Origin of the sequence: Candidatus Liberimonas magnetica (genome assembly GCA_020523885.1) — a bacterium.
Taxonomy (GTDB): Bacteria; Elusimicrobiota; Endomicrobiia; order Endomicrobiales; family JAFGIL01; genus Liberimonas; species Liberimonas magnetica.
The window spans coordinates 99,536-214,878 of sequence record JAJAPY010000005.1 but is presented as its reverse complement, the minus strand read 5'-3'; the positions used below and the strand labels follow the sequence as shown (position 1 = coordinate 214,878).

At 40.4% G+C, this 115,343-nt stretch carries 96 protein-coding genes and 2 tRNA genes (1 of these 98 cut by a window edge); 5 read left to right on the top strand and 93 right to left on the bottom strand.

Translation table 11 applies throughout. The features are described 5' to 3' along the window. The 39 genes from rplM to LHV68_05750 form a co-directional block, all read right to left on the bottom strand. A protein-coding gene (gene rplM / locus LHV68_05940; protein MCB4791411.1) for a 50S ribosomal protein L13 crosses the window boundary here: on the bottom strand, positions 1-273 show its 5' portion. It extends 159 nt beyond the left edge of the window; 273 of the gene's 432 nt are visible here — the first part of the coding sequence; its start codon is at positions 271-273; its stop codon lies beyond the left edge, outside the window. A 109-nt stretch (positions 274-382) separates the two neighbouring features. Then, complete coding sequence (locus tag LHV68_05935; protein ID MCB4791410.1) at positions 383-2,008, bottom strand: glycosyltransferase family 39 protein; 1,626 nt, start codon at positions 2,006-2,008, stop codon at positions 383-385. Positions 2,009-2,070: 62 nt separating this feature from the next. Continuing rightward, complete coding sequence (locus LHV68_05930; GenBank protein ID MCB4791409.1) at positions 2,071-3,615, bottom strand: hypothetical protein; 1,545 nt, start codon at positions 3,613-3,615, stop codon at positions 2,071-2,073. Between the two features lie 71 nt (positions 3,616-3,686). Continuing rightward, complete coding sequence (locus tag LHV68_05925) at positions 3,687-5,423, bottom strand: 30S ribosomal protein S1 (protein ID MCB4791408.1); 1,737 nt, start codon at positions 5,421-5,423, stop codon at positions 3,687-3,689. A 4-nt stretch (positions 5,424-5,427) separates the two neighbouring features. Then, positions 5,428-6,294 (bottom strand): 4-hydroxy-3-methylbut-2-enyl diphosphate reductase, encoded by an 867-nt coding sequence (locus LHV68_05920; GenBank protein MCB4791407.1) that lies wholly within the window; start codon positions 6,292-6,294, stop codon positions 5,428-5,430. Position 6,295: 1 nt separating this feature from the next. Beyond that, positions 6,296-6,898 (bottom strand): 1-acyl-sn-glycerol-3-phosphate acyltransferase, encoded by a 603-nt coding sequence (locus tag LHV68_05915; protein MCB4791406.1) that lies wholly within the window; start codon positions 6,896-6,898, stop codon positions 6,296-6,298. Then, positions 6,873-7,550 (bottom strand): (d)CMP kinase, encoded by a 678-nt coding sequence (gene cmk / locus LHV68_05910; GenBank protein MCB4791405.1) that lies wholly within the window; start codon positions 7,548-7,550, stop codon positions 6,873-6,875. Before cmk ends, LHV68_05915 begins: the two co-directional genes overlap by 26 nt. Then, a complete protein-coding gene (gene aroA / locus LHV68_05905) occupies positions 7,547-8,866 on the bottom strand; it encodes a 3-phosphoshikimate 1-carboxyvinyltransferase (protein ID MCB4791404.1) in 1,320 nt (439 codons plus the stop codon). The genes cmk and aroA overlap by 4 nt, the downstream gene beginning before the upstream one ends. A 39-nt stretch (positions 8,867-8,905) precedes the next feature. Continuing rightward, positions 8,906-9,781 (bottom strand): prephenate dehydrogenase, encoded by an 876-nt coding sequence (locus LHV68_05900; GenBank protein ID MCB4791403.1) that lies wholly within the window; start codon positions 9,779-9,781, stop codon positions 8,906-8,908. Between the two features lie 4 nt (positions 9,782-9,785). Beyond that, positions 9,786-10,799: a 3-deoxy-7-phosphoheptulonate synthase gene (gene aroF, locus LHV68_05895; GenBank protein MCB4791402.1), complete on the bottom strand. Its 1,014-nt coding sequence runs from the start codon at positions 10,797-10,799 to the stop codon at positions 9,786-9,788. 13 nt (positions 10,800-10,812) lie between these two features. Next, the gene (locus tag LHV68_05890; protein ID MCB4791401.1) at positions 10,813-11,241 is read right to left on the bottom strand and encodes a DUF4411 family protein; all 429 of its coding nucleotides are present in this window, start codon (positions 11,239-11,241) and stop codon (positions 10,813-10,815) included. Beyond that, complete coding sequence (locus LHV68_05885; protein MCB4791400.1) at positions 11,241-12,380, bottom strand: ImmA/IrrE family metallo-endopeptidase; 1,140 nt, start codon at positions 12,378-12,380, stop codon at positions 11,241-11,243. The genes LHV68_05890 and LHV68_05885 overlap by 1 nt, the downstream gene beginning before the upstream one ends. Before the next feature lie 92 nt (positions 12,381-12,472). Beyond that, the gene (gene hisC, locus LHV68_05880; GenBank protein ID MCB4791399.1) at positions 12,473-13,612 is read right to left on the bottom strand and encodes a histidinol-phosphate transaminase; all 1,140 of its coding nucleotides are present in this window, start codon (positions 13,610-13,612) and stop codon (positions 12,473-12,475) included. A gap of 54 nt (positions 13,613-13,666) precedes the next feature. Beyond that, positions 13,667-14,731 (bottom strand): prephenate dehydratase, encoded by a 1,065-nt coding sequence (pheA, locus tag LHV68_05875; protein ID MCB4791398.1) that lies wholly within the window; start codon positions 14,729-14,731, stop codon positions 13,667-13,669. Positions 14,732-14,746: 15 nt separating this feature from the next. Further along, positions 14,747-15,427, bottom strand: coding sequence for a peptidoglycan editing factor PgeF (gene pgeF, locus LHV68_05870; GenBank protein MCB4791397.1), 681 nt, complete (start codon positions 15,425-15,427; stop codon positions 14,747-14,749). 79 nt (positions 15,428-15,506) lie between these two features. After that, the gene (locus LHV68_05865; protein ID MCB4791396.1) at positions 15,507-16,604 is read right to left on the bottom strand and encodes a PilT/PilU family type 4a pilus ATPase; all 1,098 of its coding nucleotides are present in this window, start codon (positions 16,602-16,604) and stop codon (positions 15,507-15,509) included. Positions 16,605-16,709: 105 nt separating this feature from the next. Continuing rightward, on the bottom strand, positions 16,710-17,792 hold the full coding sequence (gene ftsZ, locus LHV68_05860; protein ID MCB4791395.1) for a cell division protein FtsZ: 1,083 nt from the start codon (positions 17,790-17,792) through the stop codon (positions 16,710-16,712). A gap of 139 nt (positions 17,793-17,931) precedes the next feature. Continuing rightward, on the bottom strand, positions 17,932-19,164 hold the full coding sequence (ftsA, locus tag LHV68_05855; GenBank protein MCB4791394.1) for a cell division protein FtsA: 1,233 nt from the start codon (positions 19,162-19,164) through the stop codon (positions 17,932-17,934). A gap of 100 nt (positions 19,165-19,264) precedes the next feature. Continuing rightward, the gene (locus tag LHV68_05850; protein ID MCB4791393.1) at positions 19,265-20,080 is read right to left on the bottom strand and encodes an FtsQ-type POTRA domain-containing protein; all 816 of its coding nucleotides are present in this window, start codon (positions 20,078-20,080) and stop codon (positions 19,265-19,267) included. A 25-nt stretch (positions 20,081-20,105) separates the two neighbouring features. Then, a complete protein-coding gene (locus LHV68_05845; GenBank protein ID MCB4791392.1) occupies positions 20,106-21,038 on the bottom strand; it encodes a D-alanine--D-alanine ligase in 933 nt (310 codons plus the stop codon). Positions 21,039-21,132: 94 nt separating this feature from the next. Next, on the bottom strand, positions 21,133-22,017 hold the full coding sequence (gene murB, locus LHV68_05840; GenBank protein MCB4791391.1) for a UDP-N-acetylmuramate dehydrogenase: 885 nt from the start codon (positions 22,015-22,017) through the stop codon (positions 21,133-21,135). After that, positions 22,014-23,366 (bottom strand): UDP-N-acetylmuramate--L-alanine ligase, encoded by a 1,353-nt coding sequence (gene murC / locus LHV68_05835; GenBank protein MCB4791390.1) that lies wholly within the window; start codon positions 23,364-23,366, stop codon positions 22,014-22,016. The genes murB and murC overlap by 4 nt, the downstream gene beginning before the upstream one ends. 3 nt (positions 23,367-23,369) lie before the next feature. Continuing rightward, positions 23,370-23,768, bottom strand: coding sequence for a preQ(1) synthase (queF, locus tag LHV68_05830; GenBank protein MCB4791389.1), 399 nt, complete (start codon positions 23,766-23,768; stop codon positions 23,370-23,372). Positions 23,769-23,781: 13 nt separating this feature from the next. Continuing rightward, positions 23,782-24,342 carry an AAA family ATPase gene (locus tag LHV68_05825; GenBank protein MCB4791388.1) on the bottom strand — a complete coding sequence of 187 codons (561 nt, stop codon included), beginning with the start codon at positions 24,340-24,342 and terminating at the stop codon, positions 23,782-23,784. Between the two features lie 25 nt (positions 24,343-24,367). Further along, the gene (locus LHV68_05820) at positions 24,368-24,709 is read right to left on the bottom strand and encodes a DUF3467 domain-containing protein (GenBank protein ID MCB4791387.1); all 342 of its coding nucleotides are present in this window, start codon (positions 24,707-24,709) and stop codon (positions 24,368-24,370) included. Positions 24,710-24,745: 36 nt separating this feature from the next. Continuing rightward, the gene (gene wecB / locus LHV68_05815; GenBank protein MCB4791386.1) at positions 24,746-25,891 is read right to left on the bottom strand and encodes a UDP-N-acetylglucosamine 2-epimerase (non-hydrolyzing); all 1,146 of its coding nucleotides are present in this window, start codon (positions 25,889-25,891) and stop codon (positions 24,746-24,748) included. Positions 25,892-25,918: 27 nt separating this feature from the next. Continuing rightward, positions 25,919-27,181 (bottom strand): CsgG/HfaB family protein, encoded by a 1,263-nt coding sequence (locus tag LHV68_05810; protein ID MCB4791385.1) that lies wholly within the window; start codon positions 27,179-27,181, stop codon positions 25,919-25,921. A gap of 132 nt (positions 27,182-27,313) precedes the next feature. Continuing rightward, positions 27,314-28,333: an undecaprenyl/decaprenyl-phosphate alpha-N-acetylglucosaminyl 1-phosphate transferase gene (locus tag LHV68_05805; GenBank protein MCB4791384.1), complete on the bottom strand. Its 1,020-nt coding sequence runs from the start codon at positions 28,331-28,333 to the stop codon at positions 27,314-27,316. A 29-nt stretch (positions 28,334-28,362) separates the two neighbouring features. Beyond that, positions 28,363-29,595: a serine hydroxymethyltransferase gene (locus LHV68_05800; GenBank protein ID MCB4791383.1), complete on the bottom strand. Its 1,233-nt coding sequence runs from the start codon at positions 29,593-29,595 to the stop codon at positions 28,363-28,365. Continuing rightward, the gene (locus tag LHV68_05795) at positions 29,592-30,050 is read right to left on the bottom strand and encodes a low molecular weight protein arginine phosphatase (GenBank protein ID MCB4791382.1); all 459 of its coding nucleotides are present in this window, start codon (positions 30,048-30,050) and stop codon (positions 29,592-29,594) included. The genes LHV68_05800 and LHV68_05795 overlap by 4 nt, the downstream gene beginning before the upstream one ends. Positions 30,051-30,193: 143 nt before the next feature. After that, on the bottom strand, positions 30,194-30,823 hold the full coding sequence (locus LHV68_05790) for a threonylcarbamoyl-AMP synthase (GenBank protein ID MCB4791381.1): 630 nt from the start codon (positions 30,821-30,823) through the stop codon (positions 30,194-30,196). Between the two features lie 95 nt (positions 30,824-30,918). Then, complete coding sequence (gene argJ, locus LHV68_05785) at positions 30,919-32,118, bottom strand: bifunctional glutamate N-acetyltransferase/amino-acid acetyltransferase ArgJ (GenBank protein MCB4791380.1); 1,200 nt, start codon at positions 32,116-32,118, stop codon at positions 30,919-30,921. Positions 32,119-32,236: 118 nt separating this feature from the next. After that, positions 32,237-33,277, bottom strand: a complete 1,041-nt coding sequence (gene argC, locus LHV68_05780; protein MCB4791379.1) for an N-acetyl-gamma-glutamyl-phosphate reductase — start codon at positions 33,275-33,277, stop codon at positions 32,237-32,239. Continuing rightward, complete coding sequence (gene rsmI / locus LHV68_05775; protein MCB4791378.1) at positions 33,270-33,998, bottom strand: 16S rRNA (cytidine(1402)-2'-O)-methyltransferase; 729 nt, start codon at positions 33,996-33,998, stop codon at positions 33,270-33,272. The genes argC and rsmI overlap by 8 nt, the downstream gene beginning before the upstream one ends. 178 nt (positions 33,999-34,176) lie before the next feature. Beyond that, positions 34,177-35,439, bottom strand: a complete 1,263-nt coding sequence (locus LHV68_05770) for a GAF domain-containing protein (protein MCB4791377.1) — start codon at positions 35,437-35,439, stop codon at positions 34,177-34,179. Positions 35,440-35,517: 78 nt separating this feature from the next. Continuing rightward, complete coding sequence (locus tag LHV68_05765; GenBank protein MCB4791376.1) at positions 35,518-36,138, bottom strand: LysM peptidoglycan-binding domain-containing protein; 621 nt, start codon at positions 36,136-36,138, stop codon at positions 35,518-35,520. Positions 36,139-36,396: 258 nt separating this feature from the next. Next, positions 36,397-37,983, bottom strand: a complete 1,587-nt coding sequence (locus LHV68_05760) for a DUF1957 domain-containing protein (GenBank protein ID MCB4791375.1) — start codon at positions 37,981-37,983, stop codon at positions 36,397-36,399. 82 nt (positions 37,984-38,065) lie between these two features. Next, a complete protein-coding gene (locus LHV68_05755) occupies positions 38,066-38,929 on the bottom strand; it encodes a DUF4912 domain-containing protein (protein MCB4791374.1) in 864 nt (287 codons plus the stop codon). 224 nt (positions 38,930-39,153) lie between these two features. Next, positions 39,154-40,170: a phosphotransacetylase gene (locus LHV68_05750; protein ID MCB4791373.1), complete on the bottom strand. Its 1,017-nt coding sequence runs from the start codon at positions 40,168-40,170 to the stop codon at positions 39,154-39,156. Positions 40,171-40,660: 490 nt separating this feature from the next. Between LHV68_05750 and LHV68_05745 the strand changes: the two genes are divergently transcribed. Continuing rightward, positions 40,661-41,584 carry a hypothetical protein gene (locus LHV68_05745; protein ID MCB4791372.1) on the top strand — a complete coding sequence of 308 codons (924 nt, stop codon included), beginning with the start codon at positions 40,661-40,663 and terminating at the stop codon, positions 41,582-41,584. 21 nt (positions 41,585-41,605) lie between these two features. Here LHV68_05745 and LHV68_05740 read toward each other — a convergent pair whose 3' ends face one another. From LHV68_05740 to LHV68_05625, 24 genes are all read right to left on the bottom strand, one after another. Next, entirely contained in the window at positions 41,606-42,517 is a 912-nt protein-coding gene (locus LHV68_05740) for a TIGR01212 family radical SAM protein (protein MCB4791371.1), read from the bottom strand. 18 nt (positions 42,518-42,535) lie between these two features. Further along, positions 42,536-43,849: an endonuclease Q family protein gene (locus tag LHV68_05735; GenBank protein MCB4791370.1), complete on the bottom strand. Its 1,314-nt coding sequence runs from the start codon at positions 43,847-43,849 to the stop codon at positions 42,536-42,538. A 143-nt stretch (positions 43,850-43,992) separates the two neighbouring features. Then, positions 43,993-44,985 (bottom strand): hemerythrin domain-containing protein, encoded by a 993-nt coding sequence (locus LHV68_05730; protein MCB4791369.1) that lies wholly within the window; start codon positions 44,983-44,985, stop codon positions 43,993-43,995. A gap of 15 nt (positions 44,986-45,000) precedes the next feature. Continuing rightward, positions 45,001-45,984 (bottom strand): hemerythrin domain-containing protein, encoded by a 984-nt coding sequence (locus LHV68_05725; GenBank protein MCB4791368.1) that lies wholly within the window; start codon positions 45,982-45,984, stop codon positions 45,001-45,003. A gap of 69 nt (positions 45,985-46,053) precedes the next feature. Then, positions 46,054-47,757 (bottom strand): glutamine--tRNA ligase/YqeY domain fusion protein, encoded by a 1,704-nt coding sequence (locus LHV68_05720; protein ID MCB4791367.1) that lies wholly within the window; start codon positions 47,755-47,757, stop codon positions 46,054-46,056. Between the two features lie 361 nt (positions 47,758-48,118). Further along, on the bottom strand, positions 48,119-48,793 hold the full coding sequence (locus LHV68_05715; GenBank protein MCB4791366.1) for a DUF3800 domain-containing protein: 675 nt from the start codon (positions 48,791-48,793) through the stop codon (positions 48,119-48,121). Between the two features lie 32 nt (positions 48,794-48,825). Further along, positions 48,826-49,470 carry an HAD-IA family hydrolase gene (locus LHV68_05710; protein MCB4791365.1) on the bottom strand — a complete coding sequence of 215 codons (645 nt, stop codon included), beginning with the start codon at positions 49,468-49,470 and terminating at the stop codon, positions 48,826-48,828. Continuing rightward, entirely contained in the window at positions 49,454-49,936 is a 483-nt protein-coding gene (rpiB, locus tag LHV68_05705) for a ribose 5-phosphate isomerase B (GenBank protein ID MCB4791364.1), read from the bottom strand. The genes LHV68_05710 and rpiB overlap by 17 nt, the downstream gene beginning before the upstream one ends. Positions 49,937-50,004: 68 nt before the next feature. After that, positions 50,005-50,259 (bottom strand): GIY-YIG nuclease family protein, encoded by a 255-nt coding sequence (locus LHV68_05700; GenBank protein MCB4791363.1) that lies wholly within the window; start codon positions 50,257-50,259, stop codon positions 50,005-50,007. A gap of 34 nt (positions 50,260-50,293) precedes the next feature. Beyond that, the gene (locus LHV68_05695) at positions 50,294-52,897 is read right to left on the bottom strand and encodes a tetratricopeptide repeat protein (GenBank protein ID MCB4791362.1); all 2,604 of its coding nucleotides are present in this window, start codon (positions 52,895-52,897) and stop codon (positions 50,294-50,296) included. Between the two features lie 141 nt (positions 52,898-53,038). Continuing rightward, a complete protein-coding gene (locus tag LHV68_05690; GenBank protein ID MCB4791361.1) occupies positions 53,039-55,747 on the bottom strand; it encodes a tetratricopeptide repeat protein in 2,709 nt (902 codons plus the stop codon). A gap of 1,033 nt (positions 55,748-56,780) precedes the next feature. Continuing rightward, positions 56,781-57,113, bottom strand: coding sequence for a nucleotidyltransferase domain-containing protein (locus LHV68_05685; GenBank protein ID MCB4791360.1), 333 nt, complete (start codon positions 57,111-57,113; stop codon positions 56,781-56,783). Further along, positions 57,092-57,484, bottom strand: coding sequence for a HEPN domain-containing protein (locus tag LHV68_05680; GenBank protein MCB4791359.1), 393 nt, complete (start codon positions 57,482-57,484; stop codon positions 57,092-57,094). Before LHV68_05680 ends, LHV68_05685 begins: the two co-directional genes overlap by 22 nt. Positions 57,485-57,844: 360 nt before the next feature. Then, positions 57,845-57,918: transfer RNA gene (locus LHV68_05675), tRNA-Gln, on the bottom strand. 181 nt (positions 57,919-58,099) lie between these two features. Continuing rightward, positions 58,100-58,438, bottom strand: coding sequence for a DUF1844 domain-containing protein (locus LHV68_05670; protein ID MCB4791358.1), 339 nt, complete (start codon positions 58,436-58,438; stop codon positions 58,100-58,102). Between the two features lie 151 nt (positions 58,439-58,589). Continuing rightward, positions 58,590-60,110 carry a glutamate--tRNA ligase gene (gene gltX / locus LHV68_05665; protein ID MCB4791357.1) on the bottom strand — a complete coding sequence of 507 codons (1,521 nt, stop codon included), beginning with the start codon at positions 60,108-60,110 and terminating at the stop codon, positions 58,590-58,592. Continuing rightward, positions 60,103-60,447, bottom strand: coding sequence for a DUF86 domain-containing protein (locus LHV68_05660; GenBank protein ID MCB4791356.1), 345 nt, complete (start codon positions 60,445-60,447; stop codon positions 60,103-60,105). Before LHV68_05660 ends, gltX begins: the two co-directional genes overlap by 8 nt. Continuing rightward, a complete protein-coding gene (locus LHV68_05655) occupies positions 60,444-60,731 on the bottom strand; it encodes a nucleotidyltransferase family protein (protein MCB4791355.1) in 288 nt (95 codons plus the stop codon). The genes LHV68_05660 and LHV68_05655 overlap by 4 nt, the downstream gene beginning before the upstream one ends. A gap of 18 nt (positions 60,732-60,749) precedes the next feature. Beyond that, positions 60,750-61,622, bottom strand: a complete 873-nt coding sequence (gene hisG, locus LHV68_05650; GenBank protein ID MCB4791354.1) for an ATP phosphoribosyltransferase — start codon at positions 61,620-61,622, stop codon at positions 60,750-60,752. 18 nt (positions 61,623-61,640) lie between these two features. Continuing rightward, on the bottom strand, positions 61,641-62,189 hold the full coding sequence (locus tag LHV68_05645; GenBank protein MCB4791353.1) for a CvpA family protein: 549 nt from the start codon (positions 62,187-62,189) through the stop codon (positions 61,641-61,643). A 23-nt stretch (positions 62,190-62,212) separates the two neighbouring features. Beyond that, positions 62,213-63,421: a DUF1015 domain-containing protein gene (locus LHV68_05640; protein ID MCB4791352.1), complete on the bottom strand. Its 1,209-nt coding sequence runs from the start codon at positions 63,419-63,421 to the stop codon at positions 62,213-62,215. A gap of 27 nt (positions 63,422-63,448) precedes the next feature. Then, a complete protein-coding gene (locus tag LHV68_05635; GenBank protein ID MCB4791351.1) occupies positions 63,449-64,405 on the bottom strand; it encodes an L-lactate dehydrogenase in 957 nt (318 codons plus the stop codon). A 183-nt stretch (positions 64,406-64,588) separates the two neighbouring features. Further along, positions 64,589-66,001, bottom strand: a complete 1,413-nt coding sequence (locus tag LHV68_05630; GenBank protein ID MCB4791350.1) for a transglycosylase SLT domain-containing protein — start codon at positions 65,999-66,001, stop codon at positions 64,589-64,591. Between the two features lie 326 nt (positions 66,002-66,327). Then, positions 66,328-66,753, bottom strand: a complete 426-nt coding sequence (locus LHV68_05625) for a PilZ domain-containing protein (protein MCB4791349.1) — start codon at positions 66,751-66,753, stop codon at positions 66,328-66,330. Positions 66,754-66,994: 241 nt separating this feature from the next. Here LHV68_05625 and LHV68_05620 point away from each other — a divergent pair, with 241 nt between their 5' ends. Beyond that, complete coding sequence (locus tag LHV68_05620; protein ID MCB4791348.1) at positions 66,995-67,198, top strand: cold-shock protein; 204 nt, start codon at positions 66,995-66,997, stop codon at positions 67,196-67,198. 158 nt (positions 67,199-67,356) lie between these two features. Here the strand turns inward: LHV68_05620 and LHV68_05615 are convergent, their stop codons facing one another. The 12 genes from LHV68_05615 to LHV68_05560 form a co-directional block, all read right to left on the bottom strand. Beyond that, positions 67,357-67,995, bottom strand: a complete 639-nt coding sequence (locus LHV68_05615) for an HD domain-containing protein (GenBank protein ID MCB4791347.1) — start codon at positions 67,993-67,995, stop codon at positions 67,357-67,359. Positions 67,996-68,095: 100 nt separating this feature from the next. Next, on the bottom strand, positions 68,096-68,449 hold the full coding sequence (locus LHV68_05610; GenBank protein MCB4791346.1) for a HEPN domain-containing protein: 354 nt from the start codon (positions 68,447-68,449) through the stop codon (positions 68,096-68,098). Between the two features lie 76 nt (positions 68,450-68,525). Further along, the gene (locus LHV68_05605) at positions 68,526-69,059 is read right to left on the bottom strand and encodes a nucleotidyltransferase domain-containing protein (protein ID MCB4791345.1); all 534 of its coding nucleotides are present in this window, start codon (positions 69,057-69,059) and stop codon (positions 68,526-68,528) included. A 387-nt stretch (positions 69,060-69,446) separates the two neighbouring features. Continuing rightward, positions 69,447-69,534: transfer RNA gene (locus LHV68_05600), tRNA-Ser, on the bottom strand. 230 nt (positions 69,535-69,764) lie between these two features. Further along, on the bottom strand, positions 69,765-70,052 hold the full coding sequence (locus LHV68_05595) for a hypothetical protein (GenBank protein ID MCB4791344.1): 288 nt from the start codon (positions 70,050-70,052) through the stop codon (positions 69,765-69,767). A gap of 151 nt (positions 70,053-70,203) precedes the next feature. Next, the gene (locus tag LHV68_05590) at positions 70,204-72,177 is read right to left on the bottom strand and encodes a hypothetical protein (protein ID MCB4791343.1); all 1,974 of its coding nucleotides are present in this window, start codon (positions 72,175-72,177) and stop codon (positions 70,204-70,206) included. Next, positions 72,174-72,725, bottom strand: a complete 552-nt coding sequence (locus tag LHV68_05585) for a hypothetical protein (GenBank protein MCB4791342.1) — start codon at positions 72,723-72,725, stop codon at positions 72,174-72,176. The genes LHV68_05590 and LHV68_05585 overlap by 4 nt, the downstream gene beginning before the upstream one ends. Beyond that, entirely contained in the window at positions 72,715-73,956 is a 1,242-nt protein-coding gene (locus LHV68_05580; protein ID MCB4791341.1) for a DUF4297 domain-containing protein, read from the bottom strand. The genes LHV68_05585 and LHV68_05580 overlap by 11 nt, the downstream gene beginning before the upstream one ends. Before the next feature lie 132 nt (positions 73,957-74,088). Continuing rightward, positions 74,089-74,634, bottom strand: coding sequence for a hypothetical protein (locus tag LHV68_05575; protein MCB4791340.1), 546 nt, complete (start codon positions 74,632-74,634; stop codon positions 74,089-74,091). A 46-nt stretch (positions 74,635-74,680) separates the two neighbouring features. Continuing rightward, positions 74,681-75,139: a hypothetical protein gene (locus LHV68_05570; protein MCB4791339.1), complete on the bottom strand. Its 459-nt coding sequence runs from the start codon at positions 75,137-75,139 to the stop codon at positions 74,681-74,683. Between the two features lie 100 nt (positions 75,140-75,239). Continuing rightward, positions 75,240-75,455 (bottom strand): hypothetical protein, encoded by a 216-nt coding sequence (locus tag LHV68_05565; protein MCB4791338.1) that lies wholly within the window; start codon positions 75,453-75,455, stop codon positions 75,240-75,242. Positions 75,456-75,582: 127 nt separating this feature from the next. Then, the gene (locus LHV68_05560) at positions 75,583-77,100 is read right to left on the bottom strand and encodes a putative DNA binding domain-containing protein (GenBank protein MCB4791337.1); all 1,518 of its coding nucleotides are present in this window, start codon (positions 77,098-77,100) and stop codon (positions 75,583-75,585) included. A gap of 454 nt (positions 77,101-77,554) precedes the next feature. On the opposite strand from LHV68_05560, the gene LHV68_05555 reads away from it, so the two are divergent. Together LHV68_05555 and LHV68_05550 are read left to right on the top strand one after the other, a co-directional pair. Then, a complete protein-coding gene (locus tag LHV68_05555) occupies positions 77,555-77,902 on the top strand; it encodes a transposase (GenBank protein ID MCB4791336.1) in 348 nt (115 codons plus the stop codon). Beyond that, positions 77,815-78,735: an IS3 family transposase gene (locus tag LHV68_05550; protein ID MCB4791335.1), complete on the top strand. Its 921-nt coding sequence runs from the start codon at positions 77,815-77,817 to the stop codon at positions 78,733-78,735. Before LHV68_05555 ends, LHV68_05550 begins: the two co-directional genes overlap by 88 nt. 247 nt (positions 78,736-78,982) lie before the next feature. Here LHV68_05550 and LHV68_05545 read toward each other — a convergent pair whose 3' ends face one another. After that, complete coding sequence (locus LHV68_05545) at positions 78,983-80,212, bottom strand: ATP-binding protein (GenBank protein MCB4791334.1); 1,230 nt, start codon at positions 80,210-80,212, stop codon at positions 78,983-78,985. 473 nt (positions 80,213-80,685) lie between these two features. On the opposite strand from LHV68_05545, the gene LHV68_05540 reads away from it, so the two are divergent. Beyond that, a complete protein-coding gene (locus LHV68_05540) occupies positions 80,686-81,030 on the top strand; it encodes a transposase (protein MCB4791333.1) in 345 nt (114 codons plus the stop codon). A 316-nt stretch (positions 81,031-81,346) separates the two neighbouring features. Here the strand turns inward: LHV68_05540 and LHV68_05535 are convergent, their stop codons facing one another. The 17 genes from LHV68_05535 to LHV68_05455 form a co-directional block, all read right to left on the bottom strand. Continuing rightward, complete coding sequence (locus tag LHV68_05535) at positions 81,347-82,984, bottom strand: glycosyltransferase family 39 protein (GenBank protein ID MCB4791332.1); 1,638 nt, start codon at positions 82,982-82,984, stop codon at positions 81,347-81,349. Positions 82,985-83,330: 346 nt separating this feature from the next. Then, positions 83,331-84,437: an ABC transporter permease gene (locus LHV68_05530; GenBank protein ID MCB4791331.1), complete on the bottom strand. Its 1,107-nt coding sequence runs from the start codon at positions 84,435-84,437 to the stop codon at positions 83,331-83,333. 40 nt (positions 84,438-84,477) lie between these two features. Next, positions 84,478-85,596: an ABC transporter permease gene (locus tag LHV68_05525; GenBank protein ID MCB4791330.1), complete on the bottom strand. Its 1,119-nt coding sequence runs from the start codon at positions 85,594-85,596 to the stop codon at positions 84,478-84,480. Next, entirely contained in the window at positions 85,593-86,516 is a 924-nt protein-coding gene (locus LHV68_05520) for an ABC transporter ATP-binding protein (GenBank protein ID MCB4791329.1), read from the bottom strand. The genes LHV68_05525 and LHV68_05520 overlap by 4 nt, the downstream gene beginning before the upstream one ends. Continuing rightward, positions 86,513-87,247 carry an ABC transporter ATP-binding protein gene (locus LHV68_05515; protein MCB4791328.1) on the bottom strand — a complete coding sequence of 245 codons (735 nt, stop codon included), beginning with the start codon at positions 87,245-87,247 and terminating at the stop codon, positions 86,513-86,515. The genes LHV68_05520 and LHV68_05515 overlap by 4 nt, the downstream gene beginning before the upstream one ends. 187 nt (positions 87,248-87,434) lie before the next feature. Beyond that, positions 87,435-88,163, bottom strand: a complete 729-nt coding sequence (locus tag LHV68_05510) for an efflux RND transporter periplasmic adaptor subunit (protein MCB4791327.1) — start codon at positions 88,161-88,163, stop codon at positions 87,435-87,437. A gap of 173 nt (positions 88,164-88,336) precedes the next feature. Next, complete coding sequence (locus tag LHV68_05505) at positions 88,337-89,674, bottom strand: TolC family protein (GenBank protein ID MCB4791326.1); 1,338 nt, start codon at positions 89,672-89,674, stop codon at positions 88,337-88,339. After that, a complete protein-coding gene (locus LHV68_05500; protein ID MCB4791325.1) occupies positions 89,671-90,315 on the bottom strand; it encodes a TetR/AcrR family transcriptional regulator in 645 nt (214 codons plus the stop codon). Before LHV68_05500 ends, LHV68_05505 begins: the two co-directional genes overlap by 4 nt. Positions 90,316-90,537: 222 nt before the next feature. Continuing rightward, on the bottom strand, positions 90,538-91,233 hold the full coding sequence (locus LHV68_05495; protein ID MCB4791324.1) for a DUF3307 domain-containing protein: 696 nt from the start codon (positions 91,231-91,233) through the stop codon (positions 90,538-90,540). A 95-nt stretch (positions 91,234-91,328) separates the two neighbouring features. Next, positions 91,329-93,233, bottom strand: a complete 1,905-nt coding sequence (locus tag LHV68_05490) for an adenylate/guanylate cyclase domain-containing protein (protein ID MCB4791323.1) — start codon at positions 93,231-93,233, stop codon at positions 91,329-91,331. 256 nt (positions 93,234-93,489) lie between these two features. Continuing rightward, positions 93,490-104,364 (bottom strand): Ig-like domain-containing protein, encoded by a 10,875-nt coding sequence (locus tag LHV68_05485; protein MCB4791322.1) that lies wholly within the window; start codon positions 104,362-104,364, stop codon positions 93,490-93,492. Positions 104,365-104,774: 410 nt separating this feature from the next. Further along, the gene (locus LHV68_05480; GenBank protein MCB4791321.1) at positions 104,775-105,686 is read right to left on the bottom strand and encodes a PorV/PorQ family protein; all 912 of its coding nucleotides are present in this window, start codon (positions 105,684-105,686) and stop codon (positions 104,775-104,777) included. A 119-nt stretch (positions 105,687-105,805) separates the two neighbouring features. Continuing rightward, positions 105,806-107,011 carry a hypothetical protein gene (locus LHV68_05475; protein MCB4791320.1) on the bottom strand — a complete coding sequence of 402 codons (1,206 nt, stop codon included), beginning with the start codon at positions 107,009-107,011 and terminating at the stop codon, positions 105,806-105,808. 53 nt (positions 107,012-107,064) lie between these two features. Further along, entirely contained in the window at positions 107,065-107,250 is a 186-nt protein-coding gene (locus LHV68_05470; protein ID MCB4791319.1) for a type II toxin-antitoxin system HicA family toxin, read from the bottom strand. Then, complete coding sequence (locus LHV68_05465) at positions 107,247-107,471, bottom strand: type II toxin-antitoxin system HicB family antitoxin (GenBank protein ID MCB4791318.1); 225 nt, start codon at positions 107,469-107,471, stop codon at positions 107,247-107,249. Before LHV68_05465 ends, LHV68_05470 begins: the two co-directional genes overlap by 4 nt. A 37-nt stretch (positions 107,472-107,508) precedes the next feature. Then, the gene (locus LHV68_05460; protein ID MCB4791317.1) at positions 107,509-108,960 is read right to left on the bottom strand and encodes a FecR domain-containing protein; all 1,452 of its coding nucleotides are present in this window, start codon (positions 108,958-108,960) and stop codon (positions 107,509-107,511) included. A gap of 105 nt (positions 108,961-109,065) precedes the next feature. Further along, positions 109,066-115,338: a carboxypeptidase regulatory-like domain-containing protein gene (locus tag LHV68_05455; protein MCB4791316.1), complete on the bottom strand. Its 6,273-nt coding sequence runs from the start codon at positions 115,336-115,338 to the stop codon at positions 109,066-109,068. Between the last annotated feature and the right edge of the window lie 5 nt (positions 115,339-115,343).

Here is a 115,343-nt window from a genome sequence, read left to right as displayed (position 1 = left end):
ATACACCGTATACTTATCGCCTCCCGGATAACCCGAATGGTGATAGTCTATTTTTTGTTCCAGTTTTTTGCCGGTCAATACGATCTGGCTTACATTGGTAACAACGACGTGGTCTCCGCAGTCAAGGTGCGGGGTATAAAAGGGTTTATTTTTCCCTCTTAGCAAATAAACAGCCTGAGTAGCGATCCGTCCAAGAGGTTTACCTTTCGCATCTATCAGATGCCAGCCTCTTTTAATTTCAGAAATTTTCGGTAAATAAGTCTTATTAATCATATGCTATACCTCTTTTTGCGATAATAGGGTGTTATTATAAGAAATTTATCGCTTTAAGTCAAGCTTCAGGGAAAAGCTCAGGGAAAAATCTTTACCCTAAAACCACAGATTAAAATATCTTTTTATAAAGATAAACGTTATAGGTGCAGAAATAATCAGCTTTCGAATGATATATTTTTCTTGATGTAAAGTTTTTAAGCTTATTTGCCCATAGGGTAGAAAACTTGTTTATACTACCGTCTTTTATGATAGAGTCAAGGAAACCGGGGTTTTTCAAGTCTATATCATCCTCACCTGCATTAAATACAATAATATCGGACTTATCCAATATATCCAGCAGATAATGGAAGGTTTTTTCATCCGGAGCTGCTTCATCACCTGTGATATACGTGTAATCCCTTGAGAAATCGTAATCTATTTTAGGGCTATTGCACCATAAGATCGTACGAAGATTAACCGACATATCACTGCCGTCCCCTTTTTTGAGTTCGCTGACTTTGCAGACTGTGTCTTTTTTCAATTTCCTGAAATCATCTATTTCAAGCAGCAAATTACTTCTTAAGGCATCTATCAAACTTCCCTTATACCTTAATTCATTATAAGAGGTTATAATATTATTTGGATAATACCAACCGAATTTTTCATTTTCCGGCTTAAATTCGGCGCTGTTAAGTTTATGGTACTGATACAGCCCGGCTGCTATAAGGAAAAGAATAAATATATTTCTTGCCATGCTGCTTTTCAATCTATCTGCAGAAAAAGAGCTTATTAAAGCAAAGGCCGGCAGCGCAGCCAGCAAGTATCTTTCCGTTTTATTAGGAATAAATATGAGCATTAAATTGGGTATAAGCAGCCAAAGAATCATCATAAACTTAATTCTGTTGTTTTTGTACCGTAAAAAATAATAAAATCCAAGGATCATGACAAGAAAATAAACAGGTGTAAGCTGGCTTTTATATAAACCAACCGTAAAAAACCTTAAATCTATTAAATCATAAAAGTTCATCCCGGTATTTTTAAAGGATCTCCCAATTGTAAATACATTAAGATGATATAAACCCGTAAAATAGTAAGGGTATATTAGCACATAAACTATTATTGAAAATGCAAGAAAATTCATCAAAGGCCGGTATTGGCTTTCCTTGGCCTGCCTGTACGCATGAAACAATCCATAAAAGATAGGCCCTATTATGAAGGCCCCGAAAGATTCTTTTAGCATCATTCCCCAGGCACAGGCCAGTGCAAATAATATAGAGAACTTCGGGTCGCTGTAGTAGCCGGATTTAACAAGAAAATAAATACCCGTCACAACTATTCCCATCGTAGTAAAATCGGGCGAGAATGACCTGTAGCTGGCCCAGGTGTTGGGGTAAAACGATACTATTGTTGCGGAAATCACCCCTGCGGCCCTGCCGTTCAGCTCTTTTCCAAGGAGGTATGTGAAAAATATTAAGATAAAAAGATAAAAACTATTGGTGATAAAATTAGAAACCAGCCAGCTTTTCCCGAACAATTTCATTACCAGCGCCATATTTAAATAATAAAGAGGCGCATAAACTGAATGGAATAACCCTCCTTTATCATTAAAGTCCGTTAAGAAAGTGTGGGCATTTATAAGATATTCTTCATGCCAGGACATTTCTGATTCATTGATAACCCCTGCTGCTGAAATGTAATTGGCAATATTAAATATCCCTAGTGTACTTAATATTAATATGACATAAAAAGTTTTCATGCCGTTTGAAATGCTCCTTTCCTAAAAACAACGATCAATTTATTACCCGTGTACTGCTACGTTCATTTTACAATTACATAATCCAGCCTATTATTTTTCAGTCTTTCATGTTCTTTTAAGTCAGCTCCTAATTCTTTAATAATAGCATCGGGCAGGTCTAATTCACAGAGGGTATATCTAAGCCATGAAGTGAACCAATTATTTGTTTGTATCATATTATTGTTTGTAGTAAAAAATACTGTCCTGTTTTTTGTCAAAAACTCCCCTTTTTCTAACCAGTATATGACTCCTTTTAAATCCCTGCTTACCGCAGCGATCATAAGCCGGGACAGTTCTATATCTGTTTTTTTCTCGCCGGACGGGTTTAATTCATAATTTTTTATTGCTTGTTCAAGATAATATCTTGCCCTTTCTATGCTTTCTTTCCTATAAATGTCTCCGCTCGTCTCGGCCAGAAGCCATTTTAAATTATGAGTATATACATAGAATATATCGTCATCAGTAAAGTTAAAATGCTCCGTTACTTCTTTTTCTGAAAGGTCTGTTCTTTCAGGCTTATTCCCGTAAATATCCCCGAGTTCCCGGGCAAAACCTTTTGCAAGCAGTATATAACCTTTAAGATTTGGGTGGTGGGCATCTCCACAAAGGTTGTAACCTATCAAGCCATTTTTTGAGTTTTCTTCAAAAATCGACAAAGCGTCTACGAAACCCGCCTTATACTCGATACCGGCCATTTTTATGATCTCATTTTGTTTACTGGTAGGTTTTTGCAGCCTTACACTTCCGGTATCCGCAGCCAGATAATAATTGTTCCTGGCAATTGCATAATCCCCTTTTGCCTCATAAATCTTCCCGAGAAAATAGTATACAGGCGATAAAACTGTTTTATGGTTGAGGTTTATCAGCTGTTCGTAAACGTTCTGTGCTTTGTCTAAATCGCCTTTAAGAACATACTCCTCCGCTTTATTAAACAGTGCCCTGTTATCCTTTGATTCAAATATTTGATTATTTTTCGGAGCAAACTCTGTAAAATTGCCTATTAAATTTGATATAACGATTTTTAAACCATAACTTTGAGCAAGTTTTATTACTCTTTCTAAATTATATTCATAACTATATATCGATTTTTTATGCTTAATAAATGCAAACTTGGAATATACCAGGGATTTATAAAGTGTCCTAAAACAAAAACCAGCCTTATCTAGCCCTTTACCCACAGTTGATATATCGTTGATGCCTGCATATACAAATACTACACCGGTTAACTTGGGTTTAACACTAAGTTCCTTAAACAATTTCCAATATTGTTCCTCGAAACTTGAACCGCGTCTGGCAAAATTAATAATTCTTATTTCTTTATTATTGATCTTTCCGTTAAACATATATTTAACTATTTCTGGAAAAGATATTTTCGGGCCGTATGGCTGCCCAAAAGCTGTGGATTCACCTACCGTATAAATACAAATATTTTTATTCATTTCACCGGCATGGATCTTTGAGTTTATTTTCCAAAATAGAGGCAGGAAATAACAAAAAAAGACCTCAATGCCTATAAGCACGGCAAAAAGGCAAAAGAATAGCAATAAAACAGCTCTAATAAATCTCACAAGTTAATCCCTGGGAACCTGTATATGGGTGTATTCTTGCGTGTAAATTGTGGGTTGGCGTAAAAATCAGGTCACTCTTCTTCCAGGACGTCCCCTAAAGTAGGGCGTGATTCTTTATTCGTATATTTTTTTAGAAGTTCTTTTTCTCTTTCGCGCTCTAATTTCTTTGTTGAAATATCTATTTTTCTTTCTTTAAGGTCGCTTTTGACTATTTTTGCTTCTATCTCCTGGCCGACTTTCAGGAAATCTGAAATGTTCGCACGTTTTGCGCTTTCCATTTTTTTAGGTATTATCTCGCTGGCGCGCAGCAGTGCGTCTATCCCAGGTTCAAGCTCAATAAAAGCGCCGAAATCCGTTATTCGCTTAACTTTCCCGGTCACTACCTTGCCCGTTGAATATTTTTCAAACGGGTTTCCTTCCAAATGCCTTAATGAAAGCGATATCTTTTCTTCTATGGGGTTAATATCCAACACTACTGATTCTATTTCCTGCCCGGTTTTCAAGACATCCTTTGGATGGTTGACCTTTTTTGTCCACGACATTTCCCCGATATGAATAAGCCCTTCCATGCCGTCTGCAATCTTGACAAAAGCACCGAAAGGAGTAATGTTCGTAACCGTCCCTTTTACTTTTGTGCCTTTCGGGAACTTTGTCTTAGCCTCTTCCCACGGATTTGATTTTAATTTTTTTACGGACAGGGACAGTTTCTCGCTAACGGTATCAATATCTATGACTTTAACATCTAATTCCTGTCCGGCTTTGAATTTTTTTAACACATCGCTTTTCTGCTCTGACCACGATATCTCTGAAACATGGAGTAACCCTTCAAGGCCGGGTTCTATTTCGATAAAAACCCCGAACTCCGTTATGGAAATAACTTTTCCTTTGACAATACTGCCTTTAGGGTATTTTTCGCCTGCTTTTTCCCAGGGCGTTGGAATGAGCTGTTTCATTCCTAAAGAGACTCTCCCTCCTTCTATCTTAAGGACCTTGACTTTTATGCTCTGCCTGACTGAAAGCTTGTCCCCTACTTTGTTTAACCTGTGCCAGGCTATATCCCCGATATGCAGCAGCCCTTCCATGCCTCCTATGTCGACAAATGCGCCGAAATCAGTTATCCGTGTCACAACACCATCAATGACCTGGTTTTCATAAATATTTTCAAGCACTCTCTTCTTGCTTTCATTCTGCTCAAGTTCAAGAAGCTTTCTTCTCGATAATACCAGGTTATTTTTGTCTTTGTCCATATCCGTGATCAAGAACTTCATTTTTATACCCAGATAAGCGTTAAAATCTTTTACTCTGTAAATTTCGAGCTGAGAAAACGGCAGGAATGCATCGATCCCGGTATCCACGATAAACCCACCCTTGATCTTTCTTACGATAACCCCCTCTATCGGAGAGGAACTTGCAAACGAGGCCTTTATCTTTTCCCAGGCATAGATTTCCCTGGCCTGTTTATAAGAGACTACGGGGGAGCCTTCCCTTGAATGAAGGCGGACTATATATACGGGGATCTCCATGCCCACATTTATTTCATCGTATTTTTCCTGAGACCCGAACTCGCTTTTGCTGATCGGGGCTTCTGATTTTACACCCAGGTCCACCAGTACTCCTTCTGCATTTTTCCCGACAATCTTTACCTTTACTATCTTCCCCTCCTCGATAATTATCTGGTCCCCCATGAGTTCTTCCATCTTAACATCTTCTTCTTTCTTTTCTTTTTGCTCTTTGGCCCCTTCTAATGCGCCGGGTGCTGCAATATTTAAATTATTTTCTTTGCCTTGCGCTTCCTTTGTCTCGTCCATTTTTTTAGTTCTCCTTTATGTATTTTATCGTGCTCTCGACATCTTTTATGACCCAGTCAGGGGTTGACGCTCCCGCTGTCAGCCCGACTTTTTCTACACCTTTAAACCACTCAGGGTTTATTTCTTTTGCAACCTCAATATAGTATGCTTTCGTATAATCCCGGCATATTTCATATAAACGCCTTGTGTTTGCCGAATTCTTTCCCCCGACTACTATCATTAGATCCGCGCCTTTTGCTATATTCTTTGCTTCGGACTGCCTGTCAATAGTGGCCCGGCAGATAGTATTGAATATCTTTGCGTCCGGCCTTTTGTTCCTTAACACAGAAATGATGCTATCGAAATTCTTTTTACTCTGTGTTGTCTGGCTCACCACCCCTATTTTTTTTGCCAGTTTAATTTTATTTATGTCCTCTTTTTTTTCAACAACCTTGCATTTGCCCAGCCCGTAAGAAACAAGCGCCACTACTTCTGGGTGTATCTTATCTCCGACTATTATGACTTGATAACCTTCCTGTGTCAGCTTTCTGACCATGTCCTGTGCGTGTTTTACAAAAGGGCATGCCGCATCTACAAGGTTTAATCTTTTTAATTCGAGTTTTTTCTTAAAAGTCAGCGGTATCCCATGAGTCCTCAATATCAGGGTCTCGTTTTTAAGCTTCCAGGGGCTTTTTATGGGTTTAATGCCATTTTTTGAAAGGCGGTTAACCTCCTGAGGGTTATGGATCAAGGGCCCGAGCGTATATACTTTTTTTCTGTTTCTGGCTGTTTTTTGGGCCAGTTCTATGGCCCTTTTAACCCCAAAACACACCCCTGCTGTTTTAGCCGTCTTTATCTTTCTGCCCGGTTTCTCGGTTTTTAATTTTTTCATTTTAATTCAACTTCTTTATTTCTTCCAGAACCGTTTCTGAGAGTTCTTGATATGATTCCTTTGTATATTCTTTCAGAGGATAGACGGGTTTACCAAAAATTATTTTTAACGGTAATAATTTCCTCATATTGTTCGAATTAATTATCCTGACAGGGATTACCGGAGACTGGGTCAGGCATGAAAGCATCCCAAGACCGGGCCTTGCCCTGCCGAAATTACCGTCTTTTGAGCGCGTCCCTTCCGGAAATACAAGTACCGCCTTATCTTCATTTAAAAGCTTCTGCGCCATTCTGAACGCGCCTATATCACTTTTACCCCTCTTAACAGGAAAAGCATGGGTCCTTCTTATTACAAAACCCAAAATAGGCATTTTAAACAGTTCTTCTTTTGCCATGAAATATAGGGGCCTTTCCATAGCAGACCCGGTCATAGGCGGATCAAAGTAACTGACATGATTAGGGGCAACTATTATTTTCCCTTCTTTCGGGAGGTTTTCTAACCCGTAAATTTTCCATCGCCACACTATTTTAAACAAAAGCCTGAACATCCCTCTGCCAAGATAATAAAGCCACGAAGATTTAACCATGTTTGTTAATATATTCAACTACGATATCTGCCGATTCCTCTATAGACATCCCTGTGGAATCTATATAAATAGCATCCGGGCTTTTTACGAGCGGGTCGGCTTTTCTGTTCTTATCCCTATCGTCTCTTTCGGCTATTTCTTTTTCTATAACACCTAAAGAAACTTCTTGCCCTTTTGCTCTTAGTTCACGGTAACGCCTCATTGCTCTTTCTTCGACTGTAGCATCCATATAAAACTTGAATTCCGCATTTGGAAAAACAACCGTTCCTATATCCCGGCCCTCCATGACAATGCCGCCGTCTTTTCCTATCCGCCTCTGTTTTTGCTGTAATATCTTTCTTATCTCAGGAATTGATGAGACCTTGCTAGCCCCTTGAGAAACCTCTTGTGTCCTTATCTCTTCTGTTACATCTCCGTCATCCATAAAAATATCAAGTAGTGAGCCTTTTTTATCTGAAGTTTTTAAAGTTATATCCGTTCCTTCTGCCATTTTGATTAATTTATCATTTTCATAAAAACTTAAATTCATCCTGATCGCTTTTAAGGCTATGGCCCTGTACATAGCTCCGGTATCTATGTAAAGATACCCCAGCTTTTGTGCGACAAGCTTTGAAACAGTGGACTTCCCCGCCCCAGCGGGCCCGTCAATTGCGACAATATATCTTTTCATTCTATCTCTGCTCCGATACCGTTAAGCTTTAACTTAAAATCAGGAAAAGAAATGCTTACGCAATCCGTATTTTTTATGGTTGTCTCACCTTCTGCTAAAAGCCCGGCTACGGCAAGCATCATAGCTATCCTGTGGTCATCGTGGCTGTCAACTTCGCACCCTTTAAGCTTTACAGGCCCTGTTATTATAAGCCCATCCTTTGTTTCTTCTATCGCAGCTCCCATTTTATTTAATTCTGCCGCAACGGCTTTTAACCTGTCGCTTTCTTTAAACCTTAATTCTTCGGCCCCTGAGATTATAGTCGCGCCTTTTGCCTGGGTCGCAGCCAAAGCTACAACAGGTATTTCATCAATTAAACGCGGTATCATTTCGCCGTTGATATCGCAGGCTGTAAGCTGTGACGTCCCAACCTCGATATCCGCGACAGGGTCAAATGAATCCCATGAACCTTTGTTGTTATTGATAATTTTAAGTTCGGCGTTCATATTTCTCAATATATCAATTATTCCGTCTCTTGTAGGATTGATGCCTACATTTGAAAGTTTTATTTTTGTTTTTGGCAAAAGTGCGCCCGCTGCAAGAAAAAACGCGGCTGCAGAAATATCACCTGGAACATCTATTGTAAATCCCGGCGGAATTCTAACCGGGCCTATAACGGACGATGAAGTCGCTGTTTCTTTCACCTCTACACCCACAAACTTTAGCATTCTTTCAGTATGGTCTCTTGATTTAACAGGTTCAATAAAAGTTGTTTTTCCTTTTGCCTGCATACCGGCAAAAAGCACGCAGGATTTGACCTGTGCGCTTGCAATACTGCTCCTGTAAGTTATAGGTTTTAAATCCGGTGTCCCGGCAATCTTTAACGGCAGGTAATTATCTTCTCTTGCGCTTATTTTGGCACCCATCAGTCTTAAGGGTTCAATCACCCTTTTCATCGGCCTTTTTGAAAGGCTGGCGTCCCCGGTTATTTCAGTTTCAAAATCCTGCCCCGCTAAAATACCGCAAAGAAGCCTTGTGGTTGTGCCCGAATTCCCGGCATCAATAGCTTTTTGAGGTGGTTTTAATTTCCCGGAACCTGTAATACTTAAAGATCTTTTATTATCCATAATTATTTCTTTGATGTCCACTCCCATAGACCTAAAAGCATTTATAGTACTCATGCAGTCATCCGCGGGCAGATAATTCTTTACAGTATAGCTGCCTTCTACAAACGCAGAAAGCATCACTGCTCTGTGAGTAATTGATTTATCAGCTGGAACGGATATTTCTTTGATCCCATTTTGGCGGGGCTTGTATTTCTTAACGATCCAATCCATAATTAAGAACCTTAATTTGATTACACAGATTTGTAAATCTTATATATTTAAAAGTTTTTGGCGGGCTAATTTAGCCTCTAAGAATGTCTTTTCAGTTCTTTTGCATGAGTTTAAGCTGCTTTTTATTTTTAAAAGTAATTTAACTAGATCAGCTATTGAGATGTTAAGTTCTTTCTTGTTTTGTTTGCAAATACATGCCCAATCCCTAGGGTTTGAATTTGCTATCCTTGTCAGGTCTTTAAAAGACCCTGCTAAAAATTTTGAGGTTTTCCTGTCTTTTTTATTCAATTTCTTTGCCATCAGACAAAGAGAGAACGCTATCACATGAGGCAGATGGCTTATTAAAGACACTATCCTATCGTGCATAAAAGGGTCGGTTATAATGACATTCGCTCCTGCAGCTTTCCATATTTTACCAATCTTGTTGACCGCGATTTTCTTAGTTGAAGCATCTTTAACCAGGACGACCGTTGCCCCGTTATAAATTTTTTTATCAGCAAACTGTACCCCGGTTTTTTCTGAACCTGCCATCGGGTGGGCCCCGACAAACGGGATAGAACGTTTATATTTTTTTCTGGCTTCAGATAAGACCTTGTTGACCTCTTTAATAACCGGCCCTTTAACGCTTCCCACATCAGAGATGATTGCGCTTTCTTTAAGGTAGGGGATTATCTTTTTAACCGTTTGCGCTATCAGATCGACTGGAGTTGAGACTATCACTATATCCGCACGTTTCAAGCCTTCCTGCCAGTCAAGAGTATAATTGTCAACAGCTCCCAGCTTTTTTGCAAGCCTTAACCTGTCGAGCCTTCTTCCGATGCCGGTTATCTTATAAGCCGGTTTTTCGCGGCTTTTTAAAGCCATTCCCAAAGAACCGCCTATCAAACCTACACCTATAATGGCTATTTTCTTCATCGTTTCATATCCTTCTGCCAAGCGCGCTGGCCAACGGTCTTAACTCCTGCATTAACCTGTCAAATTGGTCAAGGAGCAAACTCTGAGCGCCGTCGGAAAGGGCATCTTCGGGCTTGGGGTGCACCTCAATAATAAGCCCATCAGCGCCTGCAGCAATCGATGCTTTAGCCATGGTGCCGACATGTTCCCTTATCCCGACTCCATGAGACGGGTCTACTATAACAGGCAAATGTGACAGTTTTTTTATCACGGGGACTGCATTTAAGTCCAAGGTATTTCTTGTTGCATCTTCAAAGGTCCGGATACCTCTTTCGCACAGCATAACTTTATAATTCCCGTTTGACATGATATATTCGGCTGAAAGGAGCCACTCTTTTATAGTGGTGGACATCCCTCTTTTGAGCATTACAGGCTTTTTTTGTTTTCCAACTTCTTTGAGCAAGTCATAATTCTGGACATTCCTTGCTCCGATCTGTATTATATCGGCATATTTACCCACAAGCTTTACTTGCTCTGAAGACATAGCTTCGGTGATCACTAAAAGCCCTTCCTTGTCCGCTGCAAACCTTAAATACTTAAGACCCTCTTCGCCAAGGCCCTGAAAAGCATACGGAGAACTCCTCGGCTTAAAAGCACCGCCTCTTAATATCTTCGCGCCTGATCTCTTTATCGCTTTTGCTATCTCTAAAATTACCTTTTTATTTTCTACCGCGCAGGGCCCTGCCATGACCACGATCTCATTCCCGCCTATCTTTACGCCTCCGATATCTATTACAGTATTTTCTTGTTTAAATTCCCTGCTTGCAAGTTTGTACGGTTTTTCTATTTCGCTTATATGATCAACCGCATCCATAGCTTCAAAAACTTCGCTGTAGCGTTCCGCCCTTTCTCCTATCATGCCGATGATAGTTATATCAGCGCCTATGGATACATGTGGTTTATATCCCAGCTGTTTAATTTTCCTTGTAACTTTTTCTCTTTCATTTTTAGACGTTCCCGGCTTAAGCGTAATAATCATGTTTTATATCCTTTTATCCGAGAATAAACCGTGCCCGTTCATGCCTTAACATTTCAAAAGGCGTCATAAACTTTATCTTAAGCCCTATACAGACATCCGGGATTTTAATTTTTTTTATAGAAGGAGAAGGCTTTTCCTGGGTAACAACAACATTTTGATGCGATAAAGCGTGTGAAACAAGATAATAATCTGGATCCTGAAGAAATAAATTCACTGCCGCGGGGTCATATCTTTGCCCGGCTGACCATTCACCAACTGTCCTTAACGCAGGCAGCATGGCGCCATCAGGTTTTAAAAAGAAATCGGGTCCCCGTTTTGATGCCCATTCAGCAAGTTCATCATTTCCTGCCTCCAGCTCGTCGCCTACTTTTTCAACGCTAAAAACCTCATAATGCAGGTTTTTTGCTTGTATGAAAACATTTGCGTCAAGCAAATATGACATTATATTACCCCCAGCTTAACGCCAAAATCATGAAAAGTAGCCTGTTTTGAAAAGCCAAGCAAACGAAAAGCATCGCGGTATAACGTTTGCCCTTCAAGAGTGCTTGCAACAAGCGCACAGGCAAAACGTTTGCTTACACGGGCAGCCTGAGAAAGATAAAAATCTCCGCCTTTACTTCTCGGAATATCCTGCAGCCGCTCGAGTTCTTTATTATATTCACTCCAAAACCGCTGTTTTGAAACACCGCCTGAATCATAAATCCTGCGCAATATGACAAGAGTGCTGACTTTAAACTGCCTTGCTAAACGGTTCATTTCGATTACCAGCTCATTATCTTTTTTATACTCTTTTTCAAAAACTGCCATCGGCACTAAAAGTTCCGCTGCGACTTTGTTACACCAGTTTTCAACATCATTTTCCGGTATATGCGTTATTTGTGCGTCAGAAACAGCTGTCTGTCCCAGCCATACATGCGCCAGTTCGTGCGCAAGGGTAAACATTTGCCTGGCTTTCATATCACTGCCATTAATAAACACAAGCGGGGCAATGTCATCTGCTATTGCAAAACCGCCGAATTCATAGGGATCAAGATGCCTGTGATTATTGTTAAGTACTACACTGCTGCACATTACAAGAACTCCGGCATTGTCAGCATGTTCAATAAAATTACGCAAGGCTTCGGTCCATGTATGCATTTTGCGGCGTTCTTCCAAATCAAAACCCAGCGTATGGCGTATTTTCGCAGCGGTTTTTTCTATACCATCATTTATACTAGCACTTCCTGCAAATGTAAGAGATTCTTCTTTTGAGGACCGTGCAAAATCCCGGTACCAATCCTGCCTTTGCTGACAGATATATATAATATCAAGCAGGTTAGGGCTGGGGCTTTTATTTTGCCCAATACTCGCTGAACGGAAGTCAGGAATTGGCATTCGCTCAATAGGCGGTTCGCTAAGAAAAAAATAGCCAAATGGGGTATAAGTAGCTTTTGCAAAACTTTCAATTTGTTTAAGAGTAGGCTGGCTCTTACCGCTTTCCCATGCAGAAATTTTTGGGAAACGTTTTAAAAGTTTATCCGGAGACAATCCAGAACGTTCTATGGCCCAACGCATCAATTTTGATTTAATTACAACCTGCATGATTTTTCTCCATCATTTCCTACATTTTTTATATGCCTTTTTTGAGTTTTGCCACTTAACTATCGCTTATCCGGGACATATAATTATTATACCTATAAAAGTTTATTATCACTAATCTCTGATATAACATTTTTCAAAGCTTTTGTAAAAAGCCTGTTATTTCTTGGCAAATCTATAGTAACTCTTATATGATTAGGATATTCGTATTCATTCATTGCCCTGACTATAATACCTTTCTTAAGCAACTTTTGGAATACATTCTGCCCAAGATTTGGCGAGACATCCATAAGAATGAAGTTAGTGCAGGACGGGATAAAATCAATATTTAATTTTGCCAGTTCCTTGTACAAATACTTTTTTCCCTCTTGGACAAGCTTTATGCTTTTATTTACCTGCTCTTTATCGGTTAAACTGACGGCAGCCGCTTCCTGAGCAATCATATTCACGTTAAACGGCGGCCTTACCCTATCCAGATAATCAACGATTTCCTTTGAGGCAAAACCATACCCTACCCGCAAGCCAGCAAGCCCGTATATTTTTGAGAACGTCCTTAATATTATGATATTTGGATATGATGTCAGCAATTTTAATGTGTCAGGATAATCCCTTTGAATTTTTGCGTATTCATAGTAGGCTTCGTCAAAAACCACAAGGGGGGCCGAAGGCTTTTCCGACACAGATTTAAGGAATTCTTTGATCTCATTTTCATTATTACACGTACCTGTAGGATTATTCGGATTAGCCACGAACACAATCTTCGTCTTCGAGGTGATAGCTTGTGCCATTTTTGAAAGGTCATGCGTATATTGTCTCATGGGAACATTTATCACCCGGCAATTCATTAGGTCACCTGCCATCTTGTACCTGATAAAAGCATGTTCTGAAGCTATGACATCATCTCCCGGGCTTAGGAACGTCTTTGCGATAAGTTCGATTAGCTCGTCGGACCCGGAACCCAGGATAATGTTCTGGGTGTTTACGGCGAATTTATTTGAGATAGCCTGTTTTAGCGCCCATGAATTTGAATCTGGATAATAAAAAACCTTGTTCGCAAGCTTTTTTATAAGGCCTATGGCTTTCTTTGACGGCCCGAGTGGGTTCTCGTTAGAAGCCATTTTTATAACACTTTTTAAACCAAGTTCTCTTTTGATTTCTTCTATGGGCTTCCCAGCCACATAGGGCTGAAAAGCCCTGCAGCAAGGCCTCACATATCTTTTAATGTCTATCTTCATATTACCTGCCTTTTTTAATTTTGCATTTTTCAATTTTCATTTTGCATTGTTTTGTCAGTCTGCTCTCGGGTAAGACCCGAGCACCTTTAAGAACATGCAGTTCTTTTCAATTTCATTCAAGGCTTTTTGTATCCTTTTCTCTTCTATATGGCCCACCATGTCGATAAAGAAAATATACTCCCAGGCTTTTTTCTTTGTGGGGCGTGATTCTATTTTAGAGAGGTTCACCTTATTCTTTTTAAAAGACATTAACATATCGTGCAGGGCGCCTACCCTGTCTTTTATTGAAAACATCACAGAGGTCTTATCAGTGCCGGATTTCTTTGCAGGGTGCTTGCTTATGACAAGGAACCTGGTATAATTTTCTTTGCTGTCCTCTATGCCTTTTTCGATTATCTCCAGGTTATATATCTTTGCGGCTGCGCTTGATGCGATAGCGGCAACTTCCTTATGCTTGCTTGCGAATATCGCCGCTTGAGTCGTAGACAGCATTTCCCTGACCGGAACGCCGGGCAGGTTTATTTCAAGCCAGTTCCTGCATTGGGCAAGAGGCTGTGGATTCGATACGACCAACCTGACATCCTTTAGCCTCCCGGATTTTGAAAGGATACATTCTTCGATCCTCATGCTCAACTCAGCACATATTATCAGATCTGACTCTATGAACATATCGAGGGTATGATTGACCATACCTTCAGTTGAATTTTCTACAGGTACTACTCCGTAATCGGCGCGGTTTTTTTCCACTTCTAAAAAAACATCAGGGATCGATTTAACAGCAACATAATCCACACTTGCACCGAAGTTTTTCAGCGCTGCCTGGTGTGTAAAAGTCGCTTCAGGCCCGAAATAAGCCACCTTTATTTTTGATTCCAGTGACCGGCAGGCGTTCAATATTTCTCTATATATAACTTCAAGCGCAAAATCCGTCAATGGGCCTTTATTCTTATGCAGGATCTGGGAAATGACCATCTTTTCCCTGTGAGGCACGTAAAATTCCTTATTTTGTTTTGTTTTTAGCCTGCCTATTGCTTTAGCCAAGCCGGCCCTCTTGTTAAGAAGGTTTAAGATTTTTTTATCCAGGATATCGATTTTATCCCTAAATTTATTTATTTGCATTTGGCTATCTCCCTTTTAAGCGATTTTCTTTTTTATGCCAATTAAAGACATCAGCCTTTGCGGAGTTTTATCCCTTCTATAAGAAAAAAACAAGGTTTTTTCATGACAAGTGCATTTTTCATTTATCGAGGTTATTTTGATACCAGTCTTTTTTAACTGCTTCTCCGCCACATCAGAGAGGCTGAGAGAATCTTGAGTTTTCTTGAGCGAGAACTCCTTTTTTATCTCATCGCCTATCTTAAAGCAGCACTTCTGTATATGCGGGCCGATAAATACAGATATATCTTTCGCTTTTATCTTAAATTTCTTTTTAAATATCTTTACGGCTTCCGGTATAATGCCTGCTTTTAATCCTCGCCAGCCAGCATGCACCAGTCCTACTACTTCCTTTTTTTTATCCGCAAAAAAAACAGGCATGCAGTCTGCTGTAAATATAGCCAGATAAACACCGGGATTATCCGTTATCAAGCCATCGGTTTTGGGAAGTTCTTTGCCTTTGTCTTTATCTGTAACTATCCTTATCTTTTTACCGTGCACCTGCTGCGCCCTTACAAGGTCTTTTGAATATATCTTATTTTTTGATAAAAAAATATCCCTTATTTCATTGTTCTTTAAATCTTTGAAATTTGAGGTAGATGTAAAATGATAGACGGGAAATCTATCATCTTGCCATAAACCTTTATTTTGTTTCCACATAATAGAATAACCAACTAACTATAAACAACCAAATCCCGAAAATTTGCTATTTGGATTCATTTTGTTGGGATTTCATTTTTTATCTTTCGATAAAATCCGAGGCACCTTCCGTGCCCGATTGAACACCCCGGATATTCAGCATTAATTCTTCGGGGTTACTTGCGGCATTCAATGCATCTTCCATTTTTATCTCATTATTCTTTAACAACTTGACCAAAGCCTGATTAAATGTCTGCATGCCATAATACTGCCCCTGCCTGATCTGGTTCGTTATCTCGCCTAAATTTTTTTCTTCTATTAGTTTCTTTATAAGCCCTGTTACTACCAAAACCTCGACAGCCGGCACCCTGCCTTTGCCGGACAGGCTTGGCAATAGCCTCTGCGAGATAACTGCTTTTAATATATCTGCCAGGATCAGCCTTATCTGGTCCTGTTGGTGAGGAGGGAACAAGTCTATTATCCGATTAATGCTCTGCGTTGTATCTATAGTATGAAGTGTTGATATAACCAGATGGCCCGTCTGCGCAGCTGTTATCGCAGCAGAGACAGTGGGCAGGTCTCTCATTTCACCTAAAAGTATAACGTCAGGGTCCTGTCTGACAACATGTTTTAAAGCATCTGGAAAACTGGATGTGTCCAACCCTAGTTCTCTTTGAGTAACGATAGACTTATTATCTACATGGAGAAACTCTATCGGGTCTTCAATAGTCACGATATGAGTCGAGCGCGTAGCATTTATGTGCCCTATTATCGACGCAAGGGTCGTAGATTTTCCTGAACCTGTTGTACCGGAAACCAGGATCAAACCCCTCCTATTCTCAGCTATCTGCTTAATTGCAGGCGGCAGTTTTAGTTCATCTATACCTGGAATCTTAACCGGGATAAACCTGAATGCCATGTTCGTCATGCCTTTTTGGCTGTAAATATTTATTCGAAAACGACCGAGCTCAGGCATAGTGTAACCTAAATCCATCTCGTGTTGTTTATTAAATGTCTCTTTTTGAGAAACGCTCATAAGAGACAGCGCGATCGTACGGTTTTCTTCTTCAGAGAATATTTTTTCGCTGACAGGGAAAAGTTCGCCGTCTATCCTGAAAAATGCACGGCCGTTCGCCCTTAAATGAAGGTCTGATGCGCCTTTGTCCATCATTTCTTTTAAAAGTGATTTTATGTCCATAAAATTTCCTTAGCGTGGAGCGTGGAGCGTTTAGCGTATAGAAAGACAAAATCATGATTTATTTTGACTTTCCTATTCGCTATCCGCTATACGCTAAACGCTGTTTTATTTGAGCTTCTGCGGCCTCCAGTATGTATAGGCTGGCCGGCTAAAATCGATCGTTGTGCCGCTGTCTTTTTCTCTTTCCTGAAATTTTTTATCCTGGGATGAGTTGGGTTTCCTTGGAGGGAAACCCGTTGCGATCACGGTTATTTTTATCCTGTCATCCAGGTTCGGGTCTATGACCTGCCCGTAAAAAACGTGTGCCTCGGGAGCAACCGCTTCTTTTATAAGAGTCATGGCCTCCCGTACTTCTACCATTGAAGTCTTGCGGTTTCCTGTAATATTCACAAGCACACCTTTTGCTCCTTCTATAGAGACATCGTCTAAAAGCGGGCTGCTTATGGCCCTTGAAGCAGCTTCCACGGCCCTGTTTTCACCTGAACCTTCTCCCATGCCCATGAGAGCTTCACCGGAACCCTTCATTATAGTCTTAACATCTGCAAAATCGACATTGATCTCTCCCGGAGTCGTGATTACATCTGAAATGGACTGCACTGCCTGCCTTAAAACATCATCGACTATCCTGAAAGCGTCCTCTATCGGAGTTTTATCATCAACTATAGTAAAGAGTTTCTCGTTAGGTATAACTACCAGCGTATCGGTAAAGTTTTTCAGGTTCTTGATACCTTCCTCTGCCTGAAAAAGCCGTATCCTGTGTTCGAATTCAAACGGTTTTGTTACCACTCCAACCGTAAGTATCCCAAGAGACCTTGCTATCTCCGCGATTACGGGAGCTGCACCCGTGCCCGTGCCGCCGCCCATACCGGCAGTAATAAACACCATATCCGCTCCTATAAGGGTTTCTTTTATCCTTTCCTTGCTCTCGCTTTCCTCGGCCGCCTGCTGGCCTATGCTGGGATTCCCTCCGACACCGAGGCCTCTTGATATTTTTTCGCCTATTTGTATCCGTATAGATGCTACGGATTTCCTGAGCGCCTGCACATCGGTATTTATGGTTATAAACTCAACACCTTTTACACCGGCAGATACCATCCGGTTCACAGCATTTGAACCGCCGCCGCCGACCCCTATCACTTTTATTATCGCCGGTTGTTCTGAATCCTTATTTGCTAGACGAATCCTCATAAATAACCACCTTAAACAATGCAAAAATCAAAATTAAAAATGCAAAATTGTGGAATCCCGCTTGCGGGATTATTTAAATAAGTCCCGCAAAGCGGGACACATAAATTTTGAATTTTACATTTTGCATTTTAAATTTGTTTTAAAATGTGTCATCAACCCACTCTTTAATTTTTTTAAATATAGAAGCGCCTTTGATAAACCTTTGCGGAGCATAACCCGGCCCGCTATAAAACTCTGACCTTAGGAGCCCTATAGCAGTAGCAAAAGAAGTGTTTGAAATTATCTCATCCGGTCCTGCTATATCCTGAGGAAGGCCTATCCTGGCTGAACAGCTAAGGGCCTGTTCTGCGGCGCCCACCATACCTTCGAGTCTTGCTCCGCCTCCTGTAACAACAACCCCTCCTGGGATGATAGTGTCATAAAGATTTGAAGCTTTTACTTCCTGGTCTATGGCAACAAATATCTGGTCAAGCCTCGGCTGGATAATATCCACCAGCTGCCTTTGAGTGCACGGCCTTATGCTTCTTCCGTCAACTCCGGTATAATCGAATTTTGTATCGCTTTTTAGCACATTTTTCATCGCAACACCGTATTTTTCTTTAATGGACTGTGCCGTTGACAGGGATGTCCTTAAACTATGGGAAATATCCCGGGTTATAAAATCAGAGCCTATCTGCAGTTCTTTTGAAAACCTTATGCTGCCTTCGGTATATATCGAAATACCGGTCGTGAGCCCTCCTATATCTATCAAAAGGCATCCCAGCTCTTTTTCTTCCTGGGTTATCACCAGGTCACCCACAGCCATAAGGCCGTATATAGGTTCGATTATTTCAAACCCGGCCTGAGCAATGGACTTATATATGTTGCTTAAATGGCTTGTAGACGCAATCAAAATATGAACATCTACCTCCAGGAAAGTCCCTTCCATACCTACGGGGTTAGGCACTCCGCGCTGGTGATCAAGCGAAAATTCCTGCGGGATCGTATGGAGTATCTCCCTGTCAGTAGACAGCCTTATGGTCTTTGCATTTTCAACTGCACCGGCGACATCTTCAGCTGTTATCTCTTTATCGGTACGGGAAATGTTTATGGCTCCCCTGGCATTTACAGATTCAATATGGTTGCCTCTTAAGCCCAGATATATCTGCCTGACGGTTTCCTTTGTCTGTTCTTCGACCTCTTCGATTACCTTGGCAACGGCATATGAGGTTTCCTGCAGGTTTATAACCACGCCGCCTTTCACGCCGCGGCACAACAATTTTGCCCCGCCAATTATCTCAAAAGCGCCTGTCTCCTGCGAACGTTTCCCCGTTACGCAGCAAACCTGATTGCTCCCTATGTCCAGTCCTGTTATAATCTCTTCTTTTGCCATTTTATCCTCACTTATAGCGGATAGCGTAGAGCGTTTAGCGTATAGTTAAAAACAAAGATTTTGAATTTCCTATCCGCTCTACGCTATCCGCTAAACGCTCTTATTGTTTTAGTGGTTTTACCACTATCCTTCCGTCATCAAAATAGCTTATATTTATATAATCGATTTTTATAAACCGTTTTTCTGAATCTTTTTGTACCTGAAATAATTTATTCAATTTTCTCTTTAAAGCATTTTTATCTGCCGGCCCCCAAATTATCTTATACCCGTTTCTTAATTTTAATACAATGCTGTCTATAGGTTCGACATTTAAATATTCTATCTTTTTATAGATATCTTCATTTTCAGCACGGACCATCGCTATAAACTCTATAATTTTTTCTCTGCCAGAGGCATCATCAGTAAGAACAAGCGGGAGTTTCATCTCAGTATCGCTTGCCCAATGGCCGCGCAAGGAAAAAGGCTTATTTTCTGAGTCTATCCCGATCTTTTGGTTATTGACAACGAAATAGGCTATAGGTTTTCTTTCTTCCAGGCTGATTTTTATGGCTTTCCAGCGCCTTGAAATTGAAACATCCTTTAGTTCCGGCCGGTTTTTTTCAAGGCCGTTTTCCACAGTTGAAAGCCATACCTTGAACATATTATCGCCGACCCTGAAAGGCACAAGTGCCATTATCTCGCTTTTTGTAATATTTTCCAGCCCTTTAATATCTATCTTATTTATTGTAAAGATACCTGAATCAAAAACAAAATAGTAAATCGATTTATATCCCCAAAAAGCTGCAACTGTTAACAAACCCAATAACACAAGAAACTTTAATGCCTTTACTACTCTAAAACTTCGTGCTGGATTGAAATTGGAACGTAAAACTACCGGCGGTTGCCGGTATTTTATTTTAATTGGTTTTCTTTTCATAATTTATCATTAAAGAAAGCACCGCTCAACAGATATTTTGATATTTTAAACACGAATATTTAAGGATATTCAAAACAAGCTCATTAAAATCCATCCCGATTTTACGTGCAGCATCGGGTAAAAGCGACGTTTCGGTCATTCCCGGAATGGTATTTATCTCTAAAACCCAGGGTTTCCCGTTTTTATCTACGATGAGGTCTACCCTTCCAAGGACCTTGCATCCTACGGATTTGAATGCATCAAAAGCGACCTCTCTGGCTTTTTTTACTATGTTTTTAGGTAGACGCGGCGGAATTATATGCGTAGAACAGCCCGGTTTATACTTTGAATCAAAATCATAAAAATTTCCTTTCGGTACTATCTCTATTACAGGGAATATTATATCGCCTAATATACCGACCGTGACTTCAGTACCCCTGATATATTCCTCTAATATGACCTCCTGGCCGTATTTAAATGCTTCCTTTAGGCCGGTTACAAGGTCTTTCTTGTTTTTTATTATGGAAACACCGATAGCAGAACCCTGGCTGGAAGGTTTTACCACAATAGGAAATCTTGTCCTTAAACCTGGAAGCATGCCTTTTGATACAGCTTTCCATTTAGGGGTCGGTATCCTGTTTGCAACAAAGATAAATTTGCTGTATATCTTATTAATTGCCACGGCATTAGCCAAAACTCCGTCCCCTGAATATGGAATGCCCATAATATCAAGCATGCCTTGGACGGTCCCGTCTTCTCCCCATGGCCCGTGAAGGGCTATGAAAGCAAAGTCGATCCTGTTTTTTTTTATCTTTTCTGCTATGTTTCTGTCTACATCCAGGGCTATTGCATTAAGTTTTAATTTTTTGAGAGCTTTTAGAACCGCCATACCGCTTAAAACAGAAATCGCTCTTTCAGCCGACAACCCCCCGTAAAGAACACCTATTTGCTTGTTTTTTATCCAATTTTCTATTTTCATATAATTGCAAAGCGCAAAATGCAAATTTAAAAACAAACTGCTTGATTTTTCAATTTGCAATTTGCATTTTTCAATTCCGGCCCTCCGGGCTGGATTATTCCCCGATTATCTTTATCTCTAATTCAAGGTCAAGGTTGAATATCTCTTTGATTCGGCTTTTTATTATTCCTATCAGAGTTTTTACATCCGATGCTTTTGCATCGCTGATATTAACAATGAAATTTGCGTGTTTTTCAGATATCTTTGCTCCGCCGAATTTCATGCCCTTTAACCCTGCCTTTTCTATCAATTCGCCGGCTCTGTGCCCAGGGGGGTTCTTAAAAATAGAACCCGCATTCCATTCCTCTAAAGGCTGCTTTTTAAGGCGGTTGTTCATTATCTCCTTTACTGTTTTAAGAATATCATTTTTTTGCCCTTTTTTCAAGCAAAGCGTCGAGGCTAAAATAATGCGTCCATTTAAATTTGAACCCCTGTAATTGAATTTCAGGTCTTCTTTTTTTAAAGTCACAATTTGGCCAGAATCGGAAAGCACATCAACTTCCTCTACCAGCTCGCCTATCTGTCTTTCTGTTGTGCCTGCATTGCTTATAAGTGCCCCGCCAAGCGTCCCCGGTATCCCTGCCAGATATTCAAGGCCGGAAAGTTTTCTTTCGATACACTTTTGAATCAAGCCGGATAACAGTACTCCGGCACCAGCCTTTACCAGGTTTGAGCTAAATGTATAAAGACAGAACTCGCCTTTTAACCTTATTACGACTCCGTCAAACCCCTGGTCGCTGGCAAGGACGTTTGAACCATTCCCAAGCATGATAATAGGGATCTTATTCTGCAGTGTGTAATTTCTAAGGTTGCGAAGTTCTTCATGGCTCTCAACTTCCACAAAATATTTCGCAACCCCGCCTATACGGAAAGTAGTATGATTTTTCAGCGGCTCATCTACTCTTAGATGAGATACTATCGACGAAAGATGTGCGGTCAGATCCTTTTTAATAATTCTTCTCCTATCTTGTAAACATCGCCTGCGCCAAGAGTCAGTAATATATCCCCGGATTTAACCTGCCTTAATAAAACCTCGAGACTCGAATAATCCTCAATTTTTGTCCCGTTTTTTTGCACACTGTTATAGATCAGCCGGCTGGTAACACCCTGTATCGGATTTTCACCGGCCGGATAGATCTGAAGCAGTTTTACTTCATCCGCCATTTTAAAAGCACTGCCGAATTCGTTATAAAGCTGAGCTGTCCTTGAATACCTGTGTGGCTGAAATAAAACCGTCAACTTTTTATCAGGCCAGTTTTTTTTAATCGCGGCCAAACTTGCTTTTATCTCCGTAGGATGGTGGCCGTAATCATCAATTACCGTAATACCCTTTTTAGACCCTTTTATTTCAAGGCGCCTTCCGACCCCTGAAAAACTTCTGATGCCCGAAGCTATTTTATTAAACGGTATGTCAAGTTCTTTTCCGACGGCTACAGCCGCCAGGGTATTTAAAATATTATGCTCGCCGGGGAAGGCAAGCGTTATTTTCCCAAGCTTCTTGCCTTTAAACAGGACATCAAAACAAAAACCGAAGTCTATCTGCTTCACGTTTACAGCTCTAAAATCAGCACCGCTTCTTAAACCGTACGTATTGTAGCGCCTTTTTATATCCGGCAGTACCGAAACGATGTTCGGATCGTCACCGCACAAGATCGCACAACCATAAAAAGGGATGCTGTTAATATGCTGTACAAATGCAGCTTTAATGTTTTCAAATGTTCCGTAATAATCAAGGTGGTCATTATCTATATTTGTAACTACGGCTATGGCAGGAGATAACTTTAAGAATGAGCCGTCAGATTCGTCAGCTTCGGCTACAAGGAACTCCCCTTTACCGAGCTTTGCCCCGCTCTTCTTATTTTTTAGCCGGCCGCCTATGACAACCGTCGGGTCAAACCCGCCGGCTTCGACTACCAAGGCGGTAAGCGATGTTGTAGTGGTCTTTCCGTGAGTCCCTGCTATGCTTATGGTATACTTAAGCCTGGCAAGCTCTGCCAGCATCTCTATGCGCGGAATGACCGGTATTTTTTTCTTTAGGGAAACCACTACTTCCGGATTATCCCTTTTTACGGCAGTAGAAGTAACCACAACATCCGCATCTTTGATATTCCTTTTATTGTGGCCGATAAATATTTTCGCTCCCTTATTTTTCAGGTAATCGGTTACTTCCGTGCGTTTTAGATCAGACCCGCTTACTTCATATCCCAGGTTTAGAAGCACCTCGGCAATGCCCGACATCCCTGCACCGCCGATACCTACAAAATGTATGTGCTGTATTTTTTTAAACATAATTCATCTTCCTTTATATTGAGCGGCAACCGTTGTTTTTAGTCCGCCCCTTATGTTAAAAACCATCTCTATTGCCATTTCTTTTGGCTTGGCTATTTTTGACAGATCATTTAATATTTTGTTTACCGCACTTTCATGCACTATACCGACGTTACGATATGAATGTAAATAATATTTCAAGGATTTCAGCTCTATGACATTTTTGCCGGGCACATACTTGATCTTTATGTCCGCAAAATCAGGAAGCCCGGACCAGGGGCAAAGACAGGTAAATTCATTTGTTTCAATACTAATTTCTATCTTCTTACCCGGATACTCATAAGGCATTATCTGAAGCATAGAAACATCTATTTTATTAAAAACAGGTTTTAACTTATAGGCCTTTGATTTAGGACTTATCATCTTTAACTCCTCATTATTTTATCCATTCCAGAACATAGCTTTTTATTTCTAAATAATTGTCTCTTGACAAGTAAAGCATCTGCGTGTCTTCTATTTTTTTGACTTCATCCGTAAAAGGCTGTGATTTATACCTGATCGTTGCAAGCACCCTTGACATAGAACCTAAAGCTTCCATCACCGCCTGCCTGAACCTTTGCGAGATTATTTCCATTGAGCCTATCTCATCGATTATTATGGTTTTATTTTTGCTTAATGCATCATCAAGTGATCCTATGGCAAGGTTTTCCAAAACACCAAGGTCTATGCCGTACTTGTTGAGTTTATACGAACTTTGCATGCCTTTTTTAGCAAGTATTCCTTCTTTCCCATCGAATGTTTTTAAAATAAACCCTGCGCGCTTGCCGCCCTCGGATATTTCTTCCGTATAAAACCCTCCTACTTTTTCCAAATATTTATAGCCGATCTCCTTAACTAAAGTTGTTTTCCCGCAAGCAGGCTTACCTGTAATAAACAAATTTTTAGAATTAACCAGTGGAGCCCCTCCTACAGGAGCCAGGGGCTCCTTAAATAACACGACCTACTGCGACCTCATTATGATTTCACCCCCGATGGGAGTCGGGGGATTTCGTGTCGCATGTATTTAGTTTCTTTTCTAAAGTCAACAATATTTTTTTTACTTGCCGAGGGCTTAAAACAACCCTTGTTGAAATACGTGCGTTATTTTGATTAGGAGGTAAAAAACCGAAATCTATTACGAATTCATCTTCGTTGTGGCTGATAAAAAATATATTTGCCCTAAAACCATTAATAAGATAGGTCGGGACTTCCACGGTTATTGTGGAAGAAGGTTCTTTCGTATTTTTCGGGACAACCGTCACCTTTTCGCTTTTCTTATCCCAATGAGTATAGATATGTTTGCCTTTCTTATAACTATCTATCATGAGTGCCTTTTAAAACCATGTTCCACCGTAGTTTTATTATTTAGGTGTAAAATCTTTTGGCCTGTCTTTTCTGAACCCGAAATAGTGCCTTACTGCCTGCAGCGTTCTATACGCTGCTTTTCCGTCGCCGTAGGGGTTAACTGCTTTAGCCATCTTATCATAATGTTTCTTATTGTCCAACAGGTTGCACATTTCCTTAAAAACCCTTTCCTCATCGGTACCGATTATCCTTACAGTGCCGGAACTCACCGCTTCGGGTCGTTCAGTCACATTGCGAAGCACAAGAACCGGTTTGCCCAAGGACGGCGCTTCTTCCTGCAGCCCGCCGGAATCCGTCACTACAAAACAGGAAGCCTCTATTAATTTTGAAAAATCCGAATAATTGAGCGGAGGAAACAGTATAACATTTCTTGTGTTTCCCAGTATCCTGTTTGCCGGCTCCTGGACATTTGGGCTCATGTGAACAGGATAAATTATATTTACTTTCGGATATCTTTCCGCCACTCTTTTTATTGCATTAAATATATTAGAAAAAGGTTTCCCGAAATTTTCCCGCCTGTGCGCGGTAACCAATATACACTTCGGAGAGCCGACAAAATATATGCTGGATGACTTTATCTCTTTTAAAACCGTATGAAGGGCATCTATTACGGTATTTCCGGTAATATAAATGCTTGATTTATCAGTGTTTTCTTTTAACAGAGCTTTTTTACAGGTGCCAGTAGGCGCAAAATGAAGTGCAGCCAACGAATCTCCCAAGACTCTGTTTATTTCTTCAGGGAATGGTTGATATTTGTCATAGGAACGGAGTCCAGCTTCGACATGCCCTACAGGTATCTTTTTGTAAAACGCCGCCAGCGCAACAGTAAAAGTGGTAGTTGTATCTCCGTGTACCAGTACCATGTCCGGTTTTTCTTTATCCAGTATCCCTTCGCTCCTTTTTAGGACTTCTGAGGTTATATAGAACAGGCTCTGGTTTTTCTGCATCACATTTATGTCGTGGTCCGGCTTTATGCTAAAAACCTCAAGCACATCATCAAGCATCTCCCTGTGCTGCGCAGTCACATATACTTTCGTTATGAACTCTTCCGAATGTTTTTTAAATTCCCGCACTACGGGCGCCATTTTTATAGCTTCCGGCCTTGTACCGAAAACTATCAAAACCTTCTTTTTTTCTTTCATTAAGTTTCTCCTAACATGCTTCAAACTTTATAGCTTAATATTAAAATAATATGAAACAGCCAGCCTTAGGACGATTGCTTTCCTCAGATCAACCAACTCTAGTTCAGTTGAATTTGATTTTGAGGCTGCAGCAAAGGGCTGTGTAGTGGTTATAGTATAATATAAAGGAAACAATATTTTAGGCAAATCTTGAAGAATATAATCCATACCCAGGTTTAAACTGAAGTTGTCTACAGGCTTCCATTCTGTGCAGACTGTTAAAAACAAATTATTTATATTTATATACGTATTAGGAGGATATGAAAGAGAATATGATGTGTTTCCAGAATCATTATTGGTGACATCAATACCGCTGAAATTGTCTATACTAATTCTGGTTGTATATAAACCCAATCCAAATGATGTGCTAAAGTTGGTTTTTTCAGGTTTTAATAAATAATTAATACTTCCCCAATATGTGTTTGACTGTTGAATTCTAAATATTCCATTAACGGAGTTTGAGGTTAGATTTGATAGCTTTACTTGAAATGGGATTTCTCCATTAAGATTGTTTATCCCTGATAAATCAACAAAAATATTTTCCCATGGGAATATCTTAACTCCCCCGCCGCCTGCACTCGGAAAATCCATACTTTTTAATGTAACCCTATAGGTGTAGGTTTGGTTTCCAATCGAATCTTTGTAATTAAGATCATTGTTTTCCAAACTTATCATCGGTGATACACCCATAGCATATATTGCATATTTCTTTCTTTTATCTTCTTCAGTATACCTGGTATATTTTAGTTTTTTCTTTACTATGCTGTCAGCGATCGCTCGCGCAAGCTCTTCGGATTTATCAGGAAGGTATTTTGCATTTTCGCACTGGATTTTTTCTGAATACTGGATCTTTCCTGATTCTATATCTATAACCTGTGCGCTTATGTAAAAAATAGTGTCAATCTTGTATAAACTGCCTGTAATGATCTTATTGCTGTTTAACAACTTGCCCATTTTTACTGCACATTCCTGGTCTGTGCATCCGCTTACCTGGAACTTCTGCTCGGCAAGCACCATTTCCATATTCTTTCTTTCAAGGACATTAAAAACTCCTATGTTTACCAGCTCGATCCTGAAAAAATCACTGACCGCAACAGCTTCCATTTCAGAAACATTTTTTGCATTAAAATCCGCCACAGCGATATTAAGCTTCTTATCCGCTTCGGCAAAAATAAGGCCGGCTGATGATATAATTAAAAATGATAAGATCACTATCAATTTATTTATGAGTATTGCTGTTTTCTTTTTCATTTAGTGTATCTCCTTACACCGATAGGTGTAATATATTACACCGTTTTAGTTACCATTAACAGTAATAAGTGACCGGATATCTTTGACTTTGTCATTATGATGACTGGTAACTGGTTACTGTTCACTGTAGTGTTATGCCCTCCATTTCGTTACCGTTAAAAGTATAGACCCTATGGATAAAATAAATGTGACTACATACATAAGTAAAACCACTTCCCTCTGGGACCAACCGAAGTTCAAGAGCCTGTGATGAATATGTTCTTTGTCAGGTTCCATAATCCCCATGCCTTTTCTAAGCCTCCGAAACATTGAAAGAGCAACGTCTAATATCGGCAAAGCGACTACCGTTATCGGGATAAATATCGATATCATGGCTGTTGTTTTTAAAGTCCCTATAACGCTTGTCGTAGCCAATATAAAACCAATGAAAAGAGCACCGGAATCCCCCATGAAGAGTTTTGCGGGATAGAAGTTCCAAACAAGAAAGCCAAGGCATGCACCGGTAAGGGTTATGGCAAGTATGGCTGAAAGGTTTAGCTGCTTTATTAGAAAGACGCTGCTGCCTGTGCATTGAAGAAGCGCCACTATACAGAAAGTTGCCGATGCTATTGCGCCGATCCCTGCCGCAAGACCGTCCAGCCCGTCTGCAAGGTTAATAGTGTTCATAAATCCTATAAGCCAGAATATCGTTATTATCTGTCCAAAAATAATCGGCAAATTATGGAAGTTGCCAAACAGCGGTATGGTAAGGCCGTAAATCCTGACGCCATAATCCATGGCTATATAAGCTGCGATTATCTGGGTTAAGAGTTTAGTGATAGCCCTTATGGGTTTTTTATCATCTATCAGGCCCAGTATAAAGACCAGGCTTCCGCCGAATATTATCCCTGAGAGTTGTTTTAAGAGGCTGATAGATTTATGTTCAAAGGATAGTAACTGTTTAAAGGCAGGAGCTAATTCGTAAAGAAGAAATATAGAAATGAAGAATCCGAAGTATATGCCTATCCCGCCCCATCTCGGGAGCGGTTTTCTGTGGACTTTTCTTGCTCTGGGATAATCCAGCACATCAAACTTTTTTGCCAAAAGTATTGATAAAGGCGTAAAAATAACTGTTCCTATAAAGGCAAATATAAATGCAAGAAAAAATACCATGCTTACCTAAAACTTCCTGCTTTATGGATTCAATATATGGGATACTTTTTGCACAACTGCTTTACATTACCGGCTATTTTATCCAAAACTTCCTGGTTTTCCTTATTCTTGAGAGCTTCAACTATCCAGGAAGCTATCTGGTCCATCTCGGTTTCTTTCATACCCCGCGTGGTTATAGCAGGAGTTCCTATACGTATGCCTGATGCTGTCATCGGTTTTTCCGGGTCATAGGGTATAGCGTTTTTATTTACAGTAATCCTGACTTTCTCTAAAACCTTCTCGGCATCCTTGCCAGTTATCTTTAAAGGCCGTAAATCAACAAGAAACATGTGGCAATCTGTCCCGCCTGAAACGATCCTTAAGCCATCTTTGGAAAGAGCCTGGGCAAACCTTTTGGCATTTGAAAGCACCTGTTTCTGATACTCTTTAAACTCAGGTTTTAACGCTTCACCAAAAGCTACAGCTTTTGCCGCTAGAACATGGACCAAAGGCCCGCCCTGGTTGCCGGGAAAAACCGACTTGTCGATAGCCTGGGCATACTTTTCTTTTGCCATTATTATTCCTGCTCTCGGCCCTCTTAAAGTCTTATGAGTTGTAGTAGTAACTATATCCGCAAAAGGTACCGGTGAGGGATATATGCCTGCTGCTATGAGCCCTGCATAATGAGCGATGTCTGCGAATAAAAGCGCACCTACTTTATCCGCTATCTTTTTGAGCCTCTCCCATTCCCAGATCCTTGAATAGGCACTTGCTCCTGTAACTATCATCTTTGGTTTGTTCTCTGTTGCCAGGCGTTCAACTTCTTCATAGTCTATTATTTCCGTGTCTTGTTTTACGGTATAGGGAACAATTTTGAAATATTTCCCTGAAAAATTAAGCGGATGCCCGTGGGAAAGATGGCCGCCGTGAGCAAGGCTCATCCCCATTAGCGTGTCTCCTATATTAAGAACTGCCAAATAAGCTTCAATGTTCGCCTGAGTGCCTGAATGCGGCTGGACATTAACATATTCTGCGCCAAAAAGCTTTTTTGCCCGCTCAATAGCCAGATTTTCAACGACATCTGCGAACTCGCAGCCACCGTAATACCTTTTACCCGGATAGCCTTCGGCATATTTATTAGTAAATACCGATCCTTGCGCTTCCAGGACTGCAAATGACGTATGGTTCTCGGATGCGATTAACTCAAGCGTCATTTTCTGGCGTTCTAATTCATGCTCTATAGCATTATAAACCTGAACGTCTTGATTTTTTATGTAACTCATTTGTCCTCCAGAATATTTATTAATTTTTCTAAACCGCCTTTAATTTCATCTTTGGTTTTTATATAAATCTCTTCTGCCTGGCCGATCGGGTCAGAGATCTCGAGGCTTTCGCCGTTTTTCTTGTCAAATTCCTTTAAAAGGTACACCTTTTTACTGCTTTCCGGAAACTTAAGATTTATGTATTCTTTATGGGCATTTTCCATCACAAGTATAAGACTGGAAGCCTCTGCGATTTCTTTCGTTAAATACCTTGCTTTATGCTTTGTCAGATCTACCCCTTCTTCTTTCATTAAATCAAGAACAACTCCCGGGACTTTAAACGAAGGCAGAGCACTTGTGCCGCAGGAACTGACATCAACGCCGTTTATGCCTTTCTTATCTAACATTTTTTTTAATAGTCCTTCAGCCATAGCGGAACGGCAGGTGTTGCCCGTGCATACAAATAATATTTTCAAACGATTATCCCTTTAAACCTAAATGCAAAATGAAAATTGCAAAATGAAAAATTGTTGTATCCCGCCTTGGCGGGATTATTTTAAATAAGTCGCCAAAGGCGACACCTTAATTTTGAATTTTTCACTTTACATTTTTCATTTGTTTAGCACAGGTGCTTTTCAAGATCCTTCTTTGGAATACATCCTTCTCTTATCACGACGAACGGGAAACGGGTAACATCTATGACGGTCGATTCCTTGCCTTCTTTTGAAACCCCGCCGTCTATTATAAGACTTACTTTGCCTTTAAAATGCTTGACGGCTTCTTTTCCGGATTTTGCGCTTGGAACGCCGGACCTGTTAGCGCTTGTCGTTACAAGCGGGAAACCGCAGAGTTTTAACAAGGCCAGAGCGATCTTGCAGTCAGGGATCCTTGCTCCCAGGTTTGAACGACCGCCTAAAACCATCGTCCCGGCCCGGGTAGCCGGCAGTATAAGCGTAAGCGGGCCCGGCCAGAATTTTTTTGCCAGAGTTTTTCCAGTGTCATTCAGTTCTGCCACACAACCAAGCTCTTTTTGGCTTGATGCCATGATTATAAGAGGTTTATTAAAAGACCTCCCTTTAAGTTTATATATCTTCCTATGTGCATCAAGGTTAAAAGCATTTGCAGCTAAGCCATAAACTGTATCCGAAGGAAAAACAACTACTCCGCCTTTCTTTAACACATCAGCTGCTTTTGACAATTTGGAAAGCTCTATATTTTTTGCATCTACTTTAATGATCGAGGTTTTCATATATTTTTATTTGGAGGACAGCGTTTAGCGTAGAGTGTATAGAAGATCTATCAAGTCCTTGGTTTAACTACACGCTAAACGCTATACGCTGTTTTTTAGCTTCTATAACTTGCATTTATTTTTACATAATCAAAAGAAAGATCGCATGTGTAGTATTTAGAACCTGCGTTTCCGGATTTTAGGTCAATGATTATCTTCACTTCTTTTTTAGACAGGGCAGCTTTTGCTTTTTTTTCAGAGAACCTTAAAGGTGTACCGTTTTTTACTATTTTAAGTTTGCCAAGAGATATGTCAACTTTGTTCGGATTTACATCTACCCCTGAGCGCCCTACAGCAGCGAGTATCCTGCCCCAGTTGGCATCGCATCCGAAAATCGCCGTCTTTACAAGTGGCGAGTTTGCTACGGTATAGGCTATTTTTTTTGCAAATTCATTCTTTTTGGCATTTTTTACCTCGATCTCGACAAACTTTGTAGCCCCTTCCCCGTCTTTTGCAAGCATCCTGGCAAGCTCAAGGCATACTTTGTTCAATGCTTTAGAAAAAGTTTCATAGTCCCTGGTACTTTCTTTTATAGGTTTATTTTTCGCCTCTTTATTTGCCATTATGACTGCGGTATCGTTAGTAGACGTATCCCCGTCGACTGTAACGCAGTTAAATGATGAATCAGCAGCATTTAAAAAACTTGTCCTTAATGCGGCCTTGTTTATATTGGCATCAGTTAAAATAAAACTGAGCATAGTGGCATGAGGAAGCGACATGTCAATGCCTATCATGCCTGCCCCCTTTGCACAACCCCATATTGAAACATCCTTACCGCTTATTTTGATCTTTGCGGATGATATTTTTTTAAAAGTGTCGGTGGTCATGATTGCCTGCGCAGCGGATATTTCGTCGCTTGCTGTGCGTATCGTTGCGCTGATCTTATCAAGCCCGGACCTTATTCTATTTAACGGCAGGTATGCGCCGATAACCCCGGTCGAGGCGATCAGGACTTCGTTCGGTTTTACTTTGAGTTTCTCTGCTGCAAAAATTGATTCACGTTTTGCGTCTTTTATTCCCTTTGGCCCGGTGCAGGCATTGGCACAGCCGGAGTTTGCTACAATAGCCCTGATGCCTTTAGTGCTTTTTAAATGATCGATGCTGACCAGGACAGGAGCGGCTTTTACTAGGTTGTTCGTGAACATCCCGACAGCAGCTGCCGGAGCCTGCGAGTAAAACACGGCAAGGTCTTTTTTTGAAGAATTCTTTTTTATACCGCAGTATAACCCTTTTGCAAAAAAACCTTTTGGCAACATATTTTTTTACTCCATTGAAAATTGCAAATCGAGAAATTGCAAATTTTAAATTTAAAGTCAAAAACAATTACTTAAACTATGTAGTTAAGATTTGCAATTTGCACTTTTCAATTTGCAATCAAGGTTTACATAGGACAAGCCCCATTTTTTCATCAAAGCCGCACATAATATTCATATTCTGGACTGCCTGGCCTGATGCACCTTTAACCAGGTTATCGATACAAGAAACCACAATCAGCCTGTTTGTCCTTTGGTCTATATCTAATCCGATATCGCAATAATTAGTATACACTACGCTTTTTATATTCGGGATTTCACCTTCATCCAGTACCCTTATAAAAGGTTTGTCTTTATAAAATTCCTTATATATCTTTACCATAGCCTTAACATCTGTTTTCTTTGACAGGTTCATATAAATAGTTGACAACATGCCGCGTTCAACAGGTATTATATGAGGTGTAAAGGTAAGAGTTATTTCTTTCTTCGCGATCTTAGAAAGCTCCTGTTCCATTTCCGGGATATGCCTGTGTTTTCCCGCGATATTATATGCCCTGTGGTCCGGGTGGTGTATTTGAAAATATTCTTTTGAAAAATTCCTGCCTGCGCCTGAAACTCCGCTTTTTGCATCGGCTATGATCGACCCTGTATCGACCAAACCGTTCCTTAAGGCCGGCGCGCAGCCAAGGATCACAGTTGTGGGGTAACAGCCGGGGTTTGCAATCAATTTTGCATTTTTTATGTCCTTTGCATAGAACTCAGGCAGGCCGTAAACCGCATCTTTTAATACGTGGGGCGCAGAGTGTTTTCCGCCATACCATTTTTCATAAACTTCCGCACTATTCAGTCTGAAATCCGCAGACAAGTCTATGACCTTTACGTTATGTTTGAGAAACTCCGGTACGAGCTCAAGCGAGACTTTGTGCGGCAAGGCAAGAAAAACTATATCGGTTTTTTTGGCCAAAACCTCTACGTCCAGGTTTTCACACATCAAATTAATATCTCCGAGGTCAGGGTATATCTCTTTAACTGGCACAGGTTTTCCTGAGAGCCTTGAAGTAGCAAGGGCCAGCTTTACCCCTTCATGGCTTGAGAGGATCTCAAGCAAGACTTCTCCGGTGTACCCTTTTATCCCTGCGATTGCGACATTTATCTTATTCATCTTCTTTACCCTCTATATCTTTTTCTATCGTATCTTTGTTCCCTGATGCTATCAAGACAACAAACTCTCCTAAAATCTCCTTACTTTCTAATTTTGTATCCACTTCTTCCAAAGTCCCGCGTATATACTCTTCAAATTTTTTTGTAATTTCTCTGGCTATAACAACTTTTGTGTCTTTGGGGAAAATTTCTTTGCATAAAGAAATAGTTTTTTTTATCCTGTGCACGGACTCATAGAATATTATTGTTTTATTACACCTGCTTGCTTCCAATATCTCTTTTTTCAATTTTCCGGGTTTTCTCTTTAAAAAACCTAAAAAAATAAAACCGTTAGTCCTAAGCCCGGAAGCTACAAGCGCCGTGAGCGCTGCATTAGGGCCAGGCAAGGATATAACCTGGATGTTTTCTTCTAAAACCTTTTTTACTAAAAAAAACCCCGGGTCAGATATTCCCGGCGTTCCGCTGTCAGAGACCAGAGCGATATTCTTACCGGCCTTAAGCTCTTCAATTACCTGAGGGATCCTGTTAAACTGGTTGTACGTATAAAAACTCAGAAGCGGTTTGTGTAACTCGTAATGATTCAGCAGTTTAACCGTTTGCCTTGTATCTTCGCATGCCACGAGGTCAACTTCTTTTAAAATATCTAACGCCCTTAAAGTTATATCTTTAAGATTACCAATCGGCGTAGGGACTAAATATAATATTCCGCTTGAGGTAGTCATAGGCCCAAAAATACAAAATCCAAAATCCAAGCTGCAAACAGAATAATTTTGAACCTTGGACGTTGGACTTATGCAGTTGGCTTATCCCGCCATAATAAAGCCTGCCTAAAGCGAGGATTAATATTTATGATGGCAGGATGTTATATTATTTAAAGAACCCCTTGCAAAAGGGATTCCATTAAATTATTTTATCTTTTTGCCTTGCTTCTTGCTCTTCCCCAAGCAAAATATCTAAAAATGCTTTTACGACTTTAGGGTCAAATTGTACCCCTGCCCCTCTGTTCAATTCTTCTATAGCCACATCTCTTGAAAGTGCTTTTCTATACGGCCTGTCTGAAGTTATGGCGTCATAGGCGTCTATCACTGCAACGATCCTTGCGCCTAAAGGTATTTCTTCGCCTTCCAAACCCTCGGGATAGCCTTGCCCGTTGAACCATTCCTGATGGTACAGAACCATAGGAGCTACGGGCGACAAAAATGCCACAGGTGCGATTATACGGTTGCCTATCGCAGGATGCCTTTTAATTATCTCCCGCTCTTCAGGTGTAAGTTTTCCGGGTTTATGCAGTATGTTCTCATCAATCCCAATTTTGCCTATATCATGCATCAACGCCGCATATTCAATATGGCGTATCATAACTTCTGGTAAATTGAGTTTTGCGCCGATTAAACGCGCATATTTGCGGGCTCGGTCAGCGTGATCATGCGTGTACGCATCCTTGGCATCGATAGCGCGTGCTAATGTCTGAACCATTTCCAAATAAAAGTTTTGCAGGTTGCCGTATAACTCAATATTCTCCAAAGTTATGGCTGCCTGGTCTGCCAGGATAGTTAAAAGCCTTACATCTCTTTCTTCGAATTTCTGTTTTTCTTCTTTTGAATTTATATTTAAAACACCGATAACCCTGTTTTTTACGCGCAGTGGAACGGATATAAACGAATTTGAGGTGTACCTCGTATTGTTTGCACTCATAAACCTTGCATCTGTTTCAATATTTTCTACAAATATAGATTTTCCTGTTTGCGCTACCTTTCCCGCTATTCCTTCACCAAGTTTTAACCTTGTTGTAGAAACCACTTCGTTAGACATCCCGCGAAATGCAGCTATGGTAAGTTCGTTTGTATCGTGATTGAGCAGCATTAGTGAACCTTTCTCGGAACGCATCAACCTGCATGCTGAGTCTATGACTGATTTTGTCAATTCTTCTTTAGAAACTATGCCTGTAGCTGTCATGCCGAATTCATGAATTCCGACAAGCATAACTATCAGGTTATCTATATCAGCCATATATTCTTGAAGCTGGATTTGAGTCTCCTTAAGGCGCCTGGAGTAAACCTTTTCTCTCGTAAGCGCAAAGAACCTCTGCCTGCTGATAAAGATCAGCACAGCGATTAATATTATTACAAGTAATATTTCTTTAAAATATAAGGAAAGATGCATAAGTTTGTATTTTTCCCAACAGTTTAGAAAGCTCACTCCCGTATTAGCAGGATTATAACACTTATGTACAAAGCTTGACTATGCTGCCGTACTAAAGCAGGCGTTACCCGGTGAAGAGCTGTGGCAGGACAACTTTCCAATGCTTCTATCGAGTCTGACAGAACCGTCCAGCCTGCCAGGTGGGCTCAGCTTGTATTTCGGTATCAAGAGTACTTGTTTTGGATATATAAGCCTGTAATTAGGTATTTTATTCTTATTAGCATGCCATATTTTCGGCCACATGGACCCTCGGCCGTAATGCTGGGGCATCTTCGCAATCTTCCAGAGGCAATCTCCCCGTTTAACTTTATAGTACGGGTTTTTCTTATTTTTCGGGGCATTTTTAAATTCTTTTATTGACTGATGCGCCAAACTCCAGGCAATTTCGTAGTTATTCTGTTCTAAATTCTCTTTTGCCTTACATAAAGTCTCTTGTCCGGTAGAGTATTGCTTGTTTCCCAGTTTCGCCAATTTCCAGTATTCTCCGGCTACCGCCACAGCTTCTATCGCCAGGTTTTTCTTTCTCTGCGCATATTCTAAAGAATCTTTTTCTTCTTCCTTTTTCTTATTTTCTTCTTCCCTTTTTATCTTTTCATATTCAATTATTCGCTTTTGTTCCTCTTTTTTTGCTTCGACTAGGGCCAACTCTGCTTTTTGCATCCTTTGCTCGTGTACCTGAAATAAAAAAATCACAAAGGTTGACATAATAATCGCTATTAAAATTATATGAAGTCTTGTGATTTTCATCTCTTAAGCTTTTTATAGAAAAATTTATTGTTTTTACATCTTACGTTTATTATTAAGGCGGGTATTTTGTAATTTTTTCCTCCGTATGAAAACCCCAAACTCTCCGCTGGAGGAAGGTCTATAGCCGGAAGGTACGGTCTTTAAAAAAACCTCTGGCTGCCGTGGGGTCCGCTATTCCAAGAAAACTTTATAATCTATTTCAGGGAAGATATTGTTCCTGTATTCCAGGTCCTGCAGGTACCCGATATCCACCGCGTTACGGTTTATCTGTTCGTAAAGATTGCTGAAATTAAGCAGGTGTTCACGAGTTCTTTTTTCGGCGTACTCTACCATAGTGCGTGTTGTCAATATAAAAGCCCAATCTGAAGATTGAGCAAGTAATAATTCTCTTGCTGCCTGATTCAAAGCCCTTCTTAAGACATCATTAGGCTCAGGGTTGGCTCTTGCGATATCTGTCATTCTTTCGCTTGATTTATGCAAATGCCTGTAGATCCAGTCATTTGTTCCGTTAAGCCAGACTTCAAAATATCCTTTATCTCCCCAGCTTGATGAAGCAGGAGTAATAACCTGGTTCCTTGCAAATTTCTCAAGATACTGCATAGGGGTGATCGTTTTAAAAACATTCTGGTCATAGTGGATCTTCCTGAATAGAAAATCTATGAAATTCGGTCCTTCATACCACCAATGCCCGAAAAGTTCCGCATCATACATTGAGGTGATCAGTGGTGCCCTGCCAAGCACTCCTGCAAGGTATTCTATCTGTTTTTCACGATTGTACATGAAATTCCCTGCATGGCTGGCGGCTTTATTCAAAGCCCATTCAGGATTATAAGGCTCTTTTTCGCTTAAAGGGACTTTACCGGTAATACGATAATATTTTAAACCTATGTTGCGCCTTACTCCGTCGGAATGAAGATACGGCTTAATATAATCATAATCAAGGTCATAACCCAGGTCCCTGTAAAACTCCCGGTAGTCCGGGTCGCCTGGATACCCGTGCTCTGCGCTCCAAACCTGCTGGGCTGTCTCAAGGTCTCTTCCGAAAGCTGCAACTCCAGACGGGCAATAGACCGGCGCAAATACGCCGTACCTGGGGCGGGGCGTCCCGTAAAGTATGCCGTGCGCTTCAAGAAAGAAAAATTTTATGTCTTCTTTCTTTAATTCTTCATCTATCCCAGGAGTATAAGCGCACTCTGCAAGCCAGATGCCTTTCGGCGGCCGGTCAAAATGCCTTTTGTAATCCTGAACCGCAACTTTTATCTGTGCTCTTATGCTTGATTTGTTGAGTTGGAGCGGCAAAAAACCATGGGTAGCGCAACACGTTATTATCTCAAGTTTTCCCATATCCTGGAGGTTTTTAAACCCAGTAAGGATATTGCCGTTATATTTTTCCCAAAGCCTGCGGCAGTTTTTAAGCTGCGCCTCGTACATCTTTGCCACAGCCTGGAATGCCGGGATATTCCTGGTCCGCCATACTTCCTTTTCAGACAGCTCAACTAATTTGTTTAAGTTGTTATAATACCTTCCCTGTAACAGCGAATCGGCAAGCATCCCTGCCAAAGAAGGCGTAAATGTCATTGTTAAATGAAAATCTATATTTTCTTCAACGAGTTTTTCAAAAATTGAAAGGAGCGGCAGGTAGGTCTCTGTGATTCCTTCATATAACCAGTCTTCTTCTAGAAAATCGGGATATTCGGGATGTCTGACGTACGGCAAGTGGGCATGAAGTTGTAGGCACAAGTAACCTTTAGGTTCCATATATTTATTCACGTTTAATAACGATTTTCAAATTTCAAGACTTAAGGCTGTTAAAGTTTTTAAAGTCTTGTTTAAGTTTATCCTATTTTGTATCTCTTTTAACCACAAAAGTTATCTTTTTTTCCATAGTGCCGTCATTGGAAACTGCATGGATAGGGTATTCTTTTTTTCCGTCCGGCAAATAAAACCTTAACGAGAATGAACCGTCAGGATATAAAGCAACCGGCTGGCCGTCAACAGTAAGTTTGGCATCTGATTCTGTAGAGCCGTAGATGATGAGTTCGGTGTCGGCTTTAAGCCAGAAATCCTTAGGTTTTCGTTCAGAAGGGGCGCCTTTCCAGGAGCTTACACTGCTTGGCGAAGACAAGGAAACGGACAGTATCTCTTCCCACCGTTCGCGCATAAGTTTTGCTATATCAAACGAACTCTTACCTATCTGGTCTACCCCGGAAAGTTTCAGTAGTTTTTCAAACTCTTTCTGCAAAATAGCCCATTGCTCATCCGTTACGGGTGATACCCCTTGTCTTGGCATTAACAGGGCATTTGACCTGGCAACAAAGATGAACTCTCCTTGTTGAGTAAACAGCCCGAGGTCTACACACCAGGAACGGTTAACATCCCTGACATTAACGTACCAGTTGTCCGAATCGTTGTTGATCGCTATATCAAAAAACCTGCGGGAATTAGTTCCGTCAAAAATCAGGTCCGTTACATCATAAACCCTTAAAATCCAAGAGCTTGAATTATATTTTTCATTCGTTAATTTATCGCGCAGCTGGTTGACTGTTGCGCTTGATATTTCCCAGTAGGCATAAAACCAAACAGGATCCCTTGGTAAAATTACGATTTTTGTATCTCCGTAATTCTTTGGCAGCCCTTGTATCGTGCCCGAAGCCCTGGATTGCCTTGATGCACCGTGTGCTTTTGAACTCAGATTATCACTCATGATCTTAACCCCCTGGATGAAAACCCAGTAAATTTAAATTTCTTAATACGAAATTCTATCTTTTTATTAATATTTTGTCAACTAAATTTTAAAAACTTGTTGTGTTTTGTTGTTTTTTTAACTTTATTCCGCTTTTTCTTCTAAATGACTTATGATTTTTAGAAAATATTATGCAAAACATTCTGTGCAGTATTCTTGTTATTAGCTCTTACCGGGCTATTGTATTAGCAATTCGAGTTCTTGCTTTGAAGAAGCGTTATGATAGCAGCATGATATATGTCTTGGACCGAACAGCCCCGGCTTAGATCATTGAACGGCATTGCTAGCCCCTGTACAATAGGCCCAATCGCGGTAAATTGACCCAGCCTTTCAGTGGCTTTATAGCAGATATTGCCCGCATTTAAATCAGGAAAAATAAATATGTTGGCTTGGCCTGCAACAGGAGACTTTGGCGACTTTCTCTGCCCTACAGAAGGAACTATAGCGGCGTCAAACTGCAATTCGCCGTCAACTTTTACCGCAGCATCATCCTTAAAGTATTCCTGGGTCAGCTTACTAGCTTCTATTACCTTTTCTAAAACCCTGTGCTGGGCGCTTCCTTTAGTAGAAAACGACAGGAATGCCATTTTCGGGGGTTCTTCCGGGAACAAACACCTGAAACTTGATACACTTGCCACAGCAATATCTTTTAACCCTAAAGTGTTCGGGTTTGGGTTAACTCCGCAGTCAGAATACAGGATCGGCTTTTTTACCAGGGGGTGGCCCTGCGGCGGGACCATCAGGAAAAAAGAAGATATCAGCTTTGTGTCCTTTGAAGTGCCTATACCGTGCAGTGCGGCCCTCAAGACATCGCTTGTCGCTGAACGTGCTCCTGAAACACAGCCATTCGCTTTCCCGCTTTTTACATATAATGCGGAAAAATGAAGCGGTTCAAGGGCAAGTTTTTTTGCATCTTCTTCTGCCAGGCCTTTTGCGGCCCGTGTTTCTATAAACCAGGCCAGGACATCTTTATCTATCAGTTCAAGAGCAGGTACTAATATTTCCACCATCGAAACATCTATTTTTTTATCCTTTGCGATTTTTTCTATATTTTTTTTATCAACCGTAACCGCAGCTGTCTTGCAGACCCCGTCTTCTGCAAGCCTGGCTGCCGCTTCTATGGTCCTTTCCTCATCTCCTTCGCCAAAAATTATTTTTCCCTTCAATTTTTTGGCGTCTTCAATAAATTTTTTAAAAACCATTTTGTTCTCCTTTATGTCGCGCCCCGCCTTGGCGGGGCCTACCCTCGTTTCACTCAGGATTGTTCCGGCTCGATCGGAAATCGCTCGCCGGAACGCTCCCGGAGGGAAACTATGTTTCCCTTCCGCGTTCAGAAAGTCTCGCATTGCGAGTCTTTCTTCACTGAACCTTTCTAAATGGTTATTCTTATTCGCGCCCCGCCTTGGCGGGATTCACTGAATCCTTCTGAGTAGTATTCAATGTCAATAATTTCTTGCGATTTATTTTACAACAAAATACAAAATTTATCAAATTTGATAAAAATTTAAATTTTTAATAGAATGTATAAGCTTAAGTTTTTCCTAAAAGATCTTTTTAATATTTTACAAAAAAATATCTTGACAATACGGGAATAGTCTGCTACTATAGTATTGCCTAGGGATAGATAAACTATACCCATTTAGGCCAGGCAGCCGAATCTTCGGTTGCCTTTTTTTATACACCCCAATAACAATGTCGAAAAAACTACTTCTATTAACACTTTTATTTTTAATTTTCTCTATTAACGCCTCGGCGTACGTCATTTTCACAAAAGATTATGATAATGCCGGCCTTGATATTGAGCTTGACCCATATTATTCTTCTATAGATTACTATACGGGCCTTGCAAAAGATTCTGTGCCGTTTTTGGGCGAAGAGAGCGAACAAAGTATTTATCGATATTTATTCAACAGGGCTTTTTTGCCAAAATGCCTGCTTGCTGAAATAAGCTGCTACCCATTACCGTACATAGGCGCCTACATTAATAAAAACCATCCAGATTTACATGGCCACGCGCAATTAACTGAAGAAATGAACTGGATACAGGTTGTGACAACAGGTTTTGAAGAACCGTATGCGTATTCTGTATTTTTAGGCAATGTAGTCAATTTCAAGCCAAAAGGTATAAAAAGAGACGTTAAAGGAAAAGCCTATATGGGATATCTAGTCAGTTTCGGAGATTACCATATTAAAAGCAATGAAATGATAGGCGATAAATGGTCTGAAATGGAATGGAAAGTTAAAGGGGACAGGATCACGGAAAAAAGAATAATGAACTGGAGCTATAGAATAGGCACAAAACAGCACGAGAATTCTAATATCAAAGATGTACTGTATTTTTCTATCTTCAGGGACAGGGTAGATTTTAAAGAAAATGGAAAATCGATCTTTAATAACTCTAATATTGAATATAGGATGGATATTGATTACCAGACTTTCAGCTCAGTAAAACATTATTTTCTGGTAGGAAAATCTTACCCGTTAAAAAATAAGAAGCTGGCGTTCCAGCTGCAGCTTGGATTTACCTTGGAAAAGAAAGATCTGTATTCAGGGGACCTCGCAAGGTTCACAGAAGACACTTTTTCTATAATGATGCGGCCTAACATTAAGTTCTAGTTTCTATCTTTTTGTTTCAGTTCATTTCCAATATCTTCCCTGGAAAGTGTTTTTGGCAAGCATTGTTTTTTCGATAAGATTTAGCGTGCCTGATTTATCGTTTATCCAGCCAGGTGCGACCAGCAGGTCTTTCGGGCAATCAGCGCTGATGCGCTGGATCACTGTTTTTGGCCATATAAATTCAAGAAAACTTACAGTTAACTCGGCAAATTCTTTTTGCTCTAGCAGCCTCACCTTCCCTTCCTTGTACAATTCTTCCAGTTTAGTGTTTTTTATTACATGAAGCGGATGGATCTTTATACCGTCAATCTGTAACCCCCCCAGAGCTTTGGCTGTTCCTATTACTTTATCTTTATTTTCCCCTGGCAAGCCTAGGATTACGTGTACGCAGATCTTGATTTTTTTGTATTTTCTCGTTAACTTTATCGCATCCAGGAATTGTTCGTAAGTGTGCCCGCGGTTTATTGCCATAAGTGTATCGTCGTGCATGCTCTGCAGTCCGTATTCCAGCCACACTTCATAATCGTTCGCATAGGAGTTTATCAACTGCAATTTTTCCTCATTTATACAGTCGGGCCTTGTGCCTACGGCTATACCTGCAATGTCTTTAAAACTTCTTATATTGTCATACGCTTCTTTCAGTTTTGCCGCAGGAGCATAAGTGTTCGTGTAAGCCTGAAAATAGACAAGAAAGCGGGCGTCTTTGTTTTTTATCTTTTGCGAAGCTACCCCTTGAGAGATCTGCTCTTCTACAGGCAATTTTTTTCTAGTGTTCGGGCTAAAACCTTCATTATTACAGTATATACATCCGTCCCTAGAGATCTTGCCGTCCCTGTTGGGGCAGGTAAAACCGGCATCAACGGTTATTTTAAGTATTTTTTCTTTATACCCTATATTCTTAAAATAAGTGGAGAACTTATAATATCTTTCCATGATTTTATCTTATTTCTACTAAGACATTTTATCGAACGGATTTGTTCGTGCAGCAAGAGAAACTTTATTGCCTATCTCTTTCATCTCTTTGTCGCTAAACACTTTAATCCTGCCGAATTTTCCGTCAAAACCCTCTTTTATATGGACCTTCTTCTGACGAAGCCTTTTTACAGCTTCAGATAAGACCTCTCCTTTGCGATGCCTTATTTCATCAAGCCCGGCAAACAATAAAGTATAAAAATCCGAGCCTACTTTGTCGATCACGTCAAAATATGCCTCTTTGACTTTCCTGGACGCTACTCCGCAGGACAATATCTCGCTAAGAATTGACGGAAGCGATGTTATCGAATAAAATTCTTTTCTATTTTTAAAACCGTTTAAATCTTTCCTGTCGCTTAAGCTTTCTACTCTGGAAGCTACACCTTTCGTAACGGATTTTTTGCACACAGGGCAAATACCTTTGTGTTTTATGCTTTCCCCGGGGCTAAAGCAGATACCGCATTTTCTATGCCCGTCGAAATGGTATTTTCCTTCTTCAGGAAAGAATTCAATAGTCCCGGTAAACCCGGAATCATTTTTCAACGCATTATATACCCCGTCATAGGACAACTCGGTATCAAAGATATTCGCTTCCCTGCCAAGCTTTTCCGGCGAATGTGCATCCGAATTTGAGACCAGCCTGAAACCGTCCAAAAAACTGCATGCCCAGTTCATCGGCGGGTCGCTTGACAAACCTGTCTCGAGAGCAAAAATATATTTAGTAAGGTCCTCATAGCATTCACTGATACTGTCAAAACCTGAATTCTGCCCGAGCACCGAGAACCACGGTGTCCATATGTGCGCAGGAATGACAAATGCCTTATCGTTTGAAACAAGCGTCATAGCCAAGATATTTTTTGCATCAATTCCAAGGATAGGCCTTCCGTCAGATTCTATGTTGCCTTTTTTTTCTAGCTGCTTCTGAAGTTTTTCTGCCGAAGCAAAATCAGGCAATATAGTTATGCTGTGTACTTTTCTTACCTTCCCGTTTTTTTTGTAAATACAGCTTAATTCAGTCTGCAAAATAAAGTTTATTTCTTTTTTTACTTTTTTCGGCAGTTTTATATCCTCTGTTCTCAGCCTATATCTGTCTTTTAACCTGTACAGGCCGCTCTTATTAGGTTCAAGTTTTTCTTTTAACTCCTTAAGCCAGGCAGGATGGATGCAGTCACCGGTAGCGATGACATCAATGCCTTTTAATTGCGCCCAAAGGTCCAGGTGTTCGGGCGTAAGATTTTTGCTGGTAGCAAGGGAATAATGAGAATGGATGTGTAAATCAGCTATGAATTTCACCCAGCCCTTCTTTAAAACTATTAGAATAGTTTGCTATTGCAGAGTATTTCATTTAATTTTATATCAGCCAATCTCTACTAAAAACAACTTATAGAAGGGCTGGGTTAATTTTATATTCTTTCTTATCTTATATATCTGATATTCTATTTCACTAAAGGGAGGATTTTATCTTCTTCTTTATTAAGATGATTTAAGGAAATAATCGTGAACTCCTGTATCAGTATCGACAGCTCTTCTGTTTTTTTCTTTGATAGAGGGAATACCACTCCGTAAACGATCTGCTCAAACTGGCTTATTTTATCGATAAGCATTTTATGATCGTTCTCTAGCTCATCTATCAATTGCCTCATTGTGTCATCTGTATTCTCGGACAGTATTTGTTTAAATATAACTTCATCTTCAAAATTAAAATGCTCGCTTATATCCCTTTTCATGAATTTTTCGATTTTTTCAAGATGCATCCAGATGCTGTGCTTTTGAAGTTCGGTCTCGATTTTCTGCATCAACACCAAATACTCCTTATACAGGTTATGATATGAATTTACCTTCAGGAAGCTTTCCGATGCTTTAGTAGGGCCTTTATCATCGATAGAGGCTGGCTTCGGTATATCCGGGATCACGGTTTTTTTTATCACTTCTTGCGGTTTTATCTCCCATAGCCCTCTGTCAAGATCGCTGATTCTTTTGTTCAACCTACCTTTGAGCAGGACTGTCTGGGAAATAACCTCTTTTGCCAGCTCCAAGTATTCCTGGTCATTGGTTTTTACTATCTCGCTATATTTTGTGCCTAACACCGATTGCTCAATGTTCCTGGCAATTACAAGCGTTTCTTTTTTTGACAGCTCTTTGTTTTTTAATAACTTAATATTTTTTTTTATGTCAGATAGGAACATATCCACTACATCAAACCTGAACGGTTCCCCTATTTCAAAATCTCCGGGCCTTTCTTGTACTTTAACTGCCATTTTATCTACATCATTTATATGCCTTTGTACTTCCTCTGCAAGAGATAGCCAGAACCCTTTGTCTTCCACCCACACATCTGCCGATGCCTGGCAAAATTCAAGGAACGAGGATTTAAACCTTTTTAATACTTCAAAAATGGCTTTGATCTTAGAGGTATCTTCCTGATCCATTTTACGAACCCTTAATTATTGCTTTAAAGTATTTAAAAGGGGCAATATTTTTTCTTCTTCTTTTGACAAATGGCTAAGGACAATGTCAATAAAATCATTTAAAATCATTCTTAATTTACTTCCCTTTTCTTTCGACAAAGGAATATCGCTTTTTAAAAGCAGGGCCTCGACATTTTTTATAATACTCCTTAACTTGTTATGTTCTTTTAAAAGTTCGTCCACCACAGGAGCTGCCTCTAAATATACAGGGCTTTCGGATACTTTTTTAAACACAAAACTCTCTTCAAATAGAAAATGGCTCTCAATTTCATTCATGTTAAAGCGAACAACTTTCTCAATGTTTTCCCAAACGTGCTGTTTCGGATTTTCTTCCGCAATGACTGACCTGAACAACCCAAGATATTCCTTGAATTGATTATGGGCCAATATTATGTTTATAACCGGGTCAATATATTTTATTGTTGAAGCTTCTTTATCCTGCTCTGATACATTCAAATCACTGGGCCCGTTTTCCGCATTTGACAGTTTGTCTAATGCATTGATCTTCTTGTTTAGTTTACTTCTGTGAACAAGAATATTTGAGGTAACATCTTTTGCTATCCCCAGATACTCGAAGTCAGAAGTCCTTACTATCTCATTATATTTTGTACTTGTGGAAGACAGTTCGATATTTAACCCTGTTATCAGGGCATCTCGTTTTGAAAGGCTGCAGTTTTTAACTTTCCTGATGTTGTTTTTTGCATATAAAGAAAATATTTGTGTTAAATCGGATTTGAATTGTTCGCCGACTTCAAATTTATCCGGCCGTTCGTTTATTATGGCGGCCATTCTTTTTATATCCTGTATCTTATGCCTTTCTTCTTCAACCAGGGAATCCCAGAAAGACCTGTCTTCCATATAACAGCTTGCACAGGCTTCATAAAAATGCAGTACGGTAGTTTTAAACTCTACAAGAGTATTGAATACCGCAAGGATGTTCTGTAATTCTTTCTTATTCATAGTATATTTTAATAGCGTGACAAAATCTTACCAAAAAAGCATTGTTAAATCAATTTAATCTTTCAAGCTTTATTTTTTGCCTGATTTTTCTATTTTTGCCCAGGTATCTTTTAAAGTTACTGTACGGTTAAATATAATCTTTTCACCGGTAGAATCCTTGTCGATACAAAAATAACCGTTTCTTAAAAACTGATAGGTATCGCCTGTCTTATAGGTTTTAAAAATATTTTCGATTTTGCATGAGTTGAGACGCTTTACTGAATCGGGGTTTAAACTGGCCTTAAAATCTTCGTTTTCGCCTGCATCATCAGGGTTTTCCTTTAGAAATAGCCGGTCATAAAGCCTTACTTGAGCGTCCATCGCGTGCAGGGCCGAGACCCAGTGAAGGGTACCTTTTACCTTGCGCTGTGCATCGGGCATTCCGCTTTTGGTTTTAGGATCATAAGTGCAGTGCAGTTCAAGCAGTTCTCCGGTCTCACTGTCCTTAATAACTTTCTCGCATTTAATTATATACGCATGTTTTAGCCTGACTTCCTGGGCAGGGGTAAGCCTGAAATATTTGGGCGGCGGATTCTCCCTAAAATCCTCTTTTTCTATATAAATAACTTTTGAAAACGGTATTTTTCTTACTCCTTGTTCCGGGTTTTCCGGATTGTTATCTGCATCGAAATATTCAACCTGGCCTTCCGGATAGTTATTTATTACTACTTTTAACGGGTCAAGTACAGCCATAATTCTTTGCGCTGTCCTGTTTAAGTCTTCCCGTATAAAATATTCTAAAAGGGCGATATCTATAGTACTGTTCGTTTTTGCAACGCCTATCCTGTCGCAGAAATTTCTGATAGCCTCTGGGGTATACCCTCTTCTCCTAAGCCCTGAGATCGTAAGCATTCTTGGATCATCCCAGCCGGTGACTATGCCGTCCTTTACAAGTTCAAGGAGTTTTCTTTTGCTCATAACTGTATATGTTAAATTAAGCCTTGCAAATTCTATCTGCTGCGGATGGCAGCTTATCGTTATGTTATCCAAAACCCAGTCATACAAAGGCCTGTGGTCTTCAAATTCTAAAGTGCATATAGAATGCGTTATGTCTTCTATGGCGTCAGATATCGGGTGGGCATAATCATACATCGGGTATATACACCATTTATTGCCTGTCCTGTGATGTTCGGCATGTTTTATCCTGTAAAGCGCAGGGTCTCTCATGTTGATATTCGGGTGAGCCATATCTATTTTTGCTTTTAGGATACATTCCCCTTCCTTAAACTCGCCATTTTTCATTTTTTCAAAAAGCTCAAGGCTTTCCTTTACCGGCCTGTCCCTGTAAGGGCTGTTTTTCCCAGGTTCTGTCGGTGTGCCGCGGTAAAGCCGTGTCTCTTCCGGACTTAAATTGCATATATAAGCCTTTTCTTTCTTTATTAATTCAACTGCATATTCATAGAACCTGTCAAAATAGTCAGAGGCATAGTAAAGGTGTTTTCCCCAGTCAAAACCAAGCCACTTTACATCCTCTTGTATAGAATCTACATATTCGACATCTTCTTTTACCGGATTTGTATCATCAAACCTTAAATGACAAACCCCGTTATATTCTTTTGCCAGCCCAAAATTAAGGCATATAGCCTTTGCATGCCCTATATGCAGGTACCCGTTCGGTTCAGGTGGGAACCTGGTTTCGACCCTGCCGCTGTTCTTGTTGTTCTTTATATCTTCATCTATGATGGTACGGATAAAATCTTTTCCCTTGTCTTTTGGTTCATTAAGTTCTGTCATGTTTCTTCCTTTTTTAGTATTTTACTAAATATTCCTTATCCTTGTAAGCTAAAATCTATATGAATACTTTGCCTGAAACTATTTTTGAAAACTTATGCTGTTTCTTCTTATATCTGTTATCTTAATATCTTAAGACCGTCCCCTATTAAGAAAAGAGAAAAATACAAGTAATTGCTATTATAAAATATTTTTTAAATAACATGGTTTATATTTCCTTAAGATGTATCTTAATCAATTTACTTTTTGCTTCCTATTGACAATCAACGAATATTTGAGTATATTATTATTGAGCGATAAGTCCTTTATAAGTTGTTTTCGGTGTTCCCTTCCATCTGGTAGGCAAAAGCCGAAACGATAAAATTTATAGGGCGCGCTCATTTTTATTTTCAGGCAGATATGTTCCGTCATAAACCACCTTTTCTTTAAAAACATTCCACCATTTATTATCCCTGCGCTCATATTTTCTAAAAATTCCCCAGGCAAACATATCGCATGCTTGTAAACAGCATTCCTGTAACGAATCAAGATGGCGTATATCTAGAGGAATTTTTGGATTTATCCGTGCCTGTAACTGCGACCTGATATAAGTATTGAAATCCTCTATTTCACGTTTTCCTTTGCATTTATCAAGCACAAGCATAACCCTTGTCTGCGCCCCTGAAATATTCACATTATCCAATAAAAGGCGCGCTACCCAGTTATAAACACGGGATTTATCTTTGAGAAGGTATTCATATACCCGTTTTTTATTCAAAACAATACTGTAAATTGAAAACTTAGCGTCCTTAATTTGCCGGAGAAAATATTGTTTGACCTCAAATGTAGTATCAGTGCCTTTCAGTTCCTCAACCATCCTTTGACGTTTGCTTGCAGGATTCAATTTCCTTCTAAGAGTACGCTTTACCCCAATTGTTATCCTACGCCGTGCATCCTCACCTTGCACAGCCAATATCGTAACTACAAAGAAACGGGACGGCTTTTTATTGATAAAATCAAACCCCAAATCTCCACTTTCATCAAGGTATAAATATATCAAGTATTCTCTCCCATTACAGGGGAATTGTCAGGTTAATTTATAAATTTGTTTAGTTCTGAGAAGCTGTCTATTAAATAATCAGGGGCGGCTTTTCTTATGTCCTCTATTTTCCCAAATCCGTATGTTACGGCACAGGTTTTGATTTTTGCGGCTTTGCCTGCGATTATATCAGATTCCATATCGCCTACTATCATTGAAGAAGAGGAATCAACACCTAAGTTTTTCATTACCTTAAGAAGCGGGCAGGGGTCAGGTTTCCTGCAATTCGGGTCTTCACCGCCTACCACAACATCAAAGTATCCATTTATGTTTAATAATTCAAGTGTTTTTACACATAAATCCCTGTCTTTATTGCTTATCACGGCTTTTGTCATCGTTGCTTTCTCTAAAAATTCTTTAACTCCGGGATATACATAGGCATCATCAACCGGATGTTCGATATAGTAACTCTTGAAAAGTCCTACTGCCTTATCCAGCAGCTCTTCATGTTTCAGGTCAAGGGCTTTAAACATTGTATTTCTCAGGCCCTCTCCGATGTATGAAGTGATAGTTTCTATATCTTTCTCCTTAAGCCCGACATTGACCAAAGAATAATTAATAGCCCTTGCGATATCTTTTTTCGTGTTTACAAGAGTGCCGTCCAGGTCAAATATGATAAGTTTAATTCTGACATCCATTATTTGTCTTTTTAGAAAATTCTCGTTCTATATTCTTTATCTTGTTTACTCTTCGTAAATGTCTCCCGCCTTCAAAATCTGCCTTAAGCCAGGATTTTAGGATACTGTCTACTTTCCGCTTATTATATCGCCTTCCGGCAAGTACAAGGATATTTGCATCATTATGTTTCCTTGCCAAAGCCGCGCAGGCAGGGTCATTACACAACGCAGCCCTTATACCGGGCACCTTGTTCGCTGCTATCGATATGCCGATCCCCGTCCCGCATATCAAAACACCGGAAGTGTCTTTGTCCCGGCTTACCTTAATAGCTACTTTTTTTGCAAAATCCGGATAGTCCACGCTGGTTTTGTCATATGTCCCGAGATCTTCTACAACATAGCCTTTTTTATTAAGGTTTGATTTTACGTATTCTTTTAAATTATAACCGGCATGATCAGAACCTATGTAAAACTTTCTTTTTTGCATAACTGAGCCTCCAAGCCATCTCTTTGATTCCAAATAATATTTAATTTTATCACTCTTATACTCAGTAGTCAACAATTACACTCTTTTCTATTTATCAAGGCAAGCTTTTCTTCTCTTTCAAAACTTTTTATTTCAGCCTCTCTTTTCAGTGCTGAGCTCTTAGTCGGGTGTTTTTCTTCATAAAGCAGTTTTTTTACGCCGAATGACCTGGTATATTTGCTGCCTTTACCTTCCTTATGCTGTTTAATGCGCCTCTTGAGATTGTCCGTTATCCCGGTGTAGAGGCTCAAATTTTTGCATTCCAAAATATAAACGTGCCACATTTTAGGTTATTCCCTTACTGCACTTTAAAAGCTGCTATGTTTTATATCCGGACAATTTATCAAAAATCCTCACTATTTCTTTTTTATCTTTATATTTTGAATACATGTAAAACAACATATGCTCGGCGTCATAATCCGTCAGGTAATTACTATTAGAATTGGTTATTTTCTGCATATAGTCATAGGCATCGGACATTTGTTTTAATTTATCTTCCCATTTTAAACCGTCTGCCTCGTCAAAAGCATTCCTGCTTACCCCCCTTAACCTATCACGCTCGTATTTATATGTGTCGGTCTTAATTATATTCCTTATGCCGTATTTTCCCGCATATAAAAACATCTTGCTGCCTCCGATCAAATAAAATATATTGTTAAAGATGGTATTAACATGCTTCTTGTTTTTATTGAGGAATTCTACCGTCATCTTGATATCTTCTTTTGTTTCGCCCGGGAAACCGCATATTATTTCTATGCCTGTCCATATCCCCGCTTCATCGGTCCAGGAGAGTATGTCTTCTAAACGTTTTAAGTTGATCTGCTTATCAATATATCTTAATAACCTCGGGCTTGCAGTTTCCATTCCGTATATCAGCCTTATGCACCCTGCTTTTCTCATCTTTAAAAGCGTATCCCTATCAAGGTTATCCGCTCTTGCACAATCGCTCCACAAAATATCAAGGCCCGAATTTATTATCTCATCGCAAAATTCATTCATATATTTTTTTGACAGGTTGATCGTGTTGTTTAAAAAGAAAATATATTTCGTCCCGTATCTTTCATTTAAGGTCCTTATATGTTCAACAACTCTTTTCGGGGTCAGAGAAAATATAATATCCCTGAACGAATCGCCGCAAAACGCGCACTCATATGAACAGCCTTCCGTCATCACGAACGGCGATACCATTACTTTGCTGTTATTAAATCCGTTAACTACCTCTTTGGCTTCATCGTCGTACTTATCATCCGGTTTACACCTGCTCTTATATTCATACAGTTCCAGCGGAAGCCCGCTAAAATCAGGAACGACATCCAGCTTGCTGTGCAGGTCTGTCGCTATCAATTTCCCGTCATTTTCTATTGAAATATCAGGGATCTTACGAACGTCTATCCCATATTTCAAGGCTGATAAAAGCATGAACAGGGGTTTCTCACCTTTCCCTTTAATTATAAAATCAATATTTTTGTTATCGTATCTTATCATATCAACTACCGTATCATCCAGCCCTCCTATTATGATGACAGGATTATATTTTCCCTTTAAGTACCTCGCAAAAGATAAGACGAACATATACCCGCTCGTATTGCCTACTATTGCAGGCAAAGAGATCAAAATAACATTATATCCTTCCAGTTTTGTCCTTTCTTCTGTTTTTTTAAATATGCTTTCAATATCTATATCGTCTTTCCCCTGCACGTATTCTAAGACCCTTTTTTCATCAAAGAAGACTTCCCTGTCTATCCTGTCTCGTTCGTTTCCGAACATGTTGTCATGGTTTACTTTGATGTAGAGGTCATCTTTGTCCACCTTTATCCCGTTTGACATTAAGTACGACGCTATCCGCGCAATACCTATAGGCGGCAGCAAACAATAATCTAACTTATCTTCCGGCTTTTTCTCGAAATACGGCGTACGGATGATCTTGACCGTTAATTCTTTTTCTCTGCCTCTATTTATTTTATTAACGCTGAATATAGCTAATAATTTCTTATTGTATTCTTTATCTTTTTCATTTTCCATTTTTATATATTCATTGCCTGTCTGTATGCATAGATCAAAGTTTTTCAGTTTCTTATATACCTGTATCATAATACGAAGCGCTTCAAGCGACGGAGCGGTTTCCTGGACCTTGGCACATTCCTCGATTGCAAGATTGTGTTGCGCATTCTTATAATATGCCCGTGCGATATCTAAATGTACGTTTATATCATCTCCGCCTCTTTCCATAGCCTTTTTATATTCCACAATTGCATTACCGTATTCTTCTTTGTGTACATATACCTTTGCTAATGCAATATGTATCCGTCCATCATCAACACCCCTGGCTATTACTTCTTTATACCCTTTTATAGCTTTGTCATATTCTTTGCTGATTCCATATACAATTTCTATTTCTGTATATATCCCGGTATTATCCATGCCGGGACTGATTAATTTAAAAAAAGCATCCAAAGCAGGTACATATTTATTTTCTGCGCTGTATACCTTTGCCAGCAGCAATTGCGTGTTCCTGTTCTTTTTGTTTATCTTGATAGCCTTCCCTAACTCTTCCTCCGCTTCGCTTAGCCTGTTCTGGATATAATAAACTTTCCCAAGTTCCTGGTGTGCTGCCTCGCTCTTAGCATCTATCTTTATCGCTTCCTTAAATTCTTCTTCCGCCTCGGCATACCTGCCCTCTCTGGCACTGGCCTTGCCCTGCTCTACAAACAGCCCGGCTTTTTTAGACAAATCCCGTATTTCTTCAAGCCTCTTCCAGTATTTTTTCCCGTACCTAAAGGCCGCTACTTTATAAAACAATACACAGGCGCTATAAAGCCTTTGCATGAGATCTTTAAACGACCTTATGCTTTTTATCCTGCCAATTAAATAGCTTAACTTAAATAATTGTCCTGGCTTGAAATAACCGTCGTTCCTGTCCACAAGTCAGCCTCTTCGAGAACTTGTCGATTACGCAGCTTTTACATAAAGATAACAGTGATTACATAAGCGGTTTTAACGTTACTCGGTGTAATCGCAGTTAATAATCTGTGTAATCAAGTATAGGATTTTCAAATTCCTATACTATGAATTAATACCGTCTCTCACTTTATTAAAAACTCTTAATATTTCATTTTTATCTTTGTATTTTGAGTACAAATAAAATAAAAAATGTTCCATCTCATAATCAGGAAGGCTTTTGCCGTTAACTTTAGTTTTATCTACGACATAATCATACCTTTCTACCATCTGCTTTATTTTGTCGCCCCACCTTAAACCGCCTATCTCATCAAAAGCACTTTCCAGCGATGTCCTTAACCTGGCGCTCACATATTGCTTTGCCTCGTCATTTATAAAAACATTCTCTATCCCGTATTTTTTGCGGTCTGAATTTATCCTGCTGGTTGGAAGTAATTTAAATATATTATAATAGATCCAATTAATGTGTTTTTTATTTTTATTCAGGAAATCTACCGTCATCTCTATATCTTCTTTTGTCTCGTGCGGGAACCCGCATATTATCTCTATACCCGTCCATATCCCTGCCTCATCGGTCCAGGAAATGATGTCTTCCAGCCGCTTTAAATTTATTTCTTTATCTACATATTTCAACAGCCTCGGGCTTGCAGTTTCCATGCCGTATATCAGCCTTATACACCCTGCTTTTCTCATCTTAAAAAGCGTCTGGCTGTCAAGGTTATCTCCCCTTGCACAATCGCACCATAAAATATCAAGGCCTGAATTTATTATTTCATCGCACAATTCATTTATATATTTCTTTGACAGGTTTATTGTGTTATTTAAAAACAGGAAGTACTTTATACCGTAGATTTTATTTAGTTTTGACATATACTCTACTGCTTTTTTCGGGTCCAGAGAAAGCAAAATATCCGAGGTGGAATCACAACAGAAAGCGCATTCATGAGAACAACCTTCCATCATTACATACGGTGATACCAAGGTCCTGCTGTTATTAAATCCAACTATGCTGTCCTTTGTCTCTTTATCACACCCGGCACCCGGTTCCCATTTATTCCTGTATTCATACAGAGCCAGCGGAAGGCCGTTAAAATCAGGAATGATATCCAACTTGCTGCGCAGGTTTGTTTTTATTAGTTTCCCGTTATTCGTTATTGAAATATCGGGGATTTTGTCTATATCTATCTTATATTTTAAGGCTGACAGCAGCATGAACAGGGGTTTCTCGCCTTTCTTATCAACTATAAAATCTATGTTCTTGTTATTGTATTTCACCATATCCTCTACTGTATTGCCCTGCCCGCCGACGATGATAAGCGGGTTATACTTTTTCTTTAAAAACCTTGCCAGAGCCAGGACGAACATGCATCCGCTTTTATCTACGAATGATGTGCACATGGAAATCAGGATAACTTTATACCCTTTCAACCTTGTCATCTCCTCTGTCTTTTCAAGTATTTTTTCGATATCTATATCATCTTTCCCCTGGGCATACCTTATCACTCTTTCATTATCAAAAAAAACATCCCTGTCTATCCTCTCATCTTCGCCTGCGAACATATTGCCCTGGTTTACCTTAATATAGAGGTCGTCCTGGTCTACCTCTATACCGTTTGACCTGAGATATGAAACTATACGGGCCATCCCGAGAGGCAGCAGTAAAGAATAATTTATTTCTCTTTTTGGGAAATTCTCAAAATATGCCGTCCTTATGATCTTAACTGATAGATCCTCAACTGTGCCTCTGCCTTTATTTTCAGCCTTAAATGTATCTATCAATTTTTTATTATATTCAACATCTTCTTCATTTTCCCTTTTTATATACTCCTTGCCCGTCTCTAGGCATAAATCATAATTTTTAAGTTTCTTATATGCCTTTATCATAATACGAAGCGCATCAATAGACGAGTAAGATTTTTGAGCCCTGCTACATTCTCCGATAGCAAGGTTATATTGCATATTGTTGTAATATGCACGTGCGATTTCTAAATGTGTGTTTATATCATCTCCGCCTATTTCTATAGCTTTTTTATATTCCTTTATAGCATTAGCGTAGTCTTTTTTCCGGATATACACCCCGGCAAGATCCAAATGTATTCCTTTAGTATCCATTCCTCTTTTAATGGCTTCTTTATATTCTTTTATAGCATCATCGTATACTTCTTTTTGTAGATATACTTTAGTCAATGCAAGATGTATCCAGCCATCATCAACACCCCTGGCTATGGCTTGTTTATACCCTTTTATAGCTTTGTCATATTCTTTGCTGATTCCATATACAATTTCTATTTCTGTATATATCCCGGTATTATCCATGCCGGGACTGATTAATTTAAAAAAAGCATCCAAAGCAGGTACATATTTATTTTCTGCGCTGTATACCTTTGCCAGCAGCAATTGCGTGTTCCTGTTCTTTTTGTTTATCTTGATAGCCTTCCCTAACTCTTCCTCCGCTTCGCTTAGCCTGTTCTGGATATAATAAACTTTCCCAAGTTCCTGGTGTGCTGCCTCGCTCTTAGCATCTATCTTTATCGCTTCCTTAAATTCTTCTTCCGCCTCGGCATACCTGCCCTCTCTGGCACTGGCCTTGCCCTGCTCTACAAACAGCCCGGCTTTTTTAGACAAATCCCGTATTTCTTCAAGCCTCTTCCAGTATTTTTTCCCGTACCTAAAGGCCGCTACTTTATAAAACAATACACAGGCGCTATAAAGCCTTTGCATGAGATCTTTAAACGACCTTATGCTTTTTATCCTGCCAATTAAATAGCTTAACTTAAATAATTGTCCTGGCTTGAAATAATCGTTATTTTCCATAAATTAGAAAAGATGCTATAATATTTTGTAGAAGATTTTTAGGCATGTATATTTATCGAGGATAAAAAATTGCGAAGGATCTGTTGAGGCTCAAGTGTAACCCTCCCTTGCAAAAAACCGAACTTTAAACTTCGAAAAATCAGTGACGGGACATTGGATATTAGTGAATTGATTTTTGAATTATAAACTGCCCGGTTTATCTTGATATATAACTATCTCTCTGATTTGCGGGCTATGCTAATATCAGTATTATAGCATATTTCATGCTTTTCCTGCGTGAAACAGCGATACTTTTATCCCGCAAACTTGAACACTATGAATCTATACGTGGATAAAGCGGGATTTTCACCCTGCGGGTGATCTCCCGAAGGGATGACGCCCCAAAGAATGGGGTAAAGTTTTAGTATCACGTATAAATAAAATATAGGGCTCAATTTGCGATTATTCAGCAATGTCAATCGGTTTTGACCCAGCTCTTCCTAAAAGCTGTTTAAGGAAGGGCTGGATTCTTATCTTTGTCCGGTTTTGCCTCATACAAAAATTCAAATAACAACTGATATTTCAATGCATTTCAAATTGTCCACTCGCATTAGGGACATTCAGTACAAGTGCTATTCATAAGCCAGATATTGTTCTATATTTTAAATCATTCTAATTGATTCTATGTATCATAAAATATTCATACAAACTTTTTTTAAACAGACTTTTACTTTTCACTTTCTTTAAATATACTTTGGAATTTTCAATTTTTCATATCTCGCTTTTTAGAGATAGCGAGATACAAATTGGGTTTATTTTTTAAGTATTTGAGGCTGGGTAGTGTGTTATAAGGAGTTAGAGAGTGCTTTGAAGGCACTAAACTTTGGATTTACGACGATTTATTTGGCTTTTCGTATAAATGGTCTCTGGAAATGTCGAGTGAAAGTTATGACCTTAAATAAAAAGCTGCCCCAAAGGGATTCAGACTCTTAAATAACTATATCTCGTTTTCTATTGATATTTCAACATATTTTGCTCTGAACCCGATTCGCAACTATTTGCTAAATACCAGCCCTTCATGCTTGGCTGTATTCATTATTATTGAGGAACCGCTTTCCCATTCTTTATCAGAGTAGAACATCAAATCAATTGGTTTATTCATTGCATGAACTAGGCTTCCACTTATTCCGCTTGCAAGTTCCACCCTCTTAAATATGTCCTTATCCCTGAAGGCCCTTGAGACAACTATTATATCAAGATCACTGTCGGGCCGGGCGGTTTTTTTTGCATAAGATCCGAATACCACTACTTTCTCTAATGATATATCTCTTTCTCGGAATAACTTAAATAATAAATCTTTCGCTCTTATAATTGTTCTTTTAGCCATGATAACACCTTTTTTGTTTCATCGAAAATCTTTTGCGTTCTGTCTTTATTATAATTAACCATCATTGATTTAAGTTCATCGGGATACCTTGTAGGAATGCTTAAATCATTTAAGTTGTTTACAAATCGCAGTATTTCATCTGGCATCTGAAGCTTTGTTTGCTCGTAAAGGTATATTAGATTGTGCGTTTTTGGAGCATCCTTTTCCAAGACTTTTGTATAAATCCCCTTCAATGCCTTTTCTACTGAAAGGTGGCACATAAAAACAGCATATATGTACCTGCGAGTTTTCAACATGGCCTTTGCGGTTTCTATGTCGTAGTCTGCCTGGCTAAACCATTCTTCTGATGATTTATAAGCTTTTTTATCCATTTATTTTCTTTTTCTGCTTGACCTCTCTGTTTTAAAAGAGAGGGGTTTTGCCTTTATTTTCAAATTATACGGCGATTTTTGGTTCAGAGCTTTTTAGCCTACTTAAAATACGCTAAAAAATCAATAAAAAAGCCAAAATAGCTCTGAAACTTTTGATTTTTTGGATCAGCCAATTTAGAGATACAGAGATAAATATTTGCATGATTTATCAAGCTATTTCTCTGGCTAAACCTCTCTAATTGAGTCTTTATTTTTTGCTCAATTTTGATGTTTCAATGATCGTCACTAAAATACTTAATAATTCAATGCTTTTTTGCTAGGCTCTGGAATTCTCTCTTTTGGAGTTCTGTCGCCAAAGAGTGGCTGCCCCGCAAGGATTTGAACCTTGAATTACCGGTCCAGAGCCGATTGTGTTACCGTTACACCACGGGGCAATTAAAACCTTATTTAAAAACTTCTTTTAACTGTAATTGCCAGCCTGTGTTGCCGGGGTGCTCACCTTCTCGCACCCGCCGCAAACCATGTCCTCGTTATTCCTCGGACTGCGGCCCACGGGGCAATATAACTACAGTTCATAGTTTAGAGTGCATAGTACAAAGTAAACGACAAGACTTTTTATTTCTTTACCTCTGGATCCGTTTGCTTTGTTTCCGTTTTTTGTTCTTCTTTAACCTGTGGCTGAGGTGTTTTTGCTTCTTTATCTACTTCATCCGCATAATTCAACTGTAAATCGCTAAGTGTACTTAAAAGAAATTTATCTTCTTCGCTTGTCAGGTTGCCTTTTGTCTTTTGGCTTAACATATCAAGTATATCAATGGCCATTTGCGCCTGGGCCAGGTCTTTTTCAATTTTGCCTGTTATCTGGTTCGGGACTTTCCCTAAATGCTGCCAGCAGCTGCCGGCAAAAACCATAACAATACTTAAAAAATGCGGGTTCATGTTTTTTTGTTCCATATGGGACTCCTCTGGCAGGAGCCGGAGGCTCCCTTTAATAACGCTGTGTCCTCGTCCGACGCCATAGTCAGGCTTTGGACGACGGCGTCCGTAGTCCCCGTAAGGGGCGAAGGACGGGTGACATCCCGCCTTGGCGGGATAATTACATCTTTTAGAAACATTTCATCAGGCATTCATTTATTCTTTTTAAAGTTTTTTCTTTCCCCAGGATCTCCATCATGTGGAAAAGGCTCGGCCCTTGTGTCCTGCCTGAAACAGCTACTCTAAGAGGATGGAAAACCTTGCCTGTACCCAGGGTCTTCTGTGCTGCAAAATCCCTGGCATACTTTTCTAAAGTATCCGCATTAAAATCGTTTAAACCGCCGAGGTTTTTCAGGTTCTCTTCAAGGACCATTTTAGCGCTGTCTTTTTTTAGCACCTTTTCAACAGCTTCAGGTTGATATTCTACAGCATCAACAAAGAATATGTCAATAAGCCCGGGTATATCCTTTAAAAGCTTTATCTTTTCCTGTTCCATGACAATGAGCCTGTCGATCAAATTCCTGTCCCAGGAGCTTATCTTTGCTTGAACTTCCGGGTTTTTGCCAAGCCAGGAATAGAAGTTTTCTTTCAGGTTTTCGGGCGAAAGCTGCCTTATATATTCGCCGTTCATCCACTGAAGTTTCTGGTTATCAAAAACAGCAGGGTTTTTAGAACACCTTTCAAGTGAAAATTTCTTTATCAATTCATCAAGTTTAAAAAGCTGCTGGCTCTCCGTAGTAGACCAGCCCAAGAGGGCAAGATAGTTCACCAGGGCGCCAGGCAGGTAACCGTCGCTCCTATATTCAAGCACGGATGTGTGCCCGTGGCGCTTTGAAAGCCGCGACCCGTCTGACCCAAGTATCATAGAAAGATGTGCGAACTTTGGCAATTGGAAACCTAGGGCATTATAAAGGTGAATCTGTTTTGGAGTATTTGACAGATGATCGTCACCTCTTATTACATGAGATATTTGCATCCTGAAATCGTCAACAACACAGGCAAAGTTATATGTCGGCACACCATTTGCTTTCATAATAACAAAATCATCCAGTACTGCGTTTTCAAATGACACATATCCCCGTACTATGTCGTCAAATGAAACACTGCCTTCATCCGGCATTTTAAACCTAATAACTGACGGAAGGCCTTTAGCTTTTTTTTGATCTCTTTCAAGGTTAGTCAGTTTGCGACAGGTGCCATCGTATTTCGGGATCTGTTTTTTGGCTTGTGCTTTCTGGCGCATTGTTTCTACATCTTCGTTTGTGCAATAACATGGATAAACCTTGTCTTGAGTGATAAGTTTATCTACAAATTCTTGATAGATACCTTTTTCTTTGGCTTCCATCTGAAAGTATGGAGGACAATTTCCTAAATAATTTCTCCCGCTTATTAAAAATCTCTTATCATCACTAACCTTGTCTTCAATTTGGGTTGGCCCTTCGTCCCAGTCAAGCCCGAGCCATTTCATGCTTTCAATGATAGCGCCCACCGATTGTGCGGTAGAGCGCACCTCGTCTGTATCTTCTATTCGAAGTATAAATTTACCTTTCATATTCCTGGCAAAAAGCCAGTTAAAAAGCGCTGTCCTTGCGCCTCCTATATGAAGGTAACCCGTAGGCGATGGAGCGAAACGAACCCTGACGTCATTCATTTGTAAGTTCACCAAGTATCTTTTCCACTGCTTTTTTTAGGTCCGGTATCTCTTTTTTTATAGTTTTCCAGATTTCTTCATAATCCAGCCCGAAATATTCATGAGTAAGGATATTCCTCATTCCAACGATCGCTTTCCATTCCACGTCCGGATACTTGCTTTTAAAAGCTTCAGGAATGTTTTTTGCCGCTTCTCCGATAATTTCCAGGTTTCTTATTACTGCATCGAAAGTTTTTGTATCTGAAACAAAACCATCCGATGTCAATGGCCGGGTATACTCCATTATCCTTGCAGCTGCTTCTCTGATATCTTCCAGATACAACTTGTTATTCCTCATACAGCCACGGCCTCTTTTAAAATATTCTCGCGAATTGCAGGTTTTAAGGCTTTGCGTGTTACAATGTCAACCTGCCTGCCAAAAATTATTTCCAGTTCGTTTTTTAATTTAACATGTTCAAGAATACTAACAGGTTCTTTGAAATCTATAATAAAATCTATGTCACTGTTTTCCTTTTCTTCGCTGCGCAGGCAGGAGCCAAACAAAAAAACAGCTTTGACGTTATATTTTTTCAGAAGGTCGTCATGCTTGCGTAAAACTTTCGATATTTCATTTGCTGCCATTTTTTTACCTCACGTTTATCAGTATATTATTTTATTTAGCGGGTACTCGATTATTCCTTCGGCGCCGGCTCTTTTGAGTTCCGGGATTATTTTTTTTACTGTCTTTTCTTCCATTATTACTTCAAGCGCAACCCATCCGTCTATGCTTAATTCCGATATAGTGGGTTTTTTAAGAGCCGGAAGTATTCTGTTTATCCTGCCCAGGTTCTTTTTTGCCACGTTCATTTTTAAACCTACCATGCCTTCTGCATCCAGCGCGCCTTTTAAAAGGATCGCCAGGTTCTCTATTTTATTTTTCTTCCACGGGTCTTTTAAAGAACCGTAATTGGCGATAAAACGCGTTGTAGAAACTAGTATTTCCTGAATAACCCTCAAATTGTTGGCACGTAGCGATGAACCTGTTTCCGTAAGTTCTACTATTGCATCTACCAGGGCAGGAGCTTTTGCTTCCGTTGCGCCCCAGGAAAACTCCACTTCAGCCTTGACTTTGTTTTTGGCAAAAAACCTTTTTACATACCTTACCAGTTCAGTTGCCACGCGTTTTCCTTTAAGGTCTTTAACCGACCTTATTTTTGAACTGTTCGGCACGGCAAGCACCCATCTAACTGGACGGAAACCGCTTTTTGCATATATAAGTTCGCATACTTCTTTTACTTTAGAGTTAGTTTCGCATATCCAATCGTATCCGGTAAGCCCTGCATCAAACACTCCGTCCTCTACATACTTCGCCATTTCCTGAGACCGTACCATCATAATATCAAGTTCAGGGTCATCGCAACTTGGGAAATATGACCGGGATGCTGCATCTATGCGGATACCCGCTTTTTTAAACAATTCAAGCGTAGAATCCTGCAGACTTCCTTTTGGGAAACCAAGTTTTAACTTTTTCAATTTATTCTCCTTATCCAATTACGAAGTTAGTTTATTGTTAATTTTATTAAAGAAGCTTATCTTTTTTAAAGCCGCCGGCAGTTTAAAACTTAGGCTTTTCGGAAATTCAGGAAGAGATATCTTATCTTTTATATCGTTTAAGTTAAATTGTTTCACTTTCGGGAACATTTTCTGGAACCGCGGTATAAGTTTTTCTGCGGTAAACGAAGTGGCTACCGCGTTCCTTGTTTTTTGGGGCAGGTGATAGGAAACGGGAAAAATGACCGTTCCAATAATAACAAAACCAAGAATGATCCCGAGAAACACGCCGAACAGGTGGTCGATCCAGGAAAACGGAAGTTTTTTTATCAAATGACTTATAAAAAAACCTACAAGGATCACCACTCCTGCACTTGCCAGAAAAACGAGATAATAATTAAGTTTTGGCTCATTTACAAACTCCTGAGCCGCCCACATACCTATAAACCCGCTTAAAACATAAAAAAAACTTGTTATAATCCCGGTTTTGTATCCAAAATATATGCTCGCAGCCAACAAGGCAACTACTGCCAGATCAAAAATATTCATTAAAATTCTCCTGCCATATAGTTTTAAAACCTATTAATGACCATGCCGGTTATTACTTTAGGATAAAAATATGTTGACTTCTGAGGCATTGTCTGGCCTGCAAGGGCAATTTCTTTTACGGATTTTACAGGCGTTGCCGGGACTATCGCCGCCATATTTCCTTTTTTGTCCGCAAGCTTATATGCTTCCTTTTCGCTTTTTAAATACGTAAGGTCTTCTGCCTGAAGGTCCTTTAATAACACATTGTGCAATATGCTTACCCCCAGTTCCTGATAAGCTTTGCATTTATCGGGCATTGCTTTTTTCAGGATACGCTCATTCTTTACAGCCAAGGCCCTTGATTTCCCTTTATAGTAAATAAGGATCGGCTGGGGTGTTTTTAAAGATAATTTCATGAACTTGTTTTTTGGCAAAATATTAAAATATTTAGCTATATTTTCTTCGATATCTTTTGGTGCGGTAAAGACCCTGTGTGTCGGCCAGACGACCAGCCCGGGGTCTTCCATGGAACAAAGATATGTCAAAACATAATTATACCCCGCAGCTTTTTTATAAGACGCTGATTTTTTTCTTTCATTGAGGTAATTCCATGCAGTTTCATACCTGTGATGGCCATCGGCTATAAAAATATCCTGGCCCTTCAAAACTTTTTTTAACAGGTTTAAGCCTGCTTCATCATCGATTTTCCACAGCTTATGGGTTACCCCGCTGCTATCTTTAGCATAAGATGTTGCTTTTTGTGATGCTGTTTTATCGCATAGTTTTATTAAGCTTTTATTATCATCATTAAAAAGCCCGAAAATAGGGCTTATGTTCGCCTGGACAGCCCTGATCAGGTTAAGCCTGTCTTCCTTCGGCTTGGCCAGTGTTTTTTCATGAGGTTTTACAACACCTTTATGAGGGTTTTCAAGTTTTAGCGCAGCAAAAAAACCTTTTCTTGATTTAAATTTAGTCTTATCTTTGAAATACTGTTCATATAAATAAAAAGATTCCTTAGTGTCCTGTTCCAAGATGTCTTTTTGCAGCCAGTCATTGAACAGAAATTTCGCATTTTTATATTTGTCTTTGCCCCGGGTTTGGTCCGGCAGTTCAATCCTTACCAGATTAAAGCGCGAGGTTTTCTTTAGTTCGTTTTTCTCCTTCTCAGATATAATATCATAGGGCGGACAAACCAACTTAGATATATCTCTTCCAAAGTACCTTACCCCGCAAAAGGGTTTTATCACTGCCATGATCTAAGCCCCTCCATTTATTTAAGATTAAAAACCGATTTCGTTAAGAACTTTCCTGATCGCCTGGCTGGAATTCTTAAAAGCCAGCTGTTCTTTTTCGTCTAAATCTAATTCCAATACTTCCCGTACTCCTCCGGAATTAACTATCGCAGGCAGGCTCATATAAACATCTTTTACCCCGAGATAACCTTTTACCAGATAAGATACAGGATGAATTGAGTTCTCGTCGCGCAATATGCCTTGACTAATCCTCACCAGCGAGAGCCCAACCCCGTAAGAGGTCTCTCCTTTATCCTCTATGATATTATAGGCAGAGTTTTTGACCTGGTTAAAAATATTTTCAAGTTTTTCTTCATGGTTACAGGTACGCGCTTCTTTACATGCCAGGCAGTAATTCTTGAACAGAGTGCCGCCGATCATGGCCCTGCTCCAGACAGGAAACTCGCTGTCTCCGTGCTCGCCCAGTATATAGGCATGAATACTTTTGGGGTCTATCCTGCACTCCTTTCCTAAAAGGTAGCGGAGCCTGGCCGAATCAAGCACCGTACCTGAACCAATGATTTCTTTTTCGTTTTTTCCGGATATTTTATAGGCCACATAGGAAAGAACATCGACAGGGTTTGATACTACCAGGAGGACCGCACCGGGAGCATATTTTACTATATCAGGGATAATCTTCTTAAAAAGTTCGCTGTTTACTTTAGCTACGTCAAGCCTGGATTGACCGGGAAGTGTGCTCTTGCCTGCGGTAATTACTACCAGTTCGGAGTTTGCTATATCAGAGTATTCCCCGTTTATTATATCGACATTCGATACATACGGGGCGCCGTGGCTGAGGTCTAAGACATCTCCTGCCAGCCTTTTTTTATTCGGGTCAACCATTACTATCTGGCGGGCAAGCCCTTTTATCATTAAAGCATAGGCATATCTTGTACCTACCGCACCGCATCCGATTATCGACACCTTAGGTTTTAAATTAGGCATTTTTTACAGGTTAATCCCTTCAAAAACTTTTTGCATTCATAAATTAAAAAAATGATTACACAGATTAAAAATACAGGTGACAACGTAATCTGTGTAATCTTAGTTAAAACCTGTGTAATGCTTCAACAGGCTCAGTATAGTAAGCGAAGTCGAACCATAAATACAGAATCTTTAAATTCTATACTAGGTATTCTTTTTTTCAAAAAACTTCTTGCCCGGCCTGACAACCAGGACCTGATTCTCGCGCAGTTTTGTTTCTTTTCTAATATTATTATCAGTTTTTAATATGCTTATAGAAGTAAAAAACCTCTTTGCTATCTTGCTTAAACAATCGCCTTTCTGGACCTTATACTTGACAAACCCGCCTGAAGGGTTTAGGTCTGTTACCTTTGCGATCTTTTCCACAAACTCATCTCTGGTCCCGGCAGGAAGCTTTAATTTAAAATTGTCATAGTTATGCGGAGTACACCAGGCCATCAAAGACGGGTTCAGCTCCTTTATTTTTTCAAGCGTAGTGCTGGTACATTGTGCGACGATCTTTAAATCTATGACATTGTTTACTATAACTTCATCATAGACCATTGGTTTTTCGAACTCCATATCCCCAAAACCGTATTCCTTGTAGTTGTCCCCTATAAAAGCGGCTACCATAAACTGAGGAACAAAATTTTCTGTTTCTTTCGGTACGGCTTTTCTGTCGCTAACCTGGTAAATATTCGTTGCTTTGGCATAAGCCAGGTCCCTGGACAGGCCGAACTCTCCTCTGTTATAGGCCTGGAGCGCAAGGTGCCAATCATCGAACATTAAATAGAGGTCTTTCAGGTATTGAGCTGCCGCACGCGTGGCTTTTTCAGGGTCTTTTCTTTCATCTACCCAATAGTTCACTTTTAAATTTAAGGCCCTTGCTCTTTTTGGCATTATTTGCCAAATCCCAAGAGCGCCGGCACTTGATAATGTATTGTTATTAAAAAGGCTTTCAACTATCGGTAAATACTGGAGTTCTTCCGGAAGGTTGTATTCATGAAGCACTGAAAGTATCATTTCCCTGTATTTTCCGGATCTCTCAAGAGCTTTTCTTACCCTTTCTTTGCCTTCACCTGTAGAATAGATTTCCATATACTTTTTTACAAGTTCATTATCTTTATCTATAGGTATTGTATAGTTTTTTACACCCTGGGATTCAATTGGAGCCGCTTCGGGAGTATTAAGCGATTTGTTTAATTTACTAAAAATGTTCTGGTAATCTTCGTTCAAGGAATGCTGCATCACAAGGTCCAAGTCAATCTGAGCAAGAGAAGCTAATGCCCTGCAATAATATTCATTGGCTTTCTGCCTGTTACCGCCGTTATAACTTCTCACGGCCTTTTCAAACAGCCTCTCTGCTTTGCGTAATGTTTTTTGAACGTTATTCTTGTCCTTCTGCTGTGCCGCTTTTTCAAAAAACTCGTTAGTCATAGCTGACATTTTGTTATTGCCGATATCGGAATATATCCCGACAGTTAAGCTCATTCCGGCTAAAAGGATGAAAGACCTTTTAACCCAGCTGTTTTTTAAGTAATTTCGGAGTAATGCGATTAAATATTCATAGTTTAACATATAAAGCCCCCTTTAACAATTTATCCGTCTTCGCAGATTATTCCGGGCACAAGCCAGTAAATGAATGCGAAGATAATATGCTATGGCCGTCTCCCTTTGCAAAAACCTCAGCATGAAGTGTAATGCCATGGAACTTCGTTTTCGATATAAATTATACCTTATTTAACAAAAAAAATCAAAGTTTTTTATACTAATTTTACTGATTTTTTTTATGACCACAAATTCATTGTATTTTCAAATACTTTTAAATAGAAATACCCTTTTTATTATTCTGATGCTAAAAAGGGTATTTAATATATATCTTATATAAATATTAAAATTTATTTTTATTTATAATGCGGAAAGGATTTGGCATACTTTCTTATCCACTCAAGAGCTGCTTCTTCTCCGGTTACCTGTCTGTTTTCATTCTTGCATATTTCCTTTTTATACTTTTCTATATGGCATATCTGCTCAACCATCCTGAGCTTGAAAGAATCCGCTATTTCTATGAACTTTATGCCTACATTATAATATCCTTCTGCTTTTTTGCACCATACCACTTTTCCCTTTGCTTCAAAGACCGGCTTTAGAAGAGGTATTTTTATATAAATTATTGTTTCCTTATCAATAGGGGATTTGGATTTAAAAGACAACCCGCTCATGCTGATATCATTTAAATATTCTGTTTTGTCAAAAACAATATCGCCTAATTGAATCTTTATAGGGATTTCTAAGTTATGCCTTTCATATTTTCTTTTATTTTCTATCATTTTCGGCTCCAGTTTAATAGAATTATCACTTATAATTTATCATATTTATTTTATTTTTTCCAGAATTATTCGTTTTTTTTAAAGAATTTTTTTTAAACTATATTTGACAAAATAATTAATTTTACCTATAATACTTCTAATTGCCGGTCCAATTGCATTTTAATTCTGCTTTTGATGGGATTTGCAATTCAGTAAATACCTTTGGGTTTTCCCGGGTAGTAAGAAGGCAGGTGAGTTTTTAATGGCAAAAGGCAAAGTAAAATGGTTCAATGACAAGAAGGGTTATGGTTTTATTTCTTGCGACGATGGTAGTAAGGACGTGTTTGCACATTTTTCTGAAGTCAAGGCTGAGGGTTTCAAATCTTTGGCTGAAGGCGACAATGTGGAATTTGACATTGTAGAATCAGATAAAGGGCCCAAAGCTGCTAATATAAGAAAAGTATAACCAACCTTTGTTAGTCTAAAAACCCCGACCAGGATTCATTTTCTGATCGGGGTTTTTGTTTAGTTCCTGTCAAAAATCCAGTGCATTAATGCCTTTCGAAGTATCACTGGAATCATAAACTGTTACTCACTGTAATCAAGAAAGCAACTGCCCCATATTTAAAGTTTGCCTTCCACCTCTTTATTAAGCCTGTTAAAATAACTTTCCATAAACTTATGCCTTTCTCTTGCGATTCTTTTGCCTTCATTCGTATAAACTATATTTTTTATATATTTCAATTTTACCAGATATTCCCTGTAGCCGGTATCATCCGTTGAATATGATTTGGTTTTAGCTATATCAACATCCTTGTTATGAAGTTTTGCTCCCAGGCTTCCTGCAAAGTGGTACGCTCTTGCTATACCTACCGCACCGATAGAATCTAATTTATCGGAATCGAACAATACCTTTGCCTCTAAAGAATCCGGTTTTGTTTTTTCTCTAAACCTGTGAGCTTGTATACAATGAAGGACTTGATCTATTAAACCTTTGCTGAATTTATATTTTATTAGGATCTTTTGGGCTATCTCCGCCCCTTTTTTAGCATGGCAGATTTTCCCGTTTGACCTGTCTTGTTCGTCTCTTGCTATGTCATGAAGCAAGGCAGCAAGTTTGATTATTAAAATATCCGCTTTCTCCTTTTTACCTATATGCAATGCCATGTTATAAACTCTTTTAGTATGTTCCCAATCATGGCTGCCATGGATTCTTGACAGCCTATCCCTAACTTCTTTTTCAATTAATTTTAGTTTATTCATAAATTCCTGTAAAAAGAAAACTTTTAGTGAGCGAACAGTGAGCTTGTCGAACTGTGAGTCGAAGTACGTAAGGAGAGAGGATTTTGAATAATAAAATATGTTATTGCTTTTGTGAAATCAGTTTATTACTTATTTCTATAAATTGCTCAGCTGATTTTAACAAAGATTCTGCAGCTTTCTCCGACCAATCATCATAATAATCGGCATTTTCTCTTAATATCTTCGCTTTTTGCAGACTTTCGATTAGGCTGTGCGGAAGTAATTTTTTATCAACATACAAAGCCCTGATCGCTATAATTAAACAGAAATGACTTTTTTCTCTAAAATTCTCAATATACAATAATGCCCTTGCACAATGAAACATTGAATAATATGATTGAACAGTAGCCCATTTATAATTTTTATTTTCAAAACTTTCCTTGGCAGAGTTAAAATCCTGTTTTGCGTCTTTAATTCCTTTTCTACAAGCGCCTTTCCTCTTGAAAAATCCTGGATCTTATTCCTCTTCAAACAGTCTTAAAATTCCTGGTTCATTCTTTCTTCTCCCAGATTACGACACCTCTGTTTATTTCTTCAAAAAATACTTTTTCCTTATCTTCCATCTTCATGTATTCAACAGTATTTCTGACTATTAATTGAATTTTTCTTTTAGTTTTATATTTATTAAATATCTTGTAAACTTCATCAGAAACTTTTGTTAAAATAAATAAGTCAATGTCGCTTTGTGAGGAATCCTCTCCCCTTGATGTACTTCCAAACAAAATGATTTTTTCACTTTTGTCTTTTAGTTTATTCACTAAAGCGTATATTAATTCTATATTTTTCAATATTTTGAATTGTTTTACTATAGCATTAGAATGATTTAAAGAATATAGATAAACCTTGCCCTTCTTATCTCTATTTATTAAATCCTCATTTGCCAATTCCCGCAAGGACTGGTTTACCCCGCCCTTACTGATTTTCAATTCATTTTGAATATCATTTGCAAGGAATTGCTCACCCGGATGCTTTGTTAAGCAATCTAACACCTTCTGCGTATTTGTAAGCACAAATACACTTTTCATATCAGCCCCACTGTTCATTATACTGAACGTATGTTCATTATAATGAATTATATATCTTTTGTCAAGGGTTAACGCTGCATTTACAACTATTCAATGGAATTCCTCCAAATGTATTATAAATAAAAAGCGTAAGGAGAGGCCGCTTCTTATAAGAATTTTAACTGCAGCAGCACTTCCCCGTTGAAAACTCGTTCGGTATTTTTTCAAATCCCCCTATCAAATAAGAAAACGGAAGGAGAGGGATTTGGTCACAAATAAATTCCCTGACGGGAATTTTTTGCGACCCCGACTCGCCGTCTTCGCCTTCCCTTCGGGAAACTCAGACATGTCTCCGTCTTTCAAATCCCCACGCAAACCAAGCAGTTGGCTTGCTCTCCCAAAAGAAAACGGAAGGAGAGGGATTTGAACCCCCGGTACCCTAAAAGGATACACTGGTTTTCAAGACCAGCGCCATCAACCACTCGGCCATCCTTCCATCTACAAATAACAATTTGATTTTACAATTGATTTGTGTTCCTGCACCATTATAGCATTTTCTCCGCATATTTCCAATGTGGCTGTTTTTGTGGCTGTTGTTTTCTGCTACTTAACATATATATAGCAGCATGCCTAATCTGACACCAGAACGCAAAGGAGGGCTTGGCACTATTCTATATGTCTATTGACCCTTTCCTTCTCTTGATTCTTGATGCTTAGTTGGAATTCCTATGATGCTAGCCATTCATCATTAAACCTATCTCGGAATTCATCAATAACTTCTTCAAAACGTGTAAAACCTTCATTTCGCATACTTCGAGCAAATTCAGTACTCCTCTCTGTACCTACAATTGCTGACCAATAGTAAAGTATTTTGCCTTTAGTATCCCTTTCATTCATTCTCATAATAGTTAAACGAACACCTTGTTTTAAACTATTTGATGCATTTGGAGAATCTAGAATCGGATCAAAAACATTTTTATGTAAGAAATCCATAATTTCATTATCCTTTGACATATTCCATTTCCTTTATCCAGATATATTTTTGAGTTTAAGTAAATTGTATATAATATTTTCGAAAATATTCTTTATGACACAATGCCCAGAATTCTTACTTTATAATGTCAATTTTACCATGTCTCCTATTATTCCATTACAACAAAGATTATCAATGTCCATTATAATATGGTATCAATGGGGGGGTTCTATTTTCTCCTGGTTTCGTATGTTTTTCGTTTGGCTTCATATGTCTCACAAAAATATCTTGAAACTCTTGCTTCGGAGGGAAGAATTCTTTGTCAATTATTATAAACTGTGTATTTTGCAATTCACTGGACGCCAAATCATACAATAAATTATAAAACCCTTCAAATTGCACTCTATTTTCTCGCTCACTAATATTTTTCATAGGTGTATCGATTATTAATAGATTGGGAATAATATTGCCCGTTTTGACAGAAAGCCTATGTATAGCTAACGCGAAGCATGCTTTAAACAACGTTTTCTTTCCTCCACTTCCATAATTAGAAAAATTAGTGACAGCAATGTTCTCCATGCCTTTGCTGTGAACCGATGGATACAAATTATTCGTTGGTATTGTAACCATATCTTCTTCTTTAATACCAGGAAGCTTTGCTCTAATCAAACAGTCTAGAAATAAGTCCTCGAGATTTTTTAAATTGCTAGTATCTCTTTCCGCACGTTTTCTCTCTTCTAACAATTCGCGTCTCAATGTTTTTTCTTTTTCTGCTATCTTACCTGAATTTTCATACATTTCTTCATATTGCTTTATTAATGCTTTGTTTTTTAATAAACTTCTTAGGTATTCTTCAATCTTTGCAGAACGAGCTTCTAGTGATATTAAATTTGACATCACAATGGAATCATAATGCTTTAAAGCCTTAGACAACCTATAATCTAGCTCTTCCTTTTTTTGCCTAGAATCTGCTATTTCTTTTTCTAACATTACACGTTTTTCCACATGCTTCTCTAAGATTTCCTCAATCTCGTTTACCCTCATTTTCAGGTCAGCTTTTTGTATCTTTATATCTTCTCTATCACTTTCTGCTATATCACTTTCTTTTTGACCACAAACCTTACAATTACCCTCCTCTCTTCGCGGCAATTCTGATGCACATCTAGGACAATTAATAAAATCTGCAGCAGAGAGAACTACCCTTGCAGCCATCACTCGATCAGCTTTTATAGCCAGCATTATAAGCTCGTTTTTCAACTGCTCATGATTTTCAATCATTTTATTGATTTCACTTAATGCTTCTTCGGACTGGACAATCTGATTATTTAATACACGTGCATTTTCCCTATACTCCTCTGTTGAATGCCGTAATTTAGTGTCTGGAATATTTCGGACAGAATCTTTAGTTGTCGCAATCTCATTCAATTCTTTTTTATATTCTTCTTCTTCTGCTTCTATATCTCTTTCTGAATTCATACCAATTTTTTTTAGCGCACCGTACAAAGCCTCTGCGCCTTGCAAAATACTCTCTTTTCTTTGTCGTAAATTCTCAACTTGCATTTCCAAAGAAGCAACCTTATCCTGATGAAATCCAATCAGATACCTTATAACATCCTTGCTTTTTTGACGTCTAAATGGATCAGCGTCTAACTCTAGATTAAAGAACGAACTGTCAATTTCATCTTGATCCAAATAGCAATACCAAAATACATCACGCAAACTTAATGGGATTAACTCAGAATCTTCTCTTACTTTACTTTTTCTAACTTTCGGGGGCTGAATTCCATTTAGATAAAAGATGAAATCAGATATAGCCTCAACTCCTGTATCTGGGATTAATTCTCCATTTTTATCTCTGGCAGGTATATTTAAACTATTACTTTTTCTTAAACCTTGCCCCCAAAGTACCTTAATATTATTATTATTCTTGTCACGAGTTAAGGACACAATGTAGTCGCCAACAATTGCTTCTAAGGTTATTGAAACAAACTCGGATTGCAGTGCAGGTGTTTCTTCTAAGTTTCCACCAAGACAATAATCAATTAATCTTGCTATAGTAGATTTGCCTGCTCCCATTGAACCATAAAAGAAATTCAATCTATTAAAAATAATTTCTTCGGTAGATTTTTTAAAATCAATTCGTAATTTATCAATTCTAAAATTCATATTTTTATTTCTTCTCCCAATTTCATGCTTAACAACTCTGGAAATACTTCATAAATATAGTTTTTCAAAGCTGAAGCAGAATATTTTTTAACTATTGTGGCAACAAGTGAACTTCTCAGGCCATAGTCTGCAAATTCAGATTTCTTTTCAAGAACGTAAGCCACCCTAGCCCCTTCATTTGTTAATTCGATATAAATGGTCTTCCCCTTGGTATATACTCGAGCCAAATTCTTTGAGACAAGCAATCCCATCCATCTACGAAACCTTGAATCCCAAGGGCCATACTTATATCGCACCATCTTATTTTCGACATTTTGCTTTTCGTATTCTTGAATTTTAGGGTAAGATGAATCAGAATAATGTTTACTTAATACTCTTTGCAAACAGTTAGGATATCTGAGCAAAAAATCTGCTTTGGCTAGTTTTGTTATGCCCTCAATCGGCCTATTCCTCTTGCCACCATATTGATGTAATAGAATCAATAGTCTTGCCATATGTATTTCGTCGTTAAGCTCCAAAGTAGATGCAAAAACAATTCTAGACAACATTGTCTTCCTCTTTAAGATTAAATTTTTTACTCCACCATATATGACACTCAGATGTCAGCAATCCAGCTATCCCTATTAGACATTCATAATCCAATCCATATACTTTCTCAGACTTTTTACTGGCTATCTCTCTAATTCTATTAATTATATCCTTATACATAGCCGGTCCAAATATATTATTTTCATCATAATACAACCTATAAGAATCATTACATTCATATTTAACAAATTTCGCTATATGATCGATCACCTCTTTAGCATTTTGTGAATTCCGATATCCTAATTCAATCAAGTTTTTTTCAGCGGCCAACGAACGTTGCATAAATGACTCCAAATCTATCTCTAATCCGCCACGAGTCAATTTTTTCGCTAATATTGATTCATGTTTTTTAAATTTGCCTATTCTAATTTGAGTACTTCCTTGCAAGTAGCGAAAGGGTGGTGTTATTCTTTCTTCTTCAATAATTAGTGCCACCGTCGCAATCAATATTTTTTTTGCTGACAACTTTGGATCAATGTTTGGTACATTATTTAGAGGAATCCAATGTTTATTAGGGTCTGAAAGATGAAGGGATGATGCTTTATAAATCAAATCGATTAGTTTATCTTTGATTTTATTACGTTCGTAAATAATACATCCCTTTAAAGCATCTACACTCTCCATATGGGTAACACAAATTTCATCATCAAATGTCTCTTTCCCTGGCCCCTTGAGTAAATCAGTCTTTTTTAAGGTTCGGAACAAAAGCTCTTTTGGACAATTAACTTTTCTTGACATACTTGAAAAAGCTTGTTTAAAAGGTGTTTGAATACTATCCTCACCACTACTTTTTTGACAAGCTTCCAGGAATTTGACTGGACATTGTTCAATTTTTTGAAGTGAATTATAATAATCAGCGTTAGAAACAAACTTAAATGCATTAATTCGTTCTGACGCTAATTGCTCAAGCTCGGAAAATCTTTTTATAGATTTTAGCAAATCTTTATCATTTAATTTCCAAGCCCCCAATTCCGGTTTTTTTGTTTTTATTTGGTACGCATCATATTTTCCATCATTTCTTTCTCCAAGAAAATCCTCATAGTGCTCACACCATATGGATTTATAAGGAAGTTTTCCTGAAAAGCTACCAAGCAACAAGACAACCCCATAACCTTGCTGATATCGAAAACACATTTGCACATTATCGCCCGGGTCAGCGTGATTATATTTATTGATAGGATTATCTTGCATTTTTTACCTCAAATAATCTGTTCTTTAATACGAGGTTCTTGGGTCCATAGTTAGGTAATACAATATTTGTTCTCTTATCCATCATTTCTTATTAATTCCTTACCCGTTCTTTTCAATTTGCACTATAGCATTTTATGCATCGCAAAATATATAAAACTCTTTAGCAAAATCATCATTCCGACAACTGAACTCCAGGTTGTTTTTCTTATCAAAAACTATAAGAAATGAGATAAAATTACATATTCCATCTTCTAATTCTCTATGAAGTTTATTTATTTTTCGTCTTTCCGCCCTTATATCTTTCAAAAATTGCTTATCTGATTTACCATTTATCCTACGTAATTTCAATTCTATTAATGCATTAAATTTATTAAACATGTAACCTTTTGATGGCAGTCTTAACCCTGTTTTTTCCTGCGTTATTAACGCACCAACATCAACCAACACAATATCTGACCTATATTTCAGCTTGTTATTATCGCCATACCAGCGCACTTCATTGTGAATAGCAATTGATACGGTCTGATTTTTCGTACTCTGGTATTCCCCAAAATCTCTCAAGAGAAGGTGATAAAGATAACCCCTAACATCCTCTTCCGTAAGAAATTTGTCTGGAAAGTTATTAAATTCAGAAATCAATTCATTAATCTTAGATCCAACCGATGTATTAATATCCATATGTGTCTATTTTAAATACTATTTGTACTTAATGCAAATTCATAATCTATTGCCTACGTGGTATCTTTTCATCTTTATTAACATTTGTTTGCAATTTTTTAAGCTCAGAAACTGGAAATCTTAGGAGGTTCACACCAATCCCTTTTCGTTTCGAGTAACGCTCGCGAATATACTTGCCAGGACCATTATAAACCTCTTCATAAGTACCATTTTCATTCAGTTTAAGACCTATATAGTAGTCCGGAACGATTTTAAAAGTAAGTTGATTTTGGAATGTAGCTTTAATTTGTACGCGTCTTCCATCAAGACTCGTTGCATCATAACATGGTTGTGAAGTTTTATCAAGAACTACCTTATATTCGATTGCGACAATGACCTCGCCAATATCGCCAACGAGACGACCATCAATAGTAAATTGACGTTCATTATTGAATGTGTCCCGTAGTCCTTTGATACCCTTAAAAATTAGGGCCAATGATTTAGCTAGTGATTTTTGTTTTGTCATAAAAGTACAATCGAAATCCGGTGTCAGGCTTCTCTAACTTCACTAACTATATTATAAAAGACAGTGCCTGACTTCACTAAGTACATAATATAGTACTTCATTAATCCACCCGTTTACGGGAAACTTTATATTCAGGATTTACTTCATTATGGTCGTTAACATTCCAGCCGAGGACATCCTTTAGTAAAGGTTCAATGAAAGCCATTTTTGTGGCTTCTTCGTTAAACTCATATGCCCGGCCAGAAGCAATTTCTGTTTCAAACTTTATAATAAGTTTTGAAAGGTTTTCTTTGGCCTGTTGCTTAGTAAGTGTCATTCATATTCCTTTACAACAAAAAAACCACACTAGATATTTTTAAGTGTGGTATTAAAATTATATTCCTTTTACGCTGGCACTCATAATCCCCTCATTTTGTCATATAAGTTTTCACAACTTCAGAGATTTACTTTTTTATATATGCCAATCCTTTTTCTGTTGTTTTATATTTCTGTTTACTGCTCTGAGGCTTGTCTGGTATTGTAAGTTCAAGCAGACTTTTTTCTATTAAAGGTAATATATGTCTTTTGTAATTCATAAACACACTGCTTAAACCAAGATGTTCTAGTATTTCCTGCTTCTTCCTGGGCACATCGCAGTACTCAAGTATTTTTAAGACTTGCTCACTGACTTGCTCACTGACTTGCTCACTTGGACCAGATGCAAGTTTTGCTTTAGTCTTAAACTTTGGATGTATCGGCAGTATTGTTAAAAAATAATCTCGGGTTTTATTGGTTTCAAAAATCGGCTGTGGTGAGCCGTTGAACTTCATTGCCTGGCGTATTTTAGGAAAACCGGTGCTTCTGCCTTCAGTTAAATCTATCTCTTTAAGAAAATCTCCTATGCGCCTATTGCGATACATATGAGCAATTAGTGTTTTCTTCTTAAGGGCTTTATTGTCTATGGGAGGGACAGGCCCGAGAAAAGATAATATTTCAATCTTATCGTGCCGAACATTAACCTCTATAGGATTTCTTTCATCATAACTTTTATGATATACCGCATTGGCAAGAGATTCTTCAATCGCTGTATAAGGATAATTAAAAAACCTCATTGCTTTTGCTTGATCAGGAATCTTTCTTACTTCTTCTTTAACAACTATGTTTTTAATATATTGGAGCGCTTCTCTAAGCTGGCTATGGATAGGGCCTGTGAATATTTTTTCAGTAAACTTGTCGCCTATTTCGTCCTGATATTCAACAACTTCAATCCGTGTATCTCTAAAATATTTTTCAGGATTATTGGTAAAAAGAAGAAGTCCCGCGTTGATAGGCCTAAAGAATTCCTTTGAGCCACGGGCAATCTGCATTTGAGTACATAATTCTTTCAAGGACATAGAATCCATTATTGAAAGCAAATCGCTGCCTGCTTCTTTCAGGAATGCCTTAATAAGGTGCGGACTGAACTCTTCTATTGAAGCATCCTGATTAATTCTGTCATCAAACGGTACTTTCGTAGCCAGAGTATAGAGCTGGTTTTGCTCAGACTGATTTGCCTTTACTGTTGAGGCAAATCTTCTCACAAAATATATTTGCTCTGATTTCTTTGCAAGCGTTTTTGGGGCTTTATAAGGCCTTGTTTCGCCTCCGTGAGCCCACAAAACCAGAATATTTTTACCATCATATTTTTCAACCGAAGAAACAGGAAAATAGTGTGGAGTAATTCTATGGCAAAGCTCAAGAAGCTTTCTTTGGTAAGAATCAATTTGTTCTGGACTTAATCCTACAGGCGGCAGGATAGGCTTACCCTTATTACATTTTATGCCAATAATTATATATCCCCCGCCCCAATTATTTAAATCATTGGCAAAGGCACAGAGCGAGTGAAGTATGGCTTCAGGATTCCAGCCTTCCTTGAACTCAATTCTTTCGGATTCAACAGCTTGCCCATTTATTAATTCGTCAATATTTATAGGTAATGCCATATTTTATGTAAAGCTCCTATATCTGTGAAATATAGGTTAATTTTAACTTTTTTTGATAGTTTTGGCAAATAACATATAAATTAGCATTTCTCACCTTGTTTATTGGTGATTTAGGATATTTACATACCCAGGCATACGAAGGAAGGTATCGGACCCAAACACTTAAATGTATAATTCTTCTTCATAAATAACCCCGCACATTATTAACGCACCTGTATATTACATGCTAAAACTGAAAGATACTATCAGTGAGATCCCCATTATTTATTATGGACATGATCATTGTCATTGCCAATGTCTAAACTTGGGACAGACTTGAGACAACTAGGGCCTATACTGGGTCCTTTTTATGATTTGTTTTTTTAATACTCTGGACTGTACCCTTAAAACTGGACACAAAATAAGTTAAAAAGTTAAAATAGCTGACAAGGACCCTAAAAGGAGGGCTCTTGTCATGACATACAGACGGTTTACAAAAGAACAAAAGCAGCAGATAGTAGAAGAAGCATTAAGCGGTGAAATGAGCAAGACAGCCGTAGCGCGCAAGCACACGATTTCACCGACATTGTTAACCCGGTGGATAGATGCCCATCAAAGAGGACGGTTCAACAACACACCGGTTAATGAAGCTGGATATCAGGAAAAGATAGCCAGGCTTGAGCAGATGGTCGGGCGTCAGGCCATGGAGATAGAGTTTTTAAAAAAAGCTCAAGAATATGCCCGACAACTGCAAAAGACAAAAGAGCGTTTATCAAAGAGCACCAATACTTCGTTGAAACAACGCGAAGGGGGTGCGAATTGATGGAAATGCCAAAGAGCACCTACTATTACAGGCAGCATAAGACACCCGAAGAACAGAAGTATGAAGAAAACCTCACAAAACGCATAGAAGAAATCGCTGAGGAATTTCCCGGATACGGACAAAGGCGCATTTATAAGCAACTCCGACGCGAAAAAGAGTGGAGCTCAGTCAACCATAAACGTGTAGAGCGTATAGTCAGGGAACAGAATCTTCAATGCAAGCAGCCAAGGGCATACAGGGTAACGACGAATTCAAACCACAAGTTTCTGAGATACCCGAACCTGATAAAAGACATTGTTCCGGTACAGATAAATCAAATATGGGTTGCCGACATAACCTACATTCATCTTTTACGCGGGTTCGTGTTTCTGGCAGCGGTTCTTGACTTGTTTTCGCGCAAAGTGATAGGATATGCCCTGTCTTTGACACTGGACGCTTCTTTTGTTGTAGAAGCTCTTAAAATGGCCATAAAAAGACGGAGTCCTGCGCCAGGGTGCATTCATCATTCGGATCACGGAGTGCAGTATGCCTGCAAAGAATATGTTGATGTTTTAAAAGAGCATGGCATTTTAAGCAGTATGTCCAAGCAGGGTAATCCGTATGAAAATGCCAGTGCCGAAAGCTTTTTTAAAACGTTCAAATACGAAGAAGTTTATTTGAACGAATACCATACGGTTGATGATGTTATTGAACGCACCCCGTATTTCATAGAGCAGGTTTACAACACCAAGCGTCTGCATTCTTCTATCGGGTATGTTCCGCCAGACGAATTCGAGGCTCTTTTAAATACTGCTAAACCGGCTGATATTCAGCCAGCATCCATAAGCGGATAAGATTTCAAAGACCTTGTGGAAAGATAATCACCGTTTTTGCGGTTATTCACAGCAATTCACAAAGAAAAAAGTAGCAAAAAAGAAAAAACGTCAACACCACGGCGGCTACTTCTTCTTTCTTAAAGTCAAAGTCGCAACGTCAAAGGCAACAACACCTTGTCAGCATTTGACTAACTGAGTGTCCATACGTAAGGGTACACCCCAAAGCAACATAATTTAATATACGAACAAAGGATTTATAGCGTTATTATGGAAGTGTAGAAAGCCAGCGATGCGCGCTGATTACCAACACCTCTTGCTGACCGTTTTTAAACTGTCTAAACACATTGTCACGGTTCACTAACTGAACCGCGGGCACCATCAATTTATTTTGAAACGTCATCATTGCTTTGGACATATTATCATCGCTAAGCTTTGTTTCCACCAGCAGGAAAGGCTTGTCGGCCTGGGTTATGAGAAAATCAACCTCTGCTCCGTCCTTAGTCTTAAGGAAAGACAGCTTGAACCTGCCAAGTCCCGCTTGAGTCCAGCTATTAACCGCGCGCCACAGCTCAAGCGCCACCGCGTTTTCAAACCGGGCTCCCATCTCATCAATTTCTGCATAATTGAAAAGGTAGGTCTTTTTTTCCTTAAGAATTGAGCGTGCGACTTTTTTTGTCCAGGTGGGAATTGTAAACGTGACATAGAAAGCATCCAGCAGGCGAGTCCAGTTTTTGATTGTGTCATACGAAACCTGTAGATTCTCCGCCGCGCCGCTTATAGAAAACGGGCTGCCGACTTTGGAGGGCATAAGAGAGAACAATAGCTCCAACGAGTCGACATTTTTCAACTCAAAGGTCGTGCGTATGTCTTCGCGGATAATATTGTGCGCATAGTCGTTTGACCAGCGGCGGTAAAATGCTTCGTCCGCCTTCAAGAACGGCTCCGGGAAACCGCTATACTTCATCAGGGTATTCCATATTTTGTGGGTATTAGGGCTGTTAGCCGAATCGAAATGCTTTATCGGCGAGGCATAGAACTGATCAAATTTCCTATTATGCCCAGCAAGTTCTGCGATTGTAAAAGGAAACACGTTCATGTGGAAGTAGCGTCCGGTAAGCGCCTCGCCGCCTTTGCTGCCTATATCCATCCGGCCGCTTCCGGTAACCATGAACTGATAATCCTTGCCGTATTCATCGTATATGCCTTTGAGGTAATTTTTCCATTTGCGGTATTTATGGATCTCATCGAGGATGATGAGCGGTTTTGATTCGTTTACGCGGTTAAGCTTGGTGAAAAAGAGGGGATCTGCGGCAAAAAGCTTCCTGTCCGAGAATGTATCCCAGTTGAAATATACTGAGTTCTTGAAGTTTTCGGCTGTTTGCCTGGAAAATGTGGTTTTGCCTGACTGACGCGGCCCGGAAACAAGGACCATCTTGCCTTCAGCCGTGAGAGTGTTCAACAACGATGCATAAATAGTGCGGGAGATGTTTTTCATATGCCTATTTTACATCTATACTTGAAAATAGTCAAGTCTATTTTAAGGTAGCCTCTAATTTAGACATGGTGATAAGGGAGCAAACCGAAGAAGTATTTTAGTGTAGTGTTACTGAAATAACTTGACATTTGCTGAGGGTATTTTAGCCAGCTTCAAGGAGTGAGGAGCGAGCCTACTTGAAAGTATGTGAGCGACAGAACAACGATGAAGATGGTTAAAAGACCCTCAGCCCGAAGGGGATGCCCATCTTTGGGCGATTTCTGCGTTGCTCATCGCTTACAATGCTTTTGCATTGCTCCCTCTTCGCGCCTTGAAATCACCTCAAATCTGGGCATCCAAATGTCAAGGTATTTCAATAACACTACACTGGGAGTGTTTTCAAATTTTAGGCCCAGGGACGAAAGGCCTGACACAAAACTGACACAAGTAAGGTTAATATATGTATTCCACTGACGATATCTATACTTCGGGGAGTGGTTTTCAAGACCAGCGCCAGCATCCCGCGTGAGTCAACAAATTCATTATCGCTATATTGTATCAACGTCCCTTACTCTACAGGCGGTATTGTATCCCATGGCAGACTCATATCGACTTGCAATCACTGGCTCCGGTATGCTTTTGTTGAGGCAGCATGGGCCGCTATTAGATCTTCACCTTATTTCCGAGCTCTCTTTTCACGAATGAGAAAACGAAAAGGTCCTAATGTTGCTATTGCAGTTATCGCCAGAAGACTTTCAGAAGTAATATACCGTTGTCTTTCGGAGAACCGTAATTATGAAGAACGACCTTATAACGGACCGCGGAAATATGCGGCATAATATTATTATATATTCTTCTAGTCGCCTTCCGTCATAATTAGCCTTCAGGGCTCGAATTATGGATTAAGGGACTAGAGGTCGAATCGCTATTTTGTGTTCTCAAGGGAACGAAGAGAAGATTGATCAAAGATCAAAACTGCCTTTTTTGCTATCTATTTTTATGTATTGACAATTTTCAGAGAAGATTACGACCAAAATCCATTTTATAAGTTAGTGTAGTTAGAGAAGCCTGACACCGAACTTAAAACATTATTTCGCGTCTCTTTTTCAAAGGAATCAATTCCGCTCTATCTGCCAAATATCTATTGTTCTGGATTTATTTAGAATAAAGGTAAAATTCCAGGCTTGAGTTTTTGCATAATAGTTCACGTTTGTTGAAGGATTTTAGTGTTTCGTTCCACATTTGTTCATAGTCATTATAATTTTTTTTGGGGTCCAGGTTCAGGTATTTTTTTATGAAATCAAACGAACCGGCATAGGAGCCTTCTCCTGCAGGTACGCCGGTCAGGATGAAATCAATTTTACTACGATTTGAATAGACAACATTGATATCGTCAATACTATTCAGGCATTTTATGTCCTGTTTTACAAAAATATTATTAAACCAAAAAAAGGTATTGAAATAATATTCTAAATTAAGAGTATCTGTTTTATTTAAGACAAAGAGTTGAGGGATATAACCTGGTTCATGCATTGCTTTTATTTTATTGACTTTCCCGGGAAAACTGCTGTTTAAAATATCGGCCAAGTGAGCGCTTATTTCTTTTGCCTGTGCAAGCGGCTGGATCATGTCGGAAGAATAATACCTTGTGTATCCTTTTGCTAACCAGTCGCCTATATTGTGAATTTTCACAGTGCTTATTCCGTAAGTAATAAAAATATATGTAAAAATGGAGGCTGTAATCGTAATAACAAGAGCCAACTTTCCTGCCCACCTGTCTATTAAACATCTTAGACCTAAAGCACATATTATTAAAAGCGCAGGAAGCTGAGGCAACAAATACCTTAAGAATTTAAAATGCGGTATAGAGATCAGGATAATATCTGAAACTATTATAATAGAAACCAGGGTATATATTTTCAACGACCTTTTGCCGATGATAAGATAATATAGCCCAGCAATCCCGGCTAAATAAAACGGCGCTCCGAGCAGGTTTTCGAACGTGCCCAGAGGGACCAGCCGTAAACTTTCCCATTCATACCAGGCTAAGAGCGCAGGTTCCCGTTTGGCGCTTGCGAGCATATTTTTTAGGCCGTCAAAATAAAAATAATACGGGGTTATTAAGAGCAGGAAAAGAAAACAAAAAATCGTAAAGTTTATCAAAGCTTTGTAATTTCTTTTATACGTTTCCTGACAGGTACTGAAAAAAGCTATCATTATCGGCCCGATAATAAAACCACTGAATGATTCCTTTATCAGCATCCCCAGGGCGCAGCTTAAGGCAAAATAAATGCTTTGGTCCCTGTTTTTAAAAAACTCGGATTTTATGAGGAAATATATAGACATAACCATAACGCTCATAAAAGCAAAATCAAGGGAATAACTCCGGAATATCCCTATTATAAAAGGATGTGCAGCCACAAGCAGCAATGCAATAACTCCTGTCTGCCTATCTTTAATTTCATAACCGGTTAAGAAAGTAAAGACCAGCAAAATCAACAGAAATATAGAGTTATTTAAGATATTCATGAATGTCCAGTTCATGCCTACTATAAGCAGTGAAACTGCAGCGCTTATTTCATAAAAGGGCGGGAAAGGATTGTATTTAAATGTTAAGCAGAATTTGTTAATATCGAGGTTCTTCAGAGCATCATAATAATTCGGGACATCCGGCGAATAAAGGTTTGCTATTGATTCAGTTTCGTAATTGACGAGTTTGCTTCCAAAATAAGCTGCATTGAATATATAGACGAGAATTATTGCTGCAATAATTAATAAGACCTTTGTATTCATGATTTAAGATTAAAGAATATTATATTTTAAACAACACTTTACTTTATCCGTCTCATCTAAGTTCTTACACAGGCCAAGAGCTAGCGGACTTAAGGGATAAAAGATATTATATTGGTTTATGTTTATAGTGTATTTTATTAATTTTATGATGAAAAGACAACAATAATAAAATATTAGTGGCGACCCCTCCAGCCGAAGCCGGAGGTTTCTAAAATCTGTCGCCCTCCCGGGACGAATGCGAACGCATTCCTCCCACGTCTGAAGACGGGGGATTCCAGGTCGCGGGATTGATGCCAGAATTTCAGGGAAAGAATTTAAACGGATAGTTGATAAAATAGTATTATCTCTAATTTAGTTTCTGCCTAAAACGAAGGATAGTGGCAACAACTACGATGCTTCCGATCGCAAAAAGCATGGCAATACAGCTGATCACGACTTCCGGATTTGCGCCTTTAAGCATGACATTCCTTATAACTTTGACATAATACATAAGCGGGTTAAAATATGCCACAAACTGTATTACAGCCGGCATATTTTCTATAGGGAACATTACGCCCGATAAAAGCATTGCCGGGAACAAAAACATAAAAGTCCCCATCATTGCCTGCTGTTGATTTTGGGCGATTGAAGAAACCAAAAGCCCGATACTTACTGTAGTAGTTACAAAAACCATGGTTGCCGTAATAAGAAATAACAAAGACCCTCTGATCGGGACGTTAAACAAGATTACACCTGCACTTAAAACGATCAGCGCATCAAGCAGCCCTATTAACATATAGGGCACAGCCTTACCTGCTATGATCTGCCATTTAGCAATCGGTGCAGCTATAATAGTTTCAAAGGTGCCGAGCTCCTTTTCCCTTGCAAGAGACATGCTCACCATAATTATTGTAATAAGGCTCATTATAAGCGTCATAATGCCCGGTACCATAAATATCGAAGTTTCCATAGTCGGGTTGTAAAGGACTCTAATATCAAAAACTACAGGGACTGAGGGCTTCTCTCCGGATAAATTATCCAAAACGAACTTCTGCACTATCGACCTGACATAAGTGTCTATAGCCCTGGCTTTAGTAGCGTTTTTTGCGTCAATTAAAAGCTGGATTACAGTTTCGTTTTTTGCATAAGTTTTTGTAAGCCCCTGCCGCGGCATTACAAGAACCGCATCTGCCCTGCCTGACTGTAAAGTTTGAAAAGCATCACCTTTGGGCCGGGCAGGCAAAAACCAGCCTCCAGAATACATAGTATCAGACAGCTGCCTGGCAACCACATCTGTAGGATCACTGAATATTGCAAGCTTCAGGTTCTTGAACTCGTTGTTTATGGCAAAACCAAAAATAGTAAGCTGAAGGACAGGCGCAACAAATATAAAAACCCTCATCACAGGGTCGCGCAGGGCCTGCGAAAATTCCTTTTTTACAAATCCGATAATTATTCTTATGCTGTTATTCATTTTATTTGAAGTGCAGCCTGATTCCTGACGCCTCTATCTATTATTCTATATCCTTTTTAAAACGCTTTACGGCAGCAAATACGAAGAATACGTTCATAAGAAATAAAGCGGCAAAAGGAACGTAAAGCTCTCTTATACCCGCACCCTTTAAGAATATTCCTCTTATTATGTCCATGAACCACCGGGCAGGAAGTATCATGGTGAAATACCTGAAAAAAACCGGCATGCTTTCAATAGGAAAAACAAACCCTGAGAGCAAAAGAGCGGGTAGGAGTCCTGCTACCATGGCTATCTGCATAGCTTTCTGCTGCTGGCGTGTTGCAACAGATATTAGGATCCCCTGGGCAAGAAGAGTTGTTATAAACAAAACGCATGCAACAGATAAAAGTGTATAACTGCCGAGAAAAGGCACACCGAAAACCACCCTTGCAACCGTATAAACAAAAACTATCGCTATAAGCCCAAGACCGAGATACGGAAGGATTTTCCCTGCTATTACCTCTACCGGTTTTACGGGTGTGGAAAGTATAAGCTCCATTGAACCGTTTTCCCACTCCCGGGCAACAGTCAGGGCTGTCATAAAAATAGAAAGCAGACCTGTCACAACAACAATTAACCCCGGCACAACAAACCACTGGGTATCAAGCTCCGGGTTGTACAGGAACCTCGTACTTATCTCAAGCGGGTTTTTCTGCGGAACGGAAGAAAAAAACCTGTTTACGATCTGTCTTAAGCCTGCAATATATCCTATTATTACCCCAGATTTCATGTTGTCCGTCCCGTCTACTAAGACCTGCACTTTTGCACCTATTTGAAGGGAAATATTTTTGGAAAATTCAGGATTTATAACAACAGCAACCGATGAACGCTCGGATTCAACTTCCCTGATCGGATTTGTCTCAAAATTTTGTGTTTTAACGTTGAAATACTCCGATGAACCGAATAGCCTGGCAAGTTCCCTTGATTGTTTTGAGTGGTCCATGTCAAAAACAGCAAGGTTTATATTTTTAAAATCAAAATTTATCGCAAACCCGAAGAAAATAACTAGAATAACTGGCAAACCCGCGGCCATGGCAAGTATGAACGGATCCCTGCGGATATGCATAGTTTCTTTTAAAGCTATCGCCATAGAACGCGATAAACTAAACTTATCGTTCATCTGTTTAAGCCCTCCACAAGCCTTATAAAAACATCCTCTAATGAAGGAGAAATAAACCTGCCTGCCATAGTTGAAGGAAGCGCCCGCAAAAAATTATCCGCGTGCAGTTTCGAATCAAAAACAACATGATACTTTAAGCCGTACGGCCACCAGGCAGAAACACCCAATTCTTCAAAAACACCCGCAGCTTCATGCCTGCCTGACAAAAACCTGACCTCAGCCAGCATACCGGGATACGTGGTTTTCTTAAGGTCTGCCGGGCTGTCCAAAGCTATCAGTTTTCCAGCCCGCATGAGAGCTATTCTTGAGCAGTTCTCTGCTTCGTCCATATAATGAGTTGTGACTATAACGGTTTTTCCGTTTTTTGCAAGCTCTCTTATCAGGTTCCAGAATTTAAGGCGCACTGACGGAGATACCCCTGAAGTAGGCTCGTCCAAAAATATGACTTCCGGGCCGTGAAGCAGGCAGGCGGCAAGCGAAACCTGCTGTTTTACGCCCAAAGGAAGGTCCCGTACAAGCGTTGAAAGATCATATTTAAACCCTATGAATTCAAGGAGTTCGTCCATTTTAAGCTTCGCTTCTGTTTCAGAAAGACTTCTTAATGCAGCTTTAAACATTATGTTTTCTTTTACTGTTAAATCATCGTAAAGAGTGAATTTCTGGGACATGTAGCCGACCATTTTTTTAATAGACATTCGGTTATTTGAAAGCTCTTTATCTGCAAACCTTATTTCCCCTTTTCCCGGGTCAAGCAGCCCGCAGAGAACGCGTATGGTTGTAGTTTTACCCGCTCCATTCGCGCCTAAAAATCCGAATATCTCGCCTTTAAGAACATCAAAGCTTATATCGTCAACGGCTTTAAAATGGCCGAATTGGACGGTCAGGTTTTTTATGCTTATCGCAGTTATGCTTTCCTTCATTTCGCTTCCTCTTTTAGAAACAGCTCGCCGAAATCCTTAACACCCTTTTCTTGCAGTATCTTACCCGGTTCCCCGCTTAAGATCACCCTGCCGCTTTCTATAAAATGCACTTTGCTGCAGCGTTCCGCTTCATCCATGTATGCCGTCGTTACCACAACAAGGGTCTTTTGTTCAATAAGGCTGTATAATAACTCCCAGAACTCGCGCCTAGATATCGGGTCAACACCGTTGGTGGGCTCGTCAAGCAAAAGAACCCTGGGCGACTGCAGGAGGGCGCACATGAGAGCGGCTTTTTTATACATACCGCCTGACAGCTCGCCTGCTTTCCTGTCGCGGAACTTATCAAGCCTTGTTATTTTAAAGAGTTCTTCTGTCTTTTGCCTGTAAAGTTTTTCATCAAGGGAATATAAGCTTTTAAAAAACCTCAGGTGCTCTTCGATAGACAGGTCAGGATAAAGGCTCGCCTTTGAAGGCATATAGCCTATGTGCGGCCTTAAGGCATCAAATTGAATCTGATCCTGCCCGCAAAAATATTTAACTTTTCCTGAAGTTGGATGAAGCAACCCTGCCAGGATCCTTAAGCACGTAGTTTTGCCTGCGCCGTCCGGGCCTATAATACCGTGCAGCGATGCGCTTTCCAGATTCAAAAAAAGCGAAGCCAATGCCTGTGTTTGCTCAAAGTTTTTGTTCAGGTTTTCTACAGTAATACTGATATTTTTTATCGTATCCATTTTATTTCAAACAAGTTATCTTGATATCGAGCCTGTTGCCGAACTCTATTTTCTGTCATTGCGAGCGTTAGCGAAGCAATCTCAAAAATATATTATCGTCGTAAAGTAGATTGCCACGTCGTCCTTTGGACTCCTCGCAATGACACTTTAGGAGTTCGGCAACAGCCTCTATCTTAAGACCGTCCCCTTAGTCCGGCAGTTTTATTTCCACTGTCATGCCCGGTTTTAAATATCTGTCTCTGTTTTCAAACTCTATTTTTATACCGTAAACAAGGCGGGTCCTCTCTTTTTTTGTCTGGACGTTTTTCGGGGTAAATTCAGCCTCGCTGTTTATTTTTATTATCGTTCCGTCCACTTTTTTCATGTCCGAGTCCGACACTACGCCTTCAGTTTTCATGCCTAAAGACAGCTTGCCCAGCAGCGGCTGAGGCACATAGACATAAGCCCACACTTTATCGAGTTCTGCCAGGCGAAGTATCTTTGTGCCTGAGACCACAAGTTCTCCCGGTTCATGAAACCGCAAAATAACGGTCGCATCAACCGGCGCTTGCATTGTTACCCATGAACTTCTGACTTTAGCATCATCATAGCGGAAACGCACTTTATCAAAACTGCCCTGGTCCATAGAACCCGCTTTTACAAGCTCCAAGCCCCGCCTGTAATCACGCTCAGCTGCCTGTGCCGCTACAACTATATCCTCACAGGAAAGTTTTACAAGTAAATTCCCCTTTTTCACGTCATCGCCTTCACGTACGGCAAGCGTATCAATAACACCTGAAAGCCTCGACGATATATCCAGTTCTGTGGCTTCAATTGTCCCGGCATACAAAAAATCCCTGTGCCTGTTAATGCTGATAACAACAGCAATAACCGCGATAATTATGACAGCTGCCAGCGGAATAAGTTTCTTTTTCATACTTAGCTCCCATATTAGAATAATTTCGAATAGGCAATCTCGAAATCCGAAAAAAACTGCAATATCAAATATTCAAATACCAAAAACTTCATTGCTTGAATTTATATTTTTTGTTGTTTTCCGTTTGCTTATTTAATATTTTTTCGAAATTCGAGATTCGGATTTTGTTTTTTCTATTTTGCCAGGCTTCGCATAACTGCATAATGCATCAGAAGCTGAACTTTTGTTTTTACCTGCTGCATCTTTGCTTCGAGTAAGCGGAAATTGGCATTTTCTACCTCAAGGTAGGTTGTGCTGCCTGCGCTGTAGGATTTATAGACAATCGAAGCAAGTTCCTGGGCTTCATTTATCATTTCTTCGTTAATTTTATACTGTTTCAAAAGCCCGGCAATTATATCTTTTGTCTCCTGCCAGAGCTCTGCCAGGTCTTTTTCTTTCTGTTTTTTCTTTTCTATGCTTGATTTACATGTGTATTCATACTCTTTTGCTTTTGCCTTTGTTTTTCCAGCTTCAAAAATAGGCATGGAAAAGTTCGCTCCCGCTGAAGTCTGGTTAAAAGACTCTATTTTCGGGCCGTTGGGATAATCAATGCTTGAACGCGCAGAAAATGAAAGCCGGGGCCACAATCCGGAGTTCGCGGATTCCTGAGCATACTTTGCTGAACTTGCTAACTCGTCAAAAACCTCCAGGTCCGGGCTTTTTTCCCAGAAGGTGGCTTCAGAGTAATTCTTAAATTTTAAAATGAGTGCGTCAAGAGTATCAAGGTATAAATAATTTTCAGCATTTCTTTGATCATGCATAATAGTATCAGGTAAAAATGTGCCTGTTGAAAGAGTTATACTTGAAAGTGAAGCTATCTGTCTTAAAGCAGTTGAGAAATCGGTTTTTGCCTGTTCAAGCTGCCTTGTGCGGGAAAGGACTTCAGTGTGCGAAGAAAGCTCGTCTTTCCTGCTTTTATTCCCTGCTTTTACATTAAGAAGAATATCGCTGTACTGTTTCTGTGCCAGTATAAGAGAATCATTTAACAGCATGACCTGCTCTGAACAAAGACTGAGCTGAAAATACATTTTTGCACAGGCAAGTTTCAGCTGCCTTGAAGCGCCTTCAAATTCATATTGCCTGGCACTGGCGCCGGCTTCAAACGAGTGCCAGCCGTTCTTAGAAGCGCCTTTATCCCACACTACCCAGGAAAGGGAGGGGCCGAAAGAATAGTTCTGGTTATCTCCCAATTTTTTTGTTATTGCAGCAGGCCCGGCAGCCATATCGATCTCAGGGACAATTGTATTATATTTGTAATAACCGTCAAGCGTAAGAGCAGGCATAAGAAAAGATTTTTGTTGTTTGGCTTTTTCGTTAAAAGCTTCAAAATCATAGTTCAAAGCTTTAAGCTTAGCAGAGCTTTCAAGCGATTTATTTTCCATGTCGTCATAGCTGAATTTAAAGACTCTGCCTTCATTTGCCCAAAGCGTAAAAGATAAAAGGAGCGGTAATAACACAAACATTTTCTTCATTCCGCACCCCCCGGAGCAAGCCCTTTAAACACAACTTTCAGCCTCTGGTTTATAGCTTTATCCGAAAGTATCTGGGTACTTATAAGTTTTACCATAAATTTCAATTTAAGGTTCGTAGCAATATGTTTTTCTGCAAGGCGTATTATGACATTCGGCCCTATTATTGATGCAGCAATTAGGGGCAGGATATTAAATAAAGGTATTTTTACCAGATAACCGTCTTTTTGGCATTTTCGCAGAAGCTTAACTAAAATAACCACGTGTTTTGTCATGTTTTGCCTGATAAATTCAACTATCTTTGCGTTCCCAAGAAGCACATCTTCTATGAGCATTGCTATCATGTGGCGGTTATCTCTTGCAAAGACCGCAACGGCAAATATAGCATTTTTGAACTGTTCCAGAGAGGTTTTTCCTGTCTGAGCTTCGAGGGTGAACTTTTTAAAAAATTCTTCGTATGTCTCTGTCAAAAGTTTTTCTATAAATGCTTCTTTTGTTTTGAAATGATAGTTGAACATCCCGAGGTTCACACCTGCCCTCTTGGTTACCATCCTAACGGACAGATTAGTAAACCCGGTTTTAGGAAGAAGTTCCTTTGCGGCTTCCAAAAGCTTTTTGTCAACATTGCCTGAAGGCCTGGTCATAGAGCCCTCCTTAAACATTATAACTATACGGTAGTATAATTATACATACGTTTAGTTACAATGTCAATAGTTTTATTATTTTCTTCAGGCTCATATAAAAAATAATAATGGAAAGAAGTTCTGGCGGTTTTGCTCTATAGAATAATTTAGAATGGATTAATTTAATACTAAAAAGGCTATGGGCCAGGGGGTTTAATATGGCCTATGCTAATTTTAGATATTCTAATAATATACGTACCGTGCGATAAGCCCAAAAATAACAGCCAATAAATTCCCTATCATCCAGTTTACCCTTGTAAATTCTTGTTTATTTGTTAAACGGTGGTAGATCTCATCTGCCAGGAAGATCACGATAAAACTCAATGCCCATTTACCCGGCAGAAGGAGCGTCATCGCAATGACCAGCCTTGCCGTCATGGAAATATATTTTCTGCCCAGAGGGATTTGGGCCTGCCCGTAGATGCCTTTTTCAAAATAATAAATAAAGATCGTTGTAAAGTGCGTGGTCAGGATAAAAAGGATCAATAAGAGCACCCATTTTTCAGGGAACAACCCTCCGTTTTGCGGAAACAGGACAAAGATAAAAATAACATGGATGAACTGATCCCAGAGAAAGAAAGGGAATGAATCCGGCGAGTCTAATTTTTGTATCGTCCAGATACGCCACTGGTCTTCAAAAAAATGGAATATGGTTAGAAAAAGTATCGCCATCCAGCCGTAGATTATTATGTTTGGCCCTATCGTTACCCAGGTGGCCGTTAAATACTCATAACAAAGTATGCCGGCAGATATCATGAAAACCAGAGAATGTGCTATACACCCCCAAACGGTTTCCCGCTTCCATTTAGCAATAAAATTCGTCTGCAGGGTAAAATCCGTCAGCAGATGGGCTAGAATTAAACGCCAGAAAATAATCATAATTTATTATCAGACTTTTGACTAAAGACTACAGACTAAAGAAAACATTATTTAGCAAGCATTAAGTCTTTAGTCTGTGGTCTGTAGTCTGTAGTCTATTTTTTAGGGAACTCCATTCTTTCATCAGGGTTAAATTTCTTGTTTTCTTTTTCTTTCTCTTTAGGCGGCTCTTTTGTCGATGCATAGGCTTTTTTTATGTTTTCATCAAGATGGAGCTCAAAGATTTCTTTTGGCGCGCCTTTCCTGCCAAATACACCATAAATATTTACGGCCTTTGCTTTGCCTTTAACCTTTACTCCGCCCAAGGGCTTTGCTTCCACTAAATCCTCTACCTGTTTGTATGTTTCTTCTGAAATAATCATTACAGTTTTGTATTCTTTGTTTAAACTTTCCAGCCTGCTAGCCAGATTAACGTCATCTCCGATTACGGTATAGTCCATCCTCTCCATAGACCCCATGTTGCCTACAATTACATTGCCTGAATTAATTCCAACTCCTATCTTAATAATGGTTTTTCCTTCAGCCTGCCATTTTGCCTGAAGTTTTTCCAGTTCTTCGACCATTTCTATACCGCACATCACGGCTTTGCGGGCATGGTCTTTTTGCGGGATCGGAGCTCCCCAAAAAGCCATAACAGCGTCTCCGATGAATTTATCGAGCGTCCCTTCATGCCGAAAAACCACTTCCACCATTTTTGTTAAGTATTCATTAAGAAGCTCCACTACGCCTTCCGGCGAGAGGCTTTCGGAAATAGTGGTAAAACCTCTTATATCCGAAAACAGGATTGAAAGGTTTTGTTTTTGCCCGCCGAGTTTAAGAGAAGCCGGGTCCTTGATTATTTCCTCAAGCACATGCGGGTTTAAATAAGTGCTGAAACTTTTCTTTATCCAGCGTTTCTCTTTTTCTTCAGTCATAAACCTGTAAAACAACACCCCGACATAGCTTAAAGACAAGCTTGCAGCAGGGGCCACGAATTCGGCAAGCACATATTTGATCTTAAACATATAATAAGTGAATACAAAATACCCGATGAATACGATAACTGTTGTAACCCCTCCTTTCCAGGGGGCAAACTGGCCGAAAACCATTCCCGAGAGGAGTGCAAAAATAATAATAAGTATAAAAGTACAGATCCCGGGCCATTGTCTCAGGTAATTATTAAGCAATATATTCGACATTGCGTTTGCATGTATCTCCACTCCCGGGAAAATAGGGACAAAAGGTATGGCTTTAAAATCAAAAAGCCCTGCAGCTGTGCCGCCGACCAGTATTATTTTGTCTTTTATCTTTTCGGCAGGTATCTCTCCGTTCAAGACCTTTGAAAAGGAATAGTACGGGAAGGACTCATACCCGCCTGAAAAATTGACTATCATTTCGTTGAATTCGTCAACTGCGATTTTACGTTCCTTTATTATATCTTCGGGTTTTTGGTTAAGGTATAACGACAAGCCCGCCAGGCTAAGAGAAGGTATTTTATCGTTTTCAAAATCCATCACAAGCGAAACTTTGCGGTTTACTCCGTCAAGCTCAGTAAATATATTTACGAACCCGGTACGCGTGTCCTTTTTTATGCTTTCTATCGGTTCCAAAGACTTTACCGGCGCGCCTGACTGGTCTGTCTGAAAAAAACATCCGAACACCACCTTGCCGGATTTCTTGGCAGCTTTTCCCAATTGTTCGTCAGCCAGGGGTTTTTCTTTATCGGCTTCAGTAAACAGAACATCGAAGACTATCGCTTTGGCGCCCAGGGCTGTTAATTTATTTATAAGGTTTGCGTGAACGCTTCTTGCCCACGGCCAGCGGCCAAGCTTATTTATTGATTCCTCATCTACTGCCACAATAGCTATTTTATCTGAAGGCTCAACAAGCCCCCTGCGGGTAAAATGGCTGTTGGTTATCTTATTTTCCCACATATCCAGGGCACTGAACATCCACAAAAACAAAACAAACAAACCGACTCCCGAAGAAATAGCAAGGCTTATGATCTTCTTTTTTTCCATATCTAAATACTCCTTAAAATCCTAAACCTAAAATATTAAATATAAGGCAAAAAAATAAACCCGATTTAGGTTTTAATTTTCGAGTTTTATGTCTATATAGAATTCAGAGTTTAGAATTTTCCATTTCTTTTTTATTATATAAAAAACTCATCTATTTATCAAACGTGAAAACGAACGTGAAAACGAACGTGCTAATAGCGTTCAACGGATAGTTATAGACCCTGCCTTTCCTAAACGCTATACGCTGTAGGCTGTTTTATTTAATTATCGAAAACTTACCGACAGCTTTGTGTGTGCTGTTATCCGGGTTTGTTATGTAATAGATATAAACACCGCTTGCAAGCTTGTTACCGTCCTTATTTTTCATGTCCCATTGCAACGTGCCGGAGGTCGCATCGTCTTTTTCATAATCGTTTACAAGCTCGCCGGCTATGTTGTAGAGCTTTATCTTTGCCCGGGCTGTCAGGTTCTTGATGTTTATCTTGTCCTTGACGCTGTCGGCTCCGTCGTAATTTGTCACACCGTACTTATACGGGTTGGGGTAAACTATCACGTTTGAAAGGTCGGCGGCTACGGTCGTTCCTGTAGACGGAACTATAACCGGGGCGCTCGGCACATAGAACACGGCAAACTTTGAGAAGTGGTTCACGTTCACGCTTAAGAGCAGGTTGCCCCAGTCCACGAGCGAACCAAGAGGCCCTGTTATTTCTTTTACCCATTTGGTTGTTCCTGTATCATAGTGGAAGAGTCCTAAATCGTCCTGTTTGTCCAGGGGTATGCTAAGTGCCGCTGACGATATCTGCACTTTTATTCCTACCGAGCTGTTAGACGCTATCGTTGCAAGCGGCCCTGAGACTAATTTTACCTGCAGATCGTAGATGCTGCTCATAAGCGTTCCGTCTGCCGGATACGAGCTCGGGGCAGGCAGTTTTGTCGAAAAACACTGCGGTGCATACCTTTTCGGAGCAAACCTTGTCCCGGGCCCGGCAAGCACTACGGTTTCGTTCTGCACTTTGATAACCTGCATCTTTACTCCGCTTGATATCGCTATGTCGTTATCTGAGCCTTCAAACTCCACACCGGACTGTATGTCTATACCGGTACCGTCTCCCTCACCCAGCGCTATGTTTCCGCCTACCATCGGGTTAACTACCTTCTCGCTCCGGCCGTCTTCGCCTACATAAAACTTGTAATTGTCGCTTCCCACGAGCCCTTCTGAATTGCGGCCGCTAAACTGCAGTTCAAAATACCCTCTTGTTATATCAGCAGCTGAAGGGATATAGGCTATGGACAAGGCTTTCCTGGAATCAGCGAGGCTCATAGGAACAAAAACGCCGCTTGACGCCGTAGTTGTAGACACGATAGCCCTTACATCGTCTTCCATAACAGGCTGCGAGATAAATGACAGAATAAGGTACACATTATATACCTGATTGATATCTATCGCGGACATATCTACATCGTAATCATCAAAAAGACCTTTAAAAATTATTGTCTGTCCTTGTATATTCATTTCGCCTTTCAGGATACTTCCTGCAAGCGTTGTCTTAAAGGCCTTTGCCTCAAACGTAGGCGATATTTTCTTATACAGTATCGGGTGGTTTATGTACGTTGTGCTGGTGGCGGCCGCGGTAGATTTGAGGTCAACATATACCTTGCCTGTCTGCGGAGCCACAAGAACAAGGAAATAATTTACCCCGGGCTCAAGGCCCACTATCTCGTAGCTGTCCACTTCAAGCGTTGTCGGGTTAACAGCCAATGAGCCGAAAACAACCTTCTTGAAATCCCTTGTTGCGGCTACTACTATGCTTGCATCGCTCCTGGATATCTTCTTTCCCGCCTGCGTGCGGATAGAACCTGAAACGGAAGCGCCCTGCGCAAGAACGATATCCCCGGTTTTGTTTTCTCCGCTTTTAATTGTGATAGTGCTTGTATAGGTCGCAAACTTCTTGGCAAATACCTTTAAGTTGTATCTGCCCGCTACCAGTCCGTCCAGGGCAAACTCGCCTGAACCCGTGGAAATAACTTTTGCGCCGCTCATCGGGTCGCCTGTCGCCAGGTCATCCTGAGACTGCAAAATAACCAGCGCTGCAGGGTAATCAGCATCGTTTATACCTTCAACAGGGAACGGAAGGGTAAGCTGGGAATTGTCCGGCGTTTTTACCGTTCCTGTAAGAAGCGCGTTTGCCACTGAAAGCGTAACAGTGCCCAGGTCGTTCTTCGCCGCCACATCTACAAACCTCAAAGCTGTCCCGTAGTTAACCGAGCTTTCCGCTTTTTTCGTGGTATCGTCTTCCCTTACGTTTATCTTTACAGCCCAGTTCTTTATGGCAGGGTCAACGCCTTTTACTACGAACACGCCGTCCTTGTCGGTTTTTGTTTCCAGCTCGTTATTTTCTTTTCTCTGGGAATCAACCGGGTATGCCTGAACTCTCATGTTGGCCAGCGGCTTGCCGTTTGATTCTTTTACTATGCCTTTTATTGACGTTGCTTTCTTAAGTATAAGCGATCCCGCGTCAAGAACCGTTTCTGAGTCAGGCACGGTTATACCGGCTTTTATTTTCGCAACAAGGTTGGTCCTGGCGCTGGAGTTTAAAGACGCTTTGGCCAGGTATGTGCCGCCGGGCAGGTTCGGGAACGTAAAGACTCCGCGCGTTGCCGTATCGCTTGACACAGTAACGTTTGCCATGTTGGAGTCCATGTAGGAGCCTTCAACATAGGGATAAGCCTCACAGCTCACAAACACGCCGTCAGAAATTCCCGTTCCGTCTTCGTTTACTATCCTGCCGGTAAGGGTTGCTCCTTTGGCAAGTTTTATCGCGGCCAGGGCCTCACTGCCTCCGACATTTGTTATCTCGATTGATTTCGTGTATATCTTGTAGTCCGCGGACTTTACCACCAGTATGTATTTGCCCGCAGATACCTTTTCAAAGGCAAACGACTGCGTGTTTACCCTTGTAGAGGTGGAAAACGTTACCGTCTTTGAGTAAACCTTATCGTTGGAAGACGGGTTTCTTAAGCTGAGATCGATGGTTTGTGCAGAAGCATAGTTACCGGACGGCCTTGTTATAGAACCGTTTAAGGTTACTCCGCTTCCTAAAACAAAATCCGCGTATTTTTCTTCGTTTTCACCTAAAACAATATATTTATCCAGGGGAAAGCTCGCGTATTTGTATTCCAGAAGCGGCGGCCTCTGGCCGTTAACTCCTGTTGCGCCTATATACATTTTATAGTTTACAAGCGGATAGGCGAAATATATGCCTTTTTCAAGCCCGCAAAGTTTAAAAACAGCCGTGGTGTCTGAGCTAAGCCCCGGGACATATTCTCCTGTGAAAGCAACTTCCTTTGCGCCGGGCCCTTTCCTCTGATCTATGTCGTCTGCAATTTCTTTGCCGCCATAATACGATCTTTCCAGCTCTTCACCCAGTTTTCTTAAGGTTAAAGGCTGAATGCGCGTTATATGAGGAACTGAACCGCTTCCGGTATAGATATAACCGGTTGTTTTAGCGATTATATACTTAATGGTATCCGTCGAAGCATTTATCCTTACATATATCGTTGAAGCAGGTTTCAGTTCAGCTGTAAAATACGTTGTGGTCCCGCCGCTCTGGGTTTTTATTGTTTTTAAAAACGTAGATGCCCGGCCTGACGGGCTGCCGAACTGGCCGCCTTTTGAGCCTGCTTCACCGGGTTTTACGTCATACTCGGTGCCAAAAATAACCATATCCGTTGTAATCAGGTTATTTATCGTAAATGTCCCGTCATTTTCTACTCCTACTATGTCAGAAGCCTCTCCGCCGTCTCCTCCCATGTTAGAAACAGACACAGCCACTTTTGACCAGTCAATGTTCCTGCCTGTGGAGTTAGTAATCGCTCCTCTTAAGATCCCGGACGGTTTTTTCAAAGTAATGTCCGGGCAAGACGCAGCTGTAACAGTGTTTCCCTCGGGATTTTTGCTGGTGCCGGTCGAAACAAAGACCTTTCTTGACTCTATCGCGGGCACTATATCAACGCCGCCAAGCCCGTTTATTTCTATCTCGTGCCAGCCGCTCGATAAGCCCCTGATTTCATAATCATACGTTCCGGCAGCTGTAGAGGATATAAAAACTTCCATATGATGGTAGCTGTAAGTCTGGGTGTTCCTTATATCCAGGTATATCGGGACACCTTTGGGCGTTGTTGTCCCTATCATCGACATATACCCGCCAAAATTAGCTGATTCTATCCTGTTGCCCAGGGCATCGGCTACTATTACCTTCCCTTTCATCTTTGCTCCGTAACTGAGGATAATATTGCCAACATTTTTCCCGCCTGTTTTAGGCATGACAACACTGAACTGCTGCATGGCAAACATGCCCATTGTATCTACCGTAAATGTATAGGTAGTCCCTGGAATCAGCGTATCTATCCTGAACTCTTTTGCATAGGTAGTTGAGTTTTGCAGTTCAAAGAACGCAAAGTTTACTCCGTTATTTACATTGCTTTTCTTATCTTTTGATTCGCCGTGAATATTTACCCAGATGCTGTTCCAGAACCCTTTCTTCTGCGCTTCTTCCTGTAACGCGGCAAGTTCTGCACTTGTTCCCACAGGAAGTTTTATCTGGCCTGCAAGGACAGCTGATTTACTAAGCGAAATATCCTGTGTTTTTACGGAATTGCCCATAGCCACATCAATGGTTTGTGACACATAACCCGGAACAGTTACCTGCATATTGAAGTTGCCGGGCTCAAGGTATAATTCGTAAGGCGCTGTTATCTGTGCCAGCGTAGCTGTAGACAATGGGATTCTTACTTCAGCGCTGTACCAGCCAGGGCCGTCCGTTCTCCAGGCCTCGATCCTGCCCCATAGGTCAAATATCTGATTGCCCATATTATCCCTTAACGTACCTTTTTTGGGCGGGTTTGGAATAGTTAAATTTCCTGAAACCTTAACCCCTGACTCAAGTATTACCGGGTCCTTAATATCAAGAGTGCCGGATGCAAGTATCTGAAGGTTCATAAACTCCTGCCTTACATATCCTTTGGCATCTACCGATAAGTAATAGTATTCGTTAGGCCCGGATACTCTCAAGCCTGATACTTCAAACACTCCTGCAGAAGAAGTAAATACCTCTCCCCAGGCATTAGGCCCGCCGGCATTAACTTTGGCTCCTTCAACAGGTATTAAATTGCCATTGGCGTCCTTTGCTTTTACCTGGCCTTTAATCGAAGCTCCTTTAATTGTTATCGTGCCGGTAGTGCTGAATATTACCCCGTCTGTTTCATCGAACTGACCGGGGTCGTCAAGAACCAGTTTCCATTTATATGTGCCGTTTTTAAGCGGCTGCCAGCGGTTGTCCCTTCCTTCCCACACCATTTCAACGTTAGCCGTTAAAGCATCGCCTTCGGGTTTTAAACTCCAGGAGTCTATCCACCAGTCCATGGTAGAGTCAAAACCTGACGAGTACTTGTCTTTTTCTTCCCAGGTAACAGGCCCTTTCAATTTATCATAATCCGGGTCCATGAAATCAATAAATATGGAAGGATCAGGCCTGCCTGCAGCAGAGTCCCACTTAATAAACTCTTTGCCGTCGATATTTACAAAAATACCCCAGTTCATGGGGCTATACTGCCCGTTATTGTCCGTATCTATTATAAGTTTTGCCTGTGCCCCGTTTTCCCAGTTCTTTATAGATGTCGCCACCGAGTATTTGAATTTAAACGTTGCCCTGTCATCTGTCCCGTCATTGTCCGGAGATATTTCTTTGGATGCCGGAGTAATAATGAGGCTGCTGCAGGTAATTGTCGGTTTTGTCTCCACAGTTATATTGATATATTTTACCTGGCCGCTTGTGCCGGAAAAGTTTTCTCTCTGCATTGCTACCTTATACCCGCTTGCGCTGACTTTAAATTCGTACCAGTAGAAAGGCCCGGACAGAGGGTCTATGGACTTATAAACGGTTACGGACGTAAGCTCAACGTTGTAGGTGTTGTTCTGGCTGTCGCGCGACCAGGATGAGTTGGTTGTTTTTGTTGATTTTAAAACATCATTTTCCATCATAAAATCGTCAAACCCGCCCGTATCGTACATGCGGACTGTCGCATCGCCCAAAGGCTCACCATTGTTTTTCTGTATCTTGCCCCTTATTGTAACGGTCATTGCGCTTTTTTCCACTTTCCCAACTGCAAGGAAAAGGTTCTTTTCAACAGAAGCCGCTGTCCCGCTGGCCGCCATTAAAGAAAAGCTCTCCAGTTTCGCTTTCGGTTCCGTGGCATCAGCGTTAAAGTTAAAGTTATAATCAACAAAAGCTTCTACCCTGCAGTTTGAAATATCGGGAATATTCTCTATCTTGTAAAAACCAAGCCCAAAAACCTCTCTCTGATAATTCTGCCCGGGGTTAAATTCGTCGTACACTCTTACAATAACCTTTGCGTTGGTGCTTATAGTCTCGGACGACTTTATATGCCCGTAAACAGAGTTTATTGACTGCGCAGGGGCAGGAACCCCGCCGATAGGACCGGTTGTCCCGCCTGTGCCGGGGACAGGAGCTTTATAAACCTGGCCTGTGGAATCAACATTGTATCCCGGATTCATGATATTGAAATTGTCCAGGTACTTCTGTTCCTGGTCAACCAGAGCTATAACAACCGGAGGCATTGTTGAAACTGTCATCCCGTAACCGCCCACCGGTTCTCCCTGTTGATAGCCCGCTATGCCGTTTTTCTCCATATAAGCCGTTATATAATAGTTGTCAGCCGGAAGGTTCGAGAATGAATACCAGGCCGGGAAAGGCGGGTCCCAGAGCATGATCTCTCTTACAAAATCATACCCCTGCTGGCCAAGCCCTGCGCCTGTAGAAAGCACGATATGAAGGTCTTTTGAAGCGCGGAACCCCGGATAGTTTATGTTCCCTTCTATCTTAGATATACCGCCCGAAGTAGTGTCAAATAAATCAAGGATTATTCCTCCCTTTTCATTCAAGCTTCCTGCCAACACCCAGGGGCCGCTGTAAGTAGAAACCGGCTCGCCTGTATCGTATGAGCCGTTGTCGTTTACATCCTTAAAAGCCTGCAGGTAATAGGACCCTGTTGTGGGCACGGTCAAACTGAAATATTGCGGGCCCGGGATACTTGCGTTTGCAACAACAGGGCCTTTATTGTCTTTAGTAGTGCCCATAAATGCTTCAATTCTAACATTACCCGGGTTGTTGCCGTTGTACATTACATTTCCGCTCAGTTTCTTTAACAGCGTTGCGCTTACATTCACGCTAACCGAACTGATGATTATACTTCCCTGTGTGTACGTGGTTGCTTTACAGCTTACGACATGAGTCCCTGCGGTTAATTGTGATGTGTTCCACTGCCAGTTCGCCCAGAACGGGTCATAGACCCAGGTGTTGTAAATATCGCTGTATGGCACCTTTGTTCCGTCAACATAAAACTCAACTTTGTTTATTGTATCGCCTGTTTTAAATGCCTCGATGTTAACATTTACCTGGCCGAAAACACTTGTCCCTGCTTTTGGTTCATGAATCTTAACATATGAGACTGCAGGAGGGTTTTCTATGTATAAATCCTTCACACCTTTAAGCGTGTTGGTAACCTGTACACTGGAATCAGCTGAAGCATGAGGCTCTGTGCCGGCATCATATATTCCGTCGCTGTCACAATCCATTAAAGCATGGATATAATAGTAACCTGCCGGCGATACATCTGTAACTGTATAATGATAAAAATATGTGTAAGGCGATGCCCAGTCATATCTCGGCTCGTTTTTCTTGTATGCGCCCCTGTCATTAATATTCGACGAAGTAGATATTATCAAACGGAAAATGCCGGATATTTTCGGGAATACGTTATAATAAATATTGCCTTCTATCTTGTTCCCGTCAGTCATTGTACCGCTTCCGCTTACGGTAACCTGGGCCGGGAGCGCAGACTGGAAATCAGTCCCGTTTGAACGCACCCTCATCCTCAGGTACCTGGGCCCGTCTCCGGTAGGAGTCCAGTTGAACGTATAGAGGGTCGAGTTGTTTGTTGCCTGTATCGCCTCGTTCGGCACTATTTCTACAGGATAATTGCCGTTAAAATTATTGCTTACCAACAGCCTTATAAAATCAACATTAGTGCCCGTACAAGTGCCTGAGACAGTTACCAGGCCGAGTATTGTAGTATTGTTAAACGGATATGTAATCGAACTTGTCGGCGGAGTTACTCCGCTGCCATTGTTCACGGTTACATTAGTCATGCTGGATTCAACAAATGTCCCGTTTATAGTCGCCTTCATTTTAATATACCTTACCCCATTTTCAAGTGCAGGCCAGTTCCAGAAATAACATCCGCTTGAAACCTGCATGTTCATCCAGCCGCTGTTCTGTGTAAAGCTTGAGTCAGCTCCGACTATCACCTGCGGCGTGCCGCTGACAGTTCCGCCGTATGCTGTGCCGCTTATAGTAGTCGCCGCGGTTATAACCTGGTCTATAGCTGGATAAACTATCTTTGCCGTAGGCCCGACTGTTCCGCTAAAATTTACTGTCGGGTTTACAACAGGAGACTCTACCTGCGTTGATGTGCCGCTTATGCTTGCCAGCATCTTCATGTATTTAAAACCGCTTGTAGTCGGAGTCCAGTTAGTTGTATAAAACCCGCCTGAAAACGTCATAGTCTTAGTAACAAGCCCGCTGGTAAACAGGTTGTTATCAGCTATTTTTAGCTGCACGCTATAAATAGTGTCCGCAGCCGCTGTCCCGCTTATCGTTATAAGGCCGCTAATTATGGTATCGTTTGTAGGATAAGTGATCTTTGCCGAAGGCCCGCCGTTTGCCAGTACCGATACAACCGGCGATTCAATTCCTGTATTGGATATCATCTTAAAGTATCTGGTGCCGTTTCCCGTAGGCGACCATTGAGCCACACTAGCATAAGCCCCGCTTCCCTGGGAAGACATATAGAAAACCGTTGATGAAGAAAAATTAGAATAGTTGCTTACATATACCTTAACTCCAGAATAGGACGTCTCACCGGTAGCCGTTCCCATTATGGTTACAGGCCCCGTAATATTTAATCCGTTTGTAGGATAAACTATTCCGCAGGCAGCTGGCGCTGTACTGACAAGAGGTACATTAATACCCTGACTAGCTACCCCGTACCCGCCTCCTTGTTGATATGCCCGGACGTAAAGTACACGGTTGCCTGCCTGTATTGTTGCTATATTTATACTTTCGTTAAAAACAACGGTCTTTGTGGACATGTATATAGTTTGAAGTAAAGAGTCGCCTACCCGGAACTCAATGCTTGTGATATTGCTGTCGCTGTCTACCGCAGTGCCTTTAACTATCATAGGATTAACAACATGCCCTCCTGCGATAGGAGTTGATATGGTTACAACAGGCACATTATTAGGGGCATTGTAAAGATTGACATAAATGAGTTTTTCGCCGAACCCGCCCCCTTCGTTGTCATAAACACGCACCCTGATAGGCTTGTTAGTGTTATTTGCCGTTCCTGTTGAATACCATATAAACTGAAAAGAGTTTCCCGACATGGTTTTTGAAGCAATATAACTGCCTCCTGAAGAGGTCAGATACAGTTCAGCGGATTGCAAAGAACCTCCGTTCCTGTCCTGGGCAGTTCCTGATATGGTCACAATACCCGAAACAGCGGCTCCGCTTGACGGAGTTATTATAAAAACTTTTGGAGTCGTATTGTTGACAGTTTTACTTATGTTATAAGTACCTGAACTGTTTATCTGATCATACACGACAAACTTTAAGTTATGGCTTCCGTTGGTTAAATTATCCGTATTAAAAGTTATAGAAAACCCCGGGTACGGCCAATTTTCGCCCGGATTTAGGTTGCCCTGTGCCGTCAAACTCCCGTCAACATAAAAAATCCAGTTTTTCAGCTGCATCTCAAAATCATTTGCTGTACCGCTTATCACAGCCATACCGTATAAATTAGAACCAGGAAGCACAAGCCCGCAAGTCGGGTTCTGGTTTGCATGGTTGACGGTCACGGTGGTTATATTTGAATAATAGTAGAGGGTACCGCTTGCATCCAAATGGGTTTTTACCCGGATGTACGCGGTTGTCCCTGTTTGAAGTCCCATAGAGTTCCAGGTAAAAGTAGAGTAAGTGACACTATCGTTTGCCGTGCCGGCAATCGAGTTAACACCTAGATAGCCTGGTATCGTGCTTATATATACCCTAAAATCCGATGTTTCATCCGCTCTACCCGCGCCTTGTATCGTTGCGTTAATCATTACATTGCCTGTAACCGCCGCCCATTGATTAGGTTTTACTATGGTTATAGTTTTTGGCGTGTTCTGTTTTAATATTTTTATTGCTCTCGGGGTAGAGGTGCTGATAGCGCCGTCGTCGTCTTGCGCAGTCATATACAGTTTTGCGCCGGCATCGCTTGCTACATTGTTGTCGTTGTATATCTTCCAATATTGATTATTATTATAATTTATATAAACCCCTGTGCTATATATACCGGAAGAGATGAGAATAAAGTTCGGCGACCAGCTCTGTTGTACATAAAAATTTACTTTCGCTATTGAGCCGTCGGTGTCTGAGGCAGTCCCTGTTATCGTTATAGCGCTGGAAGCGCTGTCTCCATTCAATGACGCGCCGGAAGCTGGAGCTGTAAGCCCTGTCGTTGGCGGCACGTTAGGGGCTTCAGGGTCAACGATAGCGACATATACCGGGTTGCCTCCATAGCTTACTCCATAGTCATTCCCTGTATAGTACGTCCCGCTTGTTTTGCCGGTTGGTTCGCCGGGGTCTTTGCATGCTACTATAGTCGTAGCCCAGCCTGGAAAACTTCCGGAAGAGTAATCATGGGCTTTCGCAGGGTCATCTATCATTGCGTGAACATAATAATTATCAAAAATAGTGCCGACAAAATTAAACTGATACCAGGTCGTGCCTGGGGTTAGGACTTGTATACAGAAATCACCGCTTGTCCCCCTTGACCTGGGCACAGCGCCGCCGCCTGAGCCATCGCTTGTTGAAAGCCATACTATCCAGTTTCCTACAGCTGAACCATTATAGGAAAGGTAACCATCAATGTGCCCTGCGGCAAAAGCCCCTGGTGTAATCATAAACCCAAGCGCACATAATGTTAGAACAAATAAAAATTTTCTAAACATAACCCCTCCATTTAAAATACTGCATTTTTTTAAGATTTAAACGATCAATCTATGTCTTTTGAATAATTAACGTAGTTTGCAGACAATACTTATATAACTGATAACGATATAATAGTCAATGATTATATAGAAAAAACTACAAAATTATTGAAATACCAGCTAAATTTGTGTCGGAACTGGCAAAAAGGTGATTTTAGTCACAAAAGCGGGGCAAATGCCCCAAAAAATGGCTTCCGTTTTTTACGGAAATGTCATACAATGACAGGAATGAAACTATTCACGAAACCCCACGTGCATACATGTGGTTTTTAAAACTGCGGGATAAAAGAAAATCAGCAGAACCTCCAAATAAGTTCTGCTGATTTTAATGGTTAGAAAATTGCTAATATATTAATTGCTTATTTTTTATGTTAGAAGCAGAACCTTAAACCGAACTTCATGGCATCGCCAAGGTCGCCGCCCGGGTTCCACGCAAGGTCCACTCCAAAAACACTGTTATACATTATCCCAAGCCCTGTACCTAGGCCGGAAAGGCCGCCTGTCTGCATGCCTGTACGGTAGCCGACTCTTACAGGAAATACAAGTTTTTCGCCCGCAGATATAGAATATTCTCCGCCTACGGCAAAATAAAGGTCGCTGTCGTTAGGCGAATTTATATCTAAAGCCAACACCAGTTTTTCAGACGGTTTATACGCTCCGCCAAGCTTGATCGTAAGAGGAAGCGGGTCACCTTCGGCTATAAACTTCATGCTTGAGCCTATGTTCTGGGCTGCAAGGGCCAAATCAAGCTTTGAAGACGCTTTATAAAGCGTTCCTACGTCTGCTGCCATTGCCGAAGCGGTCTGATCGTCTATTTTTGAGCTTATGGACTTGGCATTTAAACCCAGGCTTAGTTTTTCGCTGACAGCTTTCGCATAGCCGAGTGTAATAGCCATATCGTTAGCGCCGTAGGTGCCCTGGGCTGTTGCGGTATTGTCATACTTTTTTATATCTTTAATAGTCAGCATATTAACCGCAATTCCAAGCGTCCCGAAATCCTTAATAGGCAGGCCGAATGCCACGAACTGGTTCGTTATATCCTGGAGCCAGTTATTCTGCACAAGGATAGCATCCTTCTTTTCAAGAGAAGCCAGGCCAGCAGGGTTAAAAGCTATGCTGTTAATATCCCCGCTTACCGCCGTAAATGCACCGCCCATACCGGAAGGCCTTGGAGCGGATGTAATCTTTAAAAACTGAGCTCCTGAAGTTCCCTGGCTTGCACTAAAACCCAGGTTTGCACAAAGACATAAAGACAACATCAACAACATAAATTTTCTAACCATTTTACTACCTCCATTAACTAGCGGATAGCGGATAGCGTTTAGCGTATAGAAAAAATCAAAATCATAGCTTGTTTTGACTCTACTATCCGCTCTACGCTGTACGCTCTACGCTGTCTTTTTTATTCAAAAGAATAATTTACGCCTGCAAAGATGCTCGATGCATCGTAATTATACTGGTAAACGCTTTCATATTTCATATTTGACGTGCTTGTAAGCATGCTCGGAGTTAAAAATATGTTCAAATTCTCAAGCACAGGATAAGATGCAGTTACCATTAAATACGTTGTGTTTATATACATCTTGTCTGCGGTATAATTGCCGTTAACGTCCTGGGTGAGCCTGTCGGAATAGTTCCTCATGGCCATTTCATAGGTTATCCCGACTTTTAAAGGTATTTTATTAAATGCCAGGTTTATTATAGGGGCTATTTTTATTTCGCCGTAATTATAGTAGTTGGACGTAAACTTCGGGCCTTTAGGGTCTGCATAATTCTGGTTTGAAGTATAATTTACATAGTTAAGGCTCAATCCGCCGAACATTGTGGTGGGCCCTGTGGGCACTATGGCCATGGACGGGAACAGGTTTATTAAAAGCGCATTATCGCTTCTCTTTGTGCCTGAAACCGTGCTTATATCTGAAGCGGTTTTCTGGTCGCCGAACTGTTTTATCGTATAGTCCAGGGTGGCGTCAAGGATTACTGAATTGCTGAGATTTAATTTTTTGGTAGTAAGAAGTTCGTACGCTGTAAAATCAAGGATGTTGTTGCCGAGCACTGGAGCGCTTGTCGCGACAACGGAAAAAGCCGGGTTTTTAGCCACCAGGTCGCCGTAGTTGGGGTATGCGATGCTGTACATATTAATACCGACGCTGTATGAGTCGCCGTTTGCTATTTCTGCCCCTGCGGTAATCTTGCTGTAGTTAAAAGCTCCGCTTGACAAATCTTCGCTTGCTGCTTCCTTTAACTGCTGTATCATATAGCCTGCACGAAGCCTCAGTTTCATGTCTCCCTTAAGGCTCCATATAGGTTTTATCGCTATGTTATGGCTTAAGCCTTTCTGGAACAGGATGTTCCCGTCGGCAAGCTCTTTTACCTGCTTTATTTCCCTGTATTCAAGGTTATACATCGGGATAAGCGAAAACTTGTCAGAGTATTTCAGCGCCGGGATAATGTTTAAGTTAAGGTTCCCGCTGAAACTGCTGGTATCTCCCTTAAAAGTGTTCTGCCCGCCGGACAAAGACGCGTTAAGTACCGGCGCCACATCAACCGCGTAACTTGAACCAACCAACAAACACAGCGCTGCTAAAATGCTCAAAAACCTTTTCATTCCTACCTCCGTAAATTTATTGCAAAATGAAAAAATCAAATTGCAAAATTTATTTATAATTCTTTTATTTCTAAATCCCTGCATATCTTTTTTGCCAAAAAATCATTTATCTCTTTGTGCCTTGGAACCGTTGAAACTTTGTCATTATTTAAATTTACAAATACACTATGCCTTTTCCCTTCTCTCAAAAGTACGCAACTATGTATCCGTAAATAGTAAACCAGCTCTTTCCTTTTCATTTACCAATGGTAAAAATGGATTCTCTAAATACCTTATCTGGCATTTTGTCATCATAAGACAACTTTTCTTTTGCGTCTAAAACTAAATTTAAAGCTTCCTTTAAATTCCTTTTAACTTCTTTAAGGGTTTTCCCCTGGCTATTTACTCCGGCTAATTCTTTTATATAGCCAATATACCATTTCCCTCTTTTCTCGTAAATAGCCGAATACTTTTTATCCATAATTTTACCCAGTTCCACCTCCGAGGTGGAATACGGTTTATTTTATCAGGCCGGCGTCACGAAATATCTTGGGTTCCACGCAGATATCTATTTTTCCGTCTGTTCCGGTGAACTCGCTTCCTGATAATACCATTTCCTGGTTATAGGCATAGGCCCCGTTCTTTGAATAATCTGAAGAAGAAGCTATCTTGCCAAGGTCTGTAATCGTATAATATTGTTCTTTATAAGAAGTGCCGTTCCCGAAATTTGCAACATCCATGCTTGTATGCATTTTGTCTGCTCCGGAAGGAGTGTCTATAACAATATTTGCATCCCACCAGGTAAGGAACGCGCTGTGGGCCATATTCGTGCCGACTACTGACCAGGTAATATCGCTTGTTGAGTTTGCAGTACCGCCTGCGGTCGTAGGGTTATAGGCTATCTTAGAATTTCCGTTTATTTTGAAATAATAGCCGTTATAAAAATGAGCTCCTGAACCGGTTGCCCCGGTTGTATGGCCGCCGGTGTAACCCCAAGTCACGATATCCTTGGTATTTGATGCCGCTGATTCGTTAGCTGTCAGGTAATACGAAGGAGTGGTTGTTTTTGCACCGTCATTCCATTCTCTCCAGGCTTTGTTTGCAACCGATAAATCCGTAGGAAGAGTGGTATTAAATGTCTGTTTGTTGGTAAAATAATCGTATCTTGCATTTCTTTCATTTAAGACCACAAGCTTATACTGGTCAACAGCGGTCCTTACTATGTATTCCTGAATCCTTACACGCTGTCCGAAGGCGTCAACTATGGTTTTGCCCTGCTGGTACTCGGCAAGCCGCATTTCGTCCGCAGCAGCTTTCTGTATCGCTTCCTTTGTCATGTCTGCAGAGACTTCAAGGCCCGCGTTCTGGGCTATAGCCGATTTTACAATCTCGCCTTTTTCTTTGTTGTCGCTTGCAGAGAAAGCTGTAGGCGCACCCATCGGGATATTTTCTTTGACATCTATCTTCTCATTCGGGTTTAAGGTTATCGTGTCTTTTCCACCCATCACATCCACAAGCCCGCTGTACACCTTAAAGGTGGATGAGTTGTCGTCGCCAACTTCAACACCGAACTCTGTGCCGCGGACAGAACATACGGCAACCGGTGTTTTGCACTGGAACTTCTTGCCTCCCCACATTTTATTTATCTTGAAAATGGATTTGCCTTTCTGCTGCTCAACCGTGCGGTCGCTGTCGCCAAGGTTATTTAGTTTTATCTGGGAGTTCCCTTTTACGCTTATCTTGCTGCCGTCGTTCAAGGTAAGGGTTACATTTCCCCACCAATTAGTTTTAAGGGTTGCATTTTCATCTAACGGCATAGACTCATAACCCTTTTTCCAGGCAGAATTGTCGTCAATTTTTACCAAAACCTCGCCCCTAGTTTTTGAGATGACCGCTTTGATGGGTTTTGCAGCCTCAAGCACCGCGGTGCACAAAAACATCGACAACACCAGCATAGCTAACTTTTTCATAAAACCCTCCCATAATTTTTAGCGTAGAGCGCATAGCGTTTAGCGTATAGTTAAAGTCATTGACTTTCCTATCCGCTCTACGCTAAACGCTATCCGCTGTTTTCTTTATTTTATTATAGCAAATTTGCCGACAGCTTTGTGAGCACTGTTATCGGGATTTGTAATGTAATATATGTACACCCCGCTTGCCAGTTTCTTATCGTCTTTGTTCATCATATCCCACTGCAAAGTCCCGGAAGTCGCATCGTTCTTGTCATAATCGCCAACCAGTTCTCCTGCTATATTGTAGATCTTCAGCTTTGCCCTTGCTGTCAGGTTCTTTATGTTGATCTTATCTTTAACCCCATCGGCCCCGTCATAACTTGTTACCCCTGACTTATACGGGTTAGGATAGAATATCACATTTGAAAGGTCGGTTGCAACCGTGCTCGAAGATACCACTACAGGGGCTGATCCAGGCACATAGAACACTGCAAACTTCGAGAAATGGCTTACGTTCATGCTCAAGAGCAGGTTGCTCCAGTCTATGTTAGCTGCCGCACTTGTGCCGGTCGCTTCAGGCACCCATTTAGATGTCCCTGTATCATAATGATACAGCCCAAGGTCGTTCTGGTCCGCAACATTTAGGGCAGCCGAAGATATCTGTATCTTAACGCCTACCGAGCTGTTTGACGCTATCGTTGCAAGCGGCCCTGACACAAGCTTGACCTGCAGGTCGTAAATACTGCTCATAAGCGTCCCGCCTGTCGGATACGAGCTTGGGTTTGCAAGTTTCGTGGAGAAACATTGCGGCGCATACTTCTTCGGCCCAAACCTTGTACCCGGGCCTGCAAGCACAACGGTTTCGCTTAACACCTTTATAACCTGAGCCTTTACTCCGCTTGATATCGCTATATCGTTATCCGAGCCTTCAAACTCCACTCCGGACGGTACGTCTATACCGGTGCTGTCCCCTTCACCGAGCGCTATATTTCCGCCTATCATCGGGTTTACGACTTTCTCTGACCTTCCGTCTTCTCCTATGTAGAACTTGTACGTATCATTACCCACCAACCCTTCTGAATTCCGGCCGCTGAACTTCAACTCAAAATACCCGGCCGTTATATCTGCGGCTGAAGGTATATAGGCAATAGAAAGAGCTTTCCGGGAATCAGCAAGGCTCATAGGCACATAAACGCCGGTTGACGCTGTCGTTGTTGAAACTATCGCGCCTGCTGTTTCTTCCATTACAGGCTGCGAGATAAACGAGAGTATGAAATAGATGTCGTAGGTCTGGGTCGTGCTTATCTGGGAGAGGTCTACATCGTAATCGTCGAATATCCCTTTAAACTTGATAGTCTGGCCCTGTATAGTCATCTCGCCTTTTAAGATACTGCCTGCCAATGTTGTCTTAAATGCCTTTGCTTCAAACATCGGAGGTATTTTCTTGTACACTATCGGGTGGTTAATATATGTTGCATTGGTTGCAGCTGCCGTTGATTTCAGGTCAACATACACCTTTCCTGTCTGCGGCGCCACAAGCACAAGGAAATAGTTTACTCCCGGTTCAAGGCCCACTATCTCGTAGTTGTCCACTTCAAGCGTTGTCGGGTTTATTGCAAGCGAACCGAAGACAACTTTCTTGAAATCCCTTGTTGCAGCTACTACCATGCTTGCATCGCTCTTTGATACCTTCTTTCCTGTCTGCGTGCGTATCGAGCCTGAAACCGTGGCTCCTTTGGCAAGCATAATGTCGCCTAGTTCGTTTATTCCGGCTTTAACTGTCACTGTGCTTGAATACGTGGCAAACTTCTTTGCAAATATTTTCAGCGTATAGTTGCCTGAAACTACCCCGTCTATTACAAACTCCCCGGAACCAGCAGAAATAACTTTTGTGCCGCTCATCGGGTCGCCTGTAGCAAGGTCTTCCTGCGACTGAAGTATGACAAGAGCCGCTGGGAAATCCGCATTGTTTATTCCCTCTACAGGGAAAGGCAGCGTTATCTGCGAATTGTCCGGAGTCTTTACCGTTCCAGCCACCGAAGCATTGGAAGCAGACAACGATATCGTGCCAAGGTCCGTCTTTGCTGTAACATCTATGAACCTTAAGGCTGTCCCGTAGTTTACTTTAAGCTCTGCCCTCTTTGTCGGGTCTTCTTCTCTGGCATTTACTTTAACTGACCAGTTCTTTATGCTTGAGTCCACGCCTTTTATCATGAACACGCCGTCTTTATCAGTCTTTGTCTCAAGCTCGTTGTTTTCTTTCCTCTGCGAATCAAGCGGGTATGCCTGAACACGGATGTTTGAAAGCGGTGTGCCGCTTGTATTTTTCACCGTTCCTTTTATTGAAGTGGCTTTTTTAAGTATCAATGAGCCCACATCAACCGTGGTTTCTGAATCAGGCACAGTTATTCCGGCTTTCACTTTTGCAACCAGGTTTAACTTCGCGCCGCTTGTCATTGAGGCTTTCACCTGGTAGGTGCCGCCGGGCAGGTTCGGGAATGTAAACACACCCCTTGTAGCTGTTTCGCTTGATATGGTAACGTTAGACATGCCGGAATTCATGTATGAGCCTTCCACATACGGGTAGGCTTCGCACTGAATATATGCGCCTTCAGAAATCCCGGTTCCGTCTTCATTAACTATCTGGCCCGTAAGTGTCGCTCCCTTTGTAAGCTTGATAGCAGAAAGGGTGTCTGTTCCGGTTACCTTGGTTACCTCTACGGATTTTGTATATACCTTATAATCCGCAGATTTTGCAACCAGGATATACTTGCCTGCCCCTACCTTATCAAATGTATATGACTGCGTGTTTACCCTTGTAGTTGTGCTGTATGTAACGGTTTTTGTATAAATCGCATCGTTTGTGACAGCGTTCCTGAGGGTTACTTCCACTGTCTGCGCTGACGTGTAGTTTCCGGACGGCCTTGTTATGGAACCGTTTAATGTGAGCCCGTCTCCAAGTGTAAAATCCGCGTATTCTTCGGTGTTCTCATCCAGGACTATGTATTTGTCCATAGGCGAGCTGGCATAGGCATATTCTACAACCTTATACCTCGGGCCATAGTTATACGTTCCACCCATGGTGTCGGAGCCGCCGGTTGTTGAAGTAACTGTTGGTCCTGTATTCGGACCCGTATTCGATCCTGTATTCCCTTGCTCATTCCAGTCAATCATCTTGAAATTTACCATAGGATAGGCAAAATATATGCCTTTTTCAAGCCCGTTTAATTTAAATACAACCGTATTTGCAGTTGTAAGGCTTTCAACAAGGATGCCTTCAAAAGCTATTTCTTTTGCTTTCGTATGTGTATCAATTTCTTCACCGTCAACTATTACCTTTTCCTTAGAACTTCCTGATTCCATCTGTTCCATCTGCTCGGCAAGCTTCCTCAGGGTTATAGACTGTATGCGAGATATGCCGAAATTCTGGCCGTCGGAATTGCCCATATAAGTTGTAGTTTTTGCGATTATATCCGTAATCGTTGCCGGTGAAGCGCTGTATAACCTCAGGTATATAGTTGACGCAGGTTTTAAATCAGCGGTAAGATATGTGGTAGCGCCGCCGCTCTGCGTTGCAACAAGTTTCATGAAAGTTGAAACCTTGCCGCTTGGCACTCCAAACATGCCGACACCTTCGCCGGGTTTTACATCATACTCGGTTCCCCAAACTATATAGTCGGTAGTCATCAGTTCATTTACTGTAAATGTGCCGTCGCTCTCAACGTTTAGAGGGGTAGGGCTGCCTCCCTCTTTCCCTAAAGTTACTACTGTTACAGCAACTTTCGTCCAGTCAACATCCTTGCCGGATGAGTTGGTAATAGCTCCTTTTAAAATACCGGTTGGATTTTTTATAGTTATAGTTGGAGCTATGGCCGGGTTGGACATGGTATTTGTAACTGTTGACACATAGACCTTTCTTGACTCAAGCGACGGCGTTATGTCAGCACCCTGTATTCCATGCATGTCTATTTCGTGCCACCCGCTTGAAAGGCCCCTTATTTCGTATGAATAAGTGCCTGCAGCTGAAGAAGAAATCCTTACTTCTGTTCCGTGGTAGCTGTAAGTGTTTGTGTTCTGTATGTCAAGCCAGATAGGAACACCCTGAACAGGGGTTGTACCCATCATAGACGTATACCCGCCTCCGTATTTAACGGCTTCTATCTTCTCTCCCAAAACATCGCCTATTACTATGCTTCCTGTAAGTTTTGCGCCGTAACCAAGAGAAATCGTTCCGACGTTTTTTACGCCTGATTTAGGCATAGTTAACGTGAACTGGTTCATGGCAAACACGCCGTTTGATTCTACTGTAAATGTATATGTTGTACCGGGTATAAGCGTGTCCATCATAAAGTTCTTTGCATAAGTAGTCGAGTTCTGCAGTTCAAAGAAGTCAAAGCTGATGCCAGTACCGCAGCTGAACTTCCTGTCCTTTGACTCACCGTGTATGTTCATCCATAACCCGCCCCAGTATCCTTTTTTCTGGGCTTCTTCCTGCAAAGCAGTAACTTCGGCAAGCGTAGTTACAGGCAGTTTAATCACGCCGGTAAGCACAGCTGATTTAGTCATCTCAACATCCTGCGTTTTTGCAGCGCTCTTTATTTCAATATCTATGGTTTTTGACACATAACCCTGCAGATTAACCTGCATTGAAAAATTGCCTGGTTCAAGGTATATATCGTACGGAGCTGACAGCTGAGATAAAGTTCCGCTTGATAGAGGCACCCTTACTTCAGCACTGTACCAGCCCGGGCCGTCCGTGCGCCATACTTCTACCCTTCCCCACAGGTCAAATATCTGGTTGCCCATGTTGTCCCTTAAACTCCCTTTCTTCGGCGGGTTGGGTATTATCAAGTTGCCAGACAATTTTACGCCTGCATCAAGCTTTATCGGGTCAGTTAGCGTCAATGTCCCTGAAGCAGGTATAACAAGGTTGTTCATTTCTTTTCTTGTAAACCCTTTAGCTTCTGCTGACAAAAAGTAAAACTCGTTTGTGCCTGAAACCCTAAGGCCCGCGATTTCAAAAAGCCCTGTTGAATCGGTATAGGTTTCTCCCCACGCCATAGGGCCGCCTGCATTCACCTTTGCGCCTTCTATAGGAGTTGTGCCATCGGGTTGCATAACATAGCCTTTTATAGACGACGTTTTAATTTTTATAACACCGGTTGTGCTGTACAACACGCCAAATTTAGCCTCACTTGCGCTCTGGTCGTTAAGCTGAAGTTTCCAGTTGTATGTGCTGTTTTTAAGCGGCTGCCAGCGGTTGTCCCTGCCTTCCCAGACCATTTCAACATCCTGCGACATTGAATTGCCGTCTAACTTCAGGTTCCAGGAATCTATCCACCATTCCATAGTGGCATCATAGCCGGCTGAATACTTGTCCTGTTCTTCCCATGAAATCGGGCCTTTCAGTTTAGTATAATCCGGGTTCATAAAGTCAATGAAAATGTTTGGATCCGGTTTTTGATCTATTGCATTCCACTTAATAAACTGTTTCCCGTCTATATACACGAATATGCTCCAGTTCATCGGCTCGTATTTGCCGTCCTTGTTTGTATCTATGATAAGTTTTGCCTGAGCGCCGTTGTCCCAGCTTGGCTGGGTTGTGGCAACCGAGTATTTAAACTTGAAGCTTGCCCTGTCGTCATTGCCGTCATTGTCCGGGGTTATCTCTTTTGAAGCTGGTGTTATATCAATATTTGAAACCGTAACTGCAGGTTTTGACTTCATTGAAATATACATATTTTTAACCTGGCTGTTATCCCAGCTTGAAAAAGACTGGCCTATACTGTTAAACTTATACCCGTTCTTTATAACCTTGAACTGGTAGTTATACCACGGCCCGCCGTCCGGTGACACCGTGACCGTAACTGAAGGGAACTCTACATTATATTTATTGTAGCCTGTTCCTTTCCATGCGGTTGTGGTCTTGCTTGAAATGAAAACATCGTTTTCCGGCATCCAATCATCAAAATTTCCGGGATCATACATAATTACATCCGCACCGCTTAAAGATGCTTCCGGGTTGTTTTCATCCGTGACGCTTATTCTTATAGTAGTTATTATACTTGTTTTTGTAAGTTCCTGCTTTGCAAGTTCAAGGTCTTTGGTAACTTTGCCGCCCACTCCGCTTGAAGAAGCTATTGAAAATGCAGATGATTTTGCTTTTGGTTCACTTGCGTTTGCCATCCAGTCCCAGTTGTAGTCAACAAAGGCTTCAACTACGCAGTTCTGTATATCCGGAACATTCTCTATTTTATAGTATCCAAGTCCGTAAATTTCCTTTTTGTATTCACTGGCCGGGTTATACATATCATAAGCCTTTACAATAATTTTAGGGCTTCCTGTAACGCCTTCAGGATACTTCACCTGCCCTTCTATCGTGTTTATACCAGCCATTCCGC

Coding starts and splice junctions, on each gene's coding strand:
- LHV68_05935 (MCB4791410.1), bottom strand. CDS start 2,008: ATGAAAACTTTTTATGTCATATTAATATTAAGTACACTAGGGATATTT.
- LHV68_05925 (MCB4791408.1), bottom strand. CDS start 5,423: ATGGACGAGACAAAGGAAGCGCAAGGCAAAGAAAATAATTTAAATATT.
- LHV68_05920 (MCB4791407.1), bottom strand. CDS start 6,294: ATGAAAAAATTAAAAACCGAGAAACCGGGCAGAAAGATAAAGACGGCT.
- cmk (MCB4791405.1), bottom strand. CDS start 7,550: ATGAAAAGATATATTGTCGCAATTGACGGGCCCGCTGGGGCGGGGAAG.
- aroA (MCB4791404.1), bottom strand. CDS start 8,866: ATGGATTGGATCGTTAAGAAATACAAGCCCCGCCAAAATGGGATCAAA.
- LHV68_05900 (MCB4791403.1), bottom strand. CDS start 9,781: ATGAAGAAAATAGCCATTATAGGTGTAGGTTTGATAGGCGGTTCTTTG.
- aroF (MCB4791402.1), bottom strand. CDS start 10,799: ATGATTATTACGCTTAAGCCGGGAACGTCTAAAAATGAAAGAGAAAAA.
- LHV68_05890 (MCB4791401.1), bottom strand. CDS start 11,241: ATGTCATATTTGCTTGACGCAAATGTTTTCATACAAGCAAAAAACCTG.
- LHV68_05885 (MCB4791400.1), bottom strand. CDS start 12,380: ATGCAGGTTGTAATTAAATCAAAATTGATGCGTTGGGCCATAGAACGT.
- hisC (MCB4791399.1), bottom strand. CDS start 13,612: ATGAAGATAGACATTAAAAGATATGTGAGGCCTTGCTGCAGGGCTTTT.
- pheA (MCB4791398.1), bottom strand. CDS start 14,731: ATGCAAATAAATAAATTTAGGGATAAAATCGATATCCTGGATAAAAAA.
- pgeF (MCB4791397.1), bottom strand. CDS start 15,427: ATGTGGAAACAAAATAAAGGTTTATGGCAAGATGATAGATTTCCCGTC.
- LHV68_05865 (MCB4791396.1), bottom strand. CDS start 16,604: ATGGACATAAAATCACTTTTAAAAGAAATGATGGACAAAGGCGCATCA.
- ftsZ (MCB4791395.1), bottom strand. CDS start 17,792: ATGAGGATTCGTCTAGCAAATAAGGATTCAGAACAACCGGCGATAATA.
- ftsA (MCB4791394.1), bottom strand. CDS start 19,164: ATGGCAAAAGAAGAGATTATAACAGGACTGGACATAGGGAGCAATCAG.
- LHV68_05850 (MCB4791393.1), bottom strand. CDS start 20,080: ATGAAAAGAAAACCAATTAAAATAAAATACCGGCAACCGCCGGTAGTT.
- LHV68_05845 (MCB4791392.1), bottom strand. CDS start 21,038: ATGAAAATAGAAAATTGGATAAAAAACAAGCAAATAGGTGTTCTTTAC.
- murC (MCB4791390.1), bottom strand. CDS start 23,366: ATGTTTAAAAAAATACAGCACATACATTTTGTAGGTATCGGCGGTGCA.
- queF (MCB4791389.1), bottom strand. CDS start 23,768: ATGATAAGTCCTAAATCAAAGGCCTATAAGTTAAAACCTGTTTTTAAT.
- LHV68_05820 (MCB4791387.1), bottom strand. CDS start 24,709: ATGATAGATAGTTATAAGAAAGGCAAACATATCTATACTCATTGGGAT.
- wecB (MCB4791386.1), bottom strand. CDS start 25,891: ATGAAAGAAAAAAAGAAGGTTTTGATAGTTTTCGGTACAAGGCCGGAA.
- LHV68_05810 (MCB4791385.1), bottom strand. CDS start 27,181: ATGAAAAAGAAAACAGCAATACTCATAAATAAATTGATAGTGATCTTA.
- LHV68_05805 (MCB4791384.1), bottom strand. CDS start 28,333: ATGGTATTTTTTCTTGCATTTATATTTGCCTTTATAGGAACAGTTATT.
- LHV68_05800 (MCB4791383.1), bottom strand. CDS start 29,595: ATGAGTTACATAAAAAATCAAGACGTTCAGGTTTATAATGCTATAGAG.
- LHV68_05790 (MCB4791381.1), bottom strand. CDS start 30,823: ATGAAAACCTCGATCATTAAAGTAGATGCAAAAAATATAGAGCTTTCC.
- argJ (MCB4791380.1), bottom strand. CDS start 32,118: ATGTTGCCAAAAGGTTTTTTTGCAAAAGGGTTATACTGCGGTATAAAA.
- argC (MCB4791379.1), bottom strand. CDS start 33,277: ATGAATAAGATAAATGTCGCAATCGCAGGGATAAAAGGGTACACCGGA.
- rsmI (MCB4791378.1), bottom strand. CDS start 33,998: ATGACTACCTCAAGCGGAATATTATATTTAGTCCCTACGCCGATTGGT.
- LHV68_05770 (MCB4791377.1), bottom strand. CDS start 35,439: ATGCATCTTTCCTTATATTTTAAAGAAATATTACTTGTAATAATATTA.
- LHV68_05765 (MCB4791376.1), bottom strand. CDS start 36,138: ATGCAAAAAGCAGAGTTGGCCCTAGTCGAAGCAAAAAAAGAGGAACAA.
- LHV68_05760 (MCB4791375.1), bottom strand. CDS start 37,983: ATGGAACCTAAAGGTTACTTGTGCCTACAACTTCATGCCCACTTGCCG.
- LHV68_05755 (MCB4791374.1), bottom strand. CDS start 38,929: ATGAGTGATAATCTGAGTTCAAAAGCACACGGTGCATCAAGGCAATCC.
- LHV68_05750 (MCB4791373.1), bottom strand. CDS start 40,170: ATGGTTTTTAAAAAATTTATTGAAGACGCCAAAAAATTGAAGGGAAAA.
- LHV68_05745 (MCB4791372.1), top strand. CDS start 40,661: ATGTCGAAAAAACTACTTCTATTAACACTTTTATTTTTAATTTTCTCT.
- LHV68_05740 (MCB4791371.1), bottom strand. CDS start 42,517: ATGGAAAGATATTATAAGTTCTCCACTTATTTTAAGAATATAGGGTAT.
- LHV68_05730 (MCB4791369.1), bottom strand. CDS start 44,985: ATGGATCAGGAAGATACCTCTAAGATCAAAGCCATTTTTGAAGTATTA.
- LHV68_05725 (MCB4791368.1), bottom strand. CDS start 45,984: ATGAATAAGAAAGAATTACAGAACATCCTTGCGGTATTCAATACTCTT.
- LHV68_05720 (MCB4791367.1), bottom strand. CDS start 47,757: ATGACAGAACTTAATGAACCAAAAGACAAGGGAAAAGATTTTATCCGT.
- LHV68_05710 (MCB4791365.1), bottom strand. CDS start 49,470: ATGGATGTCAGAATTAAACTTATCATATTTGACCTGGACGGCACTCTT.
- rpiB (MCB4791364.1), bottom strand. CDS start 49,936: ATGCAAAAAAGAAAGTTTTACATAGGTTCTGATCATGCCGGTTATAAT.
- LHV68_05700 (MCB4791363.1), bottom strand. CDS start 50,259: ATGTGGCACGTTTATATTTTGGAATGCAAAAATTTGAGCCTCTACACC.
- LHV68_05690 (MCB4791361.1), bottom strand. CDS start 55,747: ATGGAAAATAACGATTATTTCAAGCCAGGACAATTATTTAAGTTAAGC.
- LHV68_05685 (MCB4791360.1), bottom strand. CDS start 57,113: ATGGCTAAAAGAACAATTATAAGAGCGAAAGATTTATTATTTAAGTTA.
- LHV68_05680 (MCB4791359.1), bottom strand. CDS start 57,484: ATGGATAAAAAAGCTTATAAATCATCAGAAGAATGGTTTAGCCAGGCA.
- LHV68_05670 (MCB4791358.1), bottom strand. CDS start 58,438: ATGGAACAAAAAAACATGAACCCGCATTTTTTAAGTATTGTTATGGTT.
- gltX (MCB4791357.1), bottom strand. CDS start 60,110: ATGAATGACGTCAGGGTTCGTTTCGCTCCATCGCCTACGGGTTACCTT.
- LHV68_05660 (MCB4791356.1), bottom strand. CDS start 60,447: ATGAGGAATAACAAGTTGTATCTGGAAGATATCAGAGAAGCAGCTGCA.
- LHV68_05655 (MCB4791355.1), bottom strand. CDS start 60,731: ATGGCAGCAAATGAAATATCGAAAGTTTTACGCAAGCATGACGACCTT.
- LHV68_05645 (MCB4791353.1), bottom strand. CDS start 62,189: ATGAATATTTTTGATCTGGCAGTAGTTGCCTTGTTGGCTGCGAGCATA.
- LHV68_05640 (MCB4791352.1), bottom strand. CDS start 63,421: ATGGCAGTGATAAAACCCTTTTGCGGGGTAAGGTACTTTGGAAGAGAT.
- LHV68_05635 (MCB4791351.1), bottom strand. CDS start 64,405: ATGCCTAATTTAAAACCTAAGGTGTCGATAATCGGATGCGGTGCGGTA.
- LHV68_05630 (MCB4791350.1), bottom strand. CDS start 66,001: ATGTTAAACTATGAATATTTAATCGCATTACTCCGAAATTACTTAAAA.
- LHV68_05625 (MCB4791349.1), bottom strand. CDS start 66,753: ATGATAGAAAATAAAAGAAAATATGAAAGGCATAACTTAGAAATCCCT.
- LHV68_05620 (MCB4791348.1), top strand. CDS start 66,995: ATGGCAAAAGGCAAAGTAAAATGGTTCAATGACAAGAAGGGTTATGGT.
- LHV68_05615 (MCB4791347.1), bottom strand. CDS start 67,995: ATGAATAAACTAAAATTAATTGAAAAAGAAGTTAGGGATAGGCTGTCA.
- LHV68_05605 (MCB4791345.1), bottom strand. CDS start 69,059: ATGAAAAGTGTATTTGTGCTTACAAATACGCAGAAGGTGTTAGATTGC.
- LHV68_05595 (MCB4791344.1), bottom strand. CDS start 70,052: ATGTCAAAGGATAATGAAATTATGGATTTCTTACATAAAAATGTTTTT.
- LHV68_05590 (MCB4791343.1), bottom strand. CDS start 72,177: ATGAATTTTAGAATTGATAAATTACGAATTGATTTTAAAAAATCTACC.
- LHV68_05585 (MCB4791342.1), bottom strand. CDS start 72,725: ATGTTGTCTAGAATTGTTTTTGCATCTACTTTGGAGCTTAACGACGAA.
- LHV68_05580 (MCB4791341.1), bottom strand. CDS start 73,956: ATGCAAGATAATCCTATCAATAAATATAATCACGCTGACCCGGGCGAT.
- LHV68_05575 (MCB4791340.1), bottom strand. CDS start 74,634: ATGGATATTAATACATCGGTTGGATCTAAGATTAATGAATTGATTTCT.
- LHV68_05570 (MCB4791339.1), bottom strand. CDS start 75,139: ATGACAAAACAAAAATCACTAGCTAAATCATTGGCCCTAATTTTTAAG.
- LHV68_05565 (MCB4791338.1), bottom strand. CDS start 75,455: ATGACACTTACTAAGCAACAGGCCAAAGAAAACCTTTCAAAACTTATT.
- LHV68_05560 (MCB4791337.1), bottom strand. CDS start 77,100: ATGGCATTACCTATAAATATTGACGAATTAATAAATGGGCAAGCTGTT.
- LHV68_05555 (MCB4791336.1), top strand. CDS start 77,555: ATGACATACAGACGGTTTACAAAAGAACAAAAGCAGCAGATAGTAGAA.
- LHV68_05545 (MCB4791334.1), bottom strand. CDS start 80,212: ATGAAAAACATCTCCCGCACTATTTATGCATCGTTGTTGAACACTCTC.
- LHV68_05535 (MCB4791332.1), bottom strand. CDS start 82,984: ATGAATACAAAGGTCTTATTAATTATTGCAGCAATAATTCTCGTCTAT.
- LHV68_05530 (MCB4791331.1), bottom strand. CDS start 84,437: ATGAATAACAGCATAAGAATAATTATCGGATTTGTAAAAAAGGAATTT.
- LHV68_05525 (MCB4791330.1), bottom strand. CDS start 85,596: ATGAACGATAAGTTTAGTTTATCGCGTTCTATGGCGATAGCTTTAAAA.
- LHV68_05520 (MCB4791329.1), bottom strand. CDS start 86,516: ATGAAGGAAAGCATAACTGCGATAAGCATAAAAAACCTGACCGTCCAA.
- LHV68_05515 (MCB4791328.1), bottom strand. CDS start 87,247: ATGGATACGATAAAAAATATCAGTATTACTGTAGAAAACCTGAACAAA.
- LHV68_05510 (MCB4791327.1), bottom strand. CDS start 88,163: ATGAAAAAGAAACTTATTCCGCTGGCAGCTGTCATAATTATCGCGGTT.
- LHV68_05505 (MCB4791326.1), bottom strand. CDS start 89,674: ATGAAGAAAATGTTTGTGTTATTACCGCTCCTTTTATCTTTTACGCTT.
- LHV68_05500 (MCB4791325.1), bottom strand. CDS start 90,315: ATGACCAGGCCTTCAGGCAATGTTGACAAAAAGCTTTTGGAAGCCGCA.
- LHV68_05495 (MCB4791324.1), bottom strand. CDS start 91,233: ATGATTATTTTCTGGCGTTTAATTCTAGCCCATCTGCTGACGGATTTT.
- LHV68_05490 (MCB4791323.1), bottom strand. CDS start 93,233: ATGGAAAAAAAGAAGATCATAAGCCTTGCTATTTCTTCGGGAGTCGGT.
- LHV68_05485 (MCB4791322.1), bottom strand. CDS start 104,364: ATGTTTAGAAAATTTTTATTTGTTCTAACATTATGTGCGCTTGGGTTT.
- LHV68_05480 (MCB4791321.1), bottom strand. CDS start 105,686: ATGGTTAGAAAATTTATGTTGTTGATGTTGTCTTTATGTCTTTGTGCA.
- LHV68_05475 (MCB4791320.1), bottom strand. CDS start 107,011: ATGAAAAGGTTTTTGAGCATTTTAGCAGCGCTGTGTTTGTTGGTTGGT.
- LHV68_05470 (MCB4791319.1), bottom strand. CDS start 107,250: ATGAAAAGGAAAGAGCTGGTTTACTATTTACGGATACATAGTTGCGTA.
- LHV68_05465 (MCB4791318.1), bottom strand. CDS start 107,471: ATGGATAAAAAGTATTCGGCTATTTACGAGAAAAGAGGGAAATGGTAT.
- LHV68_05460 (MCB4791317.1), bottom strand. CDS start 108,960: ATGAAAAAGTTAGCTATGCTGGTGTTGTCGATGTTTTTGTGCACCGCG.
- LHV68_05455 (MCB4791316.1), bottom strand. CDS start 115,338: ATGGCTGGTATAAACACGATAGAAGGGCAGGTGAAGTATCCTGAAGGC.